Origin of the sequence: Pseudomonas sp. BN415 (genome assembly GCF_029871195.1) — a bacterium.
In the GTDB taxonomy this organism is placed as follows: Bacteria; Pseudomonadota; Gammaproteobacteria; order Pseudomonadales; family Pseudomonadaceae; genus Metapseudomonas; species Metapseudomonas resinovorans.
Map to the genome: position 1 here is coordinate 225,544 of NZ_SSOK01000061.1, position 109,989 is coordinate 335,532.

108 protein-coding genes (2 of these 108 cut by a window edge) are annotated in these 109,989 nt (G+C 64.2%); 54 read left to right on the plus strand and 54 right to left on the minus strand.

Features of this window, described 5'->3' with window-relative positions:
• Together yegQ and zwf are read right to left on the minus strand one after the other, a co-directional pair.
• On the minus strand, positions 1-1,272 hold the 5' portion of the coding sequence (gene yegQ / locus E8F20_RS19425; protein ID WP_280285198.1) for a tRNA 5-hydroxyuridine modification protein YegQ. 54 nt of this gene lie to the left of the window's left edge; the window shows 1,272 of its 1,326 coding nt (coding positions 1-1,272); it begins with the start codon at positions 1,270-1,272; the stop codon falls past the left edge of the window.
• A 182-nt stretch (positions 1,273-1,454) separates the two neighbouring features.
• Positions 1,455-2,879, minus strand: coding sequence for a glucose-6-phosphate dehydrogenase (gene zwf / locus E8F20_RS19430; protein ID WP_280285427.1), 1,425 nt, complete (start codon positions 2,877-2,879; stop codon positions 1,455-1,457).
• A 196-nt stretch (positions 2,880-3,075) separates the two neighbouring features.
• Between zwf and hexR the strand changes: the two genes are divergently transcribed.
• Positions 3,076-3,942, plus strand: coding sequence for a transcriptional regulator HexR (hexR, locus tag E8F20_RS19435; protein WP_280285199.1), 867 nt, complete (start codon positions 3,076-3,078; stop codon positions 3,940-3,942).
• 49 nt (positions 3,943-3,991) lie between these two features.
• Here hexR and E8F20_RS19440 read toward each other — a convergent pair whose 3' ends face one another.
• Positions 3,992-4,366: a thioredoxin family protein gene (locus tag E8F20_RS19440; RefSeq protein ID WP_028626962.1), complete on the minus strand. Its 375-nt coding sequence runs from the start codon at positions 4,364-4,366 to the stop codon at positions 3,992-3,994.
• Positions 4,367-4,545: 179 nt separating this feature from the next.
• Here E8F20_RS19440 and E8F20_RS19445 point away from each other — a divergent pair, with 179 nt between their 5' ends.
• A complete protein-coding gene (locus E8F20_RS19445) occupies positions 4,546-4,767 on the plus strand; it encodes a transcriptional regulator (protein WP_081667902.1) in 222 nt (73 codons plus the stop codon).
• Here the strand turns inward: E8F20_RS19445 and E8F20_RS19450 are convergent.
• Positions 4,709-5,656: a LysR family transcriptional regulator gene (locus tag E8F20_RS19450; protein ID WP_280285428.1), complete on the minus strand. Its 948-nt coding sequence runs from the start codon at positions 5,654-5,656 to the stop codon at positions 4,709-4,711. The genes E8F20_RS19445 and E8F20_RS19450 overlap by 59 nt on opposite strands.
• A gap of 201 nt (positions 5,657-5,857) precedes the next feature.
• On the opposite strand from E8F20_RS19450, the gene E8F20_RS19455 reads away from it, so the two are divergent.
• From E8F20_RS19455 to E8F20_RS19465, 3 genes are all read left to right on the plus strand, one after another.
• Positions 5,858-7,273: an acetyl-CoA carboxylase biotin carboxylase subunit gene (locus E8F20_RS19455; protein WP_280285201.1), complete on the plus strand. Its 1,416-nt coding sequence runs from the start codon at positions 5,858-5,860 to the stop codon at positions 7,271-7,273.
• 16 nt (positions 7,274-7,289) lie between these two features.
• A complete protein-coding gene (gene oadA, locus E8F20_RS19460; protein WP_280285202.1) occupies positions 7,290-9,095 on the plus strand; it encodes a sodium-extruding oxaloacetate decarboxylase subunit alpha in 1,806 nt (601 codons plus the stop codon).
• A 434-nt stretch (positions 9,096-9,529) separates the two neighbouring features.
• Positions 9,530-9,970, plus strand: a complete 441-nt coding sequence (locus tag E8F20_RS19465) for a CBS domain-containing protein (RefSeq protein WP_280285203.1) — start codon at positions 9,530-9,532, stop codon at positions 9,968-9,970.
• A 209-nt stretch (positions 9,971-10,179) separates the two neighbouring features.
• Here the strand turns inward: E8F20_RS19465 and E8F20_RS19470 are convergent, their stop codons facing one another.
• Together E8F20_RS19470 and E8F20_RS19475 are read right to left on the minus strand one after the other, a co-directional pair.
• Positions 10,180-11,163 carry an asparaginase gene (locus tag E8F20_RS19470; RefSeq protein WP_280285204.1) on the minus strand — a complete coding sequence of 328 codons (984 nt, stop codon included), beginning with the start codon at positions 11,161-11,163 and terminating at the stop codon, positions 10,180-10,182.
• A gap of 95 nt (positions 11,164-11,258) precedes the next feature.
• On the minus strand, positions 11,259-12,698 hold the full coding sequence (locus E8F20_RS19475; RefSeq protein ID WP_280285205.1) for an alanine/glycine:cation symporter family protein: 1,440 nt from the start codon (positions 12,696-12,698) through the stop codon (positions 11,259-11,261).
• A gap of 185 nt (positions 12,699-12,883) precedes the next feature.
• Here E8F20_RS19475 and E8F20_RS19480 point away from each other — a divergent pair, with 185 nt between their 5' ends.
• Positions 12,884-13,702 (plus strand): helix-turn-helix transcriptional regulator, encoded by an 819-nt coding sequence (locus E8F20_RS19480; protein WP_280285206.1) that lies wholly within the window; start codon positions 12,884-12,886, stop codon positions 13,700-13,702.
• 99 nt (positions 13,703-13,801) lie between these two features.
• Here E8F20_RS19480 and E8F20_RS19485 read toward each other — a convergent pair whose 3' ends face one another.
• Genes E8F20_RS19485 through E8F20_RS19495 form a run of 3 tightly spaced genes read right to left on the minus strand, consistent with a single transcriptional unit; the run spans position 13,802 to position 15,591 of the window.
• Entirely contained in the window at positions 13,802-14,476 is a 675-nt protein-coding gene (locus tag E8F20_RS19485) for a GNAT family protein (RefSeq protein ID WP_280285207.1), read from the minus strand.
• A gap of 12 nt (positions 14,477-14,488) precedes the next feature.
• Positions 14,489-14,938 (minus strand): GNAT family N-acetyltransferase, encoded by a 450-nt coding sequence (locus E8F20_RS19490; protein ID WP_280285208.1) that lies wholly within the window; start codon positions 14,936-14,938, stop codon positions 14,489-14,491.
• Positions 14,939-14,958: 20 nt separating this feature from the next.
• Positions 14,959-15,591: an FMN-binding negative transcriptional regulator gene (locus E8F20_RS19495; RefSeq protein WP_280285209.1), complete on the minus strand. Its 633-nt coding sequence runs from the start codon at positions 15,589-15,591 to the stop codon at positions 14,959-14,961.
• A gap of 100 nt (positions 15,592-15,691) precedes the next feature.
• On the opposite strand from E8F20_RS19495, the gene E8F20_RS19500 reads away from it, so the two are divergent.
• Positions 15,692-17,155, plus strand: a complete 1,464-nt coding sequence (locus E8F20_RS19500; RefSeq protein ID WP_280285210.1) for a PLP-dependent aminotransferase family protein — start codon at positions 15,692-15,694, stop codon at positions 17,153-17,155.
• 121 nt (positions 17,156-17,276) lie between these two features.
• Here E8F20_RS19500 and aspA read toward each other — a convergent pair whose 3' ends face one another.
• Positions 17,277-18,701 (minus strand): aspartate ammonia-lyase, encoded by a 1,425-nt coding sequence (aspA, locus tag E8F20_RS19505; RefSeq protein ID WP_280285211.1) that lies wholly within the window; start codon positions 18,699-18,701, stop codon positions 17,277-17,279.
• A gap of 179 nt (positions 18,702-18,880) precedes the next feature.
• Between aspA and E8F20_RS19510 the strand changes: the two genes are divergently transcribed.
• Positions 18,881-19,789 (plus strand): LysR substrate-binding domain-containing protein, encoded by a 909-nt coding sequence (locus tag E8F20_RS19510; protein WP_028626947.1) that lies wholly within the window; start codon positions 18,881-18,883, stop codon positions 19,787-19,789.
• A 67-nt stretch (positions 19,790-19,856) separates the two neighbouring features.
• Here the strand turns inward: E8F20_RS19510 and adhP are convergent, their stop codons facing one another.
• The gene (gene adhP / locus E8F20_RS19515) at positions 19,857-20,879 is read right to left on the minus strand and encodes an alcohol dehydrogenase AdhP (RefSeq protein ID WP_280285213.1); all 1,023 of its coding nucleotides are present in this window, start codon (positions 20,877-20,879) and stop codon (positions 19,857-19,859) included.
• Positions 20,880-21,141: 262 nt separating this feature from the next.
• Between adhP and purE the strand changes: the two genes are divergently transcribed.
• The 4 genes from purE (at position 21,142) to E8F20_RS19535 (ending at position 23,691) form a co-directional block, all read left to right on the plus strand.
• Positions 21,142-21,633 carry a 5-(carboxyamino)imidazole ribonucleotide mutase gene (gene purE / locus E8F20_RS19520; protein WP_028626945.1) on the plus strand — a complete coding sequence of 164 codons (492 nt, stop codon included), beginning with the start codon at positions 21,142-21,144 and terminating at the stop codon, positions 21,631-21,633.
• A 3-nt stretch (positions 21,634-21,636) separates the two neighbouring features.
• Complete coding sequence (locus tag E8F20_RS19525) at positions 21,637-22,722, plus strand: 5-(carboxyamino)imidazole ribonucleotide synthase (RefSeq protein ID WP_280285215.1); 1,086 nt, start codon at positions 21,637-21,639, stop codon at positions 22,720-22,722.
• Positions 22,723-22,819: 97 nt separating this feature from the next.
• On the plus strand, positions 22,820-23,065 hold the full coding sequence (locus E8F20_RS19530) for a GlsB/YeaQ/YmgE family stress response membrane protein (protein ID WP_028626943.1): 246 nt from the start codon (positions 22,820-22,822) through the stop codon (positions 23,063-23,065).
• A gap of 92 nt (positions 23,066-23,157) precedes the next feature.
• Entirely contained in the window at positions 23,158-23,691 is a 534-nt protein-coding gene (locus E8F20_RS19535) for a DUF3299 domain-containing protein (protein ID WP_280285217.1), read from the plus strand.
• A gap of 137 nt (positions 23,692-23,828) precedes the next feature.
• Here E8F20_RS19535 and E8F20_RS19540 read toward each other — a convergent pair whose 3' ends face one another.
• The 3 genes from E8F20_RS19540 to E8F20_RS19550 form a co-directional block, all read right to left on the minus strand.
• On the minus strand, positions 23,829-24,728 hold the full coding sequence (locus E8F20_RS19540) for a D-hexose-6-phosphate mutarotase (protein WP_280285218.1): 900 nt from the start codon (positions 24,726-24,728) through the stop codon (positions 23,829-23,831).
• Positions 24,729-24,833: 105 nt separating this feature from the next.
• Positions 24,834-26,210 carry a TRAP transporter large permease subunit gene (locus E8F20_RS19545; protein WP_280285219.1) on the minus strand — a complete coding sequence of 459 codons (1,377 nt, stop codon included), beginning with the start codon at positions 26,208-26,210 and terminating at the stop codon, positions 24,834-24,836.
• Positions 26,203-26,754 (minus strand): TRAP transporter small permease subunit, encoded by a 552-nt coding sequence (locus E8F20_RS19550; protein ID WP_280285220.1) that lies wholly within the window; start codon positions 26,752-26,754, stop codon positions 26,203-26,205. Before E8F20_RS19550 ends, E8F20_RS19545 begins: the two co-directional genes overlap by 8 nt.
• A gap of 193 nt (positions 26,755-26,947) precedes the next feature.
• Between E8F20_RS19550 and E8F20_RS19555 the strand changes: the two genes are divergently transcribed.
• The 5 genes from E8F20_RS19555 to E8F20_RS19575 all read left to right on the plus strand — a co-directional run bounded on the left by E8F20_RS19555 (position 26,948) and on the right by E8F20_RS19575 (position 32,640).
• Entirely contained in the window at positions 26,948-28,042 is a 1,095-nt protein-coding gene (locus tag E8F20_RS19555; RefSeq protein ID WP_280285221.1) for a TRAP transporter substrate-binding protein, read from the plus strand.
• 356 nt (positions 28,043-28,398) lie between these two features.
• Positions 28,399-29,553 carry an efflux RND transporter periplasmic adaptor subunit gene (locus E8F20_RS19560; RefSeq protein ID WP_280285222.1) on the plus strand — a complete coding sequence of 385 codons (1,155 nt, stop codon included), beginning with the start codon at positions 28,399-28,401 and terminating at the stop codon, positions 29,551-29,553.
• 5 nt (positions 29,554-29,558) lie between these two features.
• Positions 29,559-30,236: an ABC transporter ATP-binding protein gene (locus E8F20_RS19565; RefSeq protein WP_280285429.1), complete on the plus strand. Its 678-nt coding sequence runs from the start codon at positions 29,559-29,561 to the stop codon at positions 30,234-30,236.
• Positions 30,236-31,447, plus strand: coding sequence for an ABC transporter permease (locus E8F20_RS19570; protein ID WP_280285223.1), 1,212 nt, complete (start codon positions 30,236-30,238; stop codon positions 31,445-31,447). The genes E8F20_RS19565 and E8F20_RS19570 overlap by 1 nt, the downstream gene beginning before the upstream one ends.
• On the plus strand, positions 31,447-32,640 hold the full coding sequence (locus tag E8F20_RS19575; protein ID WP_280285224.1) for an ABC transporter permease: 1,194 nt from the start codon (positions 31,447-31,449) through the stop codon (positions 32,638-32,640). The genes E8F20_RS19570 and E8F20_RS19575 overlap by 1 nt, the downstream gene beginning before the upstream one ends.
• Positions 32,641-32,713: 73 nt before the next feature.
• Here E8F20_RS19575 and E8F20_RS19580 read toward each other — a convergent pair whose 3' ends face one another.
• Positions 32,714-33,121, minus strand: coding sequence for an acyl-CoA thioesterase (locus E8F20_RS19580; protein WP_028626933.1), 408 nt, complete (start codon positions 33,119-33,121; stop codon positions 32,714-32,716).
• 275 nt (positions 33,122-33,396) lie between these two features.
• Here E8F20_RS19580 and E8F20_RS19585 point away from each other — a divergent pair, with 275 nt between their 5' ends.
• Complete coding sequence (locus E8F20_RS19585) at positions 33,397-34,686, plus strand: MFS transporter (RefSeq protein ID WP_280285225.1); 1,290 nt, start codon at positions 33,397-33,399, stop codon at positions 34,684-34,686.
• An 82-nt stretch (positions 34,687-34,768) separates the two neighbouring features.
• Here E8F20_RS19585 and E8F20_RS19590 read toward each other — a convergent pair whose 3' ends face one another.
• Positions 34,769-36,073, minus strand: a complete 1,305-nt coding sequence (locus tag E8F20_RS19590; protein WP_280285227.1) for a sorbosone dehydrogenase family protein — start codon at positions 36,071-36,073, stop codon at positions 34,769-34,771.
• A 159-nt stretch (positions 36,074-36,232) separates the two neighbouring features.
• On the opposite strand from E8F20_RS19590, the gene E8F20_RS19595 reads away from it, so the two are divergent.
• The 7 genes from E8F20_RS19595 to E8F20_RS19625 all read left to right on the plus strand — a co-directional run bounded on the left by E8F20_RS19595 (position 36,233) and on the right by E8F20_RS19625 (position 45,419).
• Entirely contained in the window at positions 36,233-37,204 is a 972-nt protein-coding gene (locus E8F20_RS19595) for a phosphate ABC transporter substrate-binding protein PstS family protein (protein WP_028626930.1), read from the plus strand.
• A 520-nt stretch (positions 37,205-37,724) separates the two neighbouring features.
• Entirely contained in the window at positions 37,725-39,710 is a 1,986-nt protein-coding gene (locus E8F20_RS19600) for an ABC transporter permease subunit (RefSeq protein ID WP_280285430.1), read from the plus strand.
• A gap of 224 nt (positions 39,711-39,934) precedes the next feature.
• Complete coding sequence (gene pstA, locus E8F20_RS19605; protein ID WP_280285431.1) at positions 39,935-41,551, plus strand: phosphate ABC transporter permease PstA; 1,617 nt, start codon at positions 39,935-39,937, stop codon at positions 41,549-41,551.
• Between the two features lie 69 nt (positions 41,552-41,620).
• Complete coding sequence (gene pstB / locus E8F20_RS19610; RefSeq protein ID WP_028626927.1) at positions 41,621-42,454, plus strand: phosphate ABC transporter ATP-binding protein PstB; 834 nt, start codon at positions 41,621-41,623, stop codon at positions 42,452-42,454.
• 141 nt (positions 42,455-42,595) lie between these two features.
• The gene (phoU, locus tag E8F20_RS19615; protein ID WP_280285228.1) at positions 42,596-43,339 is read left to right on the plus strand and encodes a phosphate signaling complex protein PhoU; all 744 of its coding nucleotides are present in this window, start codon (positions 42,596-42,598) and stop codon (positions 43,337-43,339) included.
• Between the two features lie 166 nt (positions 43,340-43,505).
• Positions 43,506-44,417, plus strand: coding sequence for a response regulator (locus E8F20_RS19620; protein ID WP_280285230.1), 912 nt, complete (start codon positions 43,506-43,508; stop codon positions 44,415-44,417).
• Between the two features lie 105 nt (positions 44,418-44,522).
• Entirely contained in the window at positions 44,523-45,419 is an 897-nt protein-coding gene (locus E8F20_RS19625; RefSeq protein WP_280285231.1) for a peptidoglycan DD-metalloendopeptidase family protein, read from the plus strand.
• A gap of 202 nt (positions 45,420-45,621) precedes the next feature.
• Here E8F20_RS19625 and E8F20_RS19630 read toward each other — a convergent pair whose 3' ends face one another.
• From E8F20_RS19630 to phoB, 3 genes are all read right to left on the minus strand, one after another.
• Complete coding sequence (locus E8F20_RS19630) at positions 45,622-46,962, minus strand: hemolysin family protein (protein WP_280285233.1); 1,341 nt, start codon at positions 46,960-46,962, stop codon at positions 45,622-45,624.
• A 77-nt stretch (positions 46,963-47,039) separates the two neighbouring features.
• Positions 47,040-48,344: a phosphate regulon sensor histidine kinase PhoR gene (gene phoR, locus E8F20_RS19635; protein ID WP_280285234.1), complete on the minus strand. Its 1,305-nt coding sequence runs from the start codon at positions 48,342-48,344 to the stop codon at positions 47,040-47,042.
• Positions 48,345-48,380: 36 nt separating this feature from the next.
• Positions 48,381-49,070 carry a phosphate regulon transcriptional regulator PhoB gene (phoB, locus tag E8F20_RS19640; RefSeq protein ID WP_028626921.1) on the minus strand — a complete coding sequence of 230 codons (690 nt, stop codon included), beginning with the start codon at positions 49,068-49,070 and terminating at the stop codon, positions 48,381-48,383.
• 318 nt (positions 49,071-49,388) lie between these two features.
• Between phoB and E8F20_RS19645 the strand changes: the two genes are divergently transcribed.
• Positions 49,389-49,775, plus strand: a complete 387-nt coding sequence (locus E8F20_RS19645; protein ID WP_280285235.1) for a hypothetical protein — start codon at positions 49,389-49,391, stop codon at positions 49,773-49,775.
• 27 nt (positions 49,776-49,802) lie between these two features.
• Here E8F20_RS19645 and ubiA read toward each other — a convergent pair whose 3' ends face one another.
• Both ubiA and E8F20_RS19655 read right to left on the minus strand, forming a co-directional pair.
• Positions 49,803-50,693, minus strand: a complete 891-nt coding sequence (ubiA, locus tag E8F20_RS19650) for a 4-hydroxybenzoate octaprenyltransferase (protein WP_280285236.1) — start codon at positions 50,691-50,693, stop codon at positions 49,803-49,805.
• Between the two features lie 167 nt (positions 50,694-50,860).
• Positions 50,861-51,415: a chorismate lyase gene (locus E8F20_RS19655; protein WP_280285237.1), complete on the minus strand. Its 555-nt coding sequence runs from the start codon at positions 51,413-51,415 to the stop codon at positions 50,861-50,863.
• Between the two features lie 165 nt (positions 51,416-51,580).
• On the opposite strand from E8F20_RS19655, the gene E8F20_RS19660 reads away from it, so the two are divergent.
• From E8F20_RS19660 to E8F20_RS19680, 5 genes are all read left to right on the plus strand, one after another.
• Entirely contained in the window at positions 51,581-51,748 is a 168-nt protein-coding gene (locus tag E8F20_RS19660) for a rubredoxin (RefSeq protein WP_028626917.1), read from the plus strand.
• A 153-nt stretch (positions 51,749-51,901) separates the two neighbouring features.
• On the plus strand, positions 51,902-52,069 hold the full coding sequence (locus E8F20_RS19665) for a rubredoxin (RefSeq protein ID WP_028626916.1): 168 nt from the start codon (positions 51,902-51,904) through the stop codon (positions 52,067-52,069).
• Positions 52,070-52,140: 71 nt separating this feature from the next.
• Positions 52,141-53,289 (plus strand): FAD-dependent oxidoreductase, encoded by a 1,149-nt coding sequence (locus E8F20_RS19670; protein WP_280285238.1) that lies wholly within the window; start codon positions 52,141-52,143, stop codon positions 53,287-53,289.
• 187 nt (positions 53,290-53,476) lie between these two features.
• The gene (locus E8F20_RS19675; RefSeq protein WP_016495401.1) at positions 53,477-53,749 is read left to right on the plus strand and encodes an HU family DNA-binding protein; all 273 of its coding nucleotides are present in this window, start codon (positions 53,477-53,479) and stop codon (positions 53,747-53,749) included.
• Positions 53,750-53,885: 136 nt separating this feature from the next.
• Complete coding sequence (locus E8F20_RS19680) at positions 53,886-54,278, plus strand: helicase (protein WP_280285239.1); 393 nt, start codon at positions 53,886-53,888, stop codon at positions 54,276-54,278.
• A 111-nt stretch (positions 54,279-54,389) separates the two neighbouring features.
• Here the strand turns inward: E8F20_RS19680 and E8F20_RS19685 are convergent, their stop codons facing one another.
• The 6 genes from E8F20_RS19685 to exbB all read right to left on the minus strand — a co-directional run bounded on the left by E8F20_RS19685 (position 54,390) and on the right by exbB (position 61,173).
• The gene (locus E8F20_RS19685; RefSeq protein WP_280285240.1) at positions 54,390-55,796 is read right to left on the minus strand and encodes an aminoacyl-tRNA deacylase and HDOD domain-containing protein; all 1,407 of its coding nucleotides are present in this window, start codon (positions 55,794-55,796) and stop codon (positions 54,390-54,392) included.
• A gap of 90 nt (positions 55,797-55,886) precedes the next feature.
• On the minus strand, positions 55,887-57,962 hold the full coding sequence (recG, locus tag E8F20_RS19690; protein WP_280285242.1) for an ATP-dependent DNA helicase RecG: 2,076 nt from the start codon (positions 57,960-57,962) through the stop codon (positions 55,887-55,889).
• Positions 57,959-58,897: a hydrogen peroxide-inducible genes activator gene (locus E8F20_RS19695; RefSeq protein ID WP_028626911.1), complete on the minus strand. Its 939-nt coding sequence runs from the start codon at positions 58,895-58,897 to the stop codon at positions 57,959-57,961. Before E8F20_RS19695 ends, recG begins: the two co-directional genes overlap by 4 nt.
• An 87-nt stretch (positions 58,898-58,984) precedes the next feature.
• Positions 58,985-59,722, minus strand: a complete 738-nt coding sequence (locus E8F20_RS19700) for an energy transducer TonB (RefSeq protein ID WP_280285243.1) — start codon at positions 59,720-59,722, stop codon at positions 58,985-58,987.
• On the minus strand, positions 59,719-60,144 hold the full coding sequence (exbD, locus tag E8F20_RS19705) for a TonB system transport protein ExbD (RefSeq protein WP_028626909.1): 426 nt from the start codon (positions 60,142-60,144) through the stop codon (positions 59,719-59,721). Before exbD ends, E8F20_RS19700 begins: the two co-directional genes overlap by 4 nt.
• Positions 60,145-60,147: 3 nt before the next feature.
• On the minus strand, positions 60,148-61,173 hold the full coding sequence (gene exbB / locus E8F20_RS19710; protein ID WP_280285245.1) for a tonB-system energizer ExbB: 1,026 nt from the start codon (positions 61,171-61,173) through the stop codon (positions 60,148-60,150).
• Positions 61,174-61,384: 211 nt separating this feature from the next.
• Between exbB and E8F20_RS19715 the strand changes: the two genes are divergently transcribed.
• The 3 genes from E8F20_RS19715 to E8F20_RS19725 all read left to right on the plus strand — a co-directional run bounded on the left by E8F20_RS19715 (position 61,385) and on the right by E8F20_RS19725 (position 63,735).
• Positions 61,385-62,236: an SDR family oxidoreductase gene (locus E8F20_RS19715; protein ID WP_280285246.1), complete on the plus strand. Its 852-nt coding sequence runs from the start codon at positions 61,385-61,387 to the stop codon at positions 62,234-62,236.
• A 2-nt stretch (positions 62,237-62,238) separates the two neighbouring features.
• Positions 62,239-63,039, plus strand: coding sequence for an AraC family transcriptional regulator (locus tag E8F20_RS19720; RefSeq protein WP_280285247.1), 801 nt, complete (start codon positions 62,239-62,241; stop codon positions 63,037-63,039).
• A 69-nt stretch (positions 63,040-63,108) separates the two neighbouring features.
• The gene (locus E8F20_RS19725) at positions 63,109-63,735 is read left to right on the plus strand and encodes a LysE family translocator (protein WP_280285248.1); all 627 of its coding nucleotides are present in this window, start codon (positions 63,109-63,111) and stop codon (positions 63,733-63,735) included.
• Between the two features lie 48 nt (positions 63,736-63,783).
• On the opposite strand, the gene E8F20_RS19730 is transcribed toward E8F20_RS19725, so the two are convergent.
• The 6 genes from E8F20_RS19730 to E8F20_RS19755 form a co-directional block, all read right to left on the minus strand.
• Entirely contained in the window at positions 63,784-64,518 is a 735-nt protein-coding gene (locus tag E8F20_RS19730) for a hypothetical protein (RefSeq protein WP_280285250.1), read from the minus strand.
• Positions 64,519-64,573: 55 nt separating this feature from the next.
• On the minus strand, positions 64,574-64,954 hold the full coding sequence (locus tag E8F20_RS19735; protein ID WP_028626903.1) for a RidA family protein: 381 nt from the start codon (positions 64,952-64,954) through the stop codon (positions 64,574-64,576).
• A 28-nt stretch (positions 64,955-64,982) separates the two neighbouring features.
• A complete protein-coding gene (gene spoT / locus E8F20_RS19740; RefSeq protein WP_280285251.1) occupies positions 64,983-67,091 on the minus strand; it encodes a bifunctional GTP diphosphokinase/guanosine-3',5'-bis pyrophosphate 3'-pyrophosphohydrolase in 2,109 nt (702 codons plus the stop codon).
• Between the two features lie 60 nt (positions 67,092-67,151).
• Entirely contained in the window at positions 67,152-67,415 is a 264-nt protein-coding gene (gene rpoZ, locus E8F20_RS19745) for a DNA-directed RNA polymerase subunit omega (RefSeq protein ID WP_016495387.1), read from the minus strand.
• Between the two features lie 174 nt (positions 67,416-67,589).
• Entirely contained in the window at positions 67,590-68,210 is a 621-nt protein-coding gene (gene gmk / locus E8F20_RS19750) for a guanylate kinase (RefSeq protein ID WP_280285252.1), read from the minus strand.
• Positions 68,211-68,222: 12 nt separating this feature from the next.
• Positions 68,223-69,086, minus strand: coding sequence for a YicC/YloC family endoribonuclease (locus E8F20_RS19755; RefSeq protein WP_280285253.1), 864 nt, complete (start codon positions 69,084-69,086; stop codon positions 68,223-68,225).
• A 136-nt stretch (positions 69,087-69,222) separates the two neighbouring features.
• Between E8F20_RS19755 and rph the strand changes: the two genes are divergently transcribed.
• Positions 69,223-69,942 carry a ribonuclease PH gene (gene rph / locus E8F20_RS19760; protein ID WP_028626899.1) on the plus strand — a complete coding sequence of 240 codons (720 nt, stop codon included), beginning with the start codon at positions 69,223-69,225 and terminating at the stop codon, positions 69,940-69,942.
• 28 nt (positions 69,943-69,970) lie between these two features.
• Positions 69,971-70,336: a DUF4870 domain-containing protein gene (locus E8F20_RS19765; protein WP_028626898.1), complete on the plus strand. Its 366-nt coding sequence runs from the start codon at positions 69,971-69,973 to the stop codon at positions 70,334-70,336.
• A gap of 55 nt (positions 70,337-70,391) precedes the next feature.
• Here E8F20_RS19765 and E8F20_RS19770 read toward each other — a convergent pair whose 3' ends face one another.
• A complete protein-coding gene (locus E8F20_RS19770; protein WP_280285254.1) occupies positions 70,392-71,171 on the minus strand; it encodes an exodeoxyribonuclease III in 780 nt (259 codons plus the stop codon).
• A gap of 80 nt (positions 71,172-71,251) precedes the next feature.
• On the opposite strand from E8F20_RS19770, the gene pyrE reads away from it, so the two are divergent.
• Positions 71,252-71,893: an orotate phosphoribosyltransferase gene (gene pyrE / locus E8F20_RS19775; protein WP_280285255.1), complete on the plus strand. Its 642-nt coding sequence runs from the start codon at positions 71,252-71,254 to the stop codon at positions 71,891-71,893.
• Positions 71,894-71,921: 28 nt separating this feature from the next.
• Complete coding sequence (locus E8F20_RS19780; protein ID WP_280285432.1) at positions 71,922-72,509, plus strand: DUF4124 domain-containing protein; 588 nt, start codon at positions 71,922-71,924, stop codon at positions 72,507-72,509.
• Positions 72,510-72,515: 6 nt separating this feature from the next.
• On the opposite strand, the gene E8F20_RS19785 is transcribed toward E8F20_RS19780, so the two are convergent.
• Genes E8F20_RS19785 through coaBC form a run of 5 tightly spaced genes read right to left on the minus strand, consistent with a single transcriptional unit; the run spans position 72,516 to position 78,250 of the window.
• Positions 72,516-72,959, minus strand: a complete 444-nt coding sequence (locus E8F20_RS19785; protein ID WP_280285256.1) for a thioesterase family protein — start codon at positions 72,957-72,959, stop codon at positions 72,516-72,518.
• A gap of 60 nt (positions 72,960-73,019) precedes the next feature.
• Positions 73,020-73,925: an acetylglutamate kinase gene (argB, locus tag E8F20_RS19790; RefSeq protein ID WP_028626893.1), complete on the minus strand. Its 906-nt coding sequence runs from the start codon at positions 73,923-73,925 to the stop codon at positions 73,020-73,022.
• 21 nt (positions 73,926-73,946) lie between these two features.
• A complete protein-coding gene (locus E8F20_RS28415; protein ID WP_348529635.1) occupies positions 73,947-76,541 on the minus strand; it encodes a phosphomannomutase/phosphoglucomutase in 2,595 nt (864 codons plus the stop codon).
• 38 nt (positions 76,542-76,579) lie between these two features.
• Positions 76,580-77,035, minus strand: a complete 456-nt coding sequence (gene dut, locus E8F20_RS19800) for a dUTP diphosphatase (protein WP_280285257.1) — start codon at positions 77,033-77,035, stop codon at positions 76,580-76,582.
• A gap of 6 nt (positions 77,036-77,041) precedes the next feature.
• Complete coding sequence (gene coaBC / locus E8F20_RS19805; protein WP_028626890.1) at positions 77,042-78,250, minus strand: bifunctional phosphopantothenoylcysteine decarboxylase/phosphopantothenate--cysteine ligase CoaBC; 1,209 nt, start codon at positions 78,248-78,250, stop codon at positions 77,042-77,044.
• A gap of 136 nt (positions 78,251-78,386) precedes the next feature.
• Between coaBC and radC the strand changes: the two genes are divergently transcribed.
• Positions 78,387-79,061 carry a DNA repair protein RadC gene (radC, locus tag E8F20_RS19810; RefSeq protein ID WP_280285258.1) on the plus strand — a complete coding sequence of 225 codons (675 nt, stop codon included), beginning with the start codon at positions 78,387-78,389 and terminating at the stop codon, positions 79,059-79,061.
• Here radC and E8F20_RS19815 read toward each other — a convergent pair.
• Complete coding sequence (locus E8F20_RS19815) at positions 79,058-80,632, minus strand: ABC transporter substrate-binding protein (RefSeq protein ID WP_280285260.1); 1,575 nt, start codon at positions 80,630-80,632, stop codon at positions 79,058-79,060. The two genes, radC and E8F20_RS19815, sit on opposite strands and share 4 nt — an antisense overlap.
• 357 nt (positions 80,633-80,989) lie before the next feature.
• On the opposite strand from E8F20_RS19815, the gene rpmB reads away from it, so the two are divergent.
• Positions 80,990-81,226 carry a 50S ribosomal protein L28 gene (gene rpmB, locus E8F20_RS19820; RefSeq protein ID WP_028626887.1) on the plus strand — a complete coding sequence of 79 codons (237 nt, stop codon included), beginning with the start codon at positions 80,990-80,992 and terminating at the stop codon, positions 81,224-81,226.
• A gap of 10 nt (positions 81,227-81,236) precedes the next feature.
• Positions 81,237-81,392 (plus strand): 50S ribosomal protein L33, encoded by a 156-nt coding sequence (rpmG, locus tag E8F20_RS19825; RefSeq protein ID WP_003464575.1) that lies wholly within the window; start codon positions 81,237-81,239, stop codon positions 81,390-81,392.
• A 265-nt stretch (positions 81,393-81,657) separates the two neighbouring features.
• Here the strand turns inward: rpmG and E8F20_RS19830 are convergent, their stop codons facing one another.
• Positions 81,658-82,023: a cupin domain-containing protein gene (locus tag E8F20_RS19830; RefSeq protein ID WP_280285262.1), complete on the minus strand. Its 366-nt coding sequence runs from the start codon at positions 82,021-82,023 to the stop codon at positions 81,658-81,660.
• A 14-nt stretch (positions 82,024-82,037) separates the two neighbouring features.
• A complete protein-coding gene (locus E8F20_RS19835) occupies positions 82,038-83,378 on the minus strand; it encodes an aspartate aminotransferase family protein (RefSeq protein ID WP_280285263.1) in 1,341 nt (446 codons plus the stop codon).
• 229 nt (positions 83,379-83,607) lie between these two features.
• On the opposite strand from E8F20_RS19835, the gene E8F20_RS19840 reads away from it, so the two are divergent.
• Positions 83,608-85,101, plus strand: a complete 1,494-nt coding sequence (locus tag E8F20_RS19840; protein WP_280285264.1) for an aldehyde dehydrogenase — start codon at positions 83,608-83,610, stop codon at positions 85,099-85,101.
• A 125-nt stretch (positions 85,102-85,226) separates the two neighbouring features.
• A complete protein-coding gene (locus E8F20_RS19845; protein ID WP_280285265.1) occupies positions 85,227-86,378 on the plus strand; it encodes an MFS transporter in 1,152 nt (383 codons plus the stop codon).
• Positions 86,379-86,484: 106 nt separating this feature from the next.
• On the opposite strand, the gene E8F20_RS19850 is transcribed toward E8F20_RS19845, so the two are convergent.
• Positions 86,485-87,807, minus strand: a complete 1,323-nt coding sequence (locus E8F20_RS19850) for an FAD-binding oxidoreductase (RefSeq protein ID WP_280285267.1) — start codon at positions 87,805-87,807, stop codon at positions 86,485-86,487.
• A 111-nt stretch (positions 87,808-87,918) separates the two neighbouring features.
• Positions 87,919-88,407 carry an Lrp/AsnC ligand binding domain-containing protein gene (locus E8F20_RS19855; protein WP_016495366.1) on the minus strand — a complete coding sequence of 163 codons (489 nt, stop codon included), beginning with the start codon at positions 88,405-88,407 and terminating at the stop codon, positions 87,919-87,921.
• Between the two features lie 158 nt (positions 88,408-88,565).
• On the opposite strand from E8F20_RS19855, the gene dadA reads away from it, so the two are divergent.
• From dadA to E8F20_RS19880, 5 genes are all read left to right on the plus strand, one after another.
• Positions 88,566-89,864, plus strand: a complete 1,299-nt coding sequence (gene dadA, locus E8F20_RS19860; protein ID WP_280285268.1) for a D-amino acid dehydrogenase — start codon at positions 88,566-88,568, stop codon at positions 89,862-89,864.
• Positions 89,839-90,192 carry a RidA family protein gene (locus tag E8F20_RS19865; RefSeq protein WP_274802367.1) on the plus strand — a complete coding sequence of 118 codons (354 nt, stop codon included), beginning with the start codon at positions 89,839-89,841 and terminating at the stop codon, positions 90,190-90,192. Before dadA ends, E8F20_RS19865 begins: the two co-directional genes overlap by 26 nt.
• Before the next feature lie 67 nt (positions 90,193-90,259).
• Positions 90,260-91,327: an alanine racemase gene (gene alr, locus E8F20_RS19870; RefSeq protein ID WP_280285269.1), complete on the plus strand. Its 1,068-nt coding sequence runs from the start codon at positions 90,260-90,262 to the stop codon at positions 91,325-91,327.
• 199 nt (positions 91,328-91,526) lie between these two features.
• The gene (locus E8F20_RS19875) at positions 91,527-92,075 is read left to right on the plus strand and encodes a cupin domain-containing protein (RefSeq protein ID WP_280285270.1); all 549 of its coding nucleotides are present in this window, start codon (positions 91,527-91,529) and stop codon (positions 92,073-92,075) included.
• 132 nt (positions 92,076-92,207) lie between these two features.
• A complete protein-coding gene (locus E8F20_RS19880; RefSeq protein ID WP_348529636.1) occupies positions 92,208-92,630 on the plus strand; it encodes a c-type cytochrome in 423 nt (140 codons plus the stop codon).
• A gap of 84 nt (positions 92,631-92,714) precedes the next feature.
• On the opposite strand, the gene E8F20_RS19885 is transcribed toward E8F20_RS19880, so the two are convergent.
• Both E8F20_RS19885 and rep read right to left on the minus strand, forming a co-directional pair.
• A complete protein-coding gene (locus tag E8F20_RS19885) occupies positions 92,715-93,287 on the minus strand; it encodes a xanthine phosphoribosyltransferase (RefSeq protein ID WP_137823066.1) in 573 nt (190 codons plus the stop codon).
• Between the two features lie 45 nt (positions 93,288-93,332).
• Positions 93,333-95,345, minus strand: a complete 2,013-nt coding sequence (gene rep, locus E8F20_RS19890; RefSeq protein ID WP_280285271.1) for a DNA helicase Rep — start codon at positions 95,343-95,345, stop codon at positions 93,333-93,335.
• A gap of 257 nt (positions 95,346-95,602) precedes the next feature.
• On the opposite strand from rep, the gene E8F20_RS19895 reads away from it, so the two are divergent.
• Entirely contained in the window at positions 95,603-97,276 is a 1,674-nt protein-coding gene (locus E8F20_RS19895) for an EAL domain-containing protein (protein WP_280285272.1), read from the plus strand.
• Positions 97,277-97,389: 113 nt separating this feature from the next.
• Here E8F20_RS19895 and E8F20_RS19900 read toward each other — a convergent pair whose 3' ends face one another.
• Positions 97,390-98,781, minus strand: coding sequence for a NorM family multidrug efflux MATE transporter (locus E8F20_RS19900; RefSeq protein WP_280285273.1), 1,392 nt, complete (start codon positions 98,779-98,781; stop codon positions 97,390-97,392).
• Between the two features lie 138 nt (positions 98,782-98,919).
• On the opposite strand from E8F20_RS19900, the gene E8F20_RS19905 reads away from it, so the two are divergent.
• A complete protein-coding gene (locus tag E8F20_RS19905; protein WP_280285274.1) occupies positions 98,920-99,837 on the plus strand; it encodes a LysR substrate-binding domain-containing protein in 918 nt (305 codons plus the stop codon).
• Positions 99,838-99,849: 12 nt separating this feature from the next.
• On the opposite strand, the gene E8F20_RS19910 is transcribed toward E8F20_RS19905, so the two are convergent.
• The 6 genes from E8F20_RS19910 to E8F20_RS19935 form a co-directional block, all read right to left on the minus strand.
• Positions 99,850-100,815, minus strand: a complete 966-nt coding sequence (locus E8F20_RS19910; RefSeq protein ID WP_280285275.1) for a fimbrial protein — start codon at positions 100,813-100,815, stop codon at positions 99,850-99,852.
• Between the two features lie 33 nt (positions 100,816-100,848).
• Complete coding sequence (locus tag E8F20_RS19915; protein ID WP_280285276.1) at positions 100,849-101,292, minus strand: hypothetical protein; 444 nt, start codon at positions 101,290-101,292, stop codon at positions 100,849-100,851.
• A 178-nt stretch (positions 101,293-101,470) separates the two neighbouring features.
• Positions 101,471-102,271, minus strand: coding sequence for a TlpA disulfide reductase family protein (locus E8F20_RS19920; protein WP_280285277.1), 801 nt, complete (start codon positions 102,269-102,271; stop codon positions 101,471-101,473).
• A gap of 91 nt (positions 102,272-102,362) precedes the next feature.
• On the minus strand, positions 102,363-104,336 hold the full coding sequence (betT, locus tag E8F20_RS19925) for a choline BCCT transporter BetT (RefSeq protein WP_280285278.1): 1,974 nt from the start codon (positions 104,334-104,336) through the stop codon (positions 102,363-102,365).
• 112 nt (positions 104,337-104,448) lie between these two features.
• Entirely contained in the window at positions 104,449-105,945 is a 1,497-nt protein-coding gene (locus E8F20_RS19930; protein ID WP_280285279.1) for a YifB family Mg chelatase-like AAA ATPase, read from the minus strand.
• A gap of 38 nt (positions 105,946-105,983) precedes the next feature.
• Entirely contained in the window at positions 105,984-106,247 is a 264-nt protein-coding gene (locus tag E8F20_RS19935; protein WP_280285280.1) for an accessory factor UbiK family protein, read from the minus strand.
• Between the two features lie 414 nt (positions 106,248-106,661).
• Between E8F20_RS19935 and glnK the strand changes: the two genes are divergently transcribed.
• The 4 genes from glnK to sutA all read left to right on the plus strand — a co-directional run bounded on the left by glnK (position 106,662) and on the right by sutA (position 109,309).
• Complete coding sequence (gene glnK / locus E8F20_RS19940; RefSeq protein WP_003457590.1) at positions 106,662-107,000, plus strand: P-II family nitrogen regulator; 339 nt, start codon at positions 106,662-106,664, stop codon at positions 106,998-107,000.
• Positions 107,001-107,034: 34 nt separating this feature from the next.
• The gene (locus E8F20_RS19945; protein ID WP_280285281.1) at positions 107,035-108,354 is read left to right on the plus strand and encodes an ammonium transporter; all 1,320 of its coding nucleotides are present in this window, start codon (positions 107,035-107,037) and stop codon (positions 108,352-108,354) included.
• A gap of 138 nt (positions 108,355-108,492) precedes the next feature.
• Positions 108,493-108,918: a secondary thiamine-phosphate synthase enzyme YjbQ gene (locus tag E8F20_RS19950; protein ID WP_137821960.1), complete on the plus strand. Its 426-nt coding sequence runs from the start codon at positions 108,493-108,495 to the stop codon at positions 108,916-108,918.
• 76 nt (positions 108,919-108,994) lie between these two features.
• Positions 108,995-109,309: a transcriptional regulator SutA gene (gene sutA, locus E8F20_RS19955; RefSeq protein WP_280285283.1), complete on the plus strand. Its 315-nt coding sequence runs from the start codon at positions 108,995-108,997 to the stop codon at positions 109,307-109,309.
• 112 nt (positions 109,310-109,421) lie between these two features.
• Here sutA and E8F20_RS19960 read toward each other — a convergent pair whose 3' ends face one another.
• Positions 109,422-109,989: the 3' portion of an HAD family hydrolase gene (locus tag E8F20_RS19960; protein WP_280285284.1), read on the minus strand. Its footprint extends 137 nt past the window's final position; the window shows 568 of its 705 coding nt (coding positions 138-705); its start codon lies off the right edge, out of view; the stop codon is at positions 109,422-109,424.

Genomic DNA, 109,989 nt, shown 5'->3' on the forward strand with positions numbered 1-109,989 from the left:
GGCGTTCTCCAGGGGCAGGTCCGCAGGCAGCGGCAGGTACAGCGTGTGGCCGTCCCCCGGCGCAACGGCCTTGCGCTCGCCGTAGCGGTTCTCCAGCGCTTCCAGGCGGAAATCCAGGTTGCCCTGCGGGGTCATCAGTTGCAGGCGGTCGCCTACCGCGAAGTGATTCTTCACCCGTACTTCCGCCAGGCCCTGGCGAACCACCCCGGTCAGCTCGCCAACGAACTGCTGGCGCTCGGCCAGGGAGTAGCCGTGTTCGTAGTTCTGGTACTCGTCGTGTACGTGACGGCGCAGGAAACCCTCCGTATAGCCGCGGTTGGCCAAGGACTCGAGGTCGTCCATCAGGGCGCGGTCGAAGGGGCGGCCGGCAACGGCGTCATCGATGGCCTTGCGGTAGGCCTGAGCGGTACGTGCCACATAAAAGTGCGATTTGGTGCGGCCCTCGATCTTCATCGAGTGCACGCCCATCTGCAGCAGCCGCTCGACGTGATGCACAGCGCGCAGGTCCTTGGAATTCATGATGTAGGTGCCGTGCTCATCCTCCCAGGCGGACATCATCTCGCCGGGGCGATTGGCTTCTTCCAGCAGGAACACCCGGTCGCTGCTCGCCCCGCAGCCGAGGGTCGGCACTACCTGGCCCAGCTCATCTTCGCGCGCCGGTTGGGCGTTGTACTGCCAGCGGCAGGCATTGGTGCAGGTGCCCTGGTTGGGGTCGCGATGATTGAGGTAGCCGGACAGCAGGCAGCGGCCGGAATAGGCCATGCACAGGGCGCCGTGGACGAAGACTTCCAGCTCCATGCCGGGCACCTGCTGGCGGATCTCGCCGATTTCCTCCAGGGACAGTTCGCGGGACAGGATCACCCGACTCAGTCCCTGCTGCTGCCAGAACTTCACGCTGGCCCAGTTCACCGCATTGGCTTGCACCGAGAGGTGGATGGGCATCTGCGGGAAATGCTCGCGAACCAGCATGATCAGGCCGGGATCGGACATGATCAGCGCATCCGGTCCCATGGCGATCACGGGCTCCAGGTCTTTGAGGAAGGTTCGTAATTTGGCGTTGTGCGGGGCGATGTTCACCACCACGTAGAAGCGCTTGCCGGCCGCGTGGGCTTCCGAAATGCCGAGGGCGAGGTGGGTGTGGTCGAACTCGTTGTTGCGCACCCGCAGGCTGTAGCGCGGCTGGCCCGCATACACGGCATCGGCGCCATAGGCGAAGGCATGACGCATGGCCTTGAGGGTACCGGCGGGGGAGAGCAGTTCGGGACTGTGCATGGCGCGGCTCGCGGTGTGTGGGCGATGGACGCGCGATTCTAGGGAGGGGGCGAGGGCGCTTTATTGCTCCAGAGCAATGCGCCGGTGCCGCTGCGGTGGATATCCGCCCGGTGGATTTCCACCGCAGCGGATGCTGGCCGTGCGAGGGGTGGACGCGCTTTTCTGTTCGCCAGCCGCGCGCGTCAGTCGTGCCACTGCCGGCCGTGCAGTTCCAGCAGGCTGTGGGCCTGTTCCGGACCCGTGGAGCCGGCGGGGTAGGGGCGCGGGCTCTGGTAGTGCTCGTGCCAGCCTTCGAGGATGGGGTCGACCCAGCTCCAGGCGGCTTCCACCTCGTCGCGGCGCATGAACAGCGTCGAGTCACCCTCGATCACATCCAGCAACAGGCGCTCGTAGGCGTCCCAGCGACGCTGGTGGCTGAAGGCCTTGGCCAGGTTCAGGTCCAGCTCCACGGGCTCCAGGTTCATGCCTTTGCCAGGCGACTTGGCCATCAGTTGCAGGCTGATGCGTTCTTCCGGCTGTAGGCGAATCAGCAGGTGGTTGGCCTCGCCATCGGTGAACAGGCGGTGGGGCACTGGCTTGAACTGGATGACGATCTCAGAGTACTTGCGCGCCAGGCGCTTGCCGGTGCGCAGGTAGAAAGGCACGCCGGCCCAACGCCAGTTGTCGATCTCGGCCTGCACGGCGACGAAGGTTTCGGTGTCGCTGTCGTTGTCGACGTTCTTCTCGAAGTAGTAGGCCGGCACTTCCTGGCCGCCGATCTTGCCGGCGCTGTATTGGCCACGCACGGTCTTGTCGCGCACGTCCTGCCCGGAGATGGGTTTCAGCGCTTCGAGGATTTTCACCTTCTCGTTGCGCACCGCTTCGGCGTCGAAACGCACCGGCGCCTCCATCGCCACCAGGCAGAGCAGTTGCAGCAGGTGGTTCTGCACCATGTCGCGCATGGCCCCGGAGCGGTCGTAGTAGGCGCCGCGGTTCTCCACGCCGAGGGTCTCGCAGACGCTGATCTGCACATGGTCAATGTGCCCGGCACGCCAGATCGGCTCGAACAGGCCGTTGGCGAAGCGCAGGGCCATGAGGTTCTGCACGGTTTCCTTGCCCAGGTAGTGATCGATGCGGAACACCTGGGATTCGTCGAACACCTTGCCGATGGCGGCGTTGATCGCCTTGGCCGATTCCAGCGAGTGGCCGATGGGCTTCTCCAGCACGATGCGCGATTGCGGGGTAACCAACTGGGCGACGGCCAGGTGTGCGGCGACGTCCTCGAACAGGTCGGGAGCGGTGGCCAGGTAGTACACCCGCCCGCAGCCGGGGTCAGGCCCAAGGTAGCGGGCCAGGCGGCCGAAGTCGGCGCTCTGGGAAACATCCATGGCGAAGTAGTCCAGACGCTCGGAGAAGCCCCGCCAGGCCTCGGTGGTGAAGTCGGCGCGGGCCACCTGGGCACGGCAACGGCGTTCGGCCAGCGCGCGGTAGCCGTCACGGTCGAGGGCGTTGCGGGCCAGGGCGAGGATGCGCATCTGCGGATGCAGGCGCCCTTCGCGATGCAGGTGATAGAGGGCCGGAAGCAGTTTGTGCAGCGCGAGATCGCCGGTACCGCCGAAGACGAGCATGTCGCAGGAGCTGGTCAAGGATGCGATCTCCCTTCCTTGCACGCGGATAAAGGGTCGTTCAACTGGGCGGAAAAGCGGCTCATGTAGTATAACTACACGATCACTACAGCCTGGTTCAGCCGATCATAACCGAGTCGAGGCCCGTTGCATGACGGAAGAAACCGGCAAAACCTCCATTCCAGACAGAGCCTGCCCTGTGAATCTGCTGCAACATATCGCTCAGTCGCGGCATCTGCTGCGCAAGTCGGAACTGAAAGTCGCCGACCACGTCCTGCTCGATCCCGCCGCGGTCATGCACAGCTCCATGGCCGACTTGGCCCAGGGGGTCGGGGTCAGCGAACCTACCATCGTGCGCTTCTGCCGTGCCATCGGCTGCGGCGGCTTCCAGGATCTGAAGCTGAAACTGGCGCAGAGCCTGGCTGCTGGTGCCAGCTTCGGCCAGTTTGCCATTCACGAAGAGGACTCGGTCGCCGACTTCAGCCTGAAAATCTTCGACACCACCCTGCATACCCTGATGGAAGTCCGCGAGAAGCTCGACCCGGAAGCCCTCCAGCGGGCCATCGGGGCTTGCGCCCAGGCGCAACGCGTGGAGTTCTACGGCTTCGGCGCTTCCGGTGCAGTGGCGGCCGATGCCCAGCACAAGTTCTTCCGCCTGCTGCTCACGGCGGCGGCCTACTCCGATCCGCACATGCAGGCGATGTCGGCGGTCACTCTGAAGCCATCGGACGTGGCCATTTGCATCTCCCAGTCGGGCCGCTCCAAGGATCTGCTGATCACCGCCAACCTGGTGCGTGAAGCCGGTGCCACACTGATCACCCTCTGCCCGAGCCAGACGCCATTGGCTGACCTGGCCACGGTGAATCTTGCCATTGACGTGCAGGAAGACACCGAGATCTACACCCCGCTGACCTCGCGCATCGCCCACCTGGTGGTGATCGACGTACTCGCCATGGGCGTCGCCATGGCCCGTGGCCCGACCCTGGTCAACCACCTCAAGAGTGTGAAGCGAAGCCTGCGCAGCCTGCGTCTATCGCCCAAGTCGGTGAAGAGCGCCGAGGACTGACTCAGAGGGTCCTGATCGAGCGAGCCGTCGGCTTCTGACGCGCAGCCAATCAGGCCAGCCCCTGGCGTACCAGCAGCCGCTCGATGGCTTCGATGAAGGGCCCGCTGCCCGGCCAGCTGGTAATCCGTCCCAGCGGCCGGCCGTGGTACAGCGCGATGAAGGTCGGCACGCCGTGCAGGCCGAAGCGCAGGGCCAGCGCCGGGTCTTCTTCCACTTCGTCGTGCAGCCAGCGTACCTGCGGCCACTGGCAGCGCTCCTGGGTGCGCAGCAGGTCGTGCTTGGCGACATCGCAGAGCGGACAGTCGTCCTGCCAGAGATAGAGCAGCACCAGCCGTTGGCGTTCGCTGGCCAATACGTCATCAAGGATGCTGGCGCGCACCCGTTGGATCGGAAAGCGTTGGAAGAACTCGACGGCATTGCTCATGGCGTCCTCCAGCGACGTTGCCCTTAACTGCTGAGCAAAGTCGGGCCGTGCCGGTCTGTCCAGCTATCAGCCCGATAGCCTGAAATCTCGGCTTCACCACAGATTCACCGAGCCTTCGCGAAAGCGTCACAGGTGCGGGCGATGCTGCGCCTACCGGACCCCACCCAGGGAGAGATGCCATGCAACGCTTTCACGATGATTCCGCCCATCTGGACAGCAAGACCCGGCGCAAACTGGAGGACCAGCGGCGTATGCAGTTCCGTCGCGCCATCGAAGACCGCTGCGAGCAGCGCCGGCTGCAGATGGAATGCTCGGACTACCCCTACCCTGAGCTGATCGCCGTTAACTACCTGTTGTCGTCAAAGGCAGTGCGCCGGAAAAGCGGTGGGAAAGCGCGCTGATCTGTGCGCGTTCTTCGCGGATAAAGCTTAGAAATGCCTGGGCGACCGGCGACAGCCGCTTGCCCTTGGCGTGAACCGCGCACCAGCTCCGATAGAGTGGCAACTCCTCCACCGGCAGCTCTCGCAAGAGCCCAGTCGCCAGTTCCAGGCTCACTGCGTGACGTGGGATCAGGGCGATGCCAAGGTCGGCCACCACACATTCCTTCTGTGCATCCAGCGAGGCCACTTCCATGGTCTGGGCGAAGTGCGCGCGCTTCTGCTGGAAGTATTCCTCGCAGGCCTTGCGCGTGCCTGAGCCGGCCTCGCGCACCAGCAGGGTATAGGGCTCCAGGTCCTTCAGCGTCAGTTTGGCGGCGTTGCATAGCGGGTGGTCGGGCGGCGCCACCGCAACGATCGGGTTGTTCAGGAAGGGCAGGAACTCCAGCGCCATGTCCTGGGGCACCAGGGACATGATCACCAGATCGTCGCGGTTGTCCGAGAGGCGCTTGATCACCTGGGCGCGGTTGGTCACCACCAGGTGCAGGCTGACGTCCGGGTGCTGCTCGCGGAAGGCGGCGAACAGGTGCGGCACGAAGTACTTGGCGCTCGATTCCACCGCCAGATTCAGCTGGCCCTGCAGGGAGCCCTGCAGATCAGAGAGCTGCATGTCGAGGCTGGCCAGGCGCTGGAAGATGTCGCTGCTGGCGCGCATCAGCGCCTCGGCCGCGTCGGTCACGTAGAGCTTCTTGCCGACGTACTCGAACAGCGGCTGGCCCACCAGTTCTTCGAGTTGGCGAATCTGCAGGCTGACGGCCGGTTGAGTCAGCGCCATCTCCTCGGCCGCGCGGCTGTAGGAGCGGCTTTCATACACGGCACGGAACACCTGGAGCTGGCGCAGCGTCATACGCAGCAGGGTCTTGCGCATCGATTTTGGCCTCGAGGGGTGGGCAGGGTTGCTGACTATAAGCTCAACCTAATGGATACCCCAATAATTATTGATTGGGGTTATTCCCGCTCGCGGCGTAGGGTAATGACGCGACCGCTACACGATCTGCGGTCACCCAACGACCGGCCCAGCCGTTCGCCTGTTCACTTGGTCGAGGGAAAGCTCGTGATCAAGAAAATCCTGATCGCCAACCGTGGTGAGATTGCCGTCCGCATCGTGCGCGCTTGCGCCGAGATGGGCATCCGCTCGGTGGCCATCTACTCCGATGCCGACCGGCACGCCCTGCACGTCAAGCGTGCCGACGAAGCCCACAGCATTGGTGACGACCCGCTGGCCGGGTACCTGAACCCGCGCAAGCTGGTGAACCTGGCGGTCGAGACCGGCTGCGATGCCTTGCACCCGGGCTACGGTTTCCTCTCCGAAAACGCCGAGCTGGCGGACATCTGCGCGGAGCGCGGAATCAAGTTCATCGGCCCGAGCGCCGAAGTGATCCGCCGCATGGGCGACAAGACCGAAGCCCGCCGCAGCATGATCAAGGCCGGCGTGCCGGTCACCCCTGGCACCGAAGGCAATGTCGCCGACCTGGCTGAAGCACTGCGTGAAGCCGAGCGCATCGGCTACCCGGTAATGCTCAAGGCCACCTCCGGCGGTGGCGGTCGCGGTATCCGTCGCTGCAACAGCCGCGAGGAGCTGGAACAGGCCTACCCGCGCGTGATTTCCGAAGCCACCAAGGCCTTCGGCTCGGCAGAAGTCTTCCTCGAGAAGTGCATCGTCAATCCGAAGCACATCGAAGCGCAGATCCTCGCCGACTCCTTCGGCAACACCGTGCACCTGTTCGAGCGCGACTGCTCGATCCAGCGCCGCAACCAGAAGCTCATCGAGATCGCCCCGAGCCCGCAGCTCACCCCCGAGCAGCGTGCCTACATCGGTGACCTCTCGGTACGCGCGGCCAAGGCCGTGGGCTACGAGAACGCCGGCACCGTGGAGTTCCTGCTCGCCGAGGGCGAGGTGTACTTCATGGAGATGAACACCCGCGTGCAGGTGGAACACACCATCACCGAGGAAATCACCGGCATCGACATCGTCCGCGAGCAGATTCGCATCGCCTCGGGCCTTGAGCTGTCGGTCAAGCAGGACGACATCATCCATCGCGGCTTCGCCCTGCAGTTCCGCATCAACGCCGAGGACCCGAAGAACAACTTCCTGCCGTCCTTCGGCAAGATCACCCGTTACTACGCCCCTGGCGGCCCCGGTGTGCGCACCGACACCGCGATCTACACCGGCTACACCATTCCGCCGTACTACGACTCCATGTGCCTGAAGCTGATCGTCTGGGCACTGACCTGGGAAGAAGCCCTGGACCGCGGCCTGCGCGCCCTCGATGACATGCGCGTGCAAGGGGTGCGGACCACCGCGCCCTACTACCAGGAAATCCTGCGCAATCCCGAGTTCCGCAGTGCCGAGTTCAACACCAGCTTCGTTGAGAGCCATCCGGAGCTGACCCAGTACTCGATCAAGCGCAACCCGTCGCACCTGGCCATCGCCATCGCCACCGCCATCGCCGCCCACGCCGGCCTGTAGGGGAAGGATTCAGAACATGAGCAAGAAGATTTCGATCACCGATACCATCCTGCGCGATGCGCACCAGTCCCTGCTGGCCACCCGCATGCGTACCGAAGACATGCTTCCGATCTGCGACAAGCTCGACAAGGTCGGCTACTGGTCGCTGGAAGTCTGGGGCGGCGCCACCTTCGACGCCTGCGTGCGCTTCCTCAAGGAAGACCCGTGGGAGCGCCTGCGCAAGCTCAAGGCCGCCCTGCCCAACACCCGCCTGCAGATGCTCCTGCGCGGCCAGAATCTGCTGGGCTACCGCCACTACAGCGACGACGTGGTACGCGCCTTCGTCGCCAAGGCCGCGGTCAACGGCATCGACGTATTCCGCATCTTCGACGCGATGAACGACGTGCGTAACCTGCGCACCTCCATCGAAGCGGTGAAGGCCGCCGGCAAGCATGCCCAGGGCACCATCGCCTACACCACCAGCCCCGTGCACACCATCGAGGCCTTCGTGGCCCAGGGTCGCGCCATGGCGGACATGGGCGTGGACTCCATCGCCATCAAGGACATGGCGGGCCTGTTGACCCCGTACGCCACTGGCCAATTGGTGAAGGCGCTGAAAGAAGCGCTGCCGCTGGATGTGGTCGTGCACTCCCACGACACCGCCGGCGTGGCCAGTATGTGTCAGCTGAAAGCTGTGGAGAACGGCGCCGATCGCATCGACACCGCCATCTCCAGCATGGCCTGGGGTACCAGTCACCCGGGTACCGAATCCATGGTTGCCGCCCTGCGCGACACCCCGTTCGACACCGGCCTGGACCTGGAGCTGATCCAGGAAATCGGCATGTACTTCCACGCCGTGCGTAAGAAGTACCACCAGTTCGAGAGCGAGTTCACCGGCGTGGACACCCGCGTGCAGGTCAACCAGGTACCGGGCGGCATGATCTCCAACCTGGCCAACCAGCTGAAAGAGCAGGGCGCCCTGAACCGTATGCCGGAAGTGCTGGCGGAAATCCCGCGTGTTCGCGAGGACCTCGGCTTCCCGCCCTTGGTCACCCCGACCTCGCAGATCGTCGGCACCCAGGCGTTCTTCAACGTGCTGGCTGGCGAGCGCTACAAGACCATCACCAACGAGGTGAAGCTCTACCTGCAAGGCCGCTACGGCAAGGCACCGGGCCAGATCAACGAGCAGCTGCGTCGCCAGGCCATCGGCAATGAAGAGGTCATCGACGTCCGTCCGGCCGACCTGCTCAAGCCGGAGCTGAACAAGCTGCGCGAAGACATCGGCAGCCTCGCCAAGTCCGAAGAGGACGTACTGACCTTCGCCATGTTCCCGGACATCGGCCGCAAGTTCCTCGAAGAACGTGCCGCCGGCACCCTGAAGGCGGAAGAACTGCTGCCCATGCCCAACGGCAAGGGTGCGGCCCCGGTCGGCGGCGAAGGCACTCCGACTGAGTTCGTGGTGGACGTGCATGGGGAGAGCTACCGCATCGACATCACCGGTGTCGGTGTGAAGAGCGACGGCAAGCGCCACTTCTACCTGTCCATCGACGGCATGCCGGAAGAAGTGGTGTTCGAACCGCTCAACGAGTTCGTCGCAGGCTCTGGCAGCAAGCGCAAGAGCGCCGGTGCGCCTGGCGATGTCAGCACCACCATGCCGGGCAACATCGTCGATGTGCTGGTGAAGGAAGGCGACCAGGTGAAAGCCGGTCAGGCCGTGCTGATCACCGAGGCCATGAAGATGGAAACCGAAGTCCAGGCGCCTATCGACGGTACCGTCAAGGCCGTCCACGTTGCCAAGGGCGACCGCGTGAATCCGGGCGAAGTCCTGATCGAAATCGCCTGATTGCTCCGAAGAGAGTCCCCCTAGGGAGCCGCAAGGCTCCCTTTTTTATGTCCGGGAAACTGTAGGAGACTCCATGTCGGTCAGTCGTGCAGCGGCGCTGTAGGTTGGTCCTCGCGGAGCGAGGCCCAACATGGCGGTGTATCGACTTCGCACGTTGGGCTTCGCGGAGCCCAGGCATAACCTACAAGAACGCGCCCTCTGCCTGTGCGATCTCAATCGCGATGGCGTTCCGCAGGAATGCGCCGCGGAGGCACCGGCTCAGGGCGACGGCGTCGCCCTTGAGCGAATGAATTCGCACCCACCGGTACCTGGTGTCCCGCTTTTACCGATCAATGAATTTTTCAATCGTCGCCATGCAAATCCCTTCTTGGCGCCGCGCGCATGACCGCGCGCATTCTGGCCTTCCAGCCGACGCCGCCCGAGGAGGACACGCCATGAAAACCGTCGCACAGATGCTCCGCGCCAAACCGCAACAGAGCGTTCACACCATCGATGTCGAGACACCGATGCTGGAGGCACTGCGGGTGATGGCCGAGCTGAACATCGGTGCTCTGCCCGTGACCGAGGGCGGGCGCCTGGTCGGTATCGTCAGTGAGCGTGACTATGCGCGCAAAGGCGTGCTGCAGGGACGCTCCTCCGTGGCGACGGTGGTGCGCGAGTTCATGACCGAACCGGTACTGACGGTGACGCCGAAGCAGAGCATCCGCGAATGCATGTCGCTGATGACCGATCAGCACATGCGCCACCTCCCGGTGGTGGAGGGCGGCGAGCTGGTCGGCCTGCTGTCCATCGGTGACCTGGTGAAAGAGGCCATGGCCGAACAGGACGACCTGATCCTGCACCTGGAGCAGTACATCCGCGGCGAAGTGGCCTGAGCCCGCCCGATGTCCCTTCGTTCCAGCACTGCACTCGACCCCTGCGCAGGATGTGGTTGAGCGAAGCGAAACCCATCAGGCGGAGCGGGTGAAGGGAAGAGCGCCATCCACCCTAAGGCGAATTTGTTGTTTCGGGCAGGCTTTCGTAGGGTGGACCACGCTTCATCGGTCCACCATCGAAATTCAGCTGAGCACTTCCCGCCCTGTGCTCAGTCCGCCATTTCCCCGCAAAGGTCCACGGCAAACCACCGCTCTACCTCTGCCTGACCGAGCCCGGCACCGAGCAGGGCGAACAGCTTGCCCAGCGCCGCCTCGCGGGTCATGCCGCCGGCAGGTACCAAGCCGGTGGCCAGCAGTTGGCTGCCGGCTGCGTAGACGCCCGCCTGCACATGCCCGGCCGGGCACTGGCTGGTGGCGGCCAGCACTACTCCGCGCTGGTGGGCGGCACGCAGGACGTCCAGTAGGGCCTTGTCGTCCGACGGGCCGGTACCGCTGCCGTAGCATTCCACCACCAGGCCTTGCACACCGCTGCCGAGCAGCGCGTCCACATGGCTGGCCGCAAGGCCGGGGAACAGCGGCAGTACGGCGAGGTTCACCGGCTGGCGAGGGGTGCGGTAATCGAGGCCGGCTGGAAGGGTTCCGGCGCGCTCGCCGTCGCGGGGGCGCGGCAGCTCGGCGAAGGCGTCGAAGGCCTCCGAGCGCAACTTGCTGGTGCGGGCGCCATGCATCAGTTCGCCATTGAAGAAGAGGTGCACGCCGGGGGCGACTCTTGCCTGCAGCGCGTTGATGGCACCCAGCAGGTTCGGCCAGGCATCGCTGCCTTCGCTGCCGGCTGGCAGCATGGCGCCAGTCAGTACCACCGGTACCGACAGGCCAAGCAGCAGGAAGCTGAGGGCCGCCGCGCTGTAGGCCAGGGTGTCGGTGCCGTGCAGCAGCAGCACGCCATCGTGGCCGCGTTCCACCGCGTCGACGATGGCATCACGCATGGCCAGCCAGTTGGCCTGGCGCATATTGGCGCTGTCGATCAGCGGCAACATTTCCTTGAAGTGCCACTCCATTGCCGTTCCCTGGCTGTCCAGCTGCTCGCGCATGCGCGCTTCGAAGCCGCTGGCCGGGGCCAGGCCTTCGGGAGTCTGCAGCATGCCGATGGTGCCGCCGGTGTAGAGCACGAAGAGGTTCTTCACAGCATTCATGGGTCTGGATAACTCGGAATATCAGGGTGCAGATACGACAGTGCCGCTCCCCGCGTCAGCGGAGGAGCGGCACCAGGTCTTGCCGGTACAGCGAATCAGCGGTGGCTCTGAGCCAGTTTGCCTGCCGCTTCGACACTGGAGGTCTCCGCCTTTTTGTTCCAGGCGTCATGGTCGATGTCCAGGTCGGCGAACTTGCTGGCGTCGAACACCGGCTCTTCCACGCCGGCCTTAATCTGGGCGTCGTAGTCGTGCATCAGGCGCATGCCGATCTTGAACAGAAGCGCGATGGCCACCAGGTTCACCAGGGCCAGCAGACCCATGGTCACGTCGGCGAAGCCGAACACGGTGGACAGGTCCTGCATGGAACCCCACAGCACCAGGGCCATGACCAGCACGCGGTAGGCCTGGAGCAGGATGCGCTTGGTGCTGAAGAAGCTTAGCGCGTTCTCGCCCAGGTAGTAGTTGTACACCAGGGTGGTGAACACGAAGAGCAGCAGCGCCACGCTCACGAAGATGCGACCCCACTCGCCGACTTCCGCCGCCAGGGCGGTCTGCGTCAGCACGACGCCGGCCATCTCGCTGCCCGGCTGGTACACGCCGGAGAGCAGGATGATCAGTGCGGTGCTGGTGCACACCAGCAGGGTGTCGATGAACACGCTGAGGGACTGCACGATGCCCTGGGCAGCCGGGTGTTTGACCTCGGCCACGGCGGCTACGTTGGGCGCACTGCCCAGGCCCGCTTCGTTGGAGAACAGGCCGCGCTTCACACCCATCAGGATGGCTGCACCCACGCCGCCGGCAAAAGCAGGCTCCAGGCCAAAGGCACTCTTCACGATCAGGGCCAGGGTCGCCGGCACTTCGGTGAAGTTCATGCCGATTACCACCAGCGCCATCAGGATGTAGGTACCCGCCATGATCGGCACGAGGACGTCAGCCATCGCGGCGATGCGCTTGATGCCACCGAAAACGATCAGGCCGATAACACCCACCAGGGCGACTCCGCTGATCCAGGTCGGCAGACCGAATGTGTCATGCAGCGAGGTGGCCACGGTGAAGGACTGCACGGCGTTGAAACCGAAGCCGAAGGTCACCAGCAGCAGGATCGAGAAGATCACCGCCAGCCAGCGCTGGCCGAGACCATGCAGGATGTAGAAGGCCGGGCCGCCACGGTAGGTGCCATCGGCTTCGCGACGCTTGTAGAGCTGGGCCAGGGAGCACTCGAAGTAGCTGGTCGCCATGCCGAGCAGCGCCACGACCCACATCCAGAACACCGCGCCCGGGCCGCCGAGCATGATGGCGACCGCGACACCGGCGATGTTGCCTGCGCCCACGCGGCCGGCAACCGACAGCATCAGGGCCTGGAAGCCGCTCAGTTGGCCTTCCTTGCGCTGCAGCGCCTGGCCGAAGATGCGGAACATGTCGCTGAAGTAGCGGAACTGGACAAAACGGGAGCTGATGGAAAAGAAAAGACCGAGTCCGACGAGGACTACGATCAGCAATTTGCTCCAGAGGAGGTCATTGAGGAAATCGAGCATGGCGATTCACCTGATCCAGTTGTTGTTGTTGGCAATCAGCGCAGCGGCCAGGACGGGAGCGCCGCTTTGCTGGGAGGGTTGCGCATGTTTGTGCAAGGAAAGGCACGGGGCAATTTCGCAGGTTGCACCTAATTGGCGCGAGTTGGCGCTATAATCGCGCCAGTCGCATCCACTCGGGCGGTAGCATGGCAGAGTATCTCGGCAACAATTTGAAACTTCTGTGCAGCCACTACCGCTCTATTGCGGAGGTTTGCCGCAAGCTGGGCATCAATCGGGCGCAGTTCAACAAATACCTCAATGGCCAGAGCCGGCCGACGGCCTACAACCTCAAACGCATCTGCGATTTCTTCGGCGTCGAGGACTACGAACTGGGCCTGCCGCCCGAACAGTTCGCCCGATTGCTGGGCACCCGCCCGGTCGGCCAGGAGGGTGACGGCCGCTCCGACCCGCTGATGGAACTGCTCGCCCCCTTGCGCGAGCAGTCCGGCAACCTGTCGCGCTATTGCGGTTTCTACTTCGAATACTCCAACTGCATGTCGGTGCCTGGCACGGTCCTGGTTTCCCTGGTGCGCCTGTGGGAAGACGACGGCAACTTCCTCTTCGAGCGCCAGGAGCGCCAGGAGCGCGTCGGCAGTGTCGACGTTCAGGCCGAAGACTGGGTGCGCTGCCGTTACCTGGGCGCGGCCTTCCAGTTGCAAGACCGGCTTTTCCTGGTGGACTTCGAGTCGCTCACGCTGAACGAGATGAGCCAGACCATCCTCATCCCCAGCTACAAGAGCCGTATCACCCGCCTCAATGGCCTGAAGACCGGCGTCTCCAGCGGCGACCGCCGTAACCCGGCCTGCACCCGCGTGGTCTGGGAATACCTGGGTCCGGAAATCAACCGCGTCGCCGCCTACCGTCAGGTGAAGCTCTACCGCCCGGACGATCCGCGCATCGACGATGACGTGCGCCAGCGCCTGGATGTGGCGCCGCTCAAGAACGGGTTGTTCGAGATCGAGTGAAGATAGCGGTAGGGTGGGCCACGCTCCACGGGTCCGCCATCGGGGTTCGGCTGGACTGCGCCGGTGGATGGAAAAGCGCCAGCCACCCTAAGGACTGGCTTAACTCCTGAGCCCTTCCAGCGATTGGCGCTGGCGCCCCTCGCCATCGAAGTTATCCACAGCCAGCCAGCGCTCGAAGGCCTCGCGGCACGTCGGCCAGTCGCCATCAATGATGGAGAACCAGGCGGTGTCGCGGTTCTGGCCCTTGACGATCATGTGCTGGCGGAACAGCCCTTCGTAGATGAAACCCAGGCGCTCGGCGGCGCGCATGGAACGGGCGTTGCTGGCGTTGCACTTCCATTCCAGGCGGCGGTAGCCGAGGTCGTCGAAGGCATGCCGGGCCAGCAGCCAGACCGCCTCTGTGGAGCCCGGCGTACGCTGCATGGCCTTGCCGAAAGCGATGTGGCCGATCTCGATGGCGCCGTCCTTGGGCGCGATGCGCAAGTAGCTGAGCAGGCCCAGCGCGCGGCCGCTGGCCTGGTCGATCACGGTGTAGAAAAGCGGATCGCGGCTCTCGGCATTGCCGGCTAGCCAGGCGTCGAAGGGCTCGCGGCTGGCAAAGGGGCCGTAGGGCAAGTAATCCCAGAGCGCCGGGTCGGGGCCTTGTAGGGCTTCCCAGAGGTCATCGCCGTGGCGTGTGGCGTCCAGCGCCTCCAGGCGTACGAAGCGGCCTAGCAGCGGGGTATGGTCGGGGGCAGGGCGGGGTAGCCAGTGGCTCAGGTCTTGGGGGCTCATGATGCTCTCCGGTCAGAGGATCTTGCGGTACTGGACGAAGCCGGAACGGTCGGCGATGCGGTCGTAGAGCTGCATGGCGTCCGTGTTGGTTTCGTGGGTCAGCCAATGCACCCGCGAGGCGCCAGCGGCACGTGCCTGTGCATAAACGTGTTCGATCAGTTGGCGGCCAATACCGCTGCCGCGCAGGCCCTCGGCTACATACAGGTCCTGCAGGTAGCAGTAGTCGCCGGTGGTCCAGCAACTGCGGTGGTAGATGAAGTGCACCATGCCCACGGCCTTGCCGTCTTGCCAGGCCAGGGCGGCATGCATCGGTTCGGTCACGTCGAGGAAACGCTGCCAGGTAACGGCGGTGGTTTCGGCGGCGATCTCGGTTTTGTAGAAGCGCTGGTAGCCCTGCCAGAGCGGCAGCCAGACGGCGTGGTCGGCGGCGCTGACCGGGCGGATTTCAAGCGATGCGGACATGGGTTCCTTCCTGTAGTGGATCAGTCGATAGCGGTCATGCGCGCGGCCAGTTCAAGGTCGCGCGGATTGCCCGATGCGGCCAGGCCTTCGCGTACCCCGGCCTGGTCGGCGGCCGGGCGGTTCTGGCCGAGCTTCCATTTGCCCTCCAGACGACGGATCGGCAGGGCGAAGCCGACGATGGCGCGGAGCATGCTGTCGAGGTACTCGCGGGGGGCTTCATCCACCGCCCAGGGCTGCGGGCGACCGGATTCGTGGCGGTCGCTGAGGCGGCTGACCAACTGCAACAGGCGCTCGGGGGCGTCGAATACTTCCGCCTGGCCCCAGGCATGCACGGCGATGTAGTTCCAGGTGGGCACCACCTTGCCGTGCTCGGCCTTGGCCGGGTACCAACTGGGGGTGACGTAAGCATCCGGGCCGGAAAATACCACCAGCGTTTCGGCGCCTTCGGCGAGGTCGCGCCAGTGCGGGTTGGCGCGAGCGAAGTGACCATAGAGGGTGCCGAACTCCCCTTCACCGGGCTCCAGCAGCAGGGGCAGGTGGCTGGCCTGCAGGCCTTGGCTGCCCGAACTGGTGAGCACGGCGAGGCGAGTGGCCTGCATCTGGGCATGGAGCTGGGTGAGGTCGTTCTGGCGGAAGGATGAAGGGATGTACATGAAGACTTCTCCTGGCGGAATGGCTTCATGCTAGGCAGGATATTGGTCTGTTGTAAGAGCCATTTCCTGTCAGTTCGATAGAGCCAATCCGAGGCCTAACATGCCTGCCACGCCACCGCTTCCCGTCGACCTTTCCGGCATCCGCCTCGACCCCGGCCAGGGACTGGCGCGCCAGCTCTACCAAGCCCTGCGCGAGCGCATTCTCGATGGCCGCCTGGGCAGCCGCACGCGCTTGCCGGCCACCCGCGACCTGGCAGCGCTGCTGGGTATCTCGCGCAATACCGTGACTCGCGCTTTCGACCAGCTCTACGCCGAGGGCTACGTGGAAGGGCGCGTGGGCGATGGCACCTATGTGGCGGAGTTATCCACAGCACGGCCCGTTCCCCAGCCGCCGGCCGGACCGGAGCCGGGGCCGGCGCTGCAGCGGTTGCAGAGCCACCATCTGCCGCCGCCGGTGACGGGCGCACCACGGGCGTTCCGCATCGGCGTGCCGGCCTTTGACCTGTTCCCCTTCGAAACCTGGGCGCGGCTGCAGGCGCGCTTCTGGCGCAAGCCATCGCCGGCGCGCCTGGGTTATGGCGATCCAGCGGGGGACTGGGCGCTGCGCGAGCTGGTGGCCGCCTACCTGCGCAGCAGTCGCGGGCTGTCCTGCGACCCGGCGCAGGTGGTGATCACCTGTGGTGCCCAGCAGGCCATCAGCCTCTGCGCCCAGCTGCTGGTGCAGCCCGGCGATCGCGTGGCCATCGAGAATCCCGGCTATCGTGCCGCCGGCCATGCCTTTGCCGTGGCGGGGGCCGAGTTGTGCGGCGTGCCTGTGGATAACGATGGCCTGGACAGCACCGCGCTGACGCGGGTGGAAGACTGCCGGCTGGTCTATGTCACTCCATCGCACCAGTACCCCACGGGCGTGACCCTGTCGCTGGCGCGGCGCCTGGAACTGCTGGAGTGGGCCGAGCACCGCGATGGCTGGATAGTCGAAGACGACTACGACGGCGAGTACCGCTACAGCGGAACCCCGCTGGCGCCCCTGGCTGCGCTGGACCGGCAGGGGCGGGTGATCTACGTCGGCACCTTCTGCAAGATCACCTTTCCGGCGCTGCGCCTGGGCTACATGGTGCTGCCACCGGCGTTGGCCGAATCTTTCGCCCAGCGCCGTGCGCTGGACATGCGCCATTCGGAGATCGGCACCCAGGCGGTGATGGCCGAGTTCATCGCCGCCGGGCACTTCCAGCGGCATGTACGGCGCATGCGTCTGGCTGCCCGTGCCCGTCGCGATGCTTTGCTGCGCGACTGGCCCGAATCCATTCCCGGCTGCGCCCCCATGCCGCCGGTGGATGCCGGCTTGCACCTGTGTGTGCGGGTGGACAGCCTGGCGCGCGAGCGCCAGCTGGTGGACGCCGCCCGTGCAGTCGGAGTGGAGATGAACGGGCTCAGCGAATATTGGTTGGAGACCAGTGCCGAGCCTGTGGATAACCGCGCCGGGCTGTTGCTGGGCTTCGCCGCCGTACCGGAAGCGCAGATCGCCGAGGCCATCCGCACGCTGCGCAAGGCGTGGTATCTGTAGCCCGGATATTGCTGCTTAGGATGGGGTTTGGGGCACTTTTCCACAGGCAAAAAAAGGATGGCTGGCGCCATCCTCGAAGGATGAAGGGGCGAGGCCCCTCCTGGTGAGTTCGTTTGCCTGATCAGGCCTTCAGCGGCACAAGGCGCGGGGCGATCATGTTTTCCGGGCGGAGGATGTCGGCCAGCATGGACTCGTCCAGCAGCTTCTCCTCACGCACCAGCTCCAGCACGCCGCGACCGGTTTCCAGGGCCTGCTTGGCGATGCGGGTGGCGTTTTCGTAACCGATATACGGGTTCAGCGCGGTGATCAGGCCGATGGAGTTCTCCATCAGGCGGCGGCAATGCTCTTCGTTGGCGGTGATGCCATTGATGCAGTGCTCGCGCAGCATGTCCATGGCGCGTTGCAGCAGGCGGATCGAGTCGAAGATCTTGTAGGCGATCAGCGGCTCCATCACGTTCAGCTGCAGTTGGCCGCCTTCGGCTGCCAGGGTTAGGGCCAGGTCGTTGCCGATGACTTCGAAGGCCACCTGGTTGACCGCCTCCGGGATCACCGGGTTGACCTTGCCCGGCATGATCGAGCTGCCCGGCTGGCGCGGCGGCAGGTTGATTTCGTTGATGCCGGTACGCGGGCCGCTGGAGAGCAAGCGCAGGTCGTTGCAGATCTTCGACAGCTTGACCGCAGTGCGCTTGAGCATGCCGGAGAACAGTACGAAGGCGCCCATGTCGGAGGTGGCTTCGATCAGGTCGGCGGCCGGTACGACCGGCTGGCCGCTGATGGCGGCGAGGCGCTGGACGGCCAGGGCCTGGTAGCGCGGGTCGGCATTGATGCCGGTGCCGATGGCGGTGCCGCCCAGGTTCACCTCGGTCAGCAGCTCTGGCGCCAGGCGGCGCAGGCGGTCGAGGTCTTCACCCAGGGTAGTGGCAAAGGCGCGGAATTCCTGGCCCAGGGTCATGGGCACCGCGTCCTGCAGCTGGGTGCGGCCCATCTTAAGCACGTGGGCGAACTCTTCACCCTTGGCGGCGAAGGACTGGATCAGGCTATCGAGGCTCGCCAGCAGGGCGTCGTGGCCCAGCAGCAGACCGAGGCGAATGGCAGTGGGGTAAGCGTCGTTGGTCGACTGCGCCATGTTCACGTCGTTGTTCGGGTGCAGGTACTTGTACTCACCCTTCTGCTTGCCCATGGCTTCGAGGGCGATGTTGGCGATCACCTCGTTGGCGTTCATGTTGGTGGAGGTACCGGCACCACCCTGGATCATGTCCACCACGAACTGGTCGTGGAAATCACCGCGGATCAGGCGAGCACAGGCTTCGCTGATGGCCGCGTGCTTCTCGGCACTGAGGTGACCGAGCTCCTTGTTGGCATCGGCAGCGGCCTGCTTGACCATGGCCAGGGCGACGACCAGCTTTGGGTAGTGCGACAGCGGCACACCGGACAGGCGGAAGTTGTGGACCGCACGCAGCGTCTGGATGCCGTAGTAGGCGTCGGAAGAAACTTCGAGGGTGCCGAGCAGGTCTTTTTCGATGCGGAAGGATGCAGCGGAGGACATGATGCGATTCATCTCTGGGGGAACACGGCCAGTGCCGCGATGCCCAATAATCTAGGCTTCTAGCTGTTTTTCGGCCAATGCTGTTATTCGCTGGGTCATGCACAATCGGCATAATGTACGAGTGACGCGGGTTCGCCTGCGAGCGTGTGCACCAAAATCGAGCATCCTGGAAACTCACGATGAACCTGGAAACCAAATGGCTGGAAGACTTCGTCGCCCTGGCCAGTACCCGCAGCTTTTCCCAGGCCGCCGAGCGGCGTTTCGTCACCCAGCCGGCCTTCAGCCGACGCATCCGCAGTCTGGAGGCGGCGCTGGGGCTGACGCTGGTCAACCGCTCGCGCACCCCCATCGAGCTGACCGAGTCCGGGCAGCTGTTCCTGGTCACCGCGCGCAGCATGGTGGAGCAACTGGGCGATGTGGTCCGCCACCTGCACCACCTCGAAGGCCAGCAGGGCGAGGTGTTGCAGTTCGCCGCCGCACATTCCCTGGCGCTGGGCTTCTTTCCACAGTGGATCGCCCGGCTGCGGGCCGATGGCTTGAACATCGCCAGCCGGCTGATCGCCACCAACGTGGGCGAGGCGGTGCACTCGCTGCGTGAGGGCGGATGCGACCTGATCCTGGCGTTCTACGATCCGGATGCGGCATTGCAGATGGACCCGGAGATCTTCCCCTCCATGCACCTGGGGCGGACCGAGATGCTGCCCGTCTGCGCCGTAGATGCCGACGGTAAGCCGCTCTACGAGCTGGACAGCGGACAGAGCGTGCCGCTACTGGCCTACAGCGCCGGCGCCTTCCTCGGTCGCTCGGTGAACATCCTCCTGCGTCAGCGCGCGCTGCGTTCCACCACCGTATACGAAACGGCCATGGCCGACAGTCTGAAGAGCATGGCGCTGCAAGGGTTGGGCGTGGCCTGGGTGCCGCGCTTCAGCGCCCAGGCCGAGCTGGCCCGTGGGGATCTGGTGGTTTGTGGGGGCAGCCAGTGGCATGTGCCACTGGAAATCCGCCTGTACCGTTGCGCCCTGGTGCGCAAGGCTGCGGTGCGGCTGCTCTGGCGCAAGCTGGAAGGTGGCGTGGGTGGGGAAGTGTAGGAGCGAGCTTGCTCGCGAACCCTGCCGGCGCATTCGCCAGCAAGCTGGCTCCTACAGGTTCGATCGCCTAGACCTCGACCACGATGCGCCCTTCGATCTTGCCGGCGCGCATCTGGTCGAAGATGGCGTTGATGTTGTCCAGCTTGTCGCGGTGGATGGTGGCTTTCACCAGGCCTTCGCCGGCGAAATCCAGCGCTTCCTGCAGGTCGGCGCGGGTACCGACGATGGAGCCGGTGATGCTGATGGCTTTGAGCACCACATCGAAGATCGGCGTGGGGAAGTCGCCCGGCGGCAAGCCCACCAGGGCTACGGTGCCGCGGCGCCGGGCCATGCCGATGGCCTGGCCGAAGGCGCTGTTCGAAACGGCGGTAACCAGCACGCCGTGGGCGCCGCCTATATCGCGCTGGATCACTTCGGCAGGGTTTTCGCTGCGGGCATTGATGGTCAGGCTGGCGCCCAGCTTGCGCGCAAGTTCCAGTTTGGCGTCGTCGACATCGATGGCTGCCACGTGCAGGCCCATGGCGCGGGCGTATTGCACAGCGACGTGGCCGAGGCCGCCGATGCCGGATATCGCCACCCATTGGCCGGGCCGCGCACCTGTCACCTTCAGGCCCTTGTAGACAGTGACGCCCGCGCAAAGAATGGGCGCGATCTCGGCAAGTTCGACGTTTTTCGGTAGGATTCCGACGTAGTTCGGGTCAGCCAGTACGTACTCGGCATAACCACCGTTCACCGAATAACCGGTGTTCTGCTGGCTTTCGCAGAGGGTTTCCCAGCCGGTCAGGCAGTGTTCGCAGCAGCCGCAGGCGGTGTAGAGCCAGGGCACGCCAACGCGGTCGCCTTCCTTGATACGGGTGACGCCCGCGCCCACCGCAGCCACATGACCAACGCCTTCATGGCCCGGAATGAAAGGCAAGCTCGGCTTTACCGGCCAGTCGCCTTCGGCGGCGTGCAGGTCGGTATGGCAGACGCCCGAGGCTTCGATCTTCACCAGGATCTGCCCGGGGCCGGGCAGGGGAACCTTCACTTCCTCTATACGCAATGGCTCGCCAAAGGCATGGACTACCGCCGCTTTCATGGTCTGGTTCATGGGGTGCACCTCCTTGGTAGGGTTTCCGATTCTGCGTGGCGGGTGGGCGCCGGCATTGCCCTGGAGCAAGGTTTAGCCGCATCGGCCGGGGAGGGTGCGGGACTCTGGACGAGCGGTAAGGGCAAATGCACGCCGGGCGTGGCTTTGCGTTATACTGCGCGGCCTTCGGCCGGCAGCGCGCCCCGCAGCACGGCCCCCTTCGCATAACAAGCCACGCCATCGCGTGGCTTGTTGGTTTTTCGACCATTGACGAGGCACGACGATGAGCGCACTGGTAGGCGTGATCATGGGCTCCAAGTCCGATTGGAGCACCCTTAGCCACACCACCGAGATGCTGGACAAGCTGGGCATCCCTTATGAAGTGAAGGTGGTTTCCGCCCACCGCACGCCGGACCTCTTGTTCCAGTACGCCGAAGAGGCCGAAGGCCGTGGCATCGAGGTGATCATCGCCGGTGCCGGCGGTGCCGCCCACCTGCCGGGCATGTGCGCCGCCAAGACCCACCTGCCGGTACTCGGCGTGCCGGTGCAGTCGTCCATGCTCTCGGGCGTCGACTCCCTGCTGTCCATCGTGCAGATGCCCGCTGGCATTCCGGTTGCCACCCTGGCCATCGGCAAGGCCGGTGCGATCAACGCGGCCCTGCTGGCGGCCAGCATCCTCGGCGGCAAGTACCCGAAGTACCACGTTGCGCTGAAGGACTTCCGTCGCGAGCAGACCGACATGGTCCTGGACAACCCGGACCCGCGTGAGGCCTGACCCATGAAGATCGGCGTTATCGGTGGCGGCCAGTTGGGTCGCATGATGGCCCTGGCGGGCACTCCGCTGGGCATGAACTTCGCCTTCCTCGACCCGGCGCCGGATGCCTGCGCTCAGGCCCTCGGCGAACACATCCGCGCCGACTACGGCGATCAGGATCATCTGCGCCAGCTGGCCGATGAAGTGGATCTGGTGACCTTCGAGTTCGAGAGCGTGCCGGCCGAAACCGTGGCTTTCCTCTCGCAGTTCGTGCCGGTGTACCCCAGCGCTGAAGCGCTGCGCATCGCCCGCGACCGTTGGTTCGAGAAGTCGATGTTCAAGGACCTCGGCATCCCCACTCCAGATTTCGCGGATATCCAGTCCCAGTCCGATCTCGACGCCGCTGCCGCCAGCATTGGCCTGCCGGCCGTGCTCAAGACCCGCACCCTGGGTTACGACGGTAAGGGCCAGAAGGTTCTGCGCAAGCCCGAGGACGTGACGGGCGCCTTCGCCGAACTGGGCAGCGTGCCCTGCATCCTCGAAGGCTTCGTACCCTTCACCGGCGAAGTGTCCCTGGTGGCGGTACGCGCCCGTGACGGCGAGACCCGCTTCTACCCGCTGGTGCACAACACCCACGAGAACGGCATCCTGCGCCTGTCCATCGCCAGCAGCGAGCATCCGCTGCAGGCCCTGGCTGAGGACTACGTCAGCCGTGTGTTGACCACGCTGGACTACGTCGGCGTGCTGGCCTTCGAGTTCTTCGAAGTGGACGGCGGCCTGAAGGCCAACGAAATCGCCCCGCGCGTGCACAACTCCGGCCACTGGACCATCGAAGGCGCCGAGTGCAGCCAGTTCGAGAACCACCTGCGCGCCGTCGCCGGCCTGCCGCTGGGCTCGACCGCCAAGCTGGGCGAGAGCGCCATGCTCAACTTCATCGGCGAAGTGCCGGCCGTGGATAAGGTGATTTCCATCGCCGACTGCCACCTGCATCACTATGGCAAGGCCTTCAAGGCGGGCCGCAAGGTGGGTCACGCCACCCTGCGCTGCGCTGATCGCGCCACTCTCGATCGCCAGATCGCGGCAGTCGAAGCGCTGATCGACCAGGCCTGATGCACCCACGACCGCCCCGCAATGGGGCGGTCGATGGCGGGAAAGCAGCCGTCCATCTAGGCTCAGGCATGCCTCAACTACCTTCGGAGGGCATGACATGGGCATCATCGGCACCATTATCATCGGACTGATCGTTGGTCTGATTGCACGCTTCATCAAGCCCGGCGACGACAGCATGGGCTGGATCATGACGATCCTGATCGGTGTTGGCGGTTCGCTGCTGGCCACCTATGGCGGTCAAGCAGTGGGCATTTACCAGGCTGGACAGGTCGCGGGCTTCATCGGCGCGGTGGTGGGCGCGGTGGTGCTGCTGGTGATCTACGGCATCGTCAAGAAAAGCTAGCGTGTCGGCTGTCGGTGGGGCTGGGAACCGCCAGGCCGCGCGGTTAGTCTTAGCGCCCGATGTTCTGGCCCCACGCTTTTACGAGTCCTCCCATGCACCGTCTCGCCTGTCTGCTCCTGCTGTTCTGCTGCACCTTCGCCCGTGCCGAACTCCCCGAAACCGACTGGTTGGAGCTGATGCCACCCGAGGACCGCAAGGCCCTGGAGGAGATGCCGGAGATCAGCCACGACAGCCCCGAGGCCGATGGCGCCTTCGGCCAGAAAGGCGGCCTCAAGCAGCAGAAGGACCTGCCGGCGGTGATGTATTCGGCCAAGACGGTGGCCGCCCTGAATGGCAAGCAGATCCACATCGGCGGCTACCCGGTGCCGCTGGAAAGCGATGCCCAGGGGCGCAGCACGCTGTTCTTCCTGGTGCCTTACCCCGGCGCCTGCATCCACGTCCCGCCGCCGCCGCCAAACCAGATCGTGCTGGTGCGCTACCCCAAGGGCATCCAGCTCGACGATATCTACGCGCCCATCTGGGTCGACGGCATCCTGAAGGTCGAGCAGGTCAGCAATGATCTGGCTGATGCCGCCTATGCCATGGATGCCGGCAGCGTGCGGCTGGTGGAAGAGAGCGACCTATAGGTCGACGAGGCGAAATTCGTGGGATGGGTCGAGGAACGAAACTCGTGCGGACCCCGGTAGATGGGTTTCGCGGGCTCTACCCATCCTACGGAATATCTGCCTTGAGCCTAGGCGACTGAATTCGCCCTTCTATAGGGTCAGAGCGGTTTGCTGGCGATGTTGAGCACCATGCGCTGCTCTTCGCCGGGCTTGAGCATCAGGATGTCGTCCATCACCCGGGCCGTCTCGATGCAGAGCATGCCTTGCCAGGCGTCTTCGGCGAACTGGGACAGGCGCCTGGCCTTGTCGATCCAGGGATTCCACACCACCGCCGAGGCAGAACCTTCGACATCAAGCTGGATCCGGCGCTTCCAGGCGCGGTCGAGGATGCTCATGCGGCTTGGCGTTTTGAGGTAGATGCGGTCCGTTTCGCTGGAGAACGCGAGACTTCCTTGCTGCTTGCGCAGTTGCCAGTCTTCCAGGGTCTCGATGTAGGGGCAGCCGTCCAGGCCTTCCACTTCCACTTCGCGAACATCGCTGATGGCGAAGTAACTGTGCAGCGCCTGGCTGATGGCCAGCGGGGTATCGCCGAGGTTGTGGTTGGAGAGGCTCACCTGCAGGGCTTCGCCGAGCCGGATGTCCAAATGTAGCTTTGCGGCGTGGGGCCAGCCGGGGAGCAACGGACTGCGGCTGTCGACGGCAAAGGCCATGTGGACGGTCGGGCCGTCGGTGTCGATGTTCAGCAGCTCCCAATCCAGTTCACGCACCAGTCCGTGGGCCGGGCAGAGTGGGCCGCCTTCGTGCATGCCCTGTACCTCGGCCGGATTGCGCCGCAGGTCGCCGAACCAGGGCCAGCACACCGGCACGCCGCCGCGCACAGCCTTGCCCTTCTGGTAGGCCGCCTGGTTGCTGAGCCAGATCAGCGGCGGCTCGCCGTCGCGCTGGTAGCCAAGGATCTGCGCGCCTTGCTGCGCCACCTGCAATTCGGCGTCTTCGGTGCGTACTCGCCAGCAGGTGAGTTCGTCGAGTTCGATACGTTCAACCAGGGGACTGGACATCTGGAGTTCCTCCGTGGGGCATTGGCTCCATTGGAGCGCGCCAGGGCGGTTTTTCCAAGGGCCAAGGCGCAGACGCCCGTCATGGACGGGCGTCTTGTAGGGGCATCAGCTGCCGTAGAGCTGCTCGGGCAACCAGGTGATCAACTGCGGGAACAGGTAGGCGATCACCAGCATCAGCAACTGGATGAGGATGAAGGGCACCACGCCACGGTACATGGTGCTGGTGGGCACCGAGGGGGGTGTCACCCCGCGCAGGTAGAACAGCGAGAAGCCGAAGGGTGGGGTGAGGAAGGAGGTTTGCAGGTTAAGGGCGATCATCACCCCGAGCCATACCGGGTCCAGTCCCATGGCCAGCAGCACTGGGCCGACGATGGGCACCACCACGAAGGTGATCTCGATGAAGTCGAGGATGAAGCCCAGCAGGAAGATCACCAGCATCACCACGAAGAACGCGCCAAGCACGCCGCCGGGCAGCATCGCGAACATGTCTTCGATCAGCACTTCGCCGCCGAAGCCGCGGAACACCAACGAGAACAGCGAGGCGCCGATCAGGATCAGGAACACCATGGAGGTGATCTCGGTGGTGCCGAAGGCCACTTCGCGCAGTTGCGGCAGGCTGAGCTTGCCCTTGGCCAGGGCCAGCAGCATGGCGCCCACAGCGCCCAGTGCGGCAGCCTCGGTGGGGGTGGCGAGACCGGCCAGGATCGAACCGAGCACCGCGGCGATCAGCGCCAGTGGCGGGATCAGTGCCTTGGCCAGTTTGCCCCACTCGATCGGGCCCAGCTCTTCCTTGGGCAAGGCCGGCAGCTTCTTAGGCTGCAGGATGGCCACGGCTACCAGGTAGAGGATGTACATCCCCACCAGCACGAGTCCGGGGATCAGCGCGCCGACGAAGAGATCGCCCACCGAGACGGTCTTCGGCGAGTAGATGCCCATTTTCAGCTGCGCCTGCTGGTAGGCGCTGGACATCACGTCGCCCAGCAGCACCAGGATGATGGAGGGCGGGATGATCTGACCAAGGGTGCCGGTGGCGGCCAGGGTCCCGGTGGCGATGGCCGGATCGTAATTGCGTCGCAGCATGGTGGGCAGTGCCAGCAGGCCCATGGTCACCACCGTGGCGCCGACGATGCCGGTGCTGGCGGCGAGCAGGGTGCCCACTACGCAGACGGAAATCGCCAGGCCGCCGCGCAGGGTGCCGAACAATCGCGACATGGATTCCAGCAGGTCCTCCGCGACGCGGCTTTTCTCCAGCATGACCCCCATGAACACGAACAGCGGCACGGCGAGCAGGGTCTGGTTGTTCATGATGCCGAAAGTGCGATTCGGCAGGGCATGGAGAAAGCTTGGATCGAAGGTGCCGGTGAGTACGCCGATGCCGGAAAAGATCAGCGCCATGCCGCCCAGTGTGAAAGCGACCGGGTAGCCGGCCATCAGCGCGACGCAAATGCTGACGAAGAGGAGGATTGCCATGACCTCAGCCATGCTTCACCTCCCCGTCTGCGTCGATGATCCGCCCGCTGGCCAGGTAGCCGCACTTGATCAGAATGGACAGCCCCTGCAGCAGCAGGCTCACCACCAACACGAGGATGATGCTCTTCTGCAGGTACACCAGAGGCAGGCCGCCGGACTCGCTGGAGCGCTCCAGGGTCGACCAGGAGGCGCTGACGTAGTCCCAGCTGTTCCAGCCCAGGTAGAGGCAAACCGGGATCAGGAAGAACAGGGTGCCCAGCATGTCCACGACGGCGCGGCGGCGGCCGGAGAACTTCTGGTAGAAGATGTCGACACGGACATGGGCGTTGCGGTGCAGGGTCCAGGCCGCGGCCCCCATGAACACCAGTGCGTGGGCGTACATCACCGATTCCTGCAGGGCGATGGCGCCGATGCCGAAACCGTAGCGCAGCACCACCACGATCGCGGTACCGAGCACGAGGAAGAGCGTGAGCCAGGCGCAGGCCTGGCCGAATCGGGCGTTGAGCGCGTCTAGAAAGTGCGCTACGCCCAGCAAGGCGGGTGTCTTTGCGGTCATTGCAGGTCCTTGTCGTTATTGGAAGAGGGACGAGACGCTGAACGTTCTAGCAGGTCGGCAAAAGCTTGCACAGGACGCTACAACTTTAGTCCAGCAAGCTAGGCTGGTTGCTGATTTGGCGCTTGCCTTCAGGCAATCTGTTGGGCGTCATGCACGATCCGCAACGACCACAACAAGAACAAGGAGAAACAGCATGAAACGTCGTGAAATCATCGCCGCGGCCGGGGTGGGCCTTGCGGCCGCAGCGTTAGCCGGTTGTGACAAGAAGGAGCAGGCCGCCGGCGGACCGCAGGCTGAGGCGCAGACCTTCAACTGGAAAATGGTCACCTCCTGGCCGAAGAACTTCCCTGGCGTGGGCGTGGGTGCCGAGCGCTTCGCCAAGTTGGTGGAGGAAATGAGCAGCGGCCGGCTGAAGATCAAGGTCTACGCCGCCGGTGAACTGGTTCCGGCACTGGAAGTGTTCGATGCCGTATCCCGTGGCACCGCCGAGATGGGGCACGGCGCGCCCTACTACTGGAAGGGCAAGGTACCCGCCGCGCAGTTCTTCTGCGCGCTGCCCTTCGGCCCCAACGCCCAGGAGATGAATGCCTGGCTGCACAAGGGCGGTGGTATCGAGCTCTGGGAAGAGGTGTACAAGCCCTTCGGTGTGCTGCCCATGGCGTGCGGCGCCACCGGCGTACAGACCGCCGGCTGGTTCAACAAGGAAATCAACAGCGTCGAGGACTTCAATGGCCTGAAGATGCGGACCCCGGGCCTGGGGGGCGAAGTGCTGACGAAGATGGGGGGCACCGTGGTCAATCTGCCGGCGGGCGAGATCTTCACCGCGCTGCAGACTGGCGCCATCGACGCTACCGAGTGGATTGGCCCATACAACGATCTGGCCCTGGGCCTGCACAAGGCTGCCAAGTACTACTACACCCCGGGTTGGCAGGAGCCCAACGTGACCTTCGAACTGGACGTCAACCTCAAGGCCTGGGAAACCCTGCCAGCTGACCTCAAGGCCATCGTCCGCGCAGCCGCCCGCGATGTGAACGGTGACATGCTGGATGACTACAACGCGCGCAACATGGAGGCCATGGAGAAGCTCAAGGCCGAGGGTGTCGAAGTTCGTCGCCTGCCGGAGCCGGTTCTGGCCAGGCTCAAGGAAGTGGCCGCCGAGGTAGTCGAGGCCAGTGCCGCGGCTGATCCGGCGGCGAGCAAGGTGTGGCAGCAGCAGAAAGCCTACCTGCAGCGCATGCTCGCCTACGCCGAGGAAAGCGAGAAGCTGATCTACAACATCCGCGGCTGACGTCCAGGCCGGTGGCCATTGGCTGCCGGCCCTGCTTTTAATGGTTCGTCATTTTTACGACGCGGGCCGGGTTCTCCTGAATTGGCATCGCGTCGCTCTTGATATCACTGGATTTTCTCGGCTGATCTTTTTCCCGAAAGACCCGTTGCGGGCCCTTTCATCGGCTTATTCCAACGGGTAGTCGCACGTCCTGTGCCGCCTTTCGACCCTCCTCCGACTTCGCGGCTTTCCTCACGCCTTGAATCGGCTGGATTTTTTCCCCGCCCTCGGGGCTTGGTGCTTCCAGCTCCCCGAAAAGAGGCTTCTCCATCTCGACCTAGACTCTGCATTACCTGCTGGCAAGTGGAGTTGCGGCCATGCGCAAGCTACTGATAATTATTCCTATTTTCGCTTCCCTGGCGATGATGGTTGGTTTCTGGGCGCGTCCCGACCCGGTCCCGGTTCAACTGGTGGAGGTGGCCAAGGGCGAGGTGGAAACCCTGGTGGCCAATACCCGGGCGGGCACGGTGAAAGCGTGTCGACGTGCGCATCTGTCATTCAAGACGGGAGGGCAGGTCAGCGAATTGCTGATTCATGCCGGTCAGCGGGTGCAGGCTGGCGATGTGTTGATGCGCCTGCGCCAGGATGACTTGCTCGCGCGAGTGGAAGAAGCCCGTGCACGGCTCGATGCCCAGCGCAACCTGCGCGAGCAGAGCTGCCGCCAGGCCAGCCAGGACCAGCGCGATCAGCAGCGCCTTGAGCGTCTGGCCGAGCGCAACCTGGCCTCCCAGGACCTGCTGGACCAGAGCACCACTCGCGCGCGGTTGTCGCAGCTGCTGTGCAGTGGCGGCGAGGCGAAGATCCGCGAGGCCGTGGCCAGCCTCGACCTGCAGCTGGCGCAGTTGGACCAGGCCACCCTGCGGGCGCCGTTTGCCGGAATAGTTGCCGAAATCAACGGCGAACTCGGGGAGGTGGTGACCCCGTCGCCGCCGGGCATCCCGACACCGCCGGCCGTGGATCTGATCGATGACCAGTGCCTCTTTGTCGAGGCGCCCATAGATGAGGTGGATGCGGCCATGGTGCGCCCCGGCATGCCCGTGCGCATCACTTTGGATGCGTTCCGCGGACGCAGTTTCGAAGGACGGGTGAGCCGCATCGCGCCCTTCGTTCGTGAGCTGGAAAAACAGGCGCGCACTGTGGACGTGGAGGTGAAGTTCGAGCGGGTGCCGCCAGACCTGCTCCTGCTCAGCGGCTACAGCGCCGACGTGGAAATCCTCCTGGCGCAACGCGAGCAGACCCTGCGGGTGCCGACGGAAAGCCTGCTGGAAGGCGGCAAGGTGCTGCGCTACGACCCGAGCAATGGCCATTTGCGTGAGCAGCGGGTGGAGATCGGCCTGGCCAACTGGCGCTGGAGCGAGGTGAAGGATGGGCTGGACGCCGGCGACCGTATCCTGCCCAGCCTGCAGCATGATGGCCTGGCCGATGGCAGCGTGGTCAGCCCCAGTGGCGAGGCCGAGGAGGCGACGCCGTGATCCTCATGCATCAAGTCAGTCGCTGCTTCCAGCTGGGCGACCAGCGGGTGCGCGGTCTCGACCACCTCGACCTGGATGTGGCAGACGGCGAGTACCTGGCCATCACCGGGGCCTCCGGCTCGGGCAAGTCCACCTTGCTGAACATCCTCGGCCTGCTGGATGCACCGGACAGTGGCGAGTTCTGGCTTGACGAGGAGCCCACCGCCCGCTTGGGGGAAGAGCGTCGCGCGTCCCTGCGTAGCCGTCTGATCGGTTTTGTCTTCCAGTCCTTTCACCTGATCCCGCGTTTGACTGCGCTGGAGAATATCGAGCTGCCCATGCTGCTGGCCGGCGTCGAGCCCGCCGAGCGTCGCCTTCGCAGCCTGCATCTGGCCGAGCGTCTGGGCCTGGCCGAGCGCTTGCAGCATCACCCGGCCGAGCTCTCCGGTGGCCAGCGTCAGCGGGTGGCCATTGCCCGCGCGATGGTGATGCGGCCGCGCCTGCTGTTGGCCGACGAGCCAACCGGTAATCTCGACAGCCAGTCCGGCGCCGAGGTGGTGGCGCTGCTGGAAGAGCTGAATGAAGAGGGCCTCACCCTGATCCTGGTGACCCACGACGCCCAGCACGCTGCTCGCGCCCATCGTCAGATACAGATGCGTGACGGCTGTATTCTCAGCGACCGGTGTCAGGGAGCGCTTGCCTGATGGACCCGCTGGACGCCTGCCGCTTCTGGCTCGGCGCCCTGCGAGGGCACGGCTCGCGCAGCATCATGTTGTTGCTGGCGATGGCCGTGGGCGTGTTCTTCGTGACCCTGCTGAGCGGTCTGGGGGAGGGTGTTCGGACGTACATGTTGGGGGAGTTCTCGCTGCTCGGGCGCGACATTCTTATCGTCCTGCCTGGCCGCAATGAAACCGCCGGCGGTATGCCGCCCATCACCGGCATGGCCCCGCGGTCCCTGACTCAGGCGGATGCTGCCGCCCTCGGCCGCTTGCCAGCGGTGCGCCGGGTGGCGCCCCTGCATGCCGGGCAACTGGAGGTCAGCCGTGACAACCGAAATCGAGAAGCCCTGACCCTGGGCACCACTCGGGCCTTCTTCGCCATTCGCCAGCTGCGTCTCGCTCAGGGCCAACCGCTGCCGGAACTGGAGCCGGATCAGGCGGAGGACGTCTGTGTGATCGGCAGTCGTCTGCGCCAGGCGCTGTTCGGCAGCTCTCCGGCGCTGGGCCAGTGGTTGCGCGCCGGTGATCGGCGCTTCCGGGTGATCGGCGTTCTGGACGAGCGCGGCGAGTCTCTGGGGATGGATTTCTCCGAGGCGTTGATCGTCCCAACGGCCAGCGCCGAGGGGTTGTTCAACCGCGAGGGGTTGTACCGCGTCTTCGTCGAGGTCCGCGGCCCCAGCTACCTGGACAGCGCGCGGCGCCAGGTGTTGGCGACCCTCACCGAGCGTCACCATGGGGAGGAAGACGTCACGCTGCTCAGCCAGGACTCCATGCTCGCCGCTTTCGACGGCATTCTCAGTGGACTGACCCTGGCCCTGGCTGGCATCGCGGCCGTCAGCCTGCTGGTGGCCGGCATCCTGATCATGAACGTCACCTGGATCGCAGTCCTGCAACGCACCGCCGAGATTGGCCTGCTCAAGGCGGTCGGCGCCAGCTCGGCCCAGGTGCGCCTGCTGTTCCTGGGCGAGGCGGCGCTATTGGCATTGTTGGGAGCGGGCAGCGGGATGGCACTGGGTGAGCTGCTGCTTTGGGTGGGACGGATGGCCAGTGACTTGCCGCTGTATGCACCCTGGTGGGCGCGGCTGGGTGCGCCGTCGCTGGCCCTGGCGGCGGCGCTGCTCTTCGCCTGGCTGCCGGCGAACCACGCCGCGGCTCAGGTGCCGGTGCAGGCCTTGCGCCCGCAAGGCAGCCTCTGATGCGCTGGCGCGACGGCCTTGGCCTGTGTGGCTCGGCCTTGTCCAGCCAGCCACTGCGCAGCCTGTTGACCCTGCTCGGAGTGGCCATCGGAATCGCCGCCGTGGCGCTGCTCACGGCGATGGGGGAGGGGCTGCGCGACCGCGTGCTGGACAGCTTCGCCCAGTTCGGAACGCGAGTGGTCACGGTGCGCCCCGGAACCCTGCCCACCGGCGGCATCGGCGGGATTCTTGCCAGTGCGCGACCATTGTCCATCGCTGACGCCGACGCCCTGGGGCGACTGCCCCATGCCGAAGCCGTGGTGCCGATCATCCAGGGCAATGGCGACATTCAGGCGGGTGGGCGGCAACGGCGGGTGGACATTCTTGGCACCAGCTCCCAGCTGGCGTCCGCCTGGCGCGTGCGCATGGCCCAGGGGCAGTTCCTGCCGCCGTCACGGAATGGTCGCACCCCGTCTTACGTGGTGCTGGGCGCAAAGCTGGGCACGGAGCTTTTCGGCAGCGCCAACCCGGTGGGCCAGCGAGTGCGGGTGGGCGGCATGAGCTTCCGGGTGAGCGGTGTGATGGAGCGCAAGGGCAACCTGCTGGGATTTGACCTCGACGACATCGCCTACATCCCGGTGGACTGGGCAGAGAACCTGTTCAACCGCGAAGGGCTGGTAAAGATCCATGTTCTGTTCGACGAGCGTACGCCGGCTGAACCGTTCGCCGACAGCGTGCGTCGGCTGTTGGTGGAACGCCATGGCCGCGAAGACTTTCGCATGACGTCGCAGAGCGACCTGCTGGGGAGCCTCAATCGCATCCTCGCCACCATTACCCTGGGTGTTGCGGCGCTGGGTGGGATTTCTCTGCTGGTGGGTGCGGTGGGCATCCTCACCATCATGACTACCACGGTCGGTGAAAGGACCGCCGAAATCGGCCTGCTCCGTGCCGTGGGCGCAGCGCCCCGCCAAGTGCTCGCGCTGTTCCTCGCCGAGGCGACGCTGCTGTCGGTGCTGGGGGGCGTGCTGGGGCTGGCGATGGTGGGGCTGTTGCTGGCGGCGCTGCACTGGATGGTGCCCGGGCTACCACTGAACTTGAGCCCGCCGATGGTGCTGCTGGCGCTGCTGCTGTCGGCCGTCGTGGGCATTGCTGCGGGCCTGGCGCCGGCCCGACGCGCGGCGAAGCTGCATCCGGTGGATGCATTGCGCCTGTAGGGTTCCTCGGGTTTCGGTGCGAACCCTGGAAACGAAAAAGGGCCGCTTGCGCGACCCCTTCTGCGATGGCCTGTCAGCCCCGACGCGGCGGGACCGGGCGGGTGCGGCCACTGCCGTCGATGGCGACGAAGACGAACACCGCTTCGGTGACCTTGCGCCATTCGCTGGACAGCGGGTCGTCGCTCCAGACTTCCACCAGCATCTGGATGGAGCTGCGGCCGATCTCCAGGGTCTGGGTATAGAAAGAGAGCTGAGCGCCCACGGCCACTGGCACCAGGAACGCCATGCGGTCGATGGCCACCGTAGCCACGCGGCCCGCGGCGACCTTGCTGGCCATGGCGGTGCCGGCCAGGTCCATCTGGGAGACCAGCCAGCCGCCATAGATGTCGCCGAAGCCGTTGGTTTCCCGCGGGAGCGCGGTGATCTGCAGGGCGAGATCGCCTTGCGGGGTGAGGTTCTCGTCTTCTTCTATCTCGATCATGCCGGGACTGCCTGTTTCGTGTGTGCGGCGCCAATGCCTGGAAAGGGGCGGTGCCCCTTCCTTCCCTGTGCGCCAGCCGACCCACTGCATGCCGACCTGCGCTGAACTGCGGGCAGTATATAGGTACGGCGGGGCGCCAGACGACCGTTGTGGCGCATCAGCGGCGGTTTTGTGGCTGAGACTGTGTACATGTGACGCTTTTTGATATGTTGCCTGCCGATTTGCCGCCAAAGCAGCGGCAAACGCACTGCACCCCCAGACGAGAATCCCCCCACATGTCTTCCGTGCTCGCCCCCGAGGCGCCTGCCTCGCGTCCGCTGACCCGCAGCGACTACAAAACCCTGTCGCTTTCTGCGCTCGGCGGAGCCCTGGAGTTCTACGACTTCATCATTTTCGTATTCTTCGCCGCCGTCGTGGGCAAGCTGTTCTTCCCTGCCGAGATGCCGGAATGGCTGCGCCAGTTGCAAACCTTCGGCATTTTCGCCGCCGGCTATCTGGCGCGCCCGTTGGGCGGTATCGTCATGGCGCACTTCGGCGACCTCCTGGGCCGCAAGCGCATGTTCACCCTGAGCATCTTCCTGATGGCGGTGCCGACCCTGGTGATGGGCCTGTTGCCCACCTACGAGCAGATCGGCATCTGGGCACCCCTGGCGCTGCTGGCAATGCGCGTGATTCAGGGCGCGGCCATTGGCGGTGAGGTGCCGGGCGCCTGGGTCTTCGTGTCCGAGCACGTACCGTCGCGCTACATCGGCTATGCCTGCGGCACGCTGACGTCAGGCCTGACCGCAGGCATCCTGCTGGGCTCGCTGATGGCGACCCTGATCAACAGCCTCTACACCCCGGCGGAAGTGCTGGACTGGGCCTGGCGCCTGCCGTTCCTGATCGGCGGTGTGTTTGGGCTGTTTGCCGTGTACCTGCGCCGCTGGCTGCACGAAACCCCGGTATTTGCGGAGATGCAGCAGCGCAAGGCGCTCGCCGAGGAAGTACCGCTGAAGACGGTGCTGCGCGAGCATCGCGGTGCCATCGCGTTGTCCATGCTACTGACCTGGGTGCTGTCGGCCGGCATCGTGGTCGTGATTCTGATGACCCCGACCCTGCTGCAGACCGTCTACGGTTTCGACGCCGCCACGGCGCTCAAGGCCAACAGCCTGGCCATCGTGCTGCTGTCCATCGGTTGCGTGGCTTCCGGGGCCATCGCCGACCGCATCGGCGCCGGGCGCACCTTCCTGGTGGGCGGCCTGTTGCTGGCGATCAGTTCCTGGACCTTCTACACCAGCCTCCAGGCCCACCCGGACTGGCTGTTCCCGCTCTACGCGCTGACCGGCCTGTTCGTCGGCACCATCGGTGCGGTGCCCTATGTGATGGTCAAGGCTTTCCCTCCGGTGGTGCGCTTCTCCGGCCTGTCGTTTTCCTACAACCTGGCCTACGCCATCTTCGGCGGCCTGACCCCGATGGTGGTGTCGCTGCTGATGAAGTGGGACAGCCTCGGCCCGGCCTATTACGTGGCAGCCCTGTGTGGCGTGGCAATGCTGATCGGGGTGTTCCTCATCGCGAAGAAGCGCTGAGTCGTAGGATGGGTAGAGCCTGCGAAACCCATCGATTCGCGATGATGGGTTTCGCTCCGCTCTGCGCCATCCTACGAGAGCCTCACTTCTTCGCCGCACTCACCCGCCATACCTTGTTGCCCACGTCGTCGGTCACCAGCAGCGCGCCTTTGCTGTCGAGCTTCACGTCAACCGGCCGGCCCTGGGCGTTGCCTTTGGCGTCGAGGAAGCCGGTGAGTACGTCGACCGGCTGGCCGTGCGGCTTGCCGCCCTTGAAGGGCACGTAGATCACCTTGTAGCCACTGTGGGGCTTGCGGTTCCACGAGCCGTGCAGACCGACGAAGAGGCCATTCTGGAATTTCGGCAGTTTGCTGCCCTTGGCGAAGGCGATGCCCAGGGAAGCGGTGTGCGGGCCGAGGGCGTAGTCGGGCACCAGGGCCTTGGCCACCAGATCCGGACGTTGTGGCTGGACCCGCGTGTCCACATGCTGGCCGAAGTAGCTCCAGGGCCAGCCATAGAAGCCACCGTCCTTCACCGTGGTGATGTAATCCGGCACCAGGTCGCTTCCCAGCTCGTCTCGCTCGTTCACCGCTGTCCACAGTTTGCCGGTCTGCGGCTCCCAGGCCAGGCCCACCGGGTTGCGCAGGCCGGTGGCATAGAGACGCTTGCTGCCGCTGTCGCGGTCCAGTTCCCAGATCGCCGCACGGCCTTCTTCGGCCTCCAGGCCGTTCTCGCCCACGTTGCTGTTGGAGCCCACCGTTATATAGAGCTTGCGGCCGTCGCGGCTGGCGATGACATTCTTGGTCCAGTGATAATTGAGCCCGGCGGGAAGGTCGGTGACCTTGTTGCCCGGCTCGCTGATTTCCGTGGCGCCTTTCACATAGGGGAAGCGCAGCAGCGCATCGGCATTGGCGACGTAGAGGTCCTTGCCTACCAGCACCATGCCAAAAGGCGAGTTGAGGCCGCTGAGGAACGTGCTGCGCAGGTCGGCCACACCGTCGCCGTTGATGTCGCGCAGCAGGGATATGCGATTGGCGCTCGGCACCTGGGCGCCGGCGCGCCTCATGAACCAGTCAGCCACCCAGCTCTTGATGCCCGCTGGCTTGTCGGCGTTCGGCGCGGCGCTTTCCGCCACCAGGACGTCACCGTTGGGCAGTACATAGAGCCAGCGCGGGTGTTGCAGGCCTTCGGCGAAGGCGTTGACCCTGGCGCCAGGTGCGGCCACGGGCGTGGTACCTGGCGCCCAACCTGTGGCCGGCGCGATGTTGACGGTGGGGATGAAGGTCTTGTTGGGGGCCGGCAGTTGCGGGTTGGGACCGGTGCCGTCCTCGACCTTCAGGGTGGCTTGTTCGCTGCACGCGGTGCAGATCGCCAGCAGTGCGGCGGGCAGCAAGGGATGACGCGTCATGGGGCTGTCTCCAGGTGGTGATTCGAGCGAAATCCCTCCTTGGACAAGCGATGATGGCCATTCATCCAATTGTCACAATCAGTTCATAGAGTGGTCATACGGCCTCCCGATACTGGCCCCCGTTGCATTCAACCCCCTCGTCCTGCTTAGGAGCAAGGCATGAAACTGAAGCGTTTGATGGCGGCCCTGACCTTCGTCGCCGCCGGCGTCGCTACCGCCAGCGCGGTCGCTGCTGTCGATCCGGCCATTCCGGCCTACCAGAAAACCACTGGCGTCTCCGGCAATCTCTCCAGCGTTGGCTCTGACACCCTCGCCAACCTGATGACCCTGTGGGCCGAGGCGTACAAGCGCGAATACCCGAACGTGAACATCCAGATCCAGGCCGCCGGTTCTTCCACCGCGCCGCCGGCTCTGACCGAAGGCACCGCTAACCTGGGCCCGATGAGCCGCAAGATGAAGGACGTCGAGCTGCAGGCCTTCGAGGAGAAGTATGGCTACAAGCCGACCGCCATTCCGGTCGCCGTCGATGCCCTGGCCGTGTTCGTGCACAAGGACAACCCCATCAAGGGCCTGACCATGCAGCAGGTTGACGCGATCTTCTCCGCCAACCGCCTGTGCGGTGGCAAGAGCGACGTCAAGACCTGGGGCGACCTGGGCGTGACCGGCGACCTGGCTTCCAAGCCGGTTCAGCTGTTCGGTCGTAACTCCGTGTCCGGCACCTATGGCTACTTCAAGGAAGAGGCCCTGTGCAAAGGCGACTTCAAGGCCAACGTGAACGAGCAGCCGGGTTCCGCCTCCGTTGTTCAGTCCATCAGCCAGTCCGTCAACGGCATCGGCTACTCTGGTATCGGCTACAAGACTTCCAGCGTGAAGACTGTTCCCCTGGCCAAGAAGGAAGGTGGCGAGTTCGTTGAAGACAACGAGCAGAACGCCCTGAACGGCAGCTACCCGCTGTCCCGCTTCCTGTTCGTCTACATCAACAAGGCGCCGAACAAGCCGCTGGCTCCCCTGGAAGCCGAGTTCGTGAAGATGGTGCTGTCCAAGCAGGGCCAGGAAGTCGTCGTCAAGGACGGCTATATCCCGCTCCCGGCCAAAGTCGCCGAGAAGACCCTGAAGGAACTGGGCCTGTAATCCAGGCCGGATAAGGGAGCGGCGGCGTAGTGCGCGCCGCTCCGCAAGGACGCAAGGGCGACGGGAGACCCCTGTCGCAGAAGCCCGCCCGAGGCCACCTCCGGGCGGGCTTCGCCACGTCAACTCGCTGTAATCTTTCTGTCACACGAAGCCCGTAGTCTGTGCCCCCATCGTAAAAGCCTATGCGCGCTGACTGTGGCAAGAGCCCGAATCCATGACTGACTTGGCCAACTCCCTGACTACTTCGAAGAACCCTCCCGAGCGCATCGACTTCAATACGCCGGCGCTGCAGCGCAAGCGGAAGATTCGTGCGCTGAAGGATCGACTGACCCATTGGTACGTGCTGGTGGGCGGCCTCGCCGTCCTTGGCGCCATTACCCTGATCTTCTTCTACCTGGCCTATGTGGTGCTGCCGCTGTTCAAGGGCGCCGAGCTGACCGCGAGAAAGGTGCAGAGCCCAGCCTGGTTGCAACAGCAGGACGCTGGCAAGCCGCTGCTGTTGGCCTTGGAAGAACAAAACATGGTGGGTATGCGCGTCGTCGACAAAGGCGAGGTGCAGTTCTTCGCAGCGAAGGACGGCAGCCTGTTGCAACGCCAGCAATTGCCGTTGCCGGCAGGTGTCAGCGTGGTATCCATCGGCCAGGACCAGCCTGGTAGCCCGCTGGTGGTGCTCGGCCTGTCCAACGGCCAGGCGTTGATCTTCAAGCACAGCTACAAGGTCACCTACCCGGATAACAAGAAGACCATCGCGCCGCAGGTCAGCTATCCCTACGGCGAGGCTCCCATGGTGCTGGATGCCCAGGGTCGAGCCATCGAACACATCGCCCTCAGCATCAACGACGAGACCCTGGTGCTGGCCGGCTCCACCGGTAATCAGCTGCACGTGCAGCAGGTGGTCAGCGAAGAGAACATGCTGACCGGCGAAACCACCCAGGAGCAGAGCAGTGTCGAGCTGCCGCAGATGGTCGAGCCGATCAAGGCGATCTACATCGACCCGCGTCACCAGTGGCTCTATGTCCTCAATGGTCGTGCCCAGGCTGATGTCTTCAACCTGCGCGAACATGCCCTGAACGGCCGCTATAAGCTGCTGGCAGACGGCGACCGTGAAGTCACCGCCAGCGCCATGTTGCTGGGCGGCATTTCCCTGATGGTGGGCGACTCCAAGGGCGGCATCGCCCAATGGTTCATGGCGCGCGATCCGGATGGCTCCTCGCGTCTGAAGCACATCCGTGGCTTCCAGCTGGGCACTGCCCCGGTGGTGCAGATTTCCGCCGAAGAGCGCCGCAAGGGCTTCGTCGCCCTGGATTCCGCCGGCCACCTCGGCGTGTTCCACAGCACCGCCAACCGCACCCTGCTGGTCGAGTCGGTCACCGACGGTTCCGGCTTACTGGCCCTGTCGCCGCGCGCCAATCGCGTTGTGGTCGAGGAAGGCAACCAGTTGCTGCCGTTCCGCCTCGCCAACCCGCACCCAGAAGTTTCCTGGAGCGCGCTGTGGGGCAAGGTCTGGTACGAGAGCTATGAAGAGCCCAAGTACGTTTGGCAGTCCACCGCCGCCAACACCGACTTCGAACCCAAACTGAGCCTGGCACCGCTGACCTTCGGCACCTTGAAGGCCGCCTTCTACGCCATGCTGCTGGCCGCCCCTCTGGCCATCGCTGCAGCCATCTATACCGCCTACTTCATGGCCCCGGCCATGCGCCGCAAGGTCAAGCCGGTGATCGAGTTGATGGAAGCCCTGCCCACCGTGATTCTGGGCTTCTTCGCTGGTCTGTTCCTGGCGCCTTATGTGGAAGGCCACCTGCCGGGTATCTTCAGCCTGTTGCTGCTGACCCCGATCGGCATTCTGCTGGCCGGTTTCATCTGGAGTCGCCTGCCAGAGTCGATCCGCCTGCGCGTGCCGGACGGCTGGGAAGCAGCCATCCTGATTCCGGTCGTGGGCCTCACCGCCTGGCTCGCGTTGGGCATGAGTCCGCTCATGGAGAACTGGTTCTTCGGTGGCGACATGCGGCTGTGGATCAGCAATGACCTCGGCATCACCTACGACCAGCGCAACGCCCTGATTGTCGGTCTGGCCATGGGTTTTGCGGTGATCCCGAACATCTTCTCCATCGCCGAGGACGCCGTGTTCAGTGTGCCGCGCAGCCTCACTTACGGTTCGCTGGCCCTGGGCGCCACGCCCTGGCAGACCATGACGCGCGTCGTTCTGCTGACCGCCAGCCCGGGCATCTTCTCGGCCCTGATGATCGGCCTTGGCCGCGCCGTGGGCGAAACCATGATCGTCCTGATGGCCACCGGCAACACCCCGGTAATGGAAGTGAACATCTTCGAGGGCATGCGCACCCTGGCCGCCAACGTGGCCGTGGAAATGCCGGAATCCGAGGTCGGTGGTACCCACTACCGTGTGCTGTTCCTCTCGGCGCTGGTGCTGCTGACGTTCACCTTCGTCATGAACACCCTGGCCGAGCTGATCCGTCAGCGTCTGCGCAAGAAATACGCATCTCTGTAAGAGCGGCGCTTCAAGCGTCGCATCTGATCCCCCTCTCCCTCCGGGAGAGGGGGGTCCGAAGGACCGGGTGAGGGATGGTTGGCCGATTGCCGAAACCGCTCCCCCCAGAAATATGAATCCTCCGGCCGCCTGGCGGGAGGAACCGAAAGACTCAAGCGGTGGAGAAATCCGTGAAAAAGGTTTCCCTGAAAAACTGGTTCAAGAGCGGCGCACCGGGCGTCTGGATGAGCGGCGGCGCGGTTTCCATCGCTGTCATCATGACCATCGGCCTGCTCTCGGTGATTGCCGTGCGCGGCCTGGCCCATTTCTGGCCGGCCGACCTGGTGGAGGCGCAGTACGTTGTGCCCGGCCAGGCGGCCAAGCCGGTGGTCGGCGAAGCGGTGCAGATCGAGGAAGTGTCCCGTGCACGCCTGAAAGGTGCCGGTCTGCCGGTGCCGGATGAGGGCCCGGAGTTCATGACCCGTGAACTGCTCAAGGTGGGCAACCGCGACGTCTATGGCAGCGACTTCACCTGGGTGGTGGGCGAGTGGCTGACGGAGCAGAAGTATCCGACCGAACTGGTGGCGCTGGAGCGTCGCGAGTGGGGCAACTTCTACGGCCGCCTGGTGGCGGTGAAGGAGAACGGCCAGGTGGTGGCTGAAGGCGAGGCCGCGATGGCTGAGCTGCAGAAGCGCCTGGAGCGTGTGAATGGCCTCTACGCCAAGCTCTACCAGCTGGAGAAGAAGGACATCGGTGCCATCAACCATGGCCTCGAACGCCTGCGCCTGCAGACCCGCAAGCTGGAGCTGAACGATGCCCTGACCCCCGAGGCCCAGGCTGACATCGCCGCCGAGCGCGCCGAGCTGGACACGCGCTACAAGGGCCTTGAAGCGCAGCTGATGAGCTTGCACCAGGAGTTCAACCGCGACAGCGTGGTCGTCCGCGAAGCCGGCGGCAAGGAACAGGAAATCAGCCTCGGCAAGGTGGTCCACGCTTACCAGCCGAACGCCATGGGGCTGTTCGACAAGCTCGGTTTCTACTTCGCCAAACTGTGGGAGTTCCTCGCGGACGACCCGCGTGAGGCCAACACCGAGGGCGGTATCTTCCCGGCCATCTTCGGCACCGTGATGATGACCCTGATCATGGCTGTAATCGTCACCCCCTTCGGTGTGATCGCTGCCATCTACCTGCGTGAATACGCCAAGCAGGGCGTGCTGACCCGCGTCATCCGCATCGCGGTGAACAACCTGGCGGGTGTACCGGCGATCGTCTACGGCGTGTTCGGCCTGGGCTTCTTCGTCTACGTGCTGGGTGGCTCGCTGGACCGCCTGTTCTTCCCCGAGTCCGCCCCGGCGCCGACCTTCGGCACCCCGGGCCTGCTCTGGGCTTCCCTGACCCTGGCGATCCTCGCGGTACCGGTGGTGATCGTGGCCACCGAGGAAGGCCTGGCGCGTATTCCCCGTGCCGTGCGTGAAGGCTCGCTGGCACTTGGCGCAACCAAGGCCGAAACCCTTTGGAAGGTGGTACTGCCGATGGCCAGTCCGGCCATGATGACCGGCCTGATCCTCGCCGTGGCCCGCGCCGCTGGCGAAGTGGCACCGCTGATGCTGGTGGGTGTGGTGAAGTTGGCACCGAGCTTGCCGGTGGATGGCAACTACCCGTACCTGCACCTGGACCAGAAGATCATGCACCTGGGCTTCCACATCTATGACGTCGGCTTCCAAAGCCCGAACGTCGAGGCCGCGCGGCCGCTGGTGTACGCCACCGCGTTGCTGCTGGTGCTGGTGATCGCCCTGCTGAACTTCTCGGCCGTCGCCATCCGGAACCACCTGCGCGAGAAATACAAGGCGCTGGACAGCTGATCGTCCACCGCCGACCGAATTGCCTGAGGCTTACAGCTTGTAGCTCGAAGCTACGAACGGAGTGAAGACATGCAACACGAAACCCACAGCCACGGCGTCAACATTGCCGCTCTCGGCCGCGACAAGCAGAACCTGCGCCTGGCCGAGGAAACCGTTGCCCTCGAAGTGCCTGGCCTCTCCCTGTTCTACGGCGAGAAGCAGGCCCTGCACAACGTCAGCATGAACATCCCGAAACAGCGCGTGACCGCCTTCATCGGGCCGTCCGGTTGCGGCAAGTCGACCCTGCTGCGCTGCTTCAACCGCATGAACGACCTGGTGGACGGCTGCCGCGTCGACGGCGAGATTCTCCTCGACGGCAAGAACATCTACCGCAAGGGTGAGGAAGTCGCCGAACTGCGCCGCCGCGTGGGTATGGTGTTCCAGAAGCCGAACCCGTTCCCCAAGAGCATCTACGAGAACGTGGTGTACGGCCTGCGCATCCAGGGCATCAACAAGAAGCGTGTGCTGGACGAAGCCGTGGAGTGGGCGCTGAAGGGCGCCGCCCTGTGGGAAGAAGTGAAGGACCGCCTGCACGAATCCGCACTCGGCCTTTCCGGTGGCCAGCAGCAGCGTCTGGTGATCGCCCGTACCATCGCCGTGGAGCCGGAAGTGCTGTTGCTCGACGAGCCCTGCTCGGCGCTGGACCCGATCTCCACCCTGAAGGTGGAAGAGCTGATCTACGAGCTCAAGAGCAAGTACACCATCGTCATCGTGACCCACAACATGCAGCAGGCGGCGCGCGTTTCCGACTACACCGCGTTCATGTACATGGGCAAGCTGATCGAGTTCGGCGACACCGATACCCTGTTCACCAACCCGGCCAAGAAGCAGACCGAAGACTACATCACCGGCCGCTACGGCTAGTGGCCGCCCCAATCGCGCTGGGCTGTGTCGGCGAAGCTTGCCGTACTACTCGTACTGTCTGCGCGTAGCCTCCTTGCCCAGCACGATTGGTCGAAGGCCACTGAAACCTGGGAAAATATTCGGTTAAACAAGGGTTAGAAAATGATCGACAAAGACAGCCTCACCCATCACATCTCCCAGCAGTTCAACGCCGAACTGGAGGAAGTGCGCAGCCACCTCCTGGCGATGGGCGGCCTGGTCGAGAAGCAGGTCAACGACGCCGTCACCGCGCTGATCGACGCCGACTCGGGGCTCGCCCAGCAGGTGCGCGAGATCGACGACCAGATCAACCAGATGGAGCGCAACATCGACGAAGAGTGCCTGCGCATTCTCGCCCGTCGCCAGCCGGCGGCCTCCGACCTGCGCCTGATCATCAGCATCTCCAAGTCGGTGATCGACCTGGAACGCATTGGTGATGAAGCTTCGAAGATCGCCCGTCGCGCCATCCAGCTTTGCGAAGAAGGCGTTGCCCCGCGCGGCTACGTCGAGGTGCGCCACATCGGCGACCAGGTGCGCAAGATGGTCCAGGAAGCCCTGGACGCCTTCGCCCGCTTCGACGCCGACCTGGCGCTGTCCGTGGCCCAGTACGACAAGAACATCGACCGCGAGTACAAGACCGCCCTGCGCGAGCTGGTCACCTACATGATGGAAGACCCGCGTGCCATCAGCCGCGTGCTCAACGTCATCTGGGCCCTGCGTTCCCTGGAGCGCATCGGCGACCACGCGCGCAACATTTCCGAGCTCGTGATCTACCTCGTGCGTGGCACCGACGTCCGCCACCTGGGCCTGGCGCGCATGGCTGAGGAAGTGAAGGGCAACGGTAGCGACGAAGCCCCCCGGGCCTGATTCCGCTGCTTGTTCCCAGAACGCCCGGCCCGTGCCGGGCGTTCTGCTTTGCGGATACCAGAGCGTATGACCCGTCGGTCGCAGGGAGCCCGGGAGTCGCAAATCAGACTTGGCAATTGGCTATCAGCCAAGGCTATTCTTAGCTCCGTTTTCCAAGGAGTAGCCGATGGGCAAGGTGAATGTGCTGGTGGTGGACGATGCGTCCTTTATTCGCGACATGCTGAAGAAGGGGCTGCGCGACAACTTCCCCGGCATCCAGATCGAGGAAGCGATCAATGGGCGCAAGGCCCAGCAGTTGCTCGCCCGCGCCGCTATCGACCTGATCCTCTGCGACTGGGAAATGCCCGAGATGTCCGGCCTGGAGCTGCTCACCTGGTGCCGCGAGCAGGACAGCCTCAAGACCGTGCCTTTCATCATGGTCACCAGCCGCGGTGACAAAGAGAACGTCATCCAGGCCATCCAGGCCGGCGTTTCCGACTACATCGGCAAACCCTTCTCCAACGATCAACTGGTCACCAAGGTGAAGAAGGCGCTGGCGCGTGCCGGCAAGCTCGAAGCGCTGATGACCAGTGCGCCGGTCAGGCTGCCCAACGCCGGTGGCTTCGCCAACGATTCCCTCGCGGCACTCACCGGCGGCAAGGCCGAGGTGGTCCGCCCCGCCGCAGCACCGGCACCGGCGGCGCCCGCAGCCAAGCCGGCCGCGCCGACGGCCTCGGCCAAGTCCGCGTCCCAGGCCCCCGGCGGCCGTGGTCAGGCTCAGCTGCGTCTGCCGGCCGGCATGCTGGCCTGTGTGATCAAGGCCCTGAGCCTGAAGGACGCGCAACTGGTGGTGCGCCGTGGCGAGCCCCTGCCGCAGGTGCTGGAAAGCGCGGTGCTCGACCTGGAGCAGGGCGAAGGTGGCGAAGTGGCACGGCTCAATGGCTACCTGCATGCGGTCGCGGCCCTGGAGCCCAAGCCAGATAGCGAGTGGCTGCAGCTGACCTTCCGCTTCGTCGACCGTGATCCGCAGAAGCTTGATTACCTGTCCCGGCTGATCGCCCGCGGTACCGCGCAGAAGCATTTCGTCCCCGGCGCCTGACCGTCCAGCCAACCTCGTCACAGCCCGACGGGCGACATCTCGCCGCGCGCATGTCGCGCTGCTAGTCTTCGGCAACACGGAGCACAGAAGAACAACGGGCCGGACATGCTGGGGCGATTCATTTCTCTGCTGCTGTTGCTTGGCGCGAGCCTGCCGGCGGCTGCATTGACCATCTACAAGTACACCGACGCCAATGGTGTAGTGACCTACACCGACAAGGCCGTGTCCGGTGCCCAGGTGTTCGTCTTCCGCGACCGCATGGTGGAGCGCCTGGACTTGTCGGTGAAGCTGGAAACCAAGAAGCACGACGCCGGTGAAACGCTACTGCTGCGCAATGAGCTGTTCGCGCCGGTGGAGGTGGAGCTGCGCATTGACCAGGCGGAGAATGTGTCCGGCGTCCCGGACCAGCCGATTCGCTGGGTGCTGGCGCCGCGCAGCAGCATGCGCATGGCCACCCTGGCGCCGGCCGACCCGAGCCGGCCAATGCGCTACAAGCCCAAGCTGCGCTACGCAATGGGCGACCCGCGCCTGCAGCCGGTGCTCTATCGCTATCCGCTGCCCTGGCGCGGTGGCCCCTTCCGCCTGACCCAGGGCGCCAATGGCCGCTACAGCCACTTCACCCCCAAGGGGCGCTATGCCCTGGATATCGCCATGCCCGAGGGCACGCCCATCGTGGCTGCGCGGCCCGGTATGGTGATCAAGATCGAGAATGACCAGAGCGGCCGGGGCAACAACCCTTCCGGCAACTTCGTACGCATCCTGCATGACGACGGCACCATGGGCGTCTACCTGCACCTGATGCGCGGCTCGGTGCAGGTGCGCGAGGGTCAGCAGGTGGCCGTCGGCGAGCGCATCGCCCGCTCCGGCAATACCGGCAACAGCACCGGCCCACACCTGCACTTCGTCATCCAGCGCAACATGGGACTGGCGCTAGAGTCCATTCCCTTCGATTTCGCCCAACCGGTGGACACCCTGCCGAATTTCGCGGTGGGCGGGGAGTAGAGGCTGAATCTCCCCTCTCCCTTCGTGTGTGGAGCGATACCCGTGCTGTGCTTGCAAGGCCTGATGGGTTTCGTTCCTCAACCCATCCTACGGGGCCGAGGAGGCGAGGCACCGTACGTAGAATGGGGAAGGAGGCGTTCCGCGAGTCCGCGAAACCCATCAGCATCGGTCGAGGGGATTAGGGGTATGGGCGCAAGGGGATTCAGTCCAGCTTGAGTACCTTGGCCAGGATAATCTTCGGGCCTTTCATCTTCTTCACGATGATGCGCAGGCCGTCGGTTTCCAACACTTCTTCCTCTTCCGGCACCCGGTTCAGGGTTTCGTAGATCAGGCCGGCGAGGGTGTCGGCTTCAACGTGGTCAAGGTCGATGCCGAGCAGGCGCTCCACTTTGAACAACGGGGTGTCGCCGCGCACCAGCAGCTTGCCCGGCTGGTAGGCGAGTACGCCGCGTTCGGTCTTGCGGTGTTCGTCCTGGATATCGCCCACCAGGACTTCCAGCACGTCTTCCATGGTCAGGAAGCCCACGACCTTGCCGTCGGCTTCCTCGACCACGGCGAAGTGCGAGCCGCCCTGGCGGAACTGCTCCAGCAGGCGCGAGAGCGGCATGTGCTTGGTCACGCGTTCCAGCGGGTGGGTGAGTTCGGCGAGGTCGAAGGACTCCGGCAGGCTGTCCAGGGCCGACAGGGCCAGCAGCAGGTCCTTGATGTGCAGCACGCCGATGAACTCGCCCGTCTGGTCGTCATGCACCGGGTAGCGGCTGTATTTGTGGCGCCGGATCACGCTGAGGATGTCGCTCAGGGGCGCGTCGTGCTCGAGGAAAATCAGGTCTTCCCGTGAGTTGGCCCAATCCACCACTTCCAGTTCACCCATTTCCACGGCCGAGGCCAGTACGCGCATGTCCTGGTCGCTGGGGTCGCGGGCGCGGCTGGAGTGAAGGATCAGCTTCAGCTCGTCGCGGCTGTAGTGGTGTTCGTGGTGCGGGCCAGGCTCGCCTTGCCCTGCGATGCGCAGGATGGCATTGGCGCTGGCGTTGAGCAGCCAGATGGCCGGGTACATCAGCCAGTAGAAGAGATAGAGCGGTGCGGCGGTCCAGAGGGACAGCAGCTCCGGCTTGCGGATGGCCCAGGATTTGGGCGCCAGCTCGCCGACCACGATGTGCAGGTAGGAAATGATGAAGAAGGCGGTGAAGAAGGCGATGCCGTGGACCAGCTTCTCCGACTCGATGCCGACGGCGCTCAGCACCGGGCCGAGCAGGTGGGCGAAGGCCGGCTCACCGACCCAGCCGAGGCCCAGGGAGGCCAGGGTGATACCTAGCTGGCAGGCCGACAGGTAGGCATCCAGCTGGTTGTGTACGGTGCGCAGGATACGGCCGCGCCAGCCGTGCTTGCCGGCGATGGATTCGACGCGAGTGGAGCGCAGCTTGACCATGGCGAACTCGGCGGCCACGAAGAAGCCGTTGAGCAGCACGAGGAAGAGGGCGAAGAGAATCAAGCCGAAATCGGCGAAGTACGTGAAGAAGTTTGAACTAGGGGAAGGGTCCATGGATGGTTTTTGCTGACGGATGACCGGCTAAGGTTGAAGGCTGCACCCCGAGTTTGCAAGTCGGGGTGCACGGGCGATCAGGTCCGGCGAACCACCTGGGTGGCCGGGAAGTGGCAGGTGAAGGTGCTGCCGTGGTTCAGCACCGAGCTGATGTCGAGACGACCGCGATGGCGGATCAGCACGTGCTTGACGATGGCCAGGCCCAGGCCGGTGCCGCCGGTGCTGCTGTTGCGGCTGGAGTCGACCCGGTAGAAGCGCTCGGTCAGGCGCGGCAGGTGCTTGGCCTCGATGCCGATGCCGCTGTCCTGCACGCTGAGGTGCGCCGCGGTTTCGTCGCCCCACCAGCGGATGCGGATCTCGCCCTCGTCCGGGGTGTACTTCACCGCGTTGAACACCAGGTTGGAGAAGGCGCTGCGCAGTTCCGCCTCGCTGCCACGCAACCTGAAGTTGTGATCGGCCTCCAGGCTGATGCGGTGGTTGCGGTTGCCGGAGAGGGCGATGGCGTCCGCCTTGATCTGTAACAGCAGCAGGTCGACCGCCACTGGCTGGTTGTCCGAGGGATAGTCGGTGGCTTCCAGCTTGGCCAGCAGCAGCAGGTCGTTGAGCAGGTTCTGCATGCGCTTGCCCTGCTGGCTCATCTGCTGCAAGGCGCGGGTCCAACGCGGGTTCACGTCCTCGACGTTGTCCAGCAGGGTCTCCAGGTAGCCGGCGATCACCGTCAGCGGCGTGCGCAGTTCGTGGGAAACGTTGGCGACGAAGTCCTTGCGCATCTGCTCCAGCTGATGGAGGCGCGTGACATCGCGCACCAGCATCAGGTGCTCGCGGTTGCCGTACTGGGTGATGTGGAACTGCAGGCGCAGGCGGTCATTGACCGGCGAGGGGAGGTCCAGGGGTTCGTTGTATTTGCCCTGCTCGAAGTATTCCTTGAAGCGCGGATGGCGGATCAGGTTGGTCACCGGCTGGCCACTGTCCTGGGGGGTCTTCAGGCCCAGCAGGGTTTCCGCGGCACGGTTCCACCAGTCGAGGTTGCCGTCGCTGTCGAGCATCACCACGGCGTCCTTCAGGGCGGCGGTGGATTCCTGCACGCGGTCGATCACCGCTTGCAGACGGCCGCGCACGCGCTGATCGCGGCGCTGGAGGTGGTAAATGCTGTCGAACACTTCACCCCAGAGACCGTAACCGTCCGGCGGAGGTTCGTCCGGGTGATGCTCTTTGAGCCATTTGTACAGGCGCAGCAGCTGCGCAAGGGTCCAGCCCAGGTAGGCGCCGAGGCCGATTACCAGGGCCCAGGCGTAATAGCCCGTGACCAGTCCCGCCAGCAGGCAAGCGCCGATCAGCAGCAGCAGGCGGCGGATGACTACGCCGCGCCAGTCTTGATTCACCTATCGCGTCCTTGTGGTCGGCCCATCGGGCCCGGGTCAGCTTTTGGTGGAGAAACGATAGCCGGTGCCGCGAACGGTCTGAACCAGATTTTCGTATACCTCGCCGAGGGCCTTGCGCAGGCGGCGGATGTGCACGTCGACGGTGCGCTCCTCGACATAGACGTTGCCGCCCCAGACCTGGTCCAGCAGTTGACCACGGGTGTAGGCGCGCTCCTGGTGAGTCATGAAGAACTGCAGCAGGCGGTATTCGGTGGGTCCCATCTCGGCGGGTTTGCCGTCGATGGTCACGCGGTGGCTGATGGGGTCCAGCAGCAGGCCGCCGATGGCAATGGGCGCTTCACTGTCGCTCGGGCCGGCACGACGCAATACGGCTTTAAGGCGCGCCACCAGTTCACGGGGGGAGAAGGGCTTGGTGATGTAGTCGTCGGCGCCAACTTCCAGGCCCTGGATCTTGTTGTCCTCTTCGCCCTTGGCGGTGAGCATGATGATCGGGATATCGCTGGTCAGGTCGTCGCGCTTCAGGCGGCGGGCCAGCTCGATGCCGGAGGTGCCGGGCAGCATCCAGTCAAGGAGGATCAGATCGGGTTTGCGGTCGACGATGATGGCGTGGGCCTGCTGGGTATTCTCGGCTTCCAGACAGTCGTAGCCGGCCATCTCGAGGGCGACGGCGATCATCTCGCGAATCGGCGCTTCGTCGTCGACTATCAGGATGTTCTTGCCAACCATGTTCAAGCCTCAGGAAAGGTCGCGTGTATGACTGATTGCGCCGCATTAGATAACGGAATTATTGCAGGGATGTGACACGGGAGCGTTAGGCACCCCGAGGTTTTGCTGCAGCAACGACAACGTACCGAACGTTTCCGCTACCTGCCTCGTCTAAGCTGGTTGAGGCCGCCACCATTGCGGGGCTGCCTGGAGTCTGGCACGGGACCCGTTCGGCACGATGGGCGTTCGTGGCTCCTTCCGTCCTGTATTGCTGTGACCTCAAGCCGTGATCCAGCTGCCGCCAGGCTGTCGCTGTTCATTCCGAGGAGAGGTTAGAAAATGAAAAGAATTTCCCCCCGATTCGTTCCGCTGCTAGCGGGTGCTTTGTTGGGTTGGCCATTGTTGGGCCTGACGGCCGAGCCGGCGATGGAGAAGAACGGCATGCTGGTGGATCAAAACGGCATGACCCTCTACACCTACGACAAGGACGCTGACGGCAAGTCCGCCTGCAACGGCCAGTGCGCGCAGAACTGGCCGCCGCTGATGGCCGACGCGACAGCCAAGGCCGAAGGTGAGTGGAGCGTCGTCAAGCGCGACGACGGCTCCATGCAGTGGGCCTATGACGGCAAGCCGGTGTACACCTTCGTCATGGACAAGAAGGCCGGTGACGTGACCGGCGACGGCAAAATGGGGGTTTGGCACATCGTCAAGCCCGAAGCGTACTAGCCGACCAGGAGAGAGGGTGCGCTGCGCCTAGCGCAGCGCATAGTCGGCGACGATGCCGGCAAAGATTGCCAGGCCCGCCCAGTGGTTGTGCAGGAAGGCCTTGAAGCAGGCCTGGGGATCGCGCGTGCGAGTGCTGTAGGACTCCCAGGCGAAGCAAGCGGCTGCAACCACCAGGCCCAAATGGAAATACAGCCCCAACTCGAAGCGATTACCCGCCAGCAGCAGGCAGAGCAGGGCCAGACCCTGGAGGATGGCGATAATCAGGCGGTCGGCGTCGCCGAAGAGGATGGCGGTGGACTTCACCCCGATCTTCAGATCGTCCTCACGGTCGGTCATGGCGTAGTAGGTGTCGTAGGCCACCGTCCACAGCAGGTTGGCGATGTACAGCAGCCAGGCCGCCGCCGGCAGTTCGCCGGTCTCGGCGGTGAAGGCCATGGGCATGCCCCAGGAGAAGGCCGCGCCCAGCACCACCTGCGGGTAGAAGGTGTAGCGCTTCATGAAGGGGTAACAGGCGGCCAGTGCCAGGCCGCCGAAGGACAGCCAGATGGTGGTGGCATTGGTGAAGAGCACCAGCACGAAGCTGATGGCCACCAGGATGACGAAGAACACCAGCGCCTCACGCGGGGTGATCCGGCCGCTGGCCAGGGGCCGCGCGCGGGTGCGGCTGACGTGTCCGTCGAAGTTGCGGTCGGCGTAGTCGTTGATCACGCAGCCGGCGGCGCGCATCAGGTTCACGCCAAGCACGAAGATCACCAGGTTGGCCAGGCTGGGGCTGCCTTCACCGGCGATCCACAAGGCCCAGAGCGTGGGCCATAGCAGCAGGTAGATGCCGATGGGCTTGTCCAGGCGCGTTAGCTGGATGAAGTCCATGGCGCGCGGGTGCAGGCGGTTCAGCGATTGCAGCAGGGTCAGGTACATCGGCGGCTCTCCCTAGGAAGAGCCTGACTACGATCTGTGCGCGTCGGAATAGCGGCGTTGGGAATGGCTTCAGGCTTGCTCATTTACAGCTCGTAAACTCCACGCCATCAGCCCTCCTGCCTTGTTCTTCTCTAGCTCGCGAGATGGTAAACAGGCTCGGCGCCGGATTATACGGCCTCGATGCCGGCCGCGCGCCACAAGGCAGGCAGGAAGATTTCCGCCACCAGGACCCCCAGTTCACCCCGCGAGAAGCATGAGCGCCGCCCCCACAAGCGTTCGGCGCGCACGGCTGCCGGCAACAGAGGGGCCGGATAGCGGGTAGCCTCGATGGCGCCACGGTCGAAGGCGCGGTCGCTGAACAGCAGTTCGCCGAGGGAGCGGCTGCCGAGTTGGTGCAGGTCCAGGCCCGAGCCTTCCAGTGCAGTGCGTGCCGCCACGCTGCGGGCGAACACCCAGACCTCGCCGTGGCCGCGCAGGTAGACCTCGCGTACCCAGCCCTGGCTGCCGGCGGGGATGCCGAGTGCGGCACATTCGTCGGCACGCAAGGTCTGCCAGCCTTCTTCCAGAGGCGTGACACTGAAGGCGTTGCCCGAGAGGGCAGTCAGCCGGCGGGTCAGCGAACCCTGGTCGAACAGCCAGTCGCGGACGCCGGCGGCGGGAGCGGGATGGAGCTGGGCGGCGGTCAGCCAGCGGGGCGGATGGACGAGGGCGGCGTGGGGCACGGGCGGGGCTTGGGCGATGGAAGACGGCGCAGATTAGCACGGCCTTTGCCCGTCGGCTGCCTCTTGCCCGTTGGCGGGATAAACCAGTACAAAGCGCCCCTGAAGTGACCGGAACGCCCACGAAAGGCGACGGTTCGAGAATGCCTGATCGTGGAGAAATGAATGATGAAGAAATGGCAATGTGTGGTGTGTGGCCTGGTCTACGACGAGTCCCAGGGCTGGCCGGATGACGGCATCGCCGCTGGCACCCGCTGGGAAGACGTCCCGGCAGACTGGATCTGCCCCGACTGCGGCGTGGGCAAGCTCGATTTCGAGATGATCGAAATCAACTGATCCCGTCTCAGCCCGAACAAGCCGACTCCGTGTCGGCTTTTTCGTGTCCGCAGGAGGGGCCTATCCTCTGTCTGGACGGGTCCGGTGACGCTTGGCGGTCGCCGGTCGATTGGAGTAGGTTCAGTACGGTTATCCGCGCCGGCGGAGGTGGTCATGCGTAAGTGGCAGTGCATCGTCTGCGGATTCATCTATGACGAGGCGGAGGGGCTACCCGAAGAGGGCATCGCACCCGGTACGCGCTGGGAAGACATTCCGCCGGACTGGGTCTGCCCCGATTGCGGCGTCGGCAAGATCGATTTCGAGATGATCGAAATCGCCTGATCTCCGTTATCCAACCCCATTCAAGCGACGGCCCATGGGCCGTCGCGTCGTTTCATGAGCAGGAGTGAGCAATGAGTGCACCCGTGGTGATAGTCGGCACCGGCCTGGCCGGTTACAACCTGGCCAAGGAGTTTCGCAAGCTGGATAGCGAAACTCCGCTGTTGTTGATCAGCGCCGACGATGGTCGCTCCTACTCCAAGCCCATGCTTTCCACCGGTTTTGGCAAGAACAAGGATGCCGATGGCCTGGCCATGGCCGAGGCCGGCGCCATGGCTGAACAGCTCAAGGCGGAAGTCCGCACCCACACCCGCATCACCGGCATCGACCCGGGCCACCAGCGCTTGTGGATCGGCGAGGAGGCCGTGCCCTATCGCGACCTGGTGCTGGCCTGGGGCGCAGACACCATCCGCGTACCGGTGGAGGGTGACGCCCAGGATGCGGTCTTCCCGATCAACGACCTGGAGGACTACGCGCGCTTCCGCATTGCCGCCGCCGGCAAGCGCCGGGTGCTGATCCTGGGTGCCGGCCTGATCGGCTGCGAGTTTGCCAATGACCTCAGCCTGGGTGGCCTGGAGGTGGAATTGGTGGCGCCCTGTGAGCAGGTGATGCCGGGCCTGCTGCATCCGGCCGCCGCCGCGGCGGTGCAGGCTGGGCTCGAAAGCCTGGGGGCACGCTTCCACCTGGGACCTGTACTGGCGCGCCTGGACCGTAGCGATGCTGGACTGGACGCGTTGCTTTCTGACGGCACCCGCATTGCCTGCGACTTGGTGGTGTCCGCCGTTGGCCTGCGCCCACGTACCGAGCTGGCGGCTGCCGCGGGCCTGGCCGTGAACCGTGGCGTGGCGGTGGATCGCCAGTTGCGCACGTCCCACGCGAACATCTATGCCTTGGGTGACTGCGCCGAGGTGGATGGCCTCAACCTGCTCTATGTGATGCCGCTGATGGCCTGCGCCCGGGCACTGGCGCAGACCCTGGCGGGCAACCCCACTGCAGTGGTGTATGGCGCGATGCCGGTAACGGTGAAAACCCCGGTGTGCCCGCTGGTCGTGTCGCCGCCGCCCCGTGGCACGGATGGCAGCTGGACCGTAGAAGGCTCTGGGGCGGACATCAAGGCGCTCTGCCGTGATGCCGCCGGCGGCCTGCTCGGGTATGCCCTGACCGGGGCTGCCGTGCAGGAGAAACTGGCCCTGAACCGGGAGCTGCCGCCGCTTCTGGCATAAATGTCAGCCCTTCTGTCGGATTAATCCTTCTGTTCTTTCGGAATTCCCGCTGAGGACACTGGCGCAGTGCCAATTGGCGTGCCATCCTCCCGTGGTCTGCCGCAGCGCAGAGCCGTTGCGGCGCCTTGGGCGCTGTTCTGGAAGGACAGCACGGACACAAAAACAACAAACCGTCAAAGAGGCATCTATGCGTAAACCGGAACTCGCCGCCGCTATCGCCGAAAAGGCCGATCTAACCAAGGATCAGGCCAATCGCGTACTCAATGCGGTGCTCGAAGAAATCACCAACGCGCTGAACCGCAAGGACAGCGTAACGCTGGTGGGCTTCGGCACCTTCCTGCAACGTCACCGTGGTGCCCGCACTGGCAAGAACCCGCAGACGGGGCAGCCGGTGAAGATCAAGGCCAGCAACACCGTTGCCTTCAAGCCGGGCAAATCGCTGAAAGAAGCTGTGAACTAAGCTTCTTCTGCCCGGAGCCGGGGAGGTTCCGGGCAGTTCACCCGTCCTTTCGCTGCGCCCTCCTTTGGCTGGCTGTAGTCCCGCCGGCAAACCGCTACAATGCGCCGCTTTCTCAACCCTTTGAGGCCGTGCGCGCATGAAATTCCGCTTTCTCCTCTGGATGCTGGGCCGCCTGATGGCCAAGGCGAGCCGTGACAATGCCGAGTTCCAGCAGCAGCTGGCGGGCAAGGACCTGGTCTTCCAGCTGCACACCCTGGACGGCAAGATTGCCCGTCACTTCATCGTCAAGGACCAGCGAGTGGTCAGTAAACGCGGCACCGCCAGCGCGCCTGCCTTTGCCATCGGCTTCAAGGACGGTGCCTACGGGTTCGCCACCATGAGCGCGAAGAACAAGCAGCTGGCCTTCATGCAGGGTATCCAGAACAAGGACATCCAGATCCAGGGCAACCCGGCGCTGGTGATCTGGTTCCAGGGTCTGACCAAGCACCTGGTGCCGAAGAAGAAGGTTGCCGAGAAGAAAGCGGCCTGACGCTTTCCTTCTCTTCCCGATGGTGGGCTGAAGCCCAGCCCACGGAAGTTCCTGACGGGGTAATGGCATGAAAAAGGGGCGCCACTGGCGCCCCTTTTTCATGCCTGCCGATCAGTGCGGCGCATTGAACTGGGAGGCCAGCTCACGCAGCGCCGCTTCGGCCTGTAGCACTTTGCTCACCGCTTCTTCGGCCTTCTCGCGGGTAATGCCCAAGGCCTCGAAGAGATCGTCGGGAATCACCACTTCCGGGCCGGAGCCGATGCCGCGGTTACGCAGCAGGCTGACCGCCAGGCACACCAGGTTCGGGTAGGCGGCATTGTCGCTCTGGTAGTCCGGGTCGTGCTGGAAGCGCAGGGCGGTGTAGAGCTCTTCCGGCATATCCCAGAAGCGCATCAGCCAGCTGCCGATCTGCTCGCGGGTAATGCCCAGCAGGTGCTGCTCGACGTAGCTGTGGGGCAGGTGCGGGTTGACTTCCAGGTGCCGGCAGATCAGCGAGAAATGCGGCGGGAAGACATGGGCCAGCACCAGGTAGCCGAAGTTGTGCAGCAGGCCAGCAAGGTAGGTCAGTCCGGTTTCCGGGCGCTGGGCGCGCGGCATGGCGCGAGTCAGGCCTTCGATCACCGCGGCGGTATAGATCGCCTGTTGCCAGTAGGGCGTGGCCTGCTGCGGCTGGTCCTTGGGCAGGCTCAGGGATTTGCCGAGGGCCAGGCCGAGGGCCAGGTTGATCACCAGGTCGAAGCCCAGCACACGGACGATGGCGTCTTCCACCGAGCGGATCTTGCCGGGAGCGGCGTAATAGGGCGAGGCGGCCCAACTGACCACCTGCGCTGCCAGGGCCGGGTCGGTTTCCACCACGCCGGTGATGTCTTCCACGGTGGCGTTGGGGTCGACCCGCAGCTTGATGATTTTCTGCGCGGATTCGGCCAGCGGCGGAATTTCGATGGTCTCTTCCAGGCGTTGCTGGATACGGCGGGCGGTGAACGCCTGCACAGCCTGGGTGATCTCGGCACGGTCGTCGGCCGGGCGATCGAGGTTCGGGCGGATCGTCGCCACAGGTTCACCGAAGCGTGCGGCGCTGGCTTTGCTCAGCAATCCACGGTAGTCCTCGCTGGCCAGCTCCAGCAGTACGCCGGGTTGACCTGACTCCACCAGCAGGCGCGACTCCTTCAGGAGGCGTTCGTCATACAGGCAAGGCGAGCTGGTCAGTGGTGGCAGGCCAGGCAAGGCACCCAGCTGGTGCTTGCCAAGCATGCGCTCGAGGCGCTCGGGCTTGACCGCCACCAGCTTGCGGCCAGTGAGTTCGGCGAGGCGATTAAGGTCGAGCAACTGGCTGCGGGGGAAAAGCACCAGGAGGGCGCCGACGGCGTCTTCCAGCAACACCGACTGGACCCGCTGCGCGGCGAGCAGGCCCGGGTGCTCCAGGCGAACCTGGAACGCCAGGCCGAGCTTCTCGAGTAGCTGCGCTATCACTTCGGGCGGTTGTGGCGAGGAATCCGGGACGAGGGCGACTTCGGTCATGGCAGCATCCAGCTTTGATTTTTCTGCCCGGAGTATAACGAGCAGGTCAGAAGAGGTCGGGGCGAGGCGACGATTGAGCTGTGAACTGAATCACACTTGGCCGTACTGTTGGCCGTGACGCAACCAGCGCTCCAATAGTGGACTGACATGCTGAGGCCAATGGGCCAGCAGGGCTTGGGCCGCGTCGCGTACGGCGGGCAGCAGGTCGGCATCGCGCATCAGGTCGGCCACCTTGAATTGCAGCAGGCCGGTCTGGCGGGTGCCGAGCATTTCGCCGGGGCCGCGCAGCTCCAGGTCCTTCTCGGCGATGACGAAGCCGTCGCAGGTTTCGCGCATGATCGCCAAGCGCTCGCGGCCGAGTTGCGACAGCGGCGCGTGGTAGAGCAGCACGCAGTGGCTGGCGGCACTGCCCCGGCCAACGCGGCCGCGCAGCTGGTGCAACTGGGCCAGGCCCAGGCGCTCGGGGTTCTCGATGATCATCAGGCTGGCGTTTGGCACGTCTACGCCCACCTCGATCACAGTGGTGGCCACCAGCAATTGCAGCGCGCCAGCCTTGAACTCGGCCATCACCGCAGCCTTTTCGGCGGGCTTCATGCGTCCGTGGATCAGGCCGACACGCAGCTCGCCCAGGGCTGAAGAAAGTTCTTCAAAGGTGGTTTCCGCCGCCTGGCAGGTCAGCTCCTCGGATTCTTCGATCAGGGTGCAAACCCAATAGGCCTGGCGGCCTTCGAAACAGGCCGCACGGACCCGCTCGATCACCTCGATGCGGCGGCTGTCGGCCACCAGCACGGTGTTTACCGGGGTGCGGCCAGGGGGCAGTTCGTCGAGGATGGAGGTGTCCAGGTCGGCATAGGCGCTCATGGCCAGTGTCCGCGGAATGGGGGTAGCGGTCATGATCAGCTGGTGCGGGCAGAGGCGGCCGTCCACGCCTTTCTGGCGCAGGGCCAGGCGCTGCTGCACGCCGAAACGGTGCTGCTCGTCGATGATCACCAGGGCCAGGCGCTTGAACTTCACTTCGTCCTGGAACAGTGCGTGAGTGCCGACCACCATCGGCGTGCCGCCCGCGATCTGCTCCAGCGCGGCGGCGCGGGCCTTGCCCTTGAGCTTGCCGGCGAGCCAGGCGACTTCGATGCCGAGCGGCTGCAGCCATTTGCTGAAATTGACGTAGTGCTGCTCAGCGAGGATTTCGGTAGGTGCCATCAGCGCCACCTGATAACCGGCCTCCAGTGCCTGCAGGGCAGCGAGGGCGGCGACCACGGTCTTGCCGGCGCCGACGTCGCCCTGCACCAGGCGCAGCATGGGTTCCTGTTGGGCCAGGTCGTAGGCGATCTCGGCGCCGACGCGCTGCTGGGCACCAGTGGGCTTGAAGCCGAGGTTGGCCAGGTACTGGGCGGGCAGCGTGCGTGCTGGCGGCAACTGCGGTGCGTGCTGGGCGCGCAGGCTCTCGCGCAGACGCTGCAGCGACAGCTGGTGGGTCAGCAGTTCCTCGAAGGCGAGGCGTTGCTGGGCCCAGTGCTGACCCTCGGCAAGCTCTTCCAGGTCGGCGTCTGGCGGCGGCCGGTGCAGGTAGCGGATGGCGTCGTCGAGGGAACCCAGGTGATAGTCGCGGGCCAGTTCCTTGGGCAGCCAGTCCGGCAGGCTGTGCGGGCCGAGACGGGCCAGGGCAAGCTGGCTGAGGCTGCGCAGGCGCTGCTGGGTAAGGCCCTCGGTGGTGGGGTAGATCGGCGTCAGGGTCTGTTCGACCGGCGGTGCCTCATCGCCCGACAGGGAGCGGTATTCCGGGTGGTAGATCTCCAGTCCGGTGGCGCCAGGGCGAACTTCGCCGTAGCAACGCAACTGGGTGCCGCGTTTGAGGCCTTCCTTCTGCGCCTGGCTGAAGTGGAAGAAGCGCAGGCTGAGGGTGCCGGTGCCGTCCTGCAGGCGTACCAGCAGACTGCGCCGGCGGCCCATGACTACATCGGCGCCGCCGACTATGCCTTCGACCACCGCATCTTGCCCCGGGCGCAGCTCGCCTATAGGGGTGATGCGGGTGCGATCCTGATAGCGGGTGGGCAGGTGGAAGAGGATGTCCTGCAGGTTCTCCAGGCCGACCTTGGCGAGCTTCTCAGCCAAGGCAGCCCCCACACCCTTGAGTGCGGTAACGGAGACTTGGGCCAGCTCGGTCATGCCGGCTGCGGTTCGCCCTGGGTTTTCGGGTGGGCCACCGAGCAGAGGCGGATGGAGTCCGCCAGGACTTCAATGGCGCGCGGACGCGGGAAGCTGGCGCGCCAGGCGATGGCCACGGTGCGGAAGGGCACCGGCGGGGTCAGCGGACGAATCTCGATCACGCCAGGGGCGTAGTGGTGGCTGTCCACTGCGGAGAAGGGCAGGATCGACACGCCGAGACCGGAGGCGACCATGTGCCGGATGGTTTCCAGGGAGCTGGACTCCACCGTGGTGTGCTTCGCGCTGTCTTCGCCGCCCTTGCGCAGGCTCGGGCAGGCTTCCAGCACCTGGTCGCGGAAGCAGTGGCCTTCGCCCAGCAGCAGCAGGCTCTTGTCGTTGAGCATCTCGCTGTCGATGGACTCGCGTTCGGTCCAGGGGTGCCCGAATGGCAGCAACACGTAGAAGGGTTCGTCGTAGAGCGGCTTGGTCAGCACATCGGCTTCGGCGAAGGGCAGGGCGATGATGATCGCGTCCAGTTCGCCGGTGCGCAGCTTGTCGCGCAGGATGTGGGTGAAGTTCTCTTCGATGTACAGCGGCATCTGCGGGGCGACCCGATGCAGCTGCGGAATCAGGTGCGGGAAAAGGTAGGGGCCGACGGTGTAGATGGCGCCCACCTTGAGCGGCGCGGCTAGCTGGTTCTTGCCAGCCTGGGCCATCTCGCGGATGCCCTGTGCCTGCTCCAGGACCTTCTGTGCCTGGGTAACGATGCCCTCACCAACGGGCGTCAGGCGTACCGCGCTCTTGCTGCGCTCGAAGATAAGCACGCCAAGCTCGTCCTCCAGCTTTTTCACCCCGACCGACAGGGTCGGCTGGCTCACATGGCAACGCTCGGCGGCACGGCCGAAGTGCTGTTCCTGGGCGAGGGTGACGATGTAGCGCAGTTCGGTGAGGGTCATAGCATTTTTCCATTGAGGTCCGGCAAGCATAGCGGCTGGAGTCAATGGAACCAAGCGCCTGCGCGGGGTGGCGCAGGCGCTTGGGAGTCAGCGGCGGTCCAGCGAGTAGACGAAGGGCGCGACCACTTCCAACGAGCCGTTGTTCAGCAGCTCCGGCGGGGGAGGCGGCAGCGGTTGGGCGCGGCGGATCATCTCCAGAGTGGCGCGATCCAGCGAGGCACTACCGGACTTGCCGACGAGGGAATAGGAGATCACCTTGCCTTCAGCGTCGACCACGAAGCGCAGGCGGTTGACCCCTTCGAAGCCGCGACGGCGGGCATCGTCCGGGTAGCGCTTGTAGCGGGCCAGGTGGCTGAGCAGCTTGCTCTGCCAGGTTGGCTTGGCGTCCGAAGGTGCGCTGGCGGCGGCCTGCTGTTGGGCGGCGGGCTTGGTGTCGCTCGGGGCCGGGGTGGTCGGCGCGGCAACGCTTTCCTTCACGCTTTCGGTTTCCCGCGGCTTCTCGGGCTTGGGCTCAGGCGGCTTGGGTTTCGGCGGCTTTGGCTTGGGTTTCGGCTTGGGCGCGATGGCGATCTTCGGCTTGGGCGCTTCCACCAGCTTGGGCAGCGGCTCGGGCTCGGGCTCGACTTGGGGAGGCGGCGGCGGTGCTGGTTTGGGCGCGGGGGCTGGAAGCGGCTCCAGCTCCACGATCATGGCCGCCGGCGGCAGTTCGATCGGCTCGGCGTGCGGACGCCAGTACAGTGCCCAGAGGCCGAGGCCGATGTGCAGGCCGAGCACGACGACCAGGCTGACGCCCCATTGCGACAGCTTGCGTTTGCCTTGGCTCATTTAGTCCCGACCGTCTCGAGTCCGACCAAGCCGATCTTCAGGTAGCCGGCGCCGCGCAGGGTGTCCATGACTTCCATCAGACGACCGTACTCCACGACCTTGTCGCCGCGGACGAAGATGGTCTTCTCCTTGTCGGCGTTGGTCAGCTTGTCCAGCACGCTGCCCAACTGCTCCTCGGTGACGTGCTCGTTGTCCAGGTACAGGCTCTTGTCTTCCTTGATGCTCAGGTAGATCGGCTTGTCCGGCCTGGGCGCGGGCTTGGCGGTGGACGCGGGCAGGTCGACCTTGATATCGACCGTGGCCAGGGGTGCTGCAACCATGAAGATGATCAGCAGCACCAGCATCACGTCGATGAAGGGGGTGACGTTGATCTCGTGGGTTTCCTGGAGATCATCGCCACCTTCGTTCAGATGGATTCCCATGGGTCAGCCCACTTTCGCCATTTGCGGAGATTGGCCGCGTTCGGCCGGCTGATGGTCGAGGTCACGGCTGACCAGCAGCAGTACCTGGGCGGAAGCGTCGGACACCTGGGCCTTGTAGCCGGCGATGGAGCGGGCGAAGACGTTGTAGATGACCACGGCAGGGATCGCTGCTACCAGGCCAAGGGCCGTGGCCAGCAGGGCTTCGGCGATACCGGGGGCGACCACGGCGAGGTTGGTGGTCTGGGATTTGGCGATGCCGATGAAGCTATTCATGATGCCCCAGACGGTGCCGAACAGGCCGACGAAGGGCGCGGTGGAGCCGATGGTGGCGAGTACGCCGGTGCCCTGGCTCATCTGCCGGCCGCTGGCGGCCACGAGGCGCTCGAGGCGGAAGCTGACACGCTCCTTGATGCCTTCCTTCTCACGGGTGTTGGTGGACAGCTTCATCTCTTCCTGGGCGTCCTGCACCAGCAGGCGGGAGACGCAGCTGCCATTGCTGACCTGCTCGCCAGCCTCGCCCAGGGTGCGGGCGCCTTTCAGGGTCAGCAGCTCACGGCGCAGGCGGCGCTTGGCTGCGATCAGTTCAAAACCCTTGGCGATCCACACGGTCCAGGTCAGGACGGAGGCCAAGGCCAGGCCGATCATCACGGCCTTCACCACGATGTCGGCGTTCTGATACATGCCCCAGGGCGACAGGTCGTGGGCCAGCATCTGCTCGCCTTCGAGTTCGGCGGCCAGCGGGTCTGTCGGCAGGGCGTTCGGGCCCTGGGCGGCGGCATCGACAGGCGCGACAGTGCCTTCGGCAGTCGGAGCGCCGGTTGCTACCGGAGCACCGGCAGGCGCGTTGGCGGCGTCAGCGGTAGGCGCCGGAGCAGCTGCCGGAGTGGCGGCAGCCGGCACGGACTGGGCGGTCGGCTCTTCAGCGAAGGAGCTGCCGGGTGCCAGCATCAGGCTGATCAACAAGGCTGCCAGCAGGCGTGGCGGGCGGGCGACGGTGTAGGGCTGGGCGTTGCGGGCGTAGGAATTCATGCTGGCCGGACCTGAAGGAAAGGAAGCGGTTTCGTCCATCGGCGCGCAAGCGTCGGCCTGGACCGAAGGGTTGGTATTATTGCAAGTAATTCTTGTTTGTAAAAGTGACTATATAACGATTGGCCCCTCGCCCGACGATTCGCCCCCTGCCAGAGCGATTGGCGATGGCCGCCCGTGCGCCTATCCTGAGGACTTTTTCGGAGCTTCCCTGATGCCCGCTTCCCTCCTGATCGCCGGTTGCGGCGATGTTGGCAGCCGTCTGGCCCAGCAAATGCTGCAGGTCGGCTGGACCGTCCATGGCCTGCGTCGCCAGGTCGCAGCGCTGCCGCCCGGCGTGCTGCCGGTGGCAGGCGACCTGGAGCAGGCCGAGTGCCCGGCGGATTGGCCAAAGGGGCCACTGGACTACCTGGTCTATTGCGTAGCGGCCACTCAGCACGATGAAGCCGGCTACCGCGCCGCTTATGTCGACGGCCTGCGCCACGTGCTGGCCTGGCTGGCCGAGCGTGGGCAGATGCCGCGGCGCCTGCTGTTCGTCTCCAGCAGCGGTGTCTATGCCCAGCGCGATGGCGAATGGATCGATGAAACCTCTCCCGCCGAGGCCGAGGGCTATTCCGGCCGGGTGATGCGGGAGGCGGAGCGGCTGGCCATGGACAGTGGCATTCCTTCGACACTCGTACGTCTGACCGGAATCTACGGTCCGGGTCGCGAATGGCTGCTCAAGCAGGTCCGCATGGGCTATCGGGTGGTCAGTGAACCCCCGCTCTACGCCAATCGCATTCATGTGGACGATTGCGCCGGGTTGCTGGCCCACCTGCTCAAGGCCGATGCCGGTGGTGTAGCACTGGAGGATTGCTATATCGGCGTCGACGATGCCCCGGCTCCGCTGCATGAAGTGGTGGGGTGGCTGCGTGAGCGGATGGGGGTGACCGAGTGGGCCGAGGAGTCCACCGTGCGCCGCTCGGGCAGCAAACGCTGCAGCAACGCACGCGCTCGCGCGCTGGGCTGGGTGCCGCGCTACGCCAGCTTCCGCGAAGGTTACGCCGCCATCCTGGGCGAGCCCTGAGCGTGGATGCCAACCGCATGCTGGCGCGCCCCTGGTTGCCGGGGGTGGAGTTGTTCCATGCGGATTTCTCCGGGCAGCCGTTCGGCCGTCACAGCCACGATGCCTTTGCCATTGGCGCCATCCTGCATGGCGTGGGCGGCTACCAGTGCCGGGGCGCGCGCCACGCTCTGCCGGCCGGCACCCTGTCGCTGATGAATCCCGAGGAGCCCCATACCGGGCATGCCGAGTCCGAGCGATTGGTTTATCGCATGCTCTATGTGGAGGAGTCGCGCCTGCCGACACTGCTCGGGCGCAAGCGCCTGCCCAGCGGTTTCCGCGAGCTGAACCCGGCCGATGACGGTCGGGTGGCGGCGGGCTTGGCGCGCCTGGCGGCGGAGTTCGAGCGGGGTGATGCGCTGGCCCTGGAAAGCGAACTGCTGGAGGTGCTGGAGCGGGTGTTCGTGCGTCACGGCGGGTTGCGCGCGGCGGTACCCGCCACGCGGGACGGCGGGGTGACGGCATTTCTGCGCGACTACCTGGAGGCCCATTACGTCGAGGCGGTCAGCCTGGAGCAATTGGCCGGTCTGGTGCAGCGCCATCCGCGCCATCTGATCGAAGCATTTCGCCGCGCCTACGGCGTGCCGCCGCACACCTACCTGCTGCAGCGCCGGGTACGTGAAGCCAAGCGCATGCTGCTGGGTGATCAGCCGCCGCTGGAGGTGGCGCTGTCCCTGGGTTTCTACGACCAGGCGCATTTTTCCGGGACATTCAAACGCTTCACTGGCGTGACGCCGGGACAGTTCCGCCGCGCCGCACGCACCTGAGTTTTTTCCAAGACCGCCTGGGTCTCGGGCTTGGACACTGGCCGCCGGATTTCCCGGAGGCTCGGAGTCATGCTTGCGTTGTTCCTGTTGGTCGTCAGCACTCATTTCGCTGCCCTGCTTTCGCCTGGCCCTGACTTCTTCCTGCTGCTGCGGGCTGGACTGGTCAAAGGCCTGCGCCACGCGGATGGCTGCGCGGCGGGAATCGCCCTGGCCAATTTGCTGAGCATGCTGCTGGTATTGCTGGCCCTCAGTGTGCTGCCCGTTTCGGGTGGGTTCTTTTGGCAACTGCTGCAACTGGTTGGTGGGGGCTATTTCGTCTGGATTGGTGGCCAGGCGTTGCTGGCGCGGCGAGAGCTGGTGCTGCCGGATGCAGAGGCCGATCGAGGCGGCTCCTGGCGCCAAGGATTCACCGAGGGGCTGCTGGCTAGCAGCCTGAATCCCAAGCTACCGATCTTCTATGTCGGGCTGTTCGGCGTGCTGCGCAATGCGGCCATGCCCGGCTGGGGGCTGGTCATGAGCATGGGCTGGATGACAGCGGTGGTGCTGTTCTGGGATATGGCGCTGGTGCGTTTGCTGGGCCATCCGCGCTGGCGCGGCTGGCTGCAGATGCGGGTGAAGGCGTTGGATCGGCTCTGCGGCGCGCTGCTGCTGGCGCTAGGGGGATGGCTGGCCGTAGGGGTAATGCTCGGCTTGTAGGGTGGGCTTCAGCCCACGCCGAACTGCTCGCCCCGGGTTCGCTAAGATTCAGTCTCGCTCCAGCAGCCAGGCGCGTTTGCCGGGGAAGTACTCGGGCATCTCGTCGATTTGCGCGCGATTGCGGGCTTCGAGGATTTCCAGTTCATCGCCATCGTGGACGAAGATCCACGCCGCGCCCTGATTGCCCTGTTGCAGCCAGATACTGTCGTTCTCGCCACTCATGGCTGCACAGTCACCGGCCAGGCACAGCGCGTAACGATCAGCACCCGGCAGGCCTTCGAGGCTGCCGTCGGGGTTGAACTTTACGAGACCGCCCTGCCCTTGGCCTTCGACGATCTTCCAGTTGCCGCCGAGGTAGGCAGTGTAGAGCGCGTGTTCGAAGGCGCTGCCCGGTGGGGCGCCCTCGGTGGGAGTCTTCTCCGGGTGGACGAAGCGCTGCTCGGGAAGGTTCTCGCTGGCCTGCTGGACCAGTTGGTTGCCGTCCACTTCCAGCGTTTCGTGGAAGTCGCCATAGAAGTCCACCCGCCAGTTGCCATCTTCCTGGACTGCGAGGCGTCCTTCGCCCAGCTCGAAGCCGTTGCTGTAGTGGGCTTCGCCGGTTTTCTGGTCGATCTGCCACTCCAGGTTCGGACCATAAGCGAGCAGGGACTCGCGCAGCTTGCCCTCTTTGGCCGCAGCGTTGATCGCCGCCTGGTTGATCCAGATGCCGCTGGGGTCAGAGGGCGCGCTGGAGCAGCCGCCGAGAATCGCCGCGCAGAGCAGCAAGGGGAGGGTGTGACGCATGACGGAGTCCTTCCGGAACGATGCCACGGGCTGGACGGCCCGTGGCGAGAGGCTCTTATTCGAGGACCAGGATGGCGTCCATTTCTACCTGGGAGCCGCGCGGCAGGGCGGCAACGCCGATGGCGGCACGAGCCGGGTAGGGTTGCTCGAAGTAGCGGCCCATGACTTCGTTGACCTTGGCGAAGTGGGACAGGTCGGTGAGGAAGATATTCAGCTTGACGATGTCCTTGAAGGAACCGCCCGCGGCTTCGGCCACGGCCTTCAGGTTCTCGAACACCTGCACGGTCTGCTCTTCGAAGCCTTCAACCAGTTCCATGGTCTTCGGGTCCAGCGGGATCTGGCCGGAGAGGTAGACGGTGTTGCCGGCCTTGATGGCCTGGGAGTAAGTGCCGATGGCGGCGGGGGCCTTGTCGCTGCTGATGACGGTCTTGCTCATGAGAACTCCTTGGGTTTCTTGGGATCGGCTACGCCCGCACACGGGTGATGCGGATCACCCCCTTGAGCGCACGCAGCTTCTTGATCACGCGGGCCAGGTGTATACGGTCATGCACGCTGACCACCAGTTGGACCACGCTGATGCGGCCATCGCGCTCGTCCATGCTGATTTTCTCGATATTGCCGTCGGCGGCGTTGACGCTGCTGGCCAGCAGGGCGATCAGGCCGCGCTGGTGTTCCAGCTCGACGCGCAGTTCGACGTTGAATTCGCCTGCGACGTCCTTGGCCCACGACAGCTGGATGCATTTCTCCGGGTTGTGCCGGATTTCGCCGATGTTCTTGCAGCTTTCCAGGTGCACCACCATGCCCTTGCCGGCAGAAAGATGGCCGACGATGGGGTCGCCGGGGATCGGCGTGCAGCACTTGGCGTAGCTCAGCACCAGGCCCTCGGTGCCGCGGATCGCCAACGGACCCTCGGGGCTCGGCAACTGCTCGCCATCACTGGCCAGCAGGCGGCGGGCGACGACGTAGGCCATGCGATTGCCAAGGCCGACGTCTTCCAGGAGGTCTTCGATCACGTCCAGGCGGTACTCGCCGAGAACGGCCTGGACACGCTCGGGGCTGATCTTGTCCAGGTGGCTCTCGAAGCCGGCCAAGGCCTTGTTCAGCAGTCGTTCGCCGAGGTTGATGGACTCGGAGCGGCGCTGCTGCTTGAGGGCGTGGCGGATGTGGGTGCGTGCCTTGCCGGTGACCACGAAATTGAGCCAGGCCGGATTAGGCCTGGCACCCGGCGCAGTGACGATCTCCACCGTCTCGCCGCTCTGCAGCGGTTCGGACAGCGGCGCCAGGCGGCGGTTGATGCGGCAGGCGATGCAGGTGTTGCCGACGTCGGTATGCACCGCGTAGGCGAAGTCGACCGCGGTGGAGCCTTTCGGCAGCTCCATGATGCGGCCCTTGGGCGTGAACACGTAGACCTCGTCGGGGAAGAGGTCGATCTTCACGCTCTCGATGAATTCCAGGGAGTTGCCGGCACGTTGCTGCAGTTCCAGGATGCCTTTGACCCATTGGCGGGCGCGGGCGTGGGTGCCCTTGGGCTGGTCGTCCTCGGCGGACTTGTACAGCCAGTGGGCGGCGATGCCGTTGTTGGCCATCTCTTCCATCTCGCGGGTGCGGATCTGGATCTCGATGGGTACGCCGTGCATGCCGAAAAGGGTGGTGTGCAGCGACTGGTAGCCGTTGGCCTTGGGAATCGCGATGTAGTCCTTGAAGCGACCGGGCAGCGGTTTGTACAGGTTGTGTACGGCGCCAAGCACGCGGTAGCAGGTGTCGACCTTGTCGACGATGATGCGGAAGGCGTAGACGTCCATGATTTCATTGAACGCCCGGCGCTTGCCGCGCATCTTCTTGTAGATGCTGTAGAGGTGCTTCTCGCGGCCGATGACCTCGCCTTCCATGCCTTCGCGGCGCAGGCAGTTGGTCAGCGATTCCTCGATTTTGTTGACGATTTCCTTGCGATTGCCGCGGGCGCGGCGGACGGCCGTGCGAATACGCTCGGAGCGCATCGGGTGCATGGCCTTGAAGCCAAGGTCCTCGAACTCCACGCGCATGCTGTGCATGCCCAGCCGGTTGGCGATGGGGGCGTAGATTTCCAGGGTTTCCTTGGCGATGCGCCGGCGTTTCTCGCCGGACAGCACTTCCAGGGTGCGCATGTTGTGCAGGCGGTCGGCCAGCTTGACCAGGATCACGCGGATATCGCGGGCCATGGCCATGGCCATCTTCTGGAAGTTTTCGGCCTGGGCTTCGGCCTTGGACTCGAAGTTCATCTGGGTCAGCTTGCTGACCCCGTCCACCAACTCGGCAACGGTCTCGCCGAACTGCCCGCTGAGGGCTTCTTTGGCGATACCGGTGTCCTCGATCACGTCATGCAGCATCGCGGCCATCAGGCTCTGATGGTCCATGTGCATGTCGGCGAGGATGCTGGCTACGGCAAGCGGGTGAGTAACGTACGCTTCGCCGCTGCGCCGGCGCTGGCCATCATGGGCCTGCTCGGCATAGAAATAGGCTCGGCGCACCAGGTTGACCTGGTCGGCGCCGAGATAGGTCGAAAGTCGTTCGGCAAGGGCGTCTATGCTCGGCAAGATTTTTCTCCTTGCCGACCTTCTCTACCCTGCGCCGTGCGACGTCGACCAGGCATGGATTCAGAGGGCCTCGTTGGCCTCGTCCTCGAATGCGGCAAACAGCGGCTCTTCTTCAACGATGTCTTCCTGGGCGATGACGTCGTAATCGACCAGGCCGGCAGCGATTTCGCGCAGGGCGACTACGGTCGGCTTGTCATTTTCCCAGGCTACCTTCGGCTCTTTGCCGCCGGTGGCCAGCTGACGGGAACGCTTGGTGGCGAGCATGACCAGCTCGAAGCGGTTATCAACGTTGTCCAGGCAATCTTCAACGGTAACGCGGGCCATGGTGTTCCTCGTAGCACGAAATGAATGGCTGATACGGTGCCCGAATGGGCGAGCGGACTGGATAGTCTAAAAAATCGCCAGCAATTAGGGAAGCGCCGATTTTCAGCGCTTCCAGGGTGGAGTCTGGCCCAGGGCCGGCCGGGAGGCCAGCTATCGCCTCGATAGAGGGCGTGGTCAGTCGAGCAGGTGGGCCAGCAGGGCGCCGTGGCGCACCTGTTGCGCGTCGTGACGCAGTCGGTTGGCGCGGAAGATGGCCTTGAGGTCTTCCAGCGCGGTGGCGAAGTCGTCGTTGATCACCAGGTAGTCGTACTCGACGTAGTGGCTCATCTCGCTGACCGCCTCGCGCATGCGGCGCTCGATGATCTCTTCGCTGTCCTGGCCGCGGTTGTCCAGGCGTTGGCGCAGGGCGTGCTGGCTTGGCGGCAGGATGAAGATGGACTTGGCCCGGGGCATCAGGTGGCGGACCTGCTGGGCACCCTGCCAGTCGATCTCGAGAATCAGGTCATGGCCCTCGGCCAGGGTCTGTTGCACCCAGCGCTGGGAAGTGCCGTAGAGGTTGCCGAAGACTTCGGCATGCTCCAGGAAATCACCGTGTTCGAGCATCTGCACGAACTCTTCGCGGGTCACGAAGTTGTAGTTGACGCTGTCCACTTCGCCCGGGCGCATGCCTCGGGTGGTGTGGGACACCGAAACGCGGATGTTCGGTTCGGCGTCGATCAGTGCTTTGACCAGGCTGGTCTTGCCGGCGCCGGAGGGGGCGGAAACGATGTACAGGGTGCCGGGGGTGGCAGTCATGGGGGCAGTCTCTTACTCGATATTCTGGACTTGTTCGCGCATCTGCTCGATCAACACCTTGAGGGTGACCGCAGCCTGGGTGCTGCGCGGATCGAACGCCTTGGAGCCCAGGGTATTGGCTTCGCGGTTGAGTTCCTGCATCAGGAAGTCGAGGCGGCGACCGGCGGCGCCGCCGGCCTTGAGCACGCGGCGGACTTCGCCGATATGGGTGACGAGGCGGTCGAGTTCTTCGGCCACGTCGCTCTTCTGCGCCAGCAGGACCATTTCCTGCTCCAGGCGCTGCGGCTCCAGCTCGGCTTTCATCTCATTGAAGCGGTCGAGAATTTTCTGCCGCTGGGCAGTGAGCATCTGTGGAACCAGGGCGCGCAGGGCGGTGACTTCTTCCTGCATGGCGTCGAGGCGGTCATTGAGCAGGCGGGCCAGTTCGCTGCCTTCGCGGGAGCGGCCATTCTTCAGTTCGTCGAGGGCCTGGGCGAAGGCCTCCATGGCGGCGGCGTTCAGTGCTTGCGGGTCGGCGGCGTCGGCCACCAGTACGCCCGGCCAGGCGAGGACTTCCAGCGGGTTGAGCGGGGCCGGTTGCTGGATCAGTGCGGCAACGCTCTCGGCCGCCTGAATCAGCTGGCTGGCGCGCTCGCGGTCCACCTGCAGCGGCTTGCCGGCACTTTCTTCGGCGAGACGCAGCGTACATTCCACCTTGCCGCGGGAGAGCCCCTGGCGCAGGGCGTCGCGCACCGGGCCTTCGAGGTCGCGGAAGGCTTCCGGCAGGCGCAGGTGGGGTTCGAGATAGCGGTGATTGACCGAGCGGAGTTCCCAGCTCAGGGTGCCCTGGGGGCCAGCCCGTTCTACGCGGGCGAAGGCGGTCATGCTGTGCACCATGGGGTGTCCTCTGGGTTTGGCGATCAAAGGAGGGGATTGTAGCCCAGGCGGGCCGCGCCTCCCAACGCGATGATGTCCCCCGTGCCGCAGGGCCTCTATAATGGCCGGCAGATTTCTCCCGAACAGGTAAGCCCCAATGAAACGTCCTAGTGGCCGCGCGGCCGAACAGCTGCGTCCGATCCGCATCACCCGTAACTACACCAAGCACGCCGAAGGTTCGGTGCTGGTGGAGTTCGGGGATACCAAGGTGATCTGCACGGCCAGCGTCGAGTCCGGCGTGCCACGCTTCCTCAAGGGACAGGGTCAGGGTTGGCTGACCGCTGAGTACGGCATGCTGCCGCGTGCGACCGGCGAGCGTAACCAGCGTGAAGCCAGCCGTGGCAAACAGGGCGGTCGTACGCTGGAGATCCAGCGCCTCATCGGCCGCTCGCTGCGCGCCGCTCTGGACATGACCAAGCTGGGTGAGAACACCATCTATCTGGATTGCGATGTGATCCAGGCCGACGGTGGCACTCGCACCGCGTCCATCACCGGCGCCATGGTGGCCCTGGTCGATGCGCTGAAGGTGCTGAAGAAGCGTGGCGCGCTGAAAGGCGAACCGCTGAAGCAGATGGTCGCCGCCGTCTCTGTAGGCATCTACCAAGGTGAGCCGGTGCTGGACCTGGACTACCTGGAAGACGCCGCCGCCGAAACCGACCTGAACGTGGTCATGACCGATGCCGGTGGCTTCATCGAAGTCCAGGGTACCGCCGAGGGTGCGCCTTTCCAGCCAGAAGAACTGACCGCCATGCTCGACCTGGCACGCAAGGGCCTGAACGAGTTGTTCGAACTGCAGCGCGCGGCCCTGGCCGACTGACACGACATCCGCACGAGGAGGCGTAGGAATGGACGAACCTACTCAGTATCAGGAGCCGAACCGGGAAGTGCGGCAATGGGCGATGTTCTGCCATTTTTCCGCCTTCCTCGGTCTGGTGTTCCCCTTCGGCAACCTGTTGGGGCCGCTGATCGTCTGGCAGATCAAGAAGGATCTCGACCCCTTCGTCGACGCCCAGGGCAAGGAAGCGCTGAACTTCCAGATCACCGTGGCGCTGGCCGTGGTGCTGTGCTTCCTGCTGATGCTGGTGGTGATCGGCTTTCCGCTGCTTGGCCTGGTGAGCATCGGTGCCCTGGTGCTGACCATCATCGCCGGGATCAAGGCCAACGAAGGCCAGGCATATCGCTACCCCTTCTGCTGGCGCCTGGTGAAATAGGCCGAATCGCGGACAAGAAAAAGCCGGCTCGAAAGCCGGCTTTTTCCTGCCTGGATCACACGCTGAGCAGCCAGTCGTAGTCGACGATCAGCGGCGCGTGCTGGGAGAAGCGCGGCTGACGTGGCAGGCGGGCACTGCGCACGAAGCGGCGCAAGCCAGGCGTGAGCACCTGATAGTCGAAGCGCCAGCCGAGGTTGAGCATCTCGGCCTGTTCGCTGTCCGGCCACCAGCTGAACTGATCACCTTCGCGGCTGACTTCGCGCAGGGCATCGACATAGCCCATGTTGCCGAATACTTCGTCCATCCAGGCGCGCTCGGGCGCCAGGAAGCCGGGGATCTGCTGGCAATCACGCCAGTTCTTCACGTCCAGCTTCTGGTGGGCAACGTAGAGCGAGCCGCAGTAAATGTATTCGCGGCGCTTGCGGCGCTGCTTGTTCAGGTAATGAGTGAGGTCGTCCATGAACTTGAACTTATGGTTCAGATTCTCGTCCCCGCCTTGCCCGGAAGGCAGCAGCAGGGTGGCGATGCTCACTTTGTCGAAATCAGCCTGCAGATAGCGTCCGTACCGATCGCAGGACTCGAAGCCGAGTCCCCAGATAACCGCCTTGGGTTGCAACCGCGAATAGAGCGCCACGCCACCTTGGGCAGGCACTTCGGCATCGCCGGCGTAGAGGAAATAACCATCCAGTTGGAAGGCAGGGTCGTCCAGGTCGAAGGCGGAGGCACGTGTGTCTTGCAGGCAGATCACGTCGGCATTCTGAGCTTGCAGCCAGCTGAGGAGACCTCGCTCGGCTGCCGCTTGAATACCATTCACGTTCACACTGATGATCCGCATAAATGGCCCCCAAAAACACGTGCGTGTATGATACCCGAGCTCTTTCTTTTTAGCTAAATCCGTGCCGTCCGAGGCTTTTCATGCAGGCGTACCAGCGCGATTTCATTCGCTTTGCCATCGAGCGCGGAGTTCTGCGTTTCGGTGAGTTCACTCTCAAATCCGGGCGTACCAGCCCCTATTTCTTCAATGCCGGCCTGTTCAACAGTGGCCTGGCCCTTGCCCAGCTCGGCCGATTCTATGCGGCTGCCGTGGTGGACAGCGGCATTCCTTTCGATGTGCTGTTCGGTCCGGCCTACAAGGGTATCCCCCTGGCGGCGGCGACTGCCGTGTCACTGGCCGAGCATCATCAGATCGACATCCCGTGGTGCTTCAACCGCAAGGAAGCCAAGGACCATGGCGAAGGCGGCACCCTGGTCGGTGCACCGCTTGCCGGTCGCGTGCTGATCATCGATGACGTCATTACCGCCGGCACCGCGATTCGCGAGGTGATGCAGATCATCCAGGCGCAGAATGCCCAGGCGGCCGGTGTGTTGATCGCGCTGAACCGTCAGGAGCGTGGCCAGGGTGAACTCTCAGCTATACAGGAAGTAGAGCGCGACTTCGGCATCCCGGTGGTCAGCATCGTGTCCCTGGAGCAGGTACTGGAGTACCTGGCCGGTGACGCGGAGTTGAAGAAGTACCTGCCAGCCGTGGAAGCCTATCGCGCCAACTTCGGTATCTGACCATTCGGGGCCGGGATTCCTCATGCTGATGTTGCCTGCACTCCGCTACAGCCTGGCGCTGGTTCTGCTGTTGCCGGCGCTGGCCGGCGCGGCCGAGCTGTATCGCTACGTCGACGACAAGGGCGTGACCGTCCTTGATCGCCAGGGCGTGCCGCCGGAATACATTGGCAAGGGTTATGAGGTGCTCAACGAGCAGGGCCGGGTCGTTCGCGTGATCCCGCCTGCTCCGAGTCGCGAGGAAATGCAGCGCCAGTTGGACGCAAAGGCCCGCGCTAGCTCCGATGCGCAGTTGCTGCGGCTCTATACCAGCGTCGAAGACGTCGACCGCGCCCTGGAGCGCAAGCTGGCCGAGCTGGATGGCCTGATCGGCGTCGCCCGCGGCAATCAGCAGTCGCTGCGTACCCAGCAGGCCAACCTGCAAAGCCAGGCCGCGGAGAGCGAGCGGGCCGGGCGTGACGTCCCCTCTCACCTGGTGGAGCAGATCAACAACCTGCGCGACCAGCAGAGGGGGCTGGACAAGGACATCGTCCGCTACGAGCAGAGTCGCGAAGCCGCCATGGCGGCCTACGCAGCAGATCGTGCGCGACTGGCCGAGTTGCTCGGCGGTGCTCGCTAACCTGCTTCAGTCGGTCGGCGCAGCCCGCTCGAAACCCCGGACCTTCTCCCTCAGCCAATCCGGCAACCGCAGGCTCTTGCGGTTGTCGGCATCGGCATGCACGTAAACCACTTCGCCCGAGGTCAGCTGCTGGTCTTCGCGCCAGATGCCCAGCTCGAAGGCCATGCTGGCGCCGCCCAGCCGGCTGACCCGAACGCCCACCTCCAGTTGTTCGTCGAAGCGCGCGGGCGCCAGGTATTCCAGCAGGGTCTTCACCGCGAAGAAATCTCCGCCATCCTTCAGGAGGTCGGCCGGGTAGGCCACTTCGAGGGCGCGGAAATACTCGGTGATGGCGACGTCAGCATAGGTCAGGTAGTTGCCGTTGAATACGATGCCTTGCGGGTCCACTTCGGCCCAGCGAACGCGCAGGGGGTGGAAGAAGCTGAAGTCATCGCGGGACAGCTTGGCCATTGCCGGCTCCTCAAAAAAGAACAGGCCGGATCGCTCCGGCCTGTCTGGGTGTCGCTCCGCTCAGTGACGCTTGCGGTTGGTGATCAGGGTGCCGACGCCGCTGTCGGTGAAGATCTCAAGCAGCACCGCATGGGGCACGCGACCGTCGATGATGTGCGCCGCGTTCACGCCGCCTTGCACGGCATCCAGGGCGCAGCGGATCTTCGGCAGCATGCCGCCGTAGATGGTGCCGTCGGCGATCAGGTCGTTGACCTGCTCGGTGGACAGGCCGGTGAGCACCTGGCCCTGCTTGTCCATCAGGCCGGCGATGTTGGTCAGCAGCATCAGTTTCTCGGCCTTCAGCGCCTCGGCCACCTTGCCGGCCACCAGGTCGGCGTTGATGTTGTAGGACTCGCCATTGGCACCTACGCCGATCGGCGCGATCACCGGGATGAAATCGCCCTTCACCAGCATGTTCAGCAGGTCGGTGTTGACGCTGGCAACCTCGCCGACGTGACCGATGTCGATGATCTCCGGCTGGGTCATCTCGGGGGTCTGGCGGGTGACGGTGAGCTTCTTCGCCCGGATCAACTCGGCGTCCTTGCCGGTCAGGCCAATGGCGCTGCCGCCATGGCGGTTGATCAGGTTGACGATGTCCTTGTTCACCTGACCGCCCAGGACCATCTCCACCACATCCATGGTCTGCGCGTCGGTCACTCGCATGCCGTCGACGAAGTGGCTTTCGATCGAGAGGCGCTTGAGCAGGTCACCGATCTGCGGGCCGCCGCCATGCACCACCACCGGGTTGATGCCGACAGCCTTCATCAACACCACGTCGCGGGCGAAGCTGGCCTTCAGCTCGTCGCTTTCCATGGCGTTGCCGCCGTACTTGACCACCAGGGTCTTGCCGACGAAGCGGCGGATATAGGGCAGCGCTTCGGACAGGACCTGGGCGACGTGGGAAGCAGCGTCAAGGCTGAGGGTCATGCTGGGCTCCATTGACACGGATCAGAACGGCAGGTTGAGTTCAGGGGCGATGAGGGTGAGCTGGCTGCGGAACACCTGTTTGATGCGCTCCAGTTCCTCCTCGGTGTCGGCCTCGAAGCGCAGCACCAGCACGGGAGTCGTGTTGGAGGCGCGGCACAGGCCCCAGCCCTTCGGATAATCGACACGCACGCCATCGAGGGTGGTGAGGTTCGCTTCACCCCAATTGGCCTCGCGCTGCAGGCGCTCGATCAGGGGGAACTTGCTCTCGTCGGTGACGGTGATGTTGATTTCCGGAGTGGAGACGTCTTTCGGGAAGGCCGAGAACACATCTTCGGCGTCACGCTTGTCCTGGCTGAGGATTTCCAGCAGGCGCGCGGCGCTGTAGATGCCGTCGTCGAAGCCGTACCAGCGCTCCTTGAAGAAGATGTGGCCGCTCATCTCGCCAGCCAGCAGCGCGCCGGTTTCCTTCATCTTTTTCTTGATCAGCGAGTGGCCGGTCTTCCACATCACCGGGCGGCCGCCGTAGCCGCTGATGAGGGAGGTCAGGCGACGGGTGCATTTGACGTCGAAGATGATGTCGGCGCCGGGATTGCGGGACACGACATCCTTGGCGAACAGCATCAGCAGGCGGTCGGGGTAGATGATGCTGCCTTCGTTGGTCACCACGCCCACGCGGTCGCCGTCGCCGTCGAAGGCCAGGCCCAGGTCGGCCTTCTCTTCCTTCACCTTGGCGATCAGGTCTTCCAGGTTCTCGGGCTTGCCCGGGTCCGGATGGTGGTTGGGGAAGGTGCCGTCGACATCGCAATACAGTGGGATCACGGTGCAGCCAAGTGCTTCGATCAGTTGCGGCGCGATCACGCCAGCGACGCCGTTGCCGCAGTCCACCACGACTTTCATGGGTTTGGCCGTGGCGATGTCATCGCGGATTTCGCGGAAGTAACGGTCCAGTACGTCGACCACCTCAATGCTGCCTACACCGCTGGCCAGATCGTTGTTCTGGATGCGGGTGTGAAGGGCGGTGATCTGTTCGTTGGCCAGGGTTTCGCCTGCGATCATGATCTTGAAGCCGTTGTAGTCCGGCGGGTTGTGGCTGCCAGTGAGCATCACGCCGGATTTGCCGGCCAGTATGTTGGCGGCGTAGTAGAGCACTGGGGTCGGCACCATGCCGACGTCGCTGACCTGGCAGCCGCAGTCCAGCAGGCCCTGGATCAGCGCCTGAACCAGCTCGGGGCCGGACAGGCGGCCGTCGCGGCCGACCGAGACGCAGGGCTCGCCGCGGGCCAGGCTTTCCGAGCCGATGGCGCGACCCACCCAGTAGGCGGTCTGGGTAGTGAGGGTATCGCCGACCACGCCGCGGATGTCATACGCGCGGAAAATGCTGGCGGGCAGGGTGGGAGCGATCTGTTCGATGCTGGTCATGGCGGGGGCTTGCTCCAATCCCAGGAGGTCCTGGTCTTCGTCGAGGATGTCGATATCGAGAATGTCGGTATCTTGGAAAAGCGGGTCGGCCAATTCGGCCGGCCGAGGGGGTGCCGAGGCAACAGGGTTGCTGGCGGCTACCTTGGCCAGGCCATTGTCCGGCGCCGGCTCGGGTTTGCGCCTGGGTTGGCGGGCAAGCGCCTGGGCCAGGCTGTCCAGCGCCGGCAGGCGCAGACTGAATGCTTTGACGCTCTTGCCGTTCGAGAGTTCTTGCAACAGCTGATTGAGCTGCTGCGCGTCGTCCCGCAACTTGCGCTGCAGGGCGCCCTGGCTGAGCTTCAGGCCGAGCAGTGCGCCGCCCAGGGCGAGCAGGGCGGCCAGGGCCAGCAGCAAGGGAGAGAAGACGGTCTGGGTCAGGGTCGGACCAGGCGTGAAACTGAGCCTCCAGTTCGGGTTGCCACTGTCCAGGTCGATAGGCGCAACACCGGCGGCTTGCCCGCGCTGGGCAAGGAGCTGGGCAGGGGCGTTGCTGAACTGCTGAGTCAGCTGCAGCTGGCCGACCTCCGCTGGCAGCGATGGCAGGCTGCGCAACAGCCGGTCCAGCTCGAATACCATCAGCAGGGTGCCCTGGGGCTGGCTCTGCTCGTTCAGGCGTAGCGGTGCGGCACTGTAGACCAGCCAGCGGTCACCGACCTTGAAGGCTTCAGGGCTGGGCGGCTGGCCATTTTCCAGGCGACGCAGCATATCCAGCGCAGCGAAGTTCATCGGCGCGGCGCGCTGGCTGTTCTGCTGTGCCTGGCCAGGCAGGTTGAGGTGAGCGTCGATCACGCCGTCGCGATAGCCCAGGCTACGTTCGGCGGCCATCAACTGGCCGGCGTCACCGCTGTTGAGGGCGTCGATCAGGCTCGGATCATGGGCGGCGGCGGCGGTATCGGCCTGCAACTGGACGATCGCCTGGCGCAGGGTAGCGGCCTGGCTGCCGCCCCAGGCCTGGCCGAGCTGGTCGATCCGACCCTGCTCGGCGGGGCTGAGGACGCCAAGCCAGAGCAGGGCGCCAGCGGCGGCCACACCCACGAGGGCGGCCAGCGCGCCTGGGAGCAGGTCGTCGGAGCCTTTGCGGTCGGACTTGGCTTCGACCGACGCTCTGGCCGATCCGTTGCTGGCGGCGTCCTTGCTGCTGCGCTTGAAGAGTTTCACTGAACGTCTCCTAGGCGGTTCGTCCTGATGTTGGACTGTCAGTGGCTGCCGGTGTGACCGAAACCACCGGCACCACGTTCGCTTTCGTGGAACTCGTCAACCAGTTCGAAGTGTGCCTGGACCACGGGCACCAGCACCAGTTGGGCAATGCGCTCGCCAATGGCGATGCGGAATGCCGTCTGACCGCGGTTCCAGCAGGACACCATCAGCTCGCCCTGGTAGTCGGAGTCGATCAGGCCCACCAGGTTTCCCAGTACTACGCCGTGCTTATGGCCGAGGCCCGAGCGCGGCAGGATCAGCGCGGCCAGGCCCGGATCGGCGATGTGGATCGACAGGCCGGTGGGGATAAGGAGGGTCTGGCCGGGCTCGAGGACGACTTCTTCCTTGAGCATGGCACGCAGGTCGAGGCCGGCAGAGCCAGGGGTGGCATATTGCGGAAGCGGAAATTCGCTGCCGATGCGGGGATCGAGGATCTTGGCTTGCAGTGAGTGCATGGAGTCTCAGGCCTGGTTGAGGCGGTCGGCGATGAAGGCGATCAGTTGGCGGGCAATCTTGCCCTTGCTGGTCTGGGCGAAGCTGGTCTGGGCCAGGTCGCGGTTGATGATGGTGATGGCGTTCTCCTCGCTGTTGAAGCCGATGGTGGGGTTGGCCACGTCATTGGCGACGATCAGGTCGAGGTTCTTGTCTTTCAGCTTGCGCGAGGCGTACTCGAGCAGATTCTCGGTCTCGGCGGCGAAGCCCACGCTGAACGGGCGGTCGGGACGGCCGGCGAGCGTCGCGAGGATATCGGGGTTACGTACCAGCTGCAGCAGCAGGCCTTCGCCACTGGTCGGGTCTTTTTTCATTTTGTGCTGGGCGACCACTTCCGGACGGTAATCGGCCACCGCAGCGGCAGCGATCAGCAGGTCGCAGGGCATGGCCGCTTCGCAGGCGGCAAGCATGTCGCGGGCGCTGACCACGTCGATGCGGTTGACCCGGTCCGGCGTGGGCAGATGTACCGGGCCGGTGATCAGGGTCACCTTGGCGCCGGCTTCCACTGCGGCTTCGGCGAGGGCGAAACCCATCTTTCCGGAACTGTGGTTGGTGATGTAGCGCACCGGGTCGATATTTTCCTGGGTCGGTCCGGCGGTGATCAGCACATGGCGGCCCGTGAGGGCGCGGTGCTCGAAGCAGTCGGCGGCGCGTTGGGCCAGTTCCTCGGCTTCCAGCATGCGGCCGAGGCCGACATCGCCGCAGGCCTGGCTGCCGGCTGCCGGGCCGAACAGGCGCAATCCACGCTTGGCGAGGATTTCCAGGTTGGCCTGGGTTGCCGGGTCACGCCACATGGCCTGGTTCATCGCCGGGGCCAGGGCGACGGGGGCGTCGGTGGCCAGCACCAGAGTGGTCAGCAGGTCGTCCGCGACGCCCAGGGCCAGACGCGCCATCAGGTCGGCGGTGGCCGGTGCGATCAGTACCAGGTCAGCCCAGCGGGCCAGCTCGATATGACCCATGGCCGCTTCGGCGGCGGAGTCGAGCAGATCGAGGTGGACGGGGTGGCCGGAGAGCGCCTGGAGGGTCAGGGGGGTGATGAACTCCCGGCCGCCCTGGGTCATCACCACGCGGACTTCGGCACCTTGGTCGCGCAGGCGGCGAACCAGTTCAGCGCTCTTGTAGGCGGCAATACCGCCGCCCACGCCCAGGAGGATGCGTTTCCGATAGAGCCGCTGCATAGGCCTGCCTTTTATAAGGTTTAAGATGTGCTGCGGCGAAGGCGCCTCCCCAGGCCGATCGTCGCGCAAAAAAGGTGGGTTAAGATAGCACAGCGACCGCACTGGAACAGCGGCGCAGCTCAATCATGGAGGTGTCATGAGCATCCGCAATTGGCCTGTGGCGGAGCGTCCGCGGGAGAAGCTTCTTGAACTGGGTGCGGCGTCGCTGAGCGACGCCGAGCTCCTCGCCATTTTCCTGCGCACCGGCGTAGCCGGTCGCAGTGCCGTCGATCTCGCCCGCCACCTGCTCAACGACTTCGGCAGCCTGCGCGCCTTGCTCGAGGCCGAGCTGCACGACTTCAGCCAGCACCTCGGTTTGGGGCCGGCCAAGTTCGCCCAGTTGCAGGCGGTGCTGGAAATGGCCCGGCGTCATCTCGCTGAGGGGTTGCGTCGCGACTCCGCGCTGGAAAATCCCCAGGCAGTGCGTGATTTTCTCAAGGCGCAATTGCGCCATTCCGCCCACGAGCAGTTCGCCTGCCTGTTCCTCGACGCCAAGCACCGGGTGCTGTCCTTCGAGGTGCTGTTCCACGGCACTATCGACGGCGCCAGCGTCTACCCGCGCCAGGTGGTCAAGCGGGCCCTGGCGCACAATGCTGCGGCGCTCATTCTCAGTCATAACCATCCTTCGGGCGTCGCCGAGCCTAGCGAAGCCGATCGCCAGCTGACCCTGCGCCTCAAGGAGGCGCTGGCGCTGATCGACGTACGCGTGCTCGATCACTTCATCGTCGGCGATGGTGAGCCCCTGTCGATGGCGGAGCAGGGCTGGATCTAGTCCAGTTTCACCTTGGCGAAGTCCTGCCGGCCGAAGGGGTTGACCTGGTAGCCCTCGACATTGGTGCGGGTCAGGGTGAAGGCAGTGGGATGGGCGAGCGGCAGCCAGAGGGCCTGCTCGCGAATGATCTGCTGGGCCTTTTCGTAGAGGGTGGTGCGTTCAGCCGGGTCCGCATGGGTCTTGCCGTCCGCGATCAGCTTGTCGAGTTCGGCGTTGCAGTAGCGCGCGAAGTTGAGCCCGGACTGCACCGACGCGCAGGCAAACTGCGGGGTGAGGAAGTTGTCCGGATCGCCGTTGTCGCCCGCCCAGCCCATGAACAGCAGGTCATGCTCGCCTGCTTTCGCGCGCCGGATAAGTTCGCCCCACTCGATTACGCGGATCTCCGCCTGAATGCCGACCTTGGCGAGGTCAGCCTGCAGCAATTGGGCGCCCAGGCTGGGGTTGGGGTTGAGCAGGCTGCCGGAAGGGCGGGTCCAGATGGTGGTTTTGAATCCGTCTTTGAGCCCGGCTTCGGCAAGCAGCGCTTTGGCCTTCTCGGGATCATGGGGGTAGGTCGGCAGCTGTCCGGCGTAGCTCCAGGTGTTCGGCGGGTAAGGGCCGTCGGCGGCCGTGGCGCTGCCTTCGAAAACCGCCTTGAGGTAACTGGCCTTATCGAAGGCGAGGTTGATCGCCTGGCGCACCTGAGGTTTGTCCAGCGGAGGGTGCTGACTATTGATGCCGACAAAGGCAGTCATGAAGGCCGGCACCTGGATAACCTTGATGTTCTTGTCGCTGGCGGCGGATCGCACATCCAGGGGTTTGGGCGACAGGGCGATCTGGCATTCGCCGCGGCGCAGCTTCTGCAGGCGTACGTTGGCGTCGGGGGTGATGGCGAAGACCAGGCCGTCGATCCCGGGCTTGCCGCCGAAGTAGTCCGGGTTGGCGGCATAACGTACCGCGGCGTCCTTCTGGAAGCGACGGAAGACGAAGGGGCCGGTGCCGATGGGCTGGGCGTTGAGCTTCTCGGGCGTGCCCGCTGCCATCAACTGGTCGGCGTACTCTGCGGAATAGATGGAGGCGAAGCCCATGCTGAGGGTGGCGAGGAACGTGGCGTCCGGTTTGTTCAGCGTGAACCGCACCTGCAGGCCGTCGACCTTTTCGATGTGTTTGATCAGGTTTGGGAGCTGCATGGACTGGGCGTGGGGAAATCCGCTCTGGGCCACTTTGTGCCATGGGTTGGTCGGATCCAGCATGCGCTGGAAGCTGAACACCACGTCATCGGCATCCAGTGGGCGACTCGGCTTGAAGTAGTCGGTCGAATGGAAGCTCACGCCCTGGCGCAGCTGGAAGGTGTAGGTCAAGCCGTCGGCGGCAACCTCCCACTTTTCGGCCAGGCCCGGTATCAATTTGCCGTTCTGCGCGTCGAATTCCACCAGGCGATTCATCAGCACGTCGGCTGAGGCATTGGTGGTTGTCAGGGAGTTGTACTGCACGACGTCGAAGCCCTCGGGGCTGGCCTCGGTGCAGACGCTGAGGGTCGCGGCCTGGGCGAGCAGCGGGGCAAACAGAAGCGGGAGGGCGGCAAGACGCATGGCGGCTCCTTTGCGATGGCTGGTAAGCCCGTGGCGGGCCGAAGGCCTTACCCTAGACCAAGGCTGGTCCGCGAACAATGTGTAGTGGGCGACGAGCGGTCGCTTAGGTTGGCGGCCCTGATGTGGCGGCGTAGGCGCGGTTTCTGGCGTGGCCTGCCTGTGGGTAAATCGCTACGGCCCTTGCTGCACTAGGGTCTTTCTGATATAAAGCAGCGCTCTTTTCTGGGGGCCCGGTCTTTCGCAGTCTTTGTGCGGCCGGTAAGACCCTGACGAGACGGGCGCTTCAGCGCCCATTAAAGTGAGAGTTCAAGCGGCCAACCCATGCCGGGTTGGGCATGTGGTTTAGAGGGCTGAGGCATGTCGAGAGTCTGTCAAGTAACCGGTAAGGGTCCGGTTACCGGGAACAACATTTCCCACGCTAACAACAAAACCCGTCGTCGTTTCCTGCCGAACCTGCAGCATCACCGCTTCTGGGTCGAGTCCGAGAAGCGCTTCGTGCGTCTGCGCGTTTCCGCCAAGGGCATGCGTGTTATCGACAAGCGCGGTATCGATGCCGTGCTGAGCGAGCTGCGTGCTCGCGGCGAAAAGGTTTAAGGAGCTAATCATGCGTGAACTGATCCGTTTGGTGTCCAGTGCCGGTACCGGCCACTTCTACACCACCGACAAGAACAAGCGCACCACTCCCGACAAGATCGAAATCAAGAAATTCGATCCGGTTGTGCGTAAGCACGTGATGTACAAGGAAGCCAAGATCAAGTAATTGATCCGGCCCTTGTCGAGAAAGCCCGCCCCGTGCGGGCTTTTTCATGCCTGCGATTTGTTCAGACTTGGCTTGCCGATTCGTTGTGGGGGCGAATTCATTCGCTAAGGGCGGCGAAACCGACCCATTGAGGGCCATAGGGAAGACCTGTGGCCTGCTCAGCGATTGAAATCGCCCCCACAGAAAAGACAGCCCTTCGCTTTTGCCCATAAAAAAGCCCGCCAATGGCGGGCTAAAGGGTGACAAGCATGAAGAGTGAGCAGGCTTAGCGAGTGGCCTGTTCGAAGATCACGTAGACCTTGCGGCAAGGCTCCAGCACTTCCCAGGTACCGGAAAAACCGGCCGGGATGACGAAGCGGTCGCCAGCGCGCACGGTCTTGGCGTTGCCGTCAGCATCGCGAATCACCGATACGCCCTGGAGAATCTCGCAGTACTCGTGCTCGGTGTAGCTCACTGTCCAGTGACCCACCGCGCCTTCCCAGATGCCCACATTGAACTGGCCGCAGGGGCTGCCGTAGTGATTGCGTACGCTCTGCTCGGGGTCGCCCTTGAGGATCTTCTCGGGTGCCGGGCGGTAGTGTTCCGGGGCAGTGGTGGCCTGGGCGAAGTCGACGATCTGCTGGATATTCATTGTGCGGTCCCTGTTCAGACAGCCTTGCGGATGGAGTCGGCGAGCTTGCCGACGAGAATGTCGATCTGTTCCTTTTCGACGATCAGTGGTGGCGACATGGCGATGGTGTCACCAGTGACGCGCACCATCAGGTCATCGTGGAAGCACTGTTCAAATACCTGGAAGCCGCGCTTGCCGACTCCTTCGGCGGCAGGCGCGAGCTGTACGCCGCCGACCAGGCCCGCGGCACGGATGTCGATCACGTTGGGCAGGTCTTTCAGGCTGAGCAGGGCATCCTGCCAATAGCGTTCCAGCTCGATGGCGCGGTCGAACAGACGTTCGCCCTGGTAGATATCCAGCGTCGCCAGAGCGGCAGCGCAGGCGACCGGGTGGCCGGAATAGGTGTAGCCGTGGAAGAACTCGATGGCGCTTTCCGGTCCCTGCATGAAGGCCAGGTAAATCTCTTCGGCGACGAACACCGCGCCCATGGGGATGGCGCCGTTGGTCAGTCCCTTGGCACAGGTGATGATGTCTGGGGTGACGCCCCAACGCTGGGCGGCGAACGCCTCGCCAATGCGGCCGAAGCCGGTGATCACTTCGTCGAAGATCAGCAGGATGCCGTGCTTGCGGGTGATCTCGCGCAGGCGTTGCAGGTAGCCCACCGGCGGCAGGATCACGCCGGCCGATCCGGACATGGGTTCGACGATCACCGCGGCGATGTTCTCGGCGCCATGCAAGGTCACCAGGCGTTCAAGTTCGTCGGCCTTCTCGATGCCGAATTCCGGCAGGCCTCGGCTGAAGGCATTGCGCTGGATATCCAGGGTATGTGGCAGGTGATCGACGTTCGGCAGCAGGGCGGGGAAGGCCTTGCGGTTGTTGACCATGCCGCCGACCGAAATGCCGCCAAATCCAACGCCGTGGTAGCCCAGTTCGCGTCCGATCAGGCGGGTGCGGGTACCCTGGCCAATGGCGCGCTGGTAGGCGAGCGCGATTTTCAGTGCGGTGTCCGCCGACTCCGAGCCGGAGTTGGTGAAGAACACCTTGTTCAGGCCCTTGGGCGCGATATCGGCCAGGCGTTCAGCCAGCTCGAAGGGCAGGGGGTGCCCCATCTGGAAAGTCGGTGCGAAATCCAGCTTGGCGATCTGTTTGCTCACCGCCTCGGTGATTTCGCGGCGACCGTGGCCGGCGTTGCAGCACCAGAGCCCGGCGGTGCCGTCGAGGACCTGGCGGCCATCGGTGCTGGTGAAAAACATCCCTTCGGCGCTTTCCAGTAGGCGCGGTTTGGCCTTGAACTGACGGTTGGCGGTGAAGGGCATCCAGAAATCATCAAGACTGTTGGATATTCTGCCCGGTTGAGGTGCGTAGGCGTTTGTCATTGTGACCACCAGAGAAGGCAAGGCGAGGTGTTGTAGTGATTTTGCCGGAGTCTATGTTTAATATAACGAACATGACAAGGGTGTTTAGCCTGCAACTGTAAAATATATTGAAAAGGCTAGTCCCTCTGGTTTAGGGTTGCGAGGATGGCCGGATAGAGGTCGGCCTTGCAGAATTTTTGACAGTGCATGCCTGAGCTGGCGGCACTCTTCTAATAAGAGGAAAGCTCCGATGACCACCCTGACCCGTGCAGACTGGGAACAACGCGCCAAGTCCGTGCAGATCGAGACCCGCGCCTTCATTCATGGCGAATACACCACCGCCGTTTCCGGCGAGACCTTCGATTGCATCAGCCCGGTCGATGGTCGTCTGCTGGGCAAGGTTGCCAGCTGTGACCTGGCCGATGCCGAGCTGGCCGTGAAGGATGCCCGCGCCGTGTTCGAGTCCGGTGTGTGGTCGCGCTTGGCGCCGGTCAAGCGCAAGGAAGTCATGATCCGCTTCGCTGACCTGATCGACGCCCACGCCGAAGAGCTGGCCCTGCTGGAAACCCTGGACATGGGCAAGCCGATCAGCGACTCGCTGAGCGTCGACGTGCCGTCCGCATCCCGCGCCATTCGCTGGAGCGGTGAAGCCATCGACAAGATCTACGACGAAGTCGCCGCCACCCCGCACAACGAACTGGGTTTGGTGACCCGCGAGCCGGTGGGCGTAGTCGCCGCTATCGTGCCGTGGAACTTCCCCCTGCTGATGACCTGCTGGAAGCTCGGCCCGGCCCTGTCCACCGGCAACTCGCTGGTCCTGAAGCCGTCCGAGAAGTCGCCGCTGACCGCTATCCGTCTGGCCCAGCTGGCCATCGAAGCCGGTATCCCGGCGGGCGTGCTGAACGTGCTGCCGGGCTTCGGTCACACCGTGGGCAAGGCCCTGGCCCTGCACATGGACGTCGATACCCTGGTGTTCACCGGTTCCACCAAGATCGCCAAGCAGCTGATGATCTACGCCGGCGAATCCAACATGAAGCGCGTCTGGCTGGAAGCCGGCGGCAAGAGCCCGAACATCGTCTTTGCCGACGCTCCTGACCTGCAAGCTGCCGCTGAGGCTGCTGCTGGCGCCATCGCCTTCAACCAGGGCGAGGTCTGCACCGCCGGCTCGCGCCTGCTGGTGGAGCGTTCCATCAAGGACAAGTTCGTGCCCATGGTGGTCGAGGCGATCAAGGCCTGGAAACCAGGCAACCCGCTGGACCCGGCGACCAACGTTGGCGCCCTGGTGGATACCACTCAGATGAACAACGTGCTGTCTTACATTCAGGCTGGACATGACGATGGCGCCAAGCTGGTGGCGGGTGGCAAGCGTGTGCTGGAAGAAACGGGCGGTACCTACGTCGAGCCGACCATCTTCGACGGCGTGAACAATGCCATGCGCATCGCCAAGGAAGAGATCTTTGGCCCGGTGCTTTCGGTCATCGCCTTCGACAGCGAAGAAGAAGCAGTCGCCATCGCCAACGACACCATCTACGGCCTGGCCGCAGCGGTGTGGACCAACAACCTGTCCCGCGCCCACCTGGTCGGCAAGGCCTTGCGCGCTGGCAGCGTCTGGATCAACCAGTACGATGGCGGCGACATGACCGCGCCCTTCGGCGGCTTCAAGCAGTCCGGCAACGGCCGCGACAAGTCTCTGCACGCGTTCGACAAGTACACCGAGCTGAAGTCCACCTGGATCAAGCTTTGAGTCCCAATTGAGGTCCGCCCCCGTCGTCGGGGGCCGGCTCTACGAGCCATGCCTGCGGCCGGGTTTCCAGCGATGGAGCCCGGCCTTTTTTGCTTTGCGCCACATGGAAAGGGAGGACATTGGCAATGCGTTGGGGAACGTACTTCGCGGTCTGTGGCGCGGTCATCAGCATCGGCCTGGCGCTGGGGGTGACCATGCCTCTGGTGTCCCTGCGGCTGGAGAGCTGGGGCTACGACAGCTTTGCCATCGGCGTGATGGCGGCAACCCCGGCCGTGGGCGTGTTGCTCGGTGCAGTGATTGCTGGGCGCCTGGCTGCACGCTTCGGCACCACGACCCTGATGCAACTCTGCCTGCTGGTAGGCGCGCTGTCCGTGGGCTTGCTGGCGCTGGTTCAGTTCTATCCCGTCTGGCTTTTGCTGCGGTTGTTGATCGGCATTGCCCTGACGGTGGTGTTCATCCTCGGCGAAAGCTGGATCAACCAATTGGCAGTGGAAGAATGGCGTGGCCGCCTGGTTGCTCTCTATGGCACTGGCTATGCCCTGAGCCAACTTTCCGGCCCGCTGCTGCTGACGGGCCTCGGTACTGGCAATGACCTCGGCTTCTGGACCGGTACCGGGCTGCTGATCGGCGGCTCCCTGCTGCTGCTCGGTCGTACCGGCGCGCCCACTGTCGACGCCCATAGCGCGTCGGGGCGCGGCCTCTGGTCCTTCTGCATGCGCTTGCCGACCATCGCCTGGGCGGTCGTGCTGTTCGCCGCCTTCGAAGCGATGATGCTGACCTTGTTGCCGATCTACGGCTTGCGCCAGGGGTTCACCCAGGAAGTGGCCCTGTTGATGGCCAGCGTAGTGGTGGTCGGTGATGCCGCTCTGCAGCTCCCCATCGGCTGGCTGGCAGACCGGATGTCCCGCCTCAGCCTGTTCCGCGTCTGCGGCGTCACGCTGCTGGCGAGCAGTTTGGCCATTCCGCTATTACTGTCTACGCCCCTGATCTGGCCAATCTGGGTGCTGTTCGGGGCCAGCGCGGGCGGGCTCTTCACCTTGGCGCTGATCCTGATCGGTGAGCGCTATCGCGACGACGAGCTGGTACGGGCCAATGCCCATATCGCCCAGCTCTGGGGGATTGGCTGTCTGATCGGCCCGCTGGTAACCGGTGCGGCAAGCCAGTGGATAAGTGGCCACGCGCTACCGTTGATGATGGCCCTGGGTGCCGCCGGATTCGTCTGGCTGGCCTGGACCCGCGAACTGTTCGACGACGGCGCCGAGGCTGTGCCCGACTGAAATCTGTGCCCAGGTAGGATGAGGTAGAGCGAAGCGAAACCCATCGCAGCGGAACAGCCGATTGATGGGTTTCGCAGTACGGACCTCGCGTTCGGAGGGCCGGGGGTCAGACGACTCCCGCCGCTTCCTTCATCCGGTACCAGAGCATGCCGAGTGCCAGCAGCGGCGAGCGCAAGTGGCGGCCGCCGGGGAAGGTGATGTGCGGGACCTTGGAGAAGATGTCGAAGCCGTTGCTTTGCTCACCGCAGATGGCTTCGGCGAGCAATTGGCCAGCCAGGTGAGTGGCGTTCACGCCGTGGCCGGAGTAGGCCTGGGCGAAATAGACGTTGGGCTGATCCGGCAGTTTGCCGATTTGCGGCAGGCGGTTGGCGCCGATGCCGATCATGCCGCCCCACTGGTAATCGATGCGCACGTTTTCCAGCTTCGGGAAGACCTTGATCATCTTCGGCCGCATGTAGGCGCCGATGTCTGCCGGGTCGCGCCCGGAGTAGTGGCAGGCGCCGCCGAACAGCAGGCGGTTGTCGGCGGAGAGACGGTAGTAGTCCAGGGCCACGCGCTGGTCGCAGACCGCCATGTTTTGAGGCAGCAGCTCGCGGGCGAGGTCTGCGGGCAGCGGTTCGGTGGCGACCACGTAGCTGCCTGCCGGCAGCACCTTACCGCCGAGCGTGGCGTTCAGGTCGTTCATATAGGCATTGCAGCCCAGTACCAGGGTCTTGGCGCGGACCTGGCCCCGGGCGGTATGCACCTTCACCTCCGGACCGTAGTCGATGCGGGTAACGGCGGAATGCTCGAACAGGCGTACGCCGAGGGACTGGGCTGCGGCGGCTTCACCCAAGGCTAGATTGAGCGGGTGCAGGTGGCCTGAGCCCATGTCGATCAGACCGCCAACGTACCGGTCCGAACCCACTACGCTGCGCATTTCATGAGGCTGTACCAGGCGCAATTCATGGCGGTAGCCGAGGCCTTTCAGTTCTTCCATGTCCTCGGCGAAGCCGGCCAGGTCGCGTGGCTTGTTGGCCAGGTCGCAATAGCCCCAGGTCAGGTCGCAGTCGATGGCAAACTCCTCGACACGGCGGCGGACGATCTCCACCGCGTCCAGGCCCATGAGCTTGAGGGTGCGCACGCCCTCGGCACCGATCACCGGCTCGAATTGTTCGACGCCGTGGCCGACACCGCGAATCAGTTGCCCGCCATTGCGCCCGCTGGCGCCCCAGCCGATCTGCCGGGCTTCCAGCAGCACCACCGAGCGGCCACGGCGGGCCAGCTCGATCGCCGTGTTCAGCCCGGAGAACCCGCCACCGACAATGCACACGTCGGCCAGCTCCTCACCCGCCAGGGGCGGGTAGTCGATGCGGCGGTTGGCGGTCGCGGCGTAATAGGAGGGAGCGTGCTGTTCGGTGTGCACCGGGATGCGAACGCGGGCGTTCATGTGCGAAATCCTGATTTTGTTGTTTGGAAAATTTTACGCCCGGGCAGAATAAGGCGAACCCCCTGGCCCTGCCAAGGGATTTGCCGGTGGAAACGGAACAGTGGTTCCGAATCAGTCGGGAATCGGCAGGTTCAATGATTCCTTCACTTCTTCCATGACGATGTAGGACTTGGATTCGCGCACGTGGGGCAGTTTCAGCAGGATGTCGCCGAGCAGCTTGCGGTAGGAAGCCATTTCGTTGATCCGCGCCTTCACCAGGTAGTCGAAGTCACCCGAAACCAAGTGGCATTCCAGTACGTGAGGCAGCTTGAGTACGGCGCGGCGGAAGTCTTCGAAGGTGTCGCCGGACTTGTAGTCCAGGCTGATCTCGACGAACACCAGCAGACTGGCCTTCAGATGCTGCGGGTTCAGTCGCGCGTTGTAGCCGAGGATGATGCCTTCGCGCTCCAGGCGGCGGACGCGCTCGGTGCAGGGCGTGGTGGAAAGCCCCACGCGTTCGCCCAGCTCGGTGAAGGAAATCCGGCCGTCTTCCTGCAGGATTCGTAAAATATTCCGGTCTATCTTGTCCAGTTCACGACGGGATTGATGCTGGGTGCGCATGGTGGATGCCCCTCCGCTTAAGCGCATTCTGCCGAGAATTATCGCCAAATATAGCTATCTATATAGTGAATACCACTGGGTTTGTCTCCCTATACTTCGCGCCAACGACGCTCAAAATAACAAACGCAGCGGATTCCCCGTTGCGAATGGAGACAGACATGCGAGTGATGGTCCTTGGCAGTGGTGTGATCGGTACGACTAGCGCCTATTACCTGGCCCAAGCAGGGTTCGAGGTGGTCGTGGTCGACCGCCAGAACGCCGTGGCCATGGAAACCAGCTTCGCCAACGCTGGCCAGGTTTCCCCCGGTTATGCATCGCCCTGGGCGGCGCCCGGCGTGCCGCTGAAGGCCGTCAAGTGGATGCTGCAGCAGCACGCGCCGCTGGCCATCCGCACCACCAGCGACATCGACCAGTACCTGTGGATGACGCAGATGCTGCGCAACTGCACTGCCTCCCGTTATGCGGTGAACAAGGAGCGCATGGTGCGTCTGTCCGAGTACAGCCGCGACTGCCTCGACGAGCTCCGCGCTGAAACCGGCATCAGCTATGAAGGCCGCGCCCTCGGTACAACCCAGTTGTTCCGCACCCAGGCCCAGGTAGACGCCGCGGCCAAGGACATCGCCGTCCTTGAGCGTTCCGGCGTGCCTTACGAGCTGCTCGACCGCGATGGCATCGCCCGCGTCGAACCGGCCCTGGCCAAGGTCAAGCACAAGCTGGCCGGCGCCCTGCGTCTGCCCAACGACCAGACCGGCGACTGCCAGATGTTCACCACCCGCCTCGCCGAGATGGCGGAGAAGCTGGGCGTGGAATTCCGCTTCGGCCAGAACATCGAGGGACTGGACTTCGCCGGCGACCGCATCAACGGTGTGTGGATCGACGGCAAGCTGGAAACTGCAGACCGCTACGTGCTGGCGCTGGGAAGCTACACCCCGCAAATGCTCAAGCCGCTCGGTATCAAGGCGCCGGTCTATCCGCTCAAGGGCTATTCGCTGACCGTGCCGATCATCAATCAGGCCATGGCGCCGACCTCGACCATTCTCGACGAGACCTACAAGGTCGCCATCACCCGCTTCGACAACCGCATCCGCGTGGGCGGCATGGCCGAGATCACCGGCTTCAACCTGGACCTGAATCCGGCCCGTCGCGACACCCTGGAGATGATCACCTCCGACCTCTACCCGGAAGGCGGCGACCTCTCCCAGGCAAGCTTCTGGACCGGCCTGCGCCCGGCGACACCGGACGGCACCCCGATTGTGGGCGCCACGCCGTTCCGCAACCTGTTCCTCAACACCGGACACGGTACCCTTGGCTGGACCATGGCCTGCGGCTCCGGCCGCCTGCTGGCGGACCTGATGGCGCGCAAGCGTCCGGACATCAGCGCCGACGGCCTGGACATCTTCCGCTACGGCAATTCCAAGGAGACCCCGAACAATGTCAATCCAGCGCCTGCGCACTGAAACCCGCTACAGCGAAATCGTCATCCACAACGGCACGGTTTACCTCGCCGGCCAACTGGATGAGAAGCACAGTGCGGGCATCGGCCAGCAGACTCGCGAAACCCTGGCCGCTATTGACGCAATGCTGGCCGAAGCCGGTACCGACAAGAGCAACATCCTGTCGGTGACCATCTACCTGAAGGACATGGAGGCGGACTACGCGGCGATGAACGCGGTGTGGGATGCCTGGGTGCCGAAGGGCGCTGCCCCGGCCCGTGCCTGCGTCGAAGCGAAGATGTACTCGCCCGACGTGCTGGTGGAAATGACGGTCGTCGCCGCGCTTCCTTAAGTTTCTTGCTCAGCCCGGCGTTCGCGCCGGGTTTTTTCCACCCGATCAATTAGAAGAAGTCCTCGCCATGCGTCCCGCTCGTGCCCTGATCGATCTCGAAGCCCTTCGCCACAACTACCGCCTCGCCCGTGAGGTCAGCGGCGCCAAGGCGCTCGCCGTGGTCAAAGCCGACGCTTATGGGCATGGTGCGGTGCGCTGCGCCCAGGCTCTGGAATCCGAGGCCAATGGCTTCGCCGTGGCCTGCATCGAAGAGGCGCTGCAACTGCGCGCGGCCGGAATCCGTAAGCCGATCCTGCTGCTTGAAGGCTTCTTCGAGGCTGATGAACTGGCGCTGATTCAGGAGCACGACTTCTGGACAGTGGTGCACTCCAACTGGCAATTGGAGGCGATCGAGCGGGCTGCCGTACGCAAGCCGCTGACCGTCTGGCTCAAGCTGGATTCGGGTATGCACCGAGTCGGCCTGCACCCTGCCGAGTACCGCGATGCCTGGCAGCGTCTTTCCACCAGCGCAAAGGTCGAGAAGATCGTGCTGATGAGCCACTTCGCCCGCGCGGATGAACTGGACTGCTCCAGCAGCATCGAGCAGGTTGCCGTTTTCGAACAGGCTCGTGACGGGCTCGACGCGGAGGTCAGCCTGCGCAACTCGCCGGCCGTCCTTGGCTGGCCGCAGGTGCCGAGTGATTGGGTGCGCCCCGGCATCATGCTCTACGGCGCCACCCCCTTCGAGCAGCCGCATTCGCTGGCGGACAATCTGAAGCCGGTGATGACCCTCGAATCGAAGATCATCAGTGTGCGCGAGCTGCCCGCCGGCCAGCCGGTTGGCTACGGTGCGAAGTTCGTCACCGAGCGCCCGACCCGCGTCGGCGTGGTTGCCATGGGATACGCCGACGGCTATCCGCGCCACGCGCCCACCGGCACTCCGGTGAGCATCGACGGCCAGCCGAGCCGACTGATCGGCCGGGTTTCCATGGACATGCTCACCGTCGACCTCACCGACCTGCCCACTGCCGGCCTTGGCAGCCGCGTCGAACTCTGGGGCAACGAAGTTCTGGCCAGCGATGTGGCTGCCCATGCCGGAACGATTCCCTATCAGATCTTCTGCAATCTGCGCCGGGTGCCGCTCGTCTATAGCTGATCACCGGCGTGGATGGCGAGTGATCAGGAAAACGATCATTTCGCCGACGTTGTTTGCTAGGTCACTGCTTTTACTGAGATTTTTCTTGGGACGGGGAAAGTTCGCGCAGTATTGACGGCCCGCGTGTTGTAAATACTGAACGCTGTTGCCATGATACGGCGACCGTGACTACCCCTGATCCCCAAGGAGGATCCCGCCATTGGACGTCGGTGTACGACTGCAAGCCATCCGTAAGCTGAAAGGCCTGTCCCAGCGTGAGCTCGCCAAGCGCGCGGGTGTCACCAACAGCACCATTTCCATGATCGAGAAAAACAGTGTCAGCCCCTCCATCAGTTCGCTGAAGAAGGTGCTGGGGGGTATTCCCATGTCGCTGGTGGAGTTCTTCTCCCTCGATCTTGAGCAGGAAAACCAGGTCCAGGTGGTTTATCGGGCTAGCGAACTCACCGATATCTGCAGTGGCGCCATCACCATGAAGCTGGTGGGCAAGGCCCATCCCAGCCGCGCCCTGGCCTTCCTCGACGAGACCTACCCGCCGGGCACTGATACCGGTGACGAGATGTACGCCCATGAAGGTGAAGAGGCCGGCATGCTGGTTGAGGGCCGACTGGAACTGACCATCGGCAGCGAGGTGTTCATCCTCGAACCGGGCGACAGCTACTATTTCGAAAGCAGCAAGCCGCACCGCTTCCGCAATCCGTTCGATGCTCCGGCACGCCTGATCAGCGCAACCACGCCAGCGAACTTCTGAATTCCAAAAACGCCACGCCCATGTCCCTGCGACAAGTTGGGTTGTTTCAGCGTGGCGAACTAACCGTATATACTTGCGCCCGCTCGCGAAACCGTGGCCGCGGGCGAAACTAGCCACGATGAGGGTGTAAGGGTGAACCTAATCAAGAAGATGCTGGCGGCCCACGCTGCCGTATTGGCCCTGTGGGCTGTTAGCGCCCAGGCCGCGACCGACGACGCCGTTGCCGAGCGCATCAAGCCGGTAGGCGAGGTCTGCGTACAGGGTCAGGAATGCAAGGGCGTTGGCGCCGTAGCAGCCGCTGCTGGCGGCGGTGCACGTACGCCGGACGACATCATCGCCAAGCATTGTGGTGCTTGCCACACCGCTGGCGTGCTGGGCGCGCCGAAGATCGGCGATACCGCTGCCTGGAAAGAGCGTGCTGACCACCAAGGCGGCCTCGACGGCATCCTGGCCAAGGCCATCTCCGGTATCAACAGCATGCCGCCGAAGGGCACTTGCGCCGATTGCACCGACGATGAGCTGAAAGACGCCATCAAGAAGATGTCCGGCCTGTAACTTTGCCGCCATCGATGAGTGAAAAAGCCGCCCAAGGGCGGCTTTTTCATGCCTGTTCGCTGCGACCTGTTGTCGCAGCCAGTTTCAGTCGAGAAAGGTGACCTGGCCGTCGGTGAGCGAGGCCACCCGTGCCAGCGCCTCGACCCGGTAGCCCTCGCTTTCCAGCAGGCCGCGGCCTTCCTGGAAGGATTTCTCGATGACGATGCCCAGCCCCGCGACGCTGGCGCCGGCCTGGCCGATCAGATCCAGCAGGGCCTTGGCGGCATGGCCGTTGGCGAGAAAGTCATCGATCACCAATACGTGGTCGGCGGCGGTCAGGTGCTTGGCCGAGATGGCGATGGTGCTTTCACTCTGCTTGGTGAAGGAGAACACCTTGGAAATGTAGAGGTTGTCCTTCAGGGTCAGCGACTGGTACTTGCGAGCGAAGATCACCGGTACGCCCAGTTCCAGGCCGGCCATCACCGCTGGCGCAATGCCGGAGGCTTCGATGGTGACGATCTTGGTGATGCCTTGGCCGCGAAAGCGTTCGGCGAACTCATGGCCCACCTGCTGCATCAGGCGTGGATCGATCTGGTGATTGAGGAAGGCATCGACCTTCAGTACCTGGTCGGACAGTACGATGCCTTCTTCGCGAATCTTCTGTTTCAGCGCTTCCACGCCATTACCCTCATGTATGGCCCGGTCTGCGCCGGGGTTCTTTGATTACGGCTTCTTCAGCATGGCACGGATGTCGGCCAGGGCGGTGTTGCCGCGCGCGGCCTTCACCTCCACGGGGGCATCGTCCATGCCTTCCCATTCCAGGTCTTCCTGAGGCAGTTCCTCGAGGAAGCGGCTGGGTGAGCAGTCGATGATCTCGCCGTACTGCTTGCGCTTGGCGGCGAAGGTCATGGCCAGATTTTGCCGCGCGCGGGTGATGCCCACGTAGGCCAGGCGGCGTTCTTCCTCGATGGTGTCGGCTTCGATGCTGGAGCGGTGGGGGAGGATGTCTTCTTCCACACCCATGATGAAGACATAGGGGAACTCCAGGCCCTTGGAGGCGTGCAGGGTCATCATTTGCACGCCGTCGGCACCTTCCTCTTCCTCCTGCTGGCGTTCGAGCATGTCGCGCAGCACCAGCTTGGCGATGGCTTCCTCGATGGTCATGCCGCCTTCTTCATCGCGTTCCAGGGTGTTCTTCAGGGCGTCGACGAGGAACCAGACGTTGCCCATGCGAAAGTCAGCGACCTTGTCGCTGGAGGCGTTCTGGCGAATCCAGTTCTCGTAGTCGATATCCATCACCATGCTGCGCAAGGCGGCGATGGGATCGTTCTGCGCGCATTGTTGGCGCACCCCGTCAATGAAGCGCTTGAAGCGCTGCAGGCGCTCGGTGAAGCGGCTGTCGAGGTGCTCGGACAGGCCCATTTCGTCGCTTGCGGCGAACATCGAGATGCCGCGCTCGGTGGCGTAGTTGCCGAGCTTTTCCAGGGTGGTGGAGCCGATCTCCCGGCGCGGCACGTTGATCACGCGCAGGAAGGCGTTGTCGTCGTCCGGGTTCACCAGCAGGCGGAAGTACGACATCAGGTCCTTCACTTCCTGGCGCCCGAAGAAGCTGGTGCCCCCGGACAGCCGATACGGAATCTGGTGGTGCTGCAGCTTCAATTCCATCAGCTTGGCCTGATGGTTGCCCCGGTAGAGGATGGCGAACTCGCTGTAGGGCCGTTGGGTGCGCAGGTGCAGGGTGAGAATCTCCATGGCGATGCGCTCGGCCTCGGCGTCCTCGTTGCGGCAGCGGATCACCCGGATTGGATCGCCCACACCCATCTCGCTCCACAGTTGCTTCTCGAACACGTGGGGGTTGTTGGCGATGAGGATGTTCGCGCACTTGAGGATGCGGCTGGTGGAGCGATAGTTCTGCTCCAGCATCACCACCTTCAGCGACGGGAAATCTTCCTTCAGCTGCATCAGGTTTTCCGGCCGCGCGCCGCGCCAGGCGTAGATGGACTGGTCGTCGTCACCCACCACGGTGAACTGTGCGCGATGCTGCACCAGCAGCTTCACCAGCAGGTACTGGCTGGCGTTGGTGTCCTGGTATTCGTCCACCAGCATGTAGCGCACGCGGTTCTGCCACTTCTCCAGGATGTCCGGGTTGTCCTGGAACAGTTTCACCGGCAGCAGGATCAGGTCGTCGAAGTCCACCGCGTTGTACGCCTTGAGCGTGCGCTGGTAGTGCATGTAGACGACGGCGGCGGTCTGTTCCTTCGGGTTGCGCGCCTTGGCCAGCGCCTCCTCGGGCAGGATCAGGTCGTTCTTCCAGTTGCCGATGTAGCCCTTGATTTCGTCGGCGCCATCATCCCCGGCATATTCTTTCTGCATGATGTCGGTCAGCAGCGCCTTGATATCCGACTCGTCGAAGATCGAGAACCCCGGCTTGAAGCCCAGGCGCGCGTGTTCCTTGCGGATGATGTTGAGGCCGAGGTTGTGGAACGTGGAAACCGTAAGGCCCTTGCCCTCGCTGCCGCGCAGCAGGGTGCTGACGCGCTCCTTCATCTCGCGCGCCGCCTTGTTGGTGAAGGTCACCGCGACGATGTACTGCGCGCGGATCCCGCACTGCTGCACCAGGTAGGCGATCTTCCGGGTGATCACGCTGGTCTTGCCGGAGCCTGCGCCGGCGAGTACCAGGAGCGGACCACCGACGTAGTTCACGGCTTCCTGCTGCCGAGGGTTGAGTCGGGACATGCTGGGGCTGGATCAAGGCGAATGGCCGCGCATTCTAGCAGGCCGGCCGGGTTGTACCGAAGTACCTCTGGGCAACTGTGATACAAGCGCGATTGCTGGTGGGTTGAGCTTGGAAATTTCCGCGCAGCCAGTACGATGATGCCGTCTTTGCCGGCGAATTGGCGAAGATCACGTAGGGATGCGTGGTAAGAACGACGCCGATAATGGCGCAGCCTGGCGCGAAAGTGCCGCATAATCTGTGACCCCGGGGAGGTCATTTGTCCGCGCTCGTTGAGCCCATGCGCATGCTCCTGCTGGCGGAAACGCCGGCCTGGGCTGAACTTTTTCGCGAAACGCTTTCCGCGATGGGCAGCGCATCCCCCCTGATTACCGCCGATTCCTGGGACGCTGCCAGCAGCTTGGTGGGCGACCTGGGTTGTGCCCTGGTGCTTTGTACGCCGGCCCGGCTGCCCTCGGCCGGGCGTTGCCCACTGCCCATCATCTTGCTGCTGGAAGAAGAGCCGGACGAAGCTCCCCAGGGCGTCAGCGACTGGCTGGTGCGCGAACACCTGAGTGCCGACACCCTTCGTCGCACCCTGCGTCATGTCCGCGAGCGACGTAACCTGCAGCACGCGCTGGAGCGCCTGGCCGAGCAGGACCCGCTCACCGGAATCGCCAACCGCCAGGGCTTCCAGACCTTGCTGGCCGCGCGGCTGGTGGAGTACGACGGGCGCGGTCTGGCCCTTGGTCACCTGGATCTGGACAACTTCCGCCATGCCAACGACGCCCTCGGCCACCAGGCCGGCGACCGCCTGATCCTTCAAGTGGTGGCACGGCTCAAGGCGCAATTGCGCGCGGGTGATCAATTGGCGCGCCTGGGCAGTGACGAATTTGCCCTGCTGTTGGATACCCGTCGCGACCCGGCGCGCGCCGAGCGAGTTGCCGAGCGTATCGCCGAGTCCTTGGCCGAACCCTACCAGGTAGACGGCGAGAGCTTGCTGCTCGGTTGCAGCCTGGGTATCGCCCATTCCCGTGCCAGCGACGGTGCCGACCCGCTGATGTGGCACGCCCACATCGCCATGCAGCAGGCCAAGGCCAGCCAGGGCTGTACCTTCCATGTCTTCGATGAGCGCATCAATCGCAGCGCCCGTAGCCGCGCCGACCTGGAAAGCGAGCTGCGCCGGGCGCTGCGCCGGGACGAACTGGAGCTGCACTACCAGCCACGTCTATGCCTGAGGACCGGCAACATCCTGGGCCTGGAAGCCCTGGTGCGCTGGCGCCACAGCGAACGCGGCCTGCTCACGCCCAATGAGTTCGTGCCGCTGGCCGAAGAAAGCGGCCTGATCGTACCGCTGGGCTACTGGGTGATCTCCCGTGCCCTGCGCGATATGCAGTGGCTGCGCGGGCGCGGCCTGCCGCCGCTGCACATGGCGGTGAATCTGTCGTTCCGCCAGTTCCAGGACAGCCAGCTGCTTTCCACCTTAAGCCGGTTGATCCACGAACGCGGTGTCGATGCCCGCTGGCTGGAATTCGAGCTCACCGAAACCGCCGTGATGCGCCGCAGCGAGCAGGTGCGCCAGACCATGGACGCCCTAGGGCAGCTGGGCGTGCGCTTTTCCCTGGACGACTTCGGCACTGGCTTCTCCTCCTTCGTCCACCTCAACAGCCTGCCCATTGCCCTGCTGAAGATCGACAAGAGCTTCGTCGGCGGCATGCATGATCGTCCGGAGAATCGTCTGTTGGTGAAGGCGATGATCAACCTGGCGCAGAACCTCAAGCTGGAAGTCGTGGCCGAGGGCGTGGAAAACGCCGAGCAGCTCGCCCTGCTGCGCCAGTTCGGCTGTGACCAGGCCCAGGGCTACTGGATCAGCCGGCCGTTACCCCTGGCCGAGCTGGCACGCTTTCTGGTGTTCGGAGCGCGCCAAGCGCTGTTTACCAGACAGGAGTCCTGAGCCGCTGTCTGCGAATGCATTCGCGATTGAAGACTCGCAGGATGGCGCTGACTCCCGTACATAGGGTGGGCTTCAGCCCACCAGCGGAGGTCAGCGTGGGCTAAACGAGCGGGTCACGAGCGTGCGCCGAGGGGCGCTGTAGATAACCCGTCAGGCCGCAGCAACCGTGCGGTCTTCCATTCGAAGCCCAGGGTCAGCCCCAGCGCAGCGCAGGCCAATCCCAGCGCCAACCCCCACCAGACGCCGGTAGCACCCCAGCCCAAGGGGAAGGCCAGCAGCCAGGCCGCCGGCGCGCCCACCAGCCAATAGCAGCCGAGACCGACCAGGAAGGTGGTTTTGGCGTCCTTTAGGCCTCGGATCGCGCCCATGGCGATGGTCTGGATGCCATCGAACAGCTCGAACCAGGCGGCCACTGCCAACAGGCTTACGGCGAGTCGCACGATGTCCTGGTACTCGGCGGCGTGGCGGTCGAGGAACAGCCCTACCACCCACTCCGGTGCTACCCAGAACAGCACTGCGAACGCGAGCATGCAGCCGGCGCCGAAGCCGATCCCCAGGCGCCCGGCGCGGCGCGCTTCCTCAAGTCGACCAGCGCCGAAATGCTGGCCGATGCGGAAAGTCACCGCGTAGGAGATGCCGACCGGCACCATGAAGGCCACGTACACCGACTGGATGGCGATCTGGTGCGCCGCCAGCTGGGTGTTGCCGAGCGCGCCCATGCACAGGGCTGCGAAGGCAAACAGGCCGGACTCCACCGCATAGGTACCGCCGATGGGCAGGCCCAGGCGCACCAGCTCGGCCAGCGCCTCGCGGGATGGCCGTTGCAACCCCTTGAGCAGCGGATAGGCCGAATAGGCCGGGTTGCGCACGATATGCCAAGCGAGCAACAACGCCATCGCATTCATCACCACGGCCGTCACCAGGCCAATGCCCGCCAGGCCCATTCGCGGCAGGCCGAACATGCCGTGGATCAGTGCGTAGTTAAGGAGGAAGTTGGTCAGCGCCCCACCAATGCTGATGGCCATGACCGGGCCGGGTCGGCCGATGGCGCTGGTGAAACCGCGCAGGGCCATGAAGCCGAGGTAGCCGGGCAGGGCGAAGACCAGTGTGGAAAGAAACTGCATGGCGCCTTCCACGCTTTCCGGCGCCTGGCCGAAGGTCAGCAGAATGGGCTTGAGGTTCCACAGCAGCAGGCCGGCGGCCAGTGCCATGGCGAAGGCCAGCCAGAGACCGCTCTGGGTCAGGCGAGTGGCGCCGGTGTTGTCGTCAGCGCCGTGGCGGATGGCAACGAGGTTGCCCACGGCGGCGATCACGCCGACGCAGAAAATCGACACGAAGGAGTAGCTGGCAGCACCCAGGCCGCCGCCGGCCAGGGCTTCGGGGCCGATCAGGCCCATCATCACGGTGTCGGTGAACACCATCACCACATGGGCCAGTTGGGCCGCGATCAGCGGTCCAGCCAGGCGCAGGATGGCGACCAGTTCGTTGCGTATGCTCTGCGGCATGAGTAAGGCTCACTGTTTCGGAGGGCCGGCCAATTCCATTGACCCGCGTTGGATTCAGCAATTCTCCAAACCTTGAACCTGCAGCACAAAAGGAAAAAAATGATGCAATCCATGACTTTAACTCATAGGTAAAGACATATGTCACGCCGCCTGCCGCCGCTCTACGCCCTGCGTGCCTTCGAGGCTGCCGCCCGTCACGCCTCCTTTACCCGGGCCGCCGAGGAGCTGGCCATCACCCAGAGCGCCGTCAGCCGGCACATCCGAACGCTGGAAGATCACTTCGCCTGCCGATTGTTCGAGCGCCAGGGGCGCAATCTGCAGCTCACCGAGCCGGCGCGCATGCTGCTGCCCGGCCTGCGGGATGGTTTCGATGCCCTGGAGCGCGCCTGCATCACGCTGCGGGTCGACGACGCCACCCTGCGCCTGAAGGCGCCTTCGACGCTCACCATGCGTTGGTTGCTGTCGCGCATCAGTCGCTTCCGGTACCTCAATGACGACATCGAAGTACAGCTGACCAGCGCCTGGATGGATGTGGACAAGGTGGATTTCCAGCACGAGCCGTTCGATTGCGCGGTGCTGCTCAGCGACGGCCACTTCAGCCAGGACTGGGAGGTGACCCTGCTGTTCAGCGAATGGCTGATCCCGGTGTGCGAGCCATCGCTGGTTGCTGAACCCTGGGACTTGGCGCGACTGAAAGGAACCGAGCTGCTGCACCCGACACCGGATCGCCGCGACTGGCGCCGTTGGTTGCAGCGCATGGAGCTGGGGGAGGAGGTATCGCTCAAGGGCGGGCAGGTGTTCGACACGCTGGAACTGGGCATAGTCGCCGCCGCACGCGGCTATGGCGTGTCCATCGGTGATCTGGTGATGGTGGCGGAAGATGTTGCCGAAGGGCGCATCGGCCTGCCCTGGCCGACGGCCGTGGCCAGCGGAGAAAGTTACTACCTGGTCTGGCCCCGCGCCCGCAGCGGCCAGGACCGCCTGCGTCGGCTGCGTGACTTTTTGCAGGCGGAAGTGGCGGCTATGCAGCTTCCGAAGGTGGAGCTGCTCGGCTAGAAAACGCTCCCCTCATTGATAGCTCATCGTGAAGGTCGCATTGCCGTTTGCAGTGCCGGGAGTGATGTTGTCTGCAGTCTGAACGTAGCGGGCGCTGAGCGGAATCGTGAAGGTGGATTCGCCGTGTTGCACGTTGCCCGCGTGCCACTTGGCATTCGGACCAAGGTCCAACACCGTCGCATCGTTCAGAATCTGGATGCCGACACCGCTGGCCTGTGAGTCCCGCGAAAGTGACAGTACGTTGGACACATTGGTCTCGTTAGTGGCATCCGTGAGTGTGGTATGCACCTTGAGTGTGCTCCCGGCATCTCCACCCGAGCATTGCAACTCGATGTTGAAATTCTGCGAGGCGGTCGTGCTGCCGATACCGGTAAACGCTTTGGTTGAAAATTGACCAAGTGGTACATCGATGAACGTAGACGAAACCGAGCATGTTGGTTTTCTGAGGGAGATTTCAACGCTACCGTCCCACATGTAGATTGCCTTCTGCTCGCCGCCATTGATGCGCTGTTCTCCAAACGTGCCGGTCAACTCCCCGCCAGTCGTGATGGGCCCAACTTTGACCAAGCTAATCTCTAGGAGATATGCACCGCTACTGCCAGCCCAATTGTTCAGCTCGCATCTACCTGGCCAGTAGCCCATGTAGCACGACGAGGGGATACGAATGCGTAGGCCAATGCCTGGGATGCCGGAGTCGTAGGTTCTGGAGTCCAGAAGAGGCCTCGTGCCCTGCATGAGAATGAAGTAAACGCCAGATTTACATGGGCGACCGGAAATAGCTCGTCCCCTAACAATTTCTTTCCACAAATTAGAGCCAAGCGGCGCGTCCGGATTGATTTCGAGCGTCCCTGGCATCGCCATTTTCCATGTGGTCGGTTCTTGACAATAAGGTGCCGCCATTGCCTTCACCGACATGACACTCAGTGCCAGCGTGGTTCCGAGTAGCGAGAGAACCTGAATGAATTGCGTGGGCTTCATAAGTGCCCCCCCTTGTCTGAATTTGCAGGAGATTCAATCACCATTCGTTGAAAAGATGGTTGCCGGCATTTGGTGGTGATCTGTTGGTAACCGGCTCCGGTCTTTTTCATCGCACGGCAGCAGTGAATAATCGATACGGCACAATGTTTTATTTGCGCTGCCACGCTCTAAATTGCTCCTGCCCTGACCCTCAATGCCAGGAACAAGAATCTTGCTTGCCGGCCTGGCAACAGCAATACAGCGCTCGTTAAGAGCCTCGGAAATTTTAAGGAAGTCGAACCAGTGATCAATAAGCCCAGTTCCATCGTTCTTGAGGGATTGATCCTTTATCTTGTAGGTTGTTTCCCGAACTGTTCGAATTTGTTTTCTGTCTTGACTGACATCTGACAGCGGGCGGGGGATAGTAGTTGGGGGTATATGTGGCGTCTGAGAGTTTGTTCTGAAGAGTTGCAGGGGTTTATCAGGTTGCTTGTTCATGTTTGATGGTTTCATTGGAATAAGACGGTTCCAATGAAAGTGGCTTATAGCAATGCTGAATGCTCATTTGAACTTGGGAAACCAGGTGCTTGGTGGGGCCTGAGTCTTCACCGCTGCCGGTAGCGACTCGCGCCAGCGAACCTGCCCAATGGATGGGGCCGGATTCGGCAGTATTGAGCTAGTGCAGTTGGCGCAACCCGTGCTCCAGGCTGGCGCTGGACAACTCGCCCATGTGGCTGTGGTTCAGCCTGCCCCTGGAGTTGTAGAAAAGGGTGGTGGGCAGGCCGAATGACCCAGTGGCCTGGCCCAGGCGATTGCCGCTGTCGAGCAGTACGTCCCGGGGAGCGAGGCCTTGCTCGGCGAGATAGCGGGTCACCGCTTCGGCGTGCTCGCCTTGGTTAACCAGCAGGAAACGCACGTCGGGATTGGCCTTCTGCGCCGCTTCCAGCACCGGCATCTCGCGACGGCAGGGCGGGCACCAGGTGGCCCAGAGGTTGACCACCAGCGGGCGGCCATCCAGAGCGTGCAGGTCCACCGGATTACCCTGCAGGTCCATCAGGCTCAACGCCGGTAGCTGGCGGCTGCGCTCCAGGGCCGAGACCATCGCCAGGCCAGTTCCCCAGAGGCTGCCACCGACCAGCACGGCAATGGCCAGTGACCGGCGCAGGGCTGGCTTGCGCCAGGCGAGCCCGGCACCGATGAGGGCGGCGCCTACCAGACCCGGCCAGAACAGGAAACCGCCGTCGCGGATATCCACAAGACTCAGGGGCTTTACCGCGTAATGCTCTAAGTACTGCCCGATGAACGCCAGCCGCGCCACCAGCAATCCGCCAATCAGCATGGCGAACAGCGCACCCTCGGGGTTGGCCTTGTGCCTGCGCCCGGCCAGCCAGCCTGCGAACAGCGCCGCGAAGAAGCCGAGGTAGAGCAGCCCATGCTGCATGGGAATGGCGAGGGGGCCGAGGTTGAAGCTGGTCATGCCGGACTCCGTGGGACGAGGCGGCGAGTATCGCAGCCTGGTGCCGATGGGGCAGCGCCAGGCTGTGGATAAATGTTTCGGGGGAACTGCTTCAGCGCACGACGTGCAGGAAGTGCAGGTGCTTCTCGTACTGGTCGAGCAGGTCGCCGATCACTTCGTCGCGGCTCCAGCCCATCACGTCGTAGTCCTGGCCGCCTTCGCGCAGGTAGACCTCGGCGCGGAAGTACTTGCGCGAGTCTTGGCTCTCCTCGCCATCGCGGCTGACGAAGGCCGGTAGCGGCAAGGCCCGCGGGCGCACCTCGTAGCTGAAATCCACTTCGGCGCCGTGGCCGACGTTCAGCTTGCAACGGCCGTCCTCGCCGTTCTGCACGTCGACCGTGTAGCCCTGCTTGCGCAGTTCCTCGGAAATTTCCTGGCAGGCGGGGCGCACCACTTCATCGATGAAGCGGGTGACATGGCTGCGGCGCGGGAACATCAGGATGTTGCGCAGGCGTCGCTGCCAGCCACCGTGCTGACGTTGGGCCGGGCGGGAGAGATTGAGTGCCTGGTAGCGGATTCCGCGCTTGGTGGCGTCCAGGCGCAGGGCCTTGAGCAAGCCCCAGGTAGCCGCCAGCAGCACCACGGCGAAGGGCAGAGCGCTGGCGATGGTTGCGGTCTGCAGGGCCTTGAGGCCGTCGGCCACCAGCAGCGCCATGGCCACCACGCCTATCAGGATCGACCAGAACAAGCGCTGCCAGAGCGGCGTTACCTCGCGGCCGCCGGAGGCCAGCATGTCGACCACCAGGGCGCCGGAGTCGGCCGAGGTGACGAAGAACACCACCACCATGAGTACCGCAACCATGGACAGCAGCGAGGCGAAGGGGAACTGCTCGAGGAAGGCGAAGAGCGCCAGCGAGCTGTCCTGGGCCACGGTGTTCAGCAGGCTGTGGACGCCGTCCTGCAGCACCATGTGAATGGCGGTGTCGCCGAACACCGTCATCCACAGCAGGGTGAAGCCGGCTGGAACGAACAGTACACCGGAGACGAACTGGCGGATGGTGCGTCCGCGGGAGATGCGCGCGATGAACAGGCCGACGAAGGGCGACCAAGACAGCCACCAACCCCAGTAGAGCAAGGTCCAGCCGCCGATCCAGTCGCTCGATTCATAGGCGTACAGGTTGAAGGTCTTGCTGACGATCTCCGATAGGTAGCCGCCGGTGTTTTGCACGAAGGTCTTGAGCAGGAACACGGTGGGTCCCAACACCAGCACCACGGCCAGCAGGATCACGGCCAGCACCAGGTTGAGCTCGGAGAGGATCTTGATCCCCCGGTTCAGTCCGCTGGCTACTGACAGGGTGGCCAGGGCGCAGGTGCCGGCGATCAACCCCAGCTGCACCGGCACGCTGACCGGCAGTCCGAACAGGTGGTTGAGGCCGCTGTTGATCTGCAGTACGCCATAGCCGAGGGAGGTGGCCACGCCGAACACGGTGCCGAGGATGGCAAAGATATCCACAGCGTGGCCGATGGGGCCGTATATGCGGTCGCCGATCAATGGGTAGAGCGCCGAACGCAGGGTCAGCGGCAGATCGTGGCGGAAGCAGAAAAACGCCAGGATCAGCGCGACGATGGCGTAGATCGCCCAGGCGTGCAGGCCCCAGTGAAAGAAGGTCAGCTTCATCGCCTCTTTGGCGGCGGCGACGGTGTTGGCATCGCCTACAGGCGGGTTGGCGTAATGCATCAGCGGTTCGGCAACGCCGAAGAACATCAGGCCGATGCCCATGCCCGCGGAGAACAGCATGGCGAACCAGGAGCTGTTGCGGTACTCGGGGCGGCTGTGGTCGGGGCCGAGCTTGATGTCGCCAAAGCGACTGACCGCGAGGAAGACCACGGTGATGAGGATCAGCGCCACGGTCAGGACATAGAACCAGCTGGCATTGACGACGATCCAGTCCTGGATGTGGCCAAACAGGGTCTGGGCCTGTTCGCGGGCCAGGGTGCTGTAGAGCACCAGGGCAATGATGAGGAAGGCGGAACCGAAAAAAACCGGCGGATTGAGGGTGGATTGCGAAGACGAACGTGCCTCCATTGAGCTAGCTCTCCTTTTAATCGGATGGCCGCCAAGGGCGGAAGGCGCAGTATTCTAGCAAAAATGATAGATAAAGTCTCTTATCGGTAATCGATCAATAGCTTTCATTGCTTCAGGTCAGTGCCTCGGGCCGGTATTGCAGGGCCTCTCCGAGATGATGGCGGGCGATCTTCCCGGCCTGTTCCAGGTCGGCCAGGGTTCGCGCCACCTTGAGGATGCGGTGGGCGGCGCGCAGGGACAGGTTCAGGCGCTCGCAGGCGTTTTCAAGCCAGGCGCGGTCGGAGGCGTCCAGGGCGCAGTGCCGGCGCAGGCCCTGCAGGTCGAGGAATGCGTTGGCGCAGCCCTGCCGCTGAAGTTGCAGGCGCCGTGCTCGAGCCACTTCGGACGAGGCTTGCGCACTGCCCGGGCCTACGCTGGCCGGTGGCTCCAGGCTGGTGGATTCGCGGGCGACGGTCAGGTGCAGATCGATTCGGTCGAGCAGGGGGCCGGATAGCTTGGCGCGGTAGCGTTGAATCTGTTCTGGGGTGCAACGGCAGCGGCCACCGGGGTCGCCCAGATATCCACAGGGGCAGGGGTTCATCGCCGCCACCAGCTGGAAACGCGCCGGGAAGCGCACCTTGTCATGGGCACGGGCGATGACGATTTCGCCACTTTCCAGCGGCTCACGCAGAACTTCCAGCACCTTCCGGTCGAACTCTGGCAGCTCGTCAAGGAACAGTACCCCCTGATGTGCGAGGGTTATCTCTCCCGGTTTGGGTCGACTGCCACCACCGACCAGCGCGGCGCCCGACGCGCTGTGATGCGGTTGCCGAAAGGGTCGCTGCGGCCAGGACTGCAGAGGTGCGTGGCTGGCTACCGAATGGATGGCGGCCACTTCCAATGCCTCCTGCTCTCCCAGGGGCGGCAAGAGACCGGGCAGGCGGCTTGCGAGCAGGGTCTTGCCGGTGCCCGGAGGCCCGCAGAAGAGCAGGTTGTGACTTCCGGCTGCGGCCACCAGCAGGGCGCGTTTGGCGGCTGCCTGGCCCTGGACGTCAGCGAGGTCAGGGTAGGGCGGTCGTTCCTCCAGCAAGCCCTTGGGCTGATAGGGGGCGAGCGGGGTATGGCCGGCGAAGTGCGCGGTAAGTTCCAGCAGGTGCGCGGCGGCCAGCACCTTGAGGCCGCTGGCGAGGCTGGCTTCTTCCGCGTTCTCTTTGGGCACCACCAGGGTACGTCCAGCGGCGCGAGCGGCCAGCGCGGCGGGCAGTACACCCTGAACTGGGCGCAGGGCCCCGGAGAGCGCCAGTTCTCCCAGGCACTCGACCTCTTCCAGGGCATTGGCCGGTAGTTGGCCGCTGGCGGCGAGCACGCCGAGAGCGATGGCTAGGTCGAATCGGCCGCCATCTTTCGGTAGGTCAGCCGGGGCGAGGTTGAGGGTGATGCGGCGGGGCGGGAAGTCGAACCCGCTGTTCAGGATCGCGCTGCGCACACGGTCCTTGCTTTCCTTTACGGCCGCTTCCGGCAGGCCCACCAGGGCCAGGGACGGCAGGCCGTTGGCGAGGTGGGCTTCGACGGTCACGGCAGGGGCTTCGACGCCGACCTGCGCGCGGCTGTGGACGATGGCCAGGGACATTGATCACTCCTTGATCGGTCCGCCGGGCCGGAGCGGGATCACTCCGTCGGCGGTGGGTTCAGCTTGGCTTCCAGTTCCGCGACCTTGGCTTCCAGGGCTTCCAGGCGTGCGCGAGTACGGCCGAGGACCACCATCTGGCTGTCGAACTCGTCGCGACTGACCAGGTCAAGCTTGCCGAATGCGCTCTGCAGCAAAGCCTTGAACTGGGCCTCGACCTCGGCGCGGGGCAGCGGGCTGTCGCTGCTGAACAGGCGCGAGGCAGTGGCGGCGAGGGTATCGAGCAGGGCTTTGGGCGGCAGCATGGTGGGTATCCGTAGGTGAATGGGCGGCAGTCTACCACGGTGCTCCCGGGGGTCGGGCTGGCGATGGGCGGCGCACACTTTTTGAGCAGGGCGCTGGGGCGTTGCGCACTGCTTTGGTGCGATGGAGGTGCGGTTCCGGTCATGTGGAACAGGCACTCGGCCAGTATCTGCTTGAAAAAGCGCACTTTGTTCGGAGCTGGCAAGAAATCTGCTTGGAGGTGGACGACGCATGCACCGATGCAGTTCCGGTGCACCGGGCGAGGCGGGGGAGTGTTTCGCCAGAAGCGGTTGGTTAATGTCGGCGTGCCGAGGCAAGGCGGGCCGATGCGTTACAAAAGCCAGACACTGCGCTTAGACTTGAGCCGGGTTCGCGTTTTTCCTGGGGCAAGTCAACCAAACACGGGAGAGAGTTTCATGAAGCTAGTCACCGCCATCATCAAGCCTTTCAAGCTCGACGACGTGCGTGAGTCGTTGTCGGAGATCGGTGTGCAGGGCATTACCGTCACCGAGGTCAAGGGCTTCGGACGGCAAAAAGGCCACACAGAGCTGTACCGTGGCGCCGAGTACGTTGTCGATTTCCTGCCGAAGGTGAAGATCGACGTGGCCATCGCCGATGATCAACTGGATCGCGTGATCGAGGCCATCACCAAGGCAGCCAATACCGGCAAGATCGGTGACGGCAAGATTTTCGTCGTCAATCTGGAACAGGCCATCCGTATCCGTACCGGCGAAACCGGCACAGACGCGATCTAAGCCTCCGAACCCCAACGCCCCAGGAGAAAACAACATGACTCTGCGTAAAGCCGCAGGGCTAGGAGCCCTTTTGTCCCTCGTTACCCCCGGCCTGGCCATGGCCGCCGACGAGGTCGTGCTGAACAGTGGTGACACGGCGTGGATGATCGTCGCTACTGCGCTGGTGCTGTTCATGACTATCCCCGGCCTGGCGCTGTTCTACGGCGGCATGGTGCGTTCCAAGAACGTTCTGTCGGTGATGATGCAGTGCTTCGCCATCACTGGCCTGATCAGCCTCCTCTGGGTGGTCTACGGCTACAGCCTGGCCTTCGACACCACCGGCATGGAACAGGGGGTGATCAACTTCAACTCCTTCGTGGGCGGCCTGTCCAAGGCCTTCCTCAGCGGCCTGAACACCAGCAGCCTGGTGTACGCGATTCCTGAGAGCGTGTTCATCACCTTCCAGATGACCTTCGCCATCATCACCCCAGCCCTGATCGTGGGTGCCTTTGCCGAGCGCATGAAGTTCTCCGCCATGCTGATCTTCATGGCTGTCTGGTTCACCCTGGTCTATGCCCCGATCGCCCACATGGTGTGGAGCGGCAATGGCGGCCTGATGTGGGACTGGGGCGTGCTGGACTTCGCCGGTGGCACCGTGGTGCACATCAACGCCGGTATTGCTGGTCTGGTGTGCTGCCTGGTGCTGGGCAAGCGCAAGGGCTATCCGACCACTCCGATGGCTCCGCACAACCTGGGTTACACCCTGGTCGGCGCCGCCATGCTCTGGGTGGGCTGGTTCGGCTTCAACGCCGGTTCCGCAGTAGCGGCCAACGGCACTGCCGGCATGGCCATGCTGGTTACCCAGATCGCCACCGCCGCCGCCGCCCTGGGCTGGATGTTCGCCGAATGGCTGACCCACGGTAAGCCGAGCGCCCTGGGCATCGCTTCCGGTGTGGTCGCCGGCCTGGTTGCCATCACCCCGGCTGCCGGCACCGTCGGCCCGATGGGCGCCCTGATCATCGGCCTGGTTGCCGGCGTGGTCTGCTACTTCTGCGCCACCAGCCTGAAGCGCAAGCTGGGCTACGATGACTCCCTAGACGCCTTCGGTGTGCACGGCATCGGCGGTATCGTCGGCGCGCTGCTGACCGGCGTGTTCGCCGCACCGGCCCTGGGTGGCTTCGGCACCGTGGAAGACATCGGCGCCCAACTGCTGATCCAGTTCGAAGGTGTGGCCTTCACCGTGGTCTACACCGGCATCGTGACCTTCGTGATCCTGAAGGTGCTGGACGTGGTCATGGGCCTGCGCGTCAACGAAGAGGAAGAGACCGTCGGCCTCGACCTGGCTCAGCACAACGAGCGCGGCTACAACCTCTGATGCAGATGATTTCCCCGTTCGGCAGCTGCCGACGGGGGGGGCGGCAGAAATGCCTAAAAGGGCGCCGCAAGGCGCCCTTTGCTTTTTCAGCGGCCGCGCTAGAATGCCGGCCGTACAAGCCGAGACAGGTATTTGCGGATGTGGCAGCAGACCCTGATTACCTTGCGCCCGAAGCCGCGTGGCTTCCACCTGGTGACCGAGGAAATCCTGGCCGCATTGCCGGAACTGCGGCGCTATCGCGTCGGTCTGTTGCACCTCTGGTTGCAACATACGTCGGCTTCCCTGACGGTGAACGAGAATGCCGATCCCGCTGTGCGGCGAGATTTCGAGCGATTCTTCAATCGCCTGGTGCCCCAGGGTGAAAGCGGCTATGAACATGACTATGAAGGGCCGGACGATCTGCCCGCGCACTTCAAGGGCAGCCTGCTCGGCTGCCAGTTGAGTCTGCCGCTCCGAGACGGGCAACTGGCAATGGGCACCTGGCAAGGTGTCTACCTGGGTGAACACCGCGACCAGGGCGGTGCTCGCCGACTACTGGCGACCTTGCACGGCGAGGCGCCCTGAATTTTTTCCAGCCGCGTTAGTAAGCTGGCGTAGCTGGGCTATAACTAACCTGCTTTGGCAAGGCATGAGGTAGAACATGAGCGACGAAGAACTGGAACAAGACGAGCTGGAAGCGGCCGACGAGGAAGACGGCGAAGAGCTGGCTGCAGCCGATGATGGCGAAAGCGACGACGATGGCGAGGCCCCTGCCCCCTCTGGGAAGAAGGCCAAGGCTGCGGTCGAAGTCGAAGAGATGCCCAGCATCGAAGCCAAGCAGAAAGAGCGCGATGCCCTGGCCAGGGCCATGGAAGAATTCCTGGCCCGTGGTGGCAAGGTGCAGGAGGTCGAACCCAATGTGGTTGCCGACCCACCGAAGAAGCCAGACAGCAAGTACGGCAGCCGTCCCATCTGAGGCCGGCCCCCGTCGATAGAGCCCGCCATTGCGCGGGCTTTTTCATGCGTGTAGGGGAAGAAGGCGCCGCAATCGGTGTGCAAGCGACCTTATCTGCGAAAGCTTTGGCTCTCTAGTGCCACTTCGCCCAGCGCGCCAGTACCTCAGGCAACTCCCGCAGGCTGGTGATCTCCGCATCCGGCAGGTGTTCGCCGCTCCACTCCTTGCCCAGCGGGTTGAACCAGATGGCGCGCAGGCCGGCGCGGCGGGCGCCTTCGATATCGTCGGCGGGGTGGTCGCCGATATGCACGGCTTCGCGCGCGCTTACACCGCCACGCTTCAGCGCTTCGAGGAAAGGCTCCGGGTCGGGCTTGCCAACGCCAAGTTCCTCCGCGCAGAGGGCGAACTTGAAGTAGTCGGCCAGGCCCAAGCGGCGCACGTCGGCATTGCCGTTGGTGATCACGCCCAGGTTGTAGCGGATGGCCAGGCGTTCCAGGGTAGGGACGGTGTCGGGGAAGAAGGTGATGCGGTGACGAGCGTGGAGCATGGCCTGGAAGGCGCCTTCGGCCAGGTCGATGGCATCTTCGGCGGAGTAGCCAACGCCTTCCAGTGCGCGGCGCAGGGTACGGCGACGCAGTTCGCTGAGGCGGTGCTTGAGACTCGGTTCTGCAGCCAGGACTTCGCCGCGAATGGCCCAGAGG

Excerpts from the sequence above, each read along its gene's own strand:
- zwf (WP_280285427.1), bottom strand. The coding sequence starts at position 2,879 with ATGCTCGTCTTCGGCGGTACCGGCGATCTCGCGCTGCACAAACTGCTT.
- E8F20_RS19440 (WP_028626962.1), bottom strand. The coding sequence starts at position 4,366 with ATGAGCAATGCCGTCGAGTTCTTCCAACGCTTTCCGATCCAACGGGTG.
- E8F20_RS19445 (WP_081667902.1), top strand. The coding sequence starts at position 4,546 with ATGCAACGCTTTCACGATGATTCCGCCCATCTGGACAGCAAGACCCGG.
- oadA (WP_280285202.1), top strand. The coding sequence starts at position 7,290 with ATGAGCAAGAAGATTTCGATCACCGATACCATCCTGCGCGATGCGCAC.
- E8F20_RS19465 (WP_280285203.1), top strand. The coding sequence starts at position 9,530 with ATGAAAACCGTCGCACAGATGCTCCGCGCCAAACCGCAACAGAGCGTT.
- E8F20_RS19470 (WP_280285204.1), bottom strand. The coding sequence starts at position 11,163 with ATGAATGCTGTGAAGAACCTCTTCGTGCTCTACACCGGCGGCACCATC.
- E8F20_RS19475 (WP_280285205.1), bottom strand. The coding sequence starts at position 12,698 with ATGCTCGATTTCCTCAATGACCTCCTCTGGAGCAAATTGCTGATCGTA.
- E8F20_RS19480 (WP_280285206.1), top strand. The coding sequence starts at position 12,884 with ATGGCAGAGTATCTCGGCAACAATTTGAAACTTCTGTGCAGCCACTAC.
- E8F20_RS19485 (WP_280285207.1), bottom strand. The coding sequence starts at position 14,476 with ATGAGCCCCCAAGACCTGAGCCACTGGCTACCCCGCCCTGCCCCCGAC.
- E8F20_RS19490 (WP_280285208.1), bottom strand. The coding sequence starts at position 14,938 with ATGTCCGCATCGCTTGAAATCCGCCCGGTCAGCGCCGCCGACCACGCC.
- E8F20_RS19495 (WP_280285209.1), bottom strand. The coding sequence starts at position 15,591 with ATGTACATCCCTTCATCCTTCCGCCAGAACGACCTCACCCAGCTCCAT.
- E8F20_RS19500 (WP_280285210.1), top strand. The coding sequence starts at position 15,692 with ATGCCTGCCACGCCACCGCTTCCCGTCGACCTTTCCGGCATCCGCCTC.
- aspA (WP_280285211.1), bottom strand. The coding sequence starts at position 18,701 with ATGTCCTCCGCTGCATCCTTCCGCATCGAAAAAGACCTGCTCGGCACC.
- E8F20_RS19510 (WP_028626947.1), top strand. The coding sequence starts at position 18,881 with ATGAACCTGGAAACCAAATGGCTGGAAGACTTCGTCGCCCTGGCCAGT.
- adhP (WP_280285213.1), bottom strand. The coding sequence starts at position 20,879 with ATGAACCAGACCATGAAAGCGGCGGTAGTCCATGCCTTTGGCGAGCCA.
- purE (WP_028626945.1), top strand. The coding sequence starts at position 21,142 with ATGAGCGCACTGGTAGGCGTGATCATGGGCTCCAAGTCCGATTGGAGC.
- E8F20_RS19525 (WP_280285215.1), top strand. The coding sequence starts at position 21,637 with ATGAAGATCGGCGTTATCGGTGGCGGCCAGTTGGGTCGCATGATGGCC.
- E8F20_RS19530 (WP_028626943.1), top strand. The coding sequence starts at position 22,820 with ATGGGCATCATCGGCACCATTATCATCGGACTGATCGTTGGTCTGATT.
- E8F20_RS19535 (WP_280285217.1), top strand. The coding sequence starts at position 23,158 with ATGCACCGTCTCGCCTGTCTGCTCCTGCTGTTCTGCTGCACCTTCGCC.
- E8F20_RS19540 (WP_280285218.1), bottom strand. The coding sequence starts at position 24,728 with ATGTCCAGTCCCCTGGTTGAACGTATCGAACTCGACGAACTCACCTGC.
- E8F20_RS19545 (WP_280285219.1), bottom strand. The coding sequence starts at position 26,210 with ATGGCTGAGGTCATGGCAATCCTCCTCTTCGTCAGCATTTGCGTCGCG.
- E8F20_RS19550 (WP_280285220.1), bottom strand. The coding sequence starts at position 26,754 with ATGACCGCAAAGACACCCGCCTTGCTGGGCGTAGCGCACTTTCTAGAC.
- E8F20_RS19555 (WP_280285221.1), top strand. The coding sequence starts at position 26,948 with ATGAAACGTCGTGAAATCATCGCCGCGGCCGGGGTGGGCCTTGCGGCC.
- E8F20_RS19560 (WP_280285222.1), top strand. The coding sequence starts at position 28,399 with ATGCGCAAGCTACTGATAATTATTCCTATTTTCGCTTCCCTGGCGATG.
- E8F20_RS19565 (WP_280285429.1), top strand. The coding sequence starts at position 29,559 with ATGCATCAAGTCAGTCGCTGCTTCCAGCTGGGCGACCAGCGGGTGCGC.
- E8F20_RS19570 (WP_280285223.1), top strand. The coding sequence starts at position 30,236 with ATGGACCCGCTGGACGCCTGCCGCTTCTGGCTCGGCGCCCTGCGAGGG.
- E8F20_RS19575 (WP_280285224.1), top strand. The coding sequence starts at position 31,447 with ATGCGCTGGCGCGACGGCCTTGGCCTGTGTGGCTCGGCCTTGTCCAGC.
- E8F20_RS19580 (WP_028626933.1), bottom strand. The coding sequence starts at position 33,121 with ATGATCGAGATAGAAGAAGACGAGAACCTCACCCCGCAAGGCGATCTC.
- E8F20_RS19585 (WP_280285225.1), top strand. The coding sequence starts at position 33,397 with ATGTCTTCCGTGCTCGCCCCCGAGGCGCCTGCCTCGCGTCCGCTGACC.
- E8F20_RS19590 (WP_280285227.1), bottom strand. The coding sequence starts at position 36,073 with ATGACGCGTCATCCCTTGCTGCCCGCCGCACTGCTGGCGATCTGCACC.
- E8F20_RS19595 (WP_028626930.1), top strand. The coding sequence starts at position 36,233 with ATGAAACTGAAGCGTTTGATGGCGGCCCTGACCTTCGTCGCCGCCGGC.
- E8F20_RS19600 (WP_280285430.1), top strand. The coding sequence starts at position 37,725 with ATGGTGGGTATGCGCGTCGTCGACAAAGGCGAGGTGCAGTTCTTCGCA.
- pstA (WP_280285431.1), top strand. The coding sequence starts at position 39,935 with ATGAGCGGCGGCGCGGTTTCCATCGCTGTCATCATGACCATCGGCCTG.
- pstB (WP_028626927.1), top strand. The coding sequence starts at position 41,621 with ATGCAACACGAAACCCACAGCCACGGCGTCAACATTGCCGCTCTCGGC.
- phoU (WP_280285228.1), top strand. The coding sequence starts at position 42,596 with ATGATCGACAAAGACAGCCTCACCCATCACATCTCCCAGCAGTTCAAC.
- E8F20_RS19620 (WP_280285230.1), top strand. The coding sequence starts at position 43,506 with ATGGGCAAGGTGAATGTGCTGGTGGTGGACGATGCGTCCTTTATTCGC.
- E8F20_RS19625 (WP_280285231.1), top strand. The coding sequence starts at position 44,523 with ATGCTGGGGCGATTCATTTCTCTGCTGCTGTTGCTTGGCGCGAGCCTG.
- E8F20_RS19630 (WP_280285233.1), bottom strand. The coding sequence starts at position 46,962 with ATGGACCCTTCCCCTAGTTCAAACTTCTTCACGTACTTCGCCGATTTC.
- phoB (WP_028626921.1), bottom strand. The coding sequence starts at position 49,070 with ATGGTTGGCAAGAACATCCTGATAGTCGACGACGAAGCGCCGATTCGC.
- E8F20_RS19645 (WP_280285235.1), top strand. The coding sequence starts at position 49,389 with ATGAAAAGAATTTCCCCCCGATTCGTTCCGCTGCTAGCGGGTGCTTTG.
- ubiA (WP_280285236.1), bottom strand. The coding sequence starts at position 50,693 with ATGTACCTGACCCTGCTGCAATCGCTGAACCGCCTGCACCCGCGCGCC.
- E8F20_RS19660 (WP_028626917.1), top strand. The coding sequence starts at position 51,581 with ATGAAGAAATGGCAATGTGTGGTGTGTGGCCTGGTCTACGACGAGTCC.
- E8F20_RS19665 (WP_028626916.1), top strand. The coding sequence starts at position 51,902 with ATGCGTAAGTGGCAGTGCATCGTCTGCGGATTCATCTATGACGAGGCG.
- E8F20_RS19670 (WP_280285238.1), top strand. The coding sequence starts at position 52,141 with ATGAGTGCACCCGTGGTGATAGTCGGCACCGGCCTGGCCGGTTACAAC.
- E8F20_RS19675 (WP_016495401.1), top strand. The coding sequence starts at position 53,477 with ATGCGTAAACCGGAACTCGCCGCCGCTATCGCCGAAAAGGCCGATCTA.
- E8F20_RS19680 (WP_280285239.1), top strand. The coding sequence starts at position 53,886 with ATGAAATTCCGCTTTCTCCTCTGGATGCTGGGCCGCCTGATGGCCAAG.
- E8F20_RS19685 (WP_280285240.1), bottom strand. The coding sequence starts at position 55,796 with ATGACCGAAGTCGCCCTCGTCCCGGATTCCTCGCCACAACCGCCCGAA.
- recG (WP_280285242.1), bottom strand. The coding sequence starts at position 57,962 with ATGACCGAGCTGGCCCAAGTCTCCGTTACCGCACTCAAGGGTGTGGGG.
- E8F20_RS19695 (WP_028626911.1), bottom strand. The coding sequence starts at position 58,897 with ATGACCCTCACCGAACTGCGCTACATCGTCACCCTCGCCCAGGAACAG.
- E8F20_RS19700 (WP_280285243.1), bottom strand. The coding sequence starts at position 59,722 with ATGAGCCAAGGCAAACGCAAGCTGTCGCAATGGGGCGTCAGCCTGGTC.
- exbD (WP_028626909.1), bottom strand. The coding sequence starts at position 60,144 with ATGGGAATCCATCTGAACGAAGGTGGCGATGATCTCCAGGAAACCCAC.
- exbB (WP_280285245.1), bottom strand. The coding sequence starts at position 61,173 with ATGAATTCCTACGCCCGCAACGCCCAGCCCTACACCGTCGCCCGCCCG.
- E8F20_RS19715 (WP_280285246.1), top strand. The coding sequence starts at position 61,385 with ATGCCCGCTTCCCTCCTGATCGCCGGTTGCGGCGATGTTGGCAGCCGT.
- E8F20_RS19725 (WP_280285248.1), top strand. The coding sequence starts at position 63,109 with ATGCTTGCGTTGTTCCTGTTGGTCGTCAGCACTCATTTCGCTGCCCTG.
- E8F20_RS19730 (WP_280285250.1), bottom strand. The coding sequence starts at position 64,518 with ATGCGTCACACCCTCCCCTTGCTGCTCTGCGCGGCGATTCTCGGCGGC.
- E8F20_RS19735 (WP_028626903.1), bottom strand. The coding sequence starts at position 64,954 with ATGAGCAAGACCGTCATCAGCAGCGACAAGGCCCCCGCCGCCATCGGC.
- rpoZ (WP_016495387.1), bottom strand. The coding sequence starts at position 67,415 with ATGGCCCGCGTTACCGTTGAAGATTGCCTGGACAACGTTGATAACCGC.
- gmk (WP_280285252.1), bottom strand. The coding sequence starts at position 68,210 with ATGACTGCCACCCCCGGCACCCTGTACATCGTTTCCGCCCCCTCCGGC.
- E8F20_RS19755 (WP_280285253.1), bottom strand. The coding sequence starts at position 69,086 with ATGGTGCACAGCATGACCGCCTTCGCCCGCGTAGAACGGGCTGGCCCC.
- rph (WP_028626899.1), top strand. The coding sequence starts at position 69,223 with ATGAAACGTCCTAGTGGCCGCGCGGCCGAACAGCTGCGTCCGATCCGC.
- E8F20_RS19765 (WP_028626898.1), top strand. The coding sequence starts at position 69,971 with ATGGACGAACCTACTCAGTATCAGGAGCCGAACCGGGAAGTGCGGCAA.
- E8F20_RS19770 (WP_280285254.1), bottom strand. The coding sequence starts at position 71,171 with ATGCGGATCATCAGTGTGAACGTGAATGGTATTCAAGCGGCAGCCGAG.
- pyrE (WP_280285255.1), top strand. The coding sequence starts at position 71,252 with ATGCAGGCGTACCAGCGCGATTTCATTCGCTTTGCCATCGAGCGCGGA.
- E8F20_RS19780 (WP_280285432.1), top strand. The coding sequence starts at position 71,922 with ATGTTGCCTGCACTCCGCTACAGCCTGGCGCTGGTTCTGCTGTTGCCG.
- E8F20_RS19785 (WP_280285256.1), bottom strand. The coding sequence starts at position 72,959 with ATGGCCAAGCTGTCCCGCGATGACTTCAGCTTCTTCCACCCCCTGCGC.
- argB (WP_028626893.1), bottom strand. The coding sequence starts at position 73,925 with ATGACCCTCAGCCTTGACGCTGCTTCCCACGTCGCCCAGGTCCTGTCC.
- dut (WP_280285257.1), bottom strand. The coding sequence starts at position 77,035 with ATGCACTCACTGCAAGCCAAGATCCTCGATCCCCGCATCGGCAGCGAA.
- coaBC (WP_028626890.1), bottom strand. The coding sequence starts at position 78,250 with ATGCAGCGGCTCTATCGGAAACGCATCCTCCTGGGCGTGGGCGGCGGT.
- radC (WP_280285258.1), top strand. The coding sequence starts at position 78,387 with ATGAGCATCCGCAATTGGCCTGTGGCGGAGCGTCCGCGGGAGAAGCTT.
- E8F20_RS19815 (WP_280285260.1), bottom strand. The coding sequence starts at position 80,632 with ATGCGTCTTGCCGCCCTCCCGCTTCTGTTTGCCCCGCTGCTCGCCCAG.
- rpmB (WP_028626887.1), top strand. The coding sequence starts at position 80,990 with ATGTCGAGAGTCTGTCAAGTAACCGGTAAGGGTCCGGTTACCGGGAAC.
- rpmG (WP_003464575.1), top strand. The coding sequence starts at position 81,237 with ATGCGTGAACTGATCCGTTTGGTGTCCAGTGCCGGTACCGGCCACTTC.
- E8F20_RS19830 (WP_280285262.1), bottom strand. The coding sequence starts at position 82,023 with ATGAATATCCAGCAGATCGTCGACTTCGCCCAGGCCACCACTGCCCCG.
- E8F20_RS19835 (WP_280285263.1), bottom strand. The coding sequence starts at position 83,378 with ATGACAAACGCCTACGCACCTCAACCGGGCAGAATATCCAACAGTCTT.
- E8F20_RS19840 (WP_280285264.1), top strand. The coding sequence starts at position 83,608 with ATGACCACCCTGACCCGTGCAGACTGGGAACAACGCGCCAAGTCCGTG.
- E8F20_RS19845 (WP_280285265.1), top strand. The coding sequence starts at position 85,227 with ATGCGTTGGGGAACGTACTTCGCGGTCTGTGGCGCGGTCATCAGCATC.
- E8F20_RS19850 (WP_280285267.1), bottom strand. The coding sequence starts at position 87,807 with ATGAACGCCCGCGTTCGCATCCCGGTGCACACCGAACAGCACGCTCCC.
- E8F20_RS19855 (WP_016495366.1), bottom strand. The coding sequence starts at position 88,407 with ATGCGCACCCAGCATCAATCCCGTCGTGAACTGGACAAGATAGACCGG.
- dadA (WP_280285268.1), top strand. The coding sequence starts at position 88,566 with ATGCGAGTGATGGTCCTTGGCAGTGGTGTGATCGGTACGACTAGCGCC.
- E8F20_RS19865 (WP_274802367.1), top strand. The coding sequence starts at position 89,839 with ATGTCAATCCAGCGCCTGCGCACTGAAACCCGCTACAGCGAAATCGTC.
- alr (WP_280285269.1), top strand. The coding sequence starts at position 90,260 with ATGCGTCCCGCTCGTGCCCTGATCGATCTCGAAGCCCTTCGCCACAAC.
- rep (WP_280285271.1), bottom strand. The coding sequence starts at position 95,345 with ATGTCCCGACTCAACCCTCGGCAGCAGGAAGCCGTGAACTACGTCGGT.
- E8F20_RS19900 (WP_280285273.1), bottom strand. The coding sequence starts at position 98,781 with ATGCCGCAGAGCATACGCAACGAACTGGTCGCCATCCTGCGCCTGGCT.
- E8F20_RS19905 (WP_280285274.1), top strand. The coding sequence starts at position 98,920 with ATGTCACGCCGCCTGCCGCCGCTCTACGCCCTGCGTGCCTTCGAGGCT.
- E8F20_RS19910 (WP_280285275.1), bottom strand. The coding sequence starts at position 100,815 with ATGAAGCCCACGCAATTCATTCAGGTTCTCTCGCTACTCGGAACCACG.
- E8F20_RS19915 (WP_280285276.1), bottom strand. The coding sequence starts at position 101,292 with ATGAACAAGCAACCTGATAAACCCCTGCAACTCTTCAGAACAAACTCT.
- E8F20_RS19920 (WP_280285277.1), bottom strand. The coding sequence starts at position 102,271 with ATGACCAGCTTCAACCTCGGCCCCCTCGCCATTCCCATGCAGCATGGG.
- betT (WP_280285278.1), bottom strand. The coding sequence starts at position 104,336 with ATGGAGGCACGTTCGTCTTCGCAATCCACCCTCAATCCGCCGGTTTTT.
- E8F20_RS19930 (WP_280285279.1), bottom strand. The coding sequence starts at position 105,945 with ATGTCCCTGGCCATCGTCCACAGCCGCGCGCAGGTCGGCGTCGAAGCC.
- E8F20_RS19935 (WP_280285280.1), bottom strand. The coding sequence starts at position 106,247 with ATGCTGCCGCCCAAAGCCCTGCTCGATACCCTCGCCGCCACTGCCTCG.
- glnK (WP_003457590.1), top strand. The coding sequence starts at position 106,662 with ATGAAGCTAGTCACCGCCATCATCAAGCCTTTCAAGCTCGACGACGTG.
- E8F20_RS19945 (WP_280285281.1), top strand. The coding sequence starts at position 107,035 with ATGACTCTGCGTAAAGCCGCAGGGCTAGGAGCCCTTTTGTCCCTCGTT.
- E8F20_RS19950 (WP_137821960.1), top strand. The coding sequence starts at position 108,493 with ATGTGGCAGCAGACCCTGATTACCTTGCGCCCGAAGCCGCGTGGCTTC.
- sutA (WP_280285283.1), top strand. The coding sequence starts at position 108,995 with ATGAGCGACGAAGAACTGGAACAAGACGAGCTGGAAGCGGCCGACGAG.